General features: G+C 38.4%; 93 protein-coding genes, 1 tRNA gene, 1 rRNA gene and 17 pseudogenes (2 of these 112 running past the window's edge). 67 read left to right on the top strand and 45 right to left on the bottom strand.

Translation table 11 applies throughout. The features are described from left to right. On the top strand, nt 1-1,168 hold the 3' portion of the coding sequence (locus D2C72_06205; GenBank protein ID QEF43853.1) for a transposase. Its footprint begins 176 nt before the window's first position; the window shows 1,168 of its 1,344 coding nt (coding positions 177-1,344); the start codon falls outside the window, past its left edge; it ends in the stop codon at nt 1,166-1,168. A gap of 77 nt (nt 1,169-1,245) precedes the next feature. Then, nucleotides 1,246-1,788, top strand: a pseudogene (locus D2C72_06210) (hypothetical protein). Between the two features lie 85 nt (nt 1,789-1,873). Here the strand turns inward: D2C72_06210 and queF are convergent. Beyond that, complete coding sequence (gene queF, locus D2C72_06215; protein QEF43854.1) at nt 1,874-2,320, bottom strand: NADPH-dependent 7-cyano-7-deazaguanine reductase QueF; 447 nt, start codon at nt 2,318-2,320, stop codon at nt 1,874-1,876. A gap of 58 nt (nt 2,321-2,378) precedes the next feature. Between queF and rsfS the strand changes: the two genes are divergently transcribed. The 5 genes and pseudogenes from rsfS (at nt 2,379) to D2C72_06240 (ending at nt 6,441) form a co-directional block, all read left to right on the top strand. Beyond that, on the top strand, nt 2,379-2,720 hold the full coding sequence (rsfS, locus tag D2C72_06220) for a ribosome silencing factor (protein QEF43855.1): 342 nt from the start codon (nt 2,379-2,381) through the stop codon (nt 2,718-2,720). Between the two features lie 7 nt (nt 2,721-2,727). Continuing rightward, nucleotides 2,728-3,624 (top strand): tRNA (adenosine(37)-N6)-dimethylallyltransferase MiaA, encoded by an 897-nt coding sequence (miaA, locus tag D2C72_06225; protein ID QEF43856.1) that lies wholly within the window; start codon nt 2,728-2,730, stop codon nt 3,622-3,624. Continuing rightward, a complete protein-coding gene (locus D2C72_06230; GenBank protein ID QEF43857.1) occupies nt 3,625-4,728 on the top strand; it encodes a glycosyltransferase family 8 protein in 1,104 nt (367 codons plus the stop codon). It abuts the gene before it with no gap. 9 nt (nt 4,729-4,737) lie between these two features. Beyond that, nucleotides 4,738-5,580, top strand: a complete 843-nt coding sequence (locus D2C72_06235; protein ID QEF43858.1) for a phosphoethanolamine transferase — start codon at nt 4,738-4,740, stop codon at nt 5,578-5,580. Further along, nucleotides 5,562-6,441: pseudogene (locus D2C72_06240) on the top strand (sulfatase). Before D2C72_06235 ends, D2C72_06240 begins: the two are co-directional and overlap by 19 nt. Before the next feature lie 60 nt (nt 6,442-6,501). On the opposite strand, the gene D2C72_06245 reads toward D2C72_06240, so the two are convergent. Genes D2C72_06245 through D2C72_06270 form a run of 6 tightly spaced genes read right to left on the bottom strand, consistent with a single transcriptional unit; the run spans nt 6,502 to nt 12,839 of the window. Continuing rightward, nucleotides 6,502-7,281, bottom strand: coding sequence for a UDP-N-acetylmuramate dehydrogenase (locus D2C72_06245; GenBank protein QEF43859.1), 780 nt, complete (start codon nt 7,279-7,281; stop codon nt 6,502-6,504). Between the two features lie 3 nt (nt 7,282-7,284). Then, nucleotides 7,285-7,551, bottom strand: coding sequence for a flagellar biosynthetic protein FliQ (fliQ, locus tag D2C72_06250; GenBank protein QEF43860.1), 267 nt, complete (start codon nt 7,549-7,551; stop codon nt 7,285-7,287). Between the two features lie 10 nt (nt 7,552-7,561). Continuing rightward, complete coding sequence (fliI, locus tag D2C72_06255; GenBank protein ID QEF43861.1) at nt 7,562-8,866, bottom strand: flagellar protein export ATPase FliI; 1,305 nt, start codon at nt 8,864-8,866, stop codon at nt 7,562-7,564. Next, entirely contained in the window at nt 8,867-9,781 is a 915-nt protein-coding gene (locus D2C72_06260; GenBank protein ID QEF43862.1) for a conjugal transfer protein TrbB, read from the bottom strand. Nucleotides 9,782-9,797: 16 nt separating this feature from the next. Next, nucleotides 9,798-12,560: an isoleucine--tRNA ligase gene (locus tag D2C72_06265; GenBank protein QEF43863.1), complete on the bottom strand. Its 2,763-nt coding sequence runs from the start codon at nt 12,558-12,560 to the stop codon at nt 9,798-9,800. A 24-nt stretch (nt 12,561-12,584) separates the two neighbouring features. Beyond that, a complete protein-coding gene (locus D2C72_06270; protein QEF43864.1) occupies nt 12,585-12,839 on the bottom strand; it encodes an RNA-binding S4 domain-containing protein in 255 nt (84 codons plus the stop codon). Nucleotides 12,840-12,940: 101 nt separating this feature from the next. Between D2C72_06270 and D2C72_06275 the strand changes: the two genes are divergently transcribed. Continuing rightward, nucleotides 12,941-13,561 carry a hypothetical protein gene (locus D2C72_06275; protein QEF43865.1) on the top strand — a complete coding sequence of 207 codons (621 nt, stop codon included), beginning with the start codon at nt 12,941-12,943 and terminating at the stop codon, nt 13,559-13,561. Nucleotides 13,562-13,687: 126 nt separating this feature from the next. Here D2C72_06275 and D2C72_06280 read toward each other — a convergent pair. The 6 genes and pseudogenes from D2C72_06280 to rsmA all read right to left on the bottom strand — a co-directional run bounded on the left by D2C72_06280 (nt 13,688) and on the right by rsmA (nt 20,166). Continuing rightward, a pseudogene (locus tag D2C72_06280) lies at nt 13,688-14,523 on the bottom strand (outer membrane beta-barrel protein). Nucleotides 14,524-14,766: 243 nt separating this feature from the next. Further along, nucleotides 14,767-15,003 (bottom strand): hypothetical protein, encoded by a 237-nt coding sequence (locus D2C72_06285; GenBank protein QEF43866.1) that lies wholly within the window; start codon nt 15,001-15,003, stop codon nt 14,767-14,769. A gap of 181 nt (nt 15,004-15,184) precedes the next feature. Beyond that, nucleotides 15,185-16,258 carry a 23S rRNA (adenine(2503)-C(2))-methyltransferase RlmN gene (gene rlmN, locus D2C72_06290; protein QEF43867.1) on the bottom strand — a complete coding sequence of 358 codons (1,074 nt, stop codon included), beginning with the start codon at nt 16,256-16,258 and terminating at the stop codon, nt 15,185-15,187. After that, nucleotides 16,255-17,244, bottom strand: a complete 990-nt coding sequence (locus D2C72_06295) for a KpsF/GutQ family sugar-phosphate isomerase (GenBank protein QEF43868.1) — start codon at nt 17,242-17,244, stop codon at nt 16,255-16,257. Before D2C72_06295 ends, rlmN begins: the two co-directional genes overlap by 4 nt. Then, nucleotides 17,228-19,317 (bottom strand): annotated as a pseudogene (locus D2C72_06300) (ribonuclease J). The gene D2C72_06295 and the pseudogene D2C72_06300 overlap by 17 nt, the downstream one beginning before the upstream one ends. Before the next feature lie 33 nt (nt 19,318-19,350). After that, nucleotides 19,351-20,166 (bottom strand): 16S rRNA (adenine(1518)-N(6)/adenine(1519)-N(6))-dimethyltransferase RsmA, encoded by an 816-nt coding sequence (gene rsmA / locus D2C72_06305; GenBank protein ID QEF43869.1) that lies wholly within the window; start codon nt 20,164-20,166, stop codon nt 19,351-19,353. 252 nt (nt 20,167-20,418) lie between these two features. Here rsmA and D2C72_06310 point away from each other — a divergent pair, with 252 nt between their 5' ends. Beyond that, complete coding sequence (locus D2C72_06310) at nt 20,419-20,637, top strand: nickel transporter (GenBank protein QEF43870.1); 219 nt, start codon at nt 20,419-20,421, stop codon at nt 20,635-20,637. Nucleotides 20,638-21,450: 813 nt separating this feature from the next. Here the strand turns inward: D2C72_06310 and D2C72_06315 are convergent. From D2C72_06315 to sppA, 3 genes and pseudogenes are all read right to left on the bottom strand, one after another. Then, a complete protein-coding gene (locus D2C72_06315; GenBank protein ID QEF43871.1) occupies nt 21,451-22,584 on the bottom strand; it encodes a restriction endonuclease subunit S in 1,134 nt (377 codons plus the stop codon). Between the two features lie 41 nt (nt 22,585-22,625). Further along, nucleotides 22,626-23,507 (bottom strand): formyltetrahydrofolate deformylase, encoded by an 882-nt coding sequence (gene purU, locus D2C72_06320; protein QEF43872.1) that lies wholly within the window; start codon nt 23,505-23,507, stop codon nt 22,626-22,628. Nucleotides 23,508-23,509: 2 nt separating this feature from the next. Continuing rightward, nucleotides 23,510-24,387, bottom strand: a pseudogene (gene sppA / locus D2C72_06325) (signal peptide peptidase SppA). A gap of 70 nt (nt 24,388-24,457) precedes the next feature. On the opposite strand from sppA, the gene D2C72_06330 reads away from it, so the two are divergent. The 4 genes from D2C72_06330 to D2C72_06345 all read left to right on the top strand — a co-directional run bounded on the left by D2C72_06330 (nt 24,458) and on the right by D2C72_06345 (nt 26,636). Further along, complete coding sequence (locus D2C72_06330; GenBank protein ID QEF43873.1) at nt 24,458-24,718, top strand: hypothetical protein; 261 nt, start codon at nt 24,458-24,460, stop codon at nt 24,716-24,718. A gap of 242 nt (nt 24,719-24,960) precedes the next feature. Continuing rightward, the gene (locus tag D2C72_06335) at nt 24,961-25,692 is read left to right on the top strand and encodes a TIR domain protein (GenBank protein ID QEF43874.1); all 732 of its coding nucleotides are present in this window, start codon (nt 24,961-24,963) and stop codon (nt 25,690-25,692) included. An 8-nt stretch (nt 25,693-25,700) separates the two neighbouring features. Further along, nucleotides 25,701-26,189 (top strand): hypothetical protein, encoded by a 489-nt coding sequence (locus D2C72_06340; GenBank protein QEF43875.1) that lies wholly within the window; start codon nt 25,701-25,703, stop codon nt 26,187-26,189. Nucleotides 26,190-26,198: 9 nt separating this feature from the next. Beyond that, nucleotides 26,199-26,636: a hypothetical protein gene (locus D2C72_06345; GenBank protein QEF43876.1), complete on the top strand. Its 438-nt coding sequence runs from the start codon at nt 26,199-26,201 to the stop codon at nt 26,634-26,636. Between the two features lie 8 nt (nt 26,637-26,644). Here D2C72_06345 and D2C72_06350 read toward each other — a convergent pair. The 3 genes and pseudogenes from D2C72_06350 to D2C72_06360 form a co-directional block, all read right to left on the bottom strand. Then, nucleotides 26,645-26,827: pseudogene (locus D2C72_06350) on the bottom strand (hypothetical protein). Between the two features lie 401 nt (nt 26,828-27,228). Then, nucleotides 27,229-28,737, bottom strand: a 16S ribosomal RNA gene (locus tag D2C72_06355). Between the two features lie 501 nt (nt 28,738-29,238). Then, nucleotides 29,239-30,018 carry a hypothetical protein gene (locus tag D2C72_06360; GenBank protein ID QEF43877.1) on the bottom strand — a complete coding sequence of 260 codons (780 nt, stop codon included), beginning with the start codon at nt 30,016-30,018 and terminating at the stop codon, nt 29,239-29,241. A gap of 120 nt (nt 30,019-30,138) precedes the next feature. Here D2C72_06360 and D2C72_06365 point away from each other — a divergent pair, with 120 nt between their 5' ends. The 13 genes from D2C72_06365 to D2C72_06425 all read left to right on the top strand — a co-directional run bounded on the left by D2C72_06365 (nt 30,139) and on the right by D2C72_06425 (nt 40,237). Continuing rightward, complete coding sequence (locus tag D2C72_06365) at nt 30,139-30,630, top strand: peptidylprolyl isomerase (protein ID QEF43878.1); 492 nt, start codon at nt 30,139-30,141, stop codon at nt 30,628-30,630. Nucleotides 30,631-30,647: 17 nt separating this feature from the next. After that, nucleotides 30,648-30,878 carry a carbon storage regulator gene (locus tag D2C72_06370; GenBank protein ID QEF43879.1) on the top strand — a complete coding sequence of 77 codons (231 nt, stop codon included), beginning with the start codon at nt 30,648-30,650 and terminating at the stop codon, nt 30,876-30,878. Further along, nucleotides 30,875-31,681, top strand: coding sequence for a 4-(cytidine 5'-diphospho)-2-C-methyl-D-erythritol kinase (locus tag D2C72_06375; GenBank protein QEF43880.1), 807 nt, complete (start codon nt 30,875-30,877; stop codon nt 31,679-31,681). Before D2C72_06370 ends, D2C72_06375 begins: the two co-directional genes overlap by 4 nt. Further along, nucleotides 31,678-32,136 carry an SsrA-binding protein gene (gene smpB, locus D2C72_06380; GenBank protein QEF43881.1) on the top strand — a complete coding sequence of 153 codons (459 nt, stop codon included), beginning with the start codon at nt 31,678-31,680 and terminating at the stop codon, nt 32,134-32,136. Before D2C72_06375 ends, smpB begins: the two co-directional genes overlap by 4 nt. Nucleotides 32,137-32,138: 2 nt before the next feature. Further along, nucleotides 32,139-32,591 carry a TonB-system energizer ExbB gene (gene exbB, locus D2C72_06385; GenBank protein QEF43882.1) on the top strand — a complete coding sequence of 151 codons (453 nt, stop codon included), beginning with the start codon at nt 32,139-32,141 and terminating at the stop codon, nt 32,589-32,591. A gap of 10 nt (nt 32,592-32,601) precedes the next feature. Continuing rightward, nucleotides 32,602-33,033: a biopolymer transporter ExbD gene (locus D2C72_06390; protein ID QEF43883.1), complete on the top strand. Its 432-nt coding sequence runs from the start codon at nt 32,602-32,604 to the stop codon at nt 33,031-33,033. A gap of 40 nt (nt 33,034-33,073) precedes the next feature. Next, nucleotides 33,074-33,208: a 50S ribosomal protein L34 gene (gene rpmH, locus D2C72_06395; GenBank protein QEF43884.1), complete on the top strand. Its 135-nt coding sequence runs from the start codon at nt 33,074-33,076 to the stop codon at nt 33,206-33,208. After that, nucleotides 33,168-33,653 carry a ribonuclease P protein component gene (rnpA, locus tag D2C72_06400; protein ID QEF43885.1) on the top strand — a complete coding sequence of 162 codons (486 nt, stop codon included), beginning with the start codon at nt 33,168-33,170 and terminating at the stop codon, nt 33,651-33,653. The genes rpmH and rnpA overlap by 41 nt, the downstream gene beginning before the upstream one ends. Next, on the top strand, nt 33,640-33,993 hold the full coding sequence (gene yidD, locus D2C72_06405) for a membrane protein insertion efficiency factor YidD (GenBank protein ID QEF43886.1): 354 nt from the start codon (nt 33,640-33,642) through the stop codon (nt 33,991-33,993). The genes rnpA and yidD overlap by 14 nt, the downstream gene beginning before the upstream one ends. A gap of 5 nt (nt 33,994-33,998) precedes the next feature. After that, on the top strand, nt 33,999-35,645 hold the full coding sequence (gene yidC / locus D2C72_06410; GenBank protein QEF43887.1) for a membrane protein insertase YidC: 1,647 nt from the start codon (nt 33,999-34,001) through the stop codon (nt 35,643-35,645). Further along, entirely contained in the window at nt 35,645-36,442 is a 798-nt protein-coding gene (locus D2C72_06415; protein ID QEF43888.1) for a protein jag, read from the top strand. The genes yidC and D2C72_06415 overlap by 1 nt, the downstream gene beginning before the upstream one ends. Beyond that, on the top strand, nt 36,402-37,787 hold the full coding sequence (gene mnmE, locus D2C72_06420) for a tRNA uridine-5-carboxymethylaminomethyl(34) synthesis GTPase MnmE (GenBank protein ID QEF43889.1): 1,386 nt from the start codon (nt 36,402-36,404) through the stop codon (nt 37,785-37,787). Before D2C72_06415 ends, mnmE begins: the two co-directional genes overlap by 41 nt. Before the next feature lie 203 nt (nt 37,788-37,990). After that, nucleotides 37,991-40,237 (top strand): outer membrane beta-barrel protein, encoded by a 2,247-nt coding sequence (locus D2C72_06425; protein QEF43890.1) that lies wholly within the window; start codon nt 37,991-37,993, stop codon nt 40,235-40,237. 34 nt (nt 40,238-40,271) lie between these two features. On the opposite strand, the pseudogene D2C72_06430 reads toward D2C72_06425, so the two are convergent. Beyond that, a pseudogene (locus D2C72_06430) lies at nt 40,272-40,551 on the bottom strand (hypothetical protein). A gap of 156 nt (nt 40,552-40,707) precedes the next feature. On the opposite strand from D2C72_06430, the gene mobC reads away from it, so the two are divergent. Continuing rightward, nucleotides 40,708-40,971 (top strand): plasmid mobilization relaxosome protein MobC, encoded by a 264-nt coding sequence (gene mobC, locus D2C72_06435; protein ID QEF44199.1) that lies wholly within the window; start codon nt 40,708-40,710, stop codon nt 40,969-40,971. A 202-nt stretch (nt 40,972-41,173) separates the two neighbouring features. Then, a pseudogene (locus D2C72_06440) lies at nt 41,174-41,571 on the top strand (cag pathogenicity island protein). Nucleotides 41,572-41,604: 33 nt separating this feature from the next. Here the strand turns inward: D2C72_06440 and D2C72_06445 are convergent. The 4 genes from D2C72_06445 to D2C72_06460 are packed head-to-tail and all read right to left on the bottom strand — an operon-like array spanning nt 41,605 to nt 44,865. Continuing rightward, nucleotides 41,605-42,231 carry an FAD-dependent thymidylate synthase gene (locus D2C72_06445; GenBank protein QEF43891.1) on the bottom strand — a complete coding sequence of 209 codons (627 nt, stop codon included), beginning with the start codon at nt 42,229-42,231 and terminating at the stop codon, nt 41,605-41,607. A gap of 23 nt (nt 42,232-42,254) precedes the next feature. Then, a complete protein-coding gene (gene glmS / locus D2C72_06450; GenBank protein ID QEF43892.1) occupies nt 42,255-44,048 on the bottom strand; it encodes a glutamine--fructose-6-phosphate transaminase (isomerizing) in 1,794 nt (597 codons plus the stop codon). Continuing rightward, entirely contained in the window at nt 44,049-44,288 is a 240-nt protein-coding gene (locus tag D2C72_06455) for a DUF2443 domain-containing protein (GenBank protein QEF43893.1), read from the bottom strand. Nucleotides 44,289-44,322: 34 nt separating this feature from the next. Further along, complete coding sequence (locus D2C72_06460) at nt 44,323-44,865, bottom strand: purine-nucleoside phosphorylase (protein ID QEF43894.1); 543 nt, start codon at nt 44,863-44,865, stop codon at nt 44,323-44,325. A gap of 152 nt (nt 44,866-45,017) precedes the next feature. Here D2C72_06460 and dnaA point away from each other — a divergent pair, with 152 nt between their 5' ends. Both dnaA and D2C72_06470 read left to right on the top strand, forming a co-directional pair. Further along, nucleotides 45,018-46,391, top strand: a complete 1,374-nt coding sequence (gene dnaA / locus D2C72_06465; protein QEF43895.1) for a chromosomal replication initiator protein DnaA — start codon at nt 45,018-45,020, stop codon at nt 46,389-46,391. Between the two features lie 227 nt (nt 46,392-46,618). Continuing rightward, nucleotides 46,619-48,052 (top strand): competence protein, encoded by a 1,434-nt coding sequence (locus tag D2C72_06470; protein ID QEF43896.1) that lies wholly within the window; start codon nt 46,619-46,621, stop codon nt 48,050-48,052. Between the two features lie 2 nt (nt 48,053-48,054). Here D2C72_06470 and D2C72_06475 read toward each other — a convergent pair. Further along, nucleotides 48,055-48,130 (bottom strand) — tRNA-Phe (locus tag D2C72_06475). A 99-nt stretch (nt 48,131-48,229) separates the two neighbouring features. Here D2C72_06475 and D2C72_06480 point away from each other — a divergent pair. Then, nucleotides 48,230-48,982 carry an exodeoxyribonuclease III gene (locus tag D2C72_06480; GenBank protein QEF43897.1) on the top strand — a complete coding sequence of 251 codons (753 nt, stop codon included), beginning with the start codon at nt 48,230-48,232 and terminating at the stop codon, nt 48,980-48,982. Here the strand turns inward: D2C72_06480 and D2C72_06485 are convergent. Both D2C72_06485 and D2C72_06490 read right to left on the bottom strand, forming a co-directional pair. Further along, complete coding sequence (locus D2C72_06485) at nt 48,979-49,614, bottom strand: outer membrane protein (protein QEF43898.1); 636 nt, start codon at nt 49,612-49,614, stop codon at nt 48,979-48,981. The genes D2C72_06480 and D2C72_06485 overlap by 4 nt on opposite strands. 3 nt (nt 49,615-49,617) lie before the next feature. After that, the gene (locus D2C72_06490; protein QEF43899.1) at nt 49,618-49,974 is read right to left on the bottom strand and encodes a hypothetical protein; all 357 of its coding nucleotides are present in this window, start codon (nt 49,972-49,974) and stop codon (nt 49,618-49,620) included. An 81-nt stretch (nt 49,975-50,055) separates the two neighbouring features. On the opposite strand from D2C72_06490, the gene recG reads away from it, so the two are divergent. The 8 genes and pseudogenes from recG to D2C72_06530 all read left to right on the top strand — a co-directional run bounded on the left by recG (nt 50,056) and on the right by D2C72_06530 (nt 65,571). After that, the gene (gene recG, locus D2C72_06495; GenBank protein QEF43900.1) at nt 50,056-51,921 is read left to right on the top strand and encodes an ATP-dependent DNA helicase RecG; all 1,866 of its coding nucleotides are present in this window, start codon (nt 50,056-50,058) and stop codon (nt 51,919-51,921) included. Nucleotides 51,922-51,962: 41 nt separating this feature from the next. Next, nucleotides 51,963-54,011 (top strand): site-specific DNA-methyltransferase, encoded by a 2,049-nt coding sequence (locus D2C72_06500; GenBank protein ID QEF43901.1) that lies wholly within the window; start codon nt 51,963-51,965, stop codon nt 54,009-54,011. 2 nt (nt 54,012-54,013) lie between these two features. After that, the gene (locus tag D2C72_06505) at nt 54,014-56,923 is read left to right on the top strand and encodes a DEAD/DEAH box helicase (protein QEF43902.1); all 2,910 of its coding nucleotides are present in this window, start codon (nt 54,014-54,016) and stop codon (nt 56,921-56,923) included. 133 nt (nt 56,924-57,056) lie between these two features. Next, nucleotides 57,057-59,198 (top strand): hypothetical protein, encoded by a 2,142-nt coding sequence (locus tag D2C72_06510; protein QEF43903.1) that lies wholly within the window; start codon nt 57,057-57,059, stop codon nt 59,196-59,198. A gap of 125 nt (nt 59,199-59,323) precedes the next feature. Further along, nucleotides 59,324-63,058 (top strand): class I SAM-dependent DNA methyltransferase, encoded by a 3,735-nt coding sequence (locus tag D2C72_06515; protein QEF43904.1) that lies wholly within the window; start codon nt 59,324-59,326, stop codon nt 63,056-63,058. Further along, nucleotides 63,059-63,588 (top strand): annotated as a pseudogene (locus D2C72_06520) (hypothetical protein). A 794-nt stretch (nt 63,589-64,382) separates the two neighbouring features. Next, nucleotides 64,383-64,820 (top strand): DUF4065 domain-containing protein, encoded by a 438-nt coding sequence (locus D2C72_06525; GenBank protein ID QEF43905.1) that lies wholly within the window; start codon nt 64,383-64,385, stop codon nt 64,818-64,820. 32 nt (nt 64,821-64,852) lie between these two features. Further along, a pseudogene (locus D2C72_06530) lies at nt 64,853-65,571 on the top strand (hypothetical protein). A 229-nt stretch (nt 65,572-65,800) separates the two neighbouring features. Here the strand turns inward: D2C72_06530 and nusA are convergent. The 6 genes and pseudogenes from nusA to plsY form a co-directional block, all read right to left on the bottom strand. After that, on the bottom strand, nt 65,801-66,988 hold the full coding sequence (nusA, locus tag D2C72_06535) for a transcription termination/antitermination protein NusA (protein QEF43906.1): 1,188 nt from the start codon (nt 66,986-66,988) through the stop codon (nt 65,801-65,803). Between the two features lie 94 nt (nt 66,989-67,082). After that, on the bottom strand, nt 67,083-68,186 hold the full coding sequence (locus D2C72_06540) for an L-seryl-tRNA(Sec) selenium transferase (GenBank protein ID QEF43907.1): 1,104 nt from the start codon (nt 68,184-68,186) through the stop codon (nt 67,083-67,085). A 293-nt stretch (nt 68,187-68,479) separates the two neighbouring features. Beyond that, a pseudogene (locus D2C72_06545) lies at nt 68,480-71,118 on the bottom strand (TonB-dependent receptor). A gap of 167 nt (nt 71,119-71,285) precedes the next feature. After that, nucleotides 71,286-71,612: a Plug domain-containing protein gene (locus D2C72_06550; protein QEF43908.1), complete on the bottom strand. Its 327-nt coding sequence runs from the start codon at nt 71,610-71,612 to the stop codon at nt 71,286-71,288. Continuing rightward, a complete protein-coding gene (locus D2C72_06555; GenBank protein QEF43909.1) occupies nt 71,596-71,949 on the bottom strand; it encodes a dihydroneopterin aldolase in 354 nt (117 codons plus the stop codon). Before D2C72_06555 ends, D2C72_06550 begins: the two co-directional genes overlap by 17 nt. After that, nucleotides 71,946-72,734, bottom strand: coding sequence for a glycerol-3-phosphate 1-O-acyltransferase PlsY (plsY, locus tag D2C72_06560; GenBank protein QEF43910.1), 789 nt, complete (start codon nt 72,732-72,734; stop codon nt 71,946-71,948). Before plsY ends, D2C72_06555 begins: the two co-directional genes overlap by 4 nt. Between plsY and ccoG the strand changes: the two genes are divergently transcribed. Then, complete coding sequence (gene ccoG, locus D2C72_06565; protein ID QEF43911.1) at nt 72,714-74,090, top strand: cytochrome c oxidase accessory protein CcoG; 1,377 nt, start codon at nt 72,714-72,716, stop codon at nt 74,088-74,090. The two genes, plsY and ccoG, sit on opposite strands and share 21 nt — an antisense overlap. A gap of 9 nt (nt 74,091-74,099) precedes the next feature. Here the strand turns inward: ccoG and D2C72_06570 are convergent, their stop codons facing one another. Further along, nucleotides 74,100-75,299, bottom strand: a complete 1,200-nt coding sequence (locus D2C72_06570) for a saccharopine dehydrogenase family protein (GenBank protein QEF43912.1) — start codon at nt 75,297-75,299, stop codon at nt 74,100-74,102. 84 nt (nt 75,300-75,383) lie between these two features. Here D2C72_06570 and gltS point away from each other — a divergent pair. The 4 genes and pseudogenes from gltS to D2C72_06590 all read left to right on the top strand — a co-directional run bounded on the left by gltS (nt 75,384) and on the right by D2C72_06590 (nt 80,729). Then, nucleotides 75,384-76,608 (top strand): annotated as a pseudogene (gene gltS, locus D2C72_06575) (sodium/glutamate symporter). Continuing rightward, complete coding sequence (locus D2C72_06580; GenBank protein ID QEF43913.1) at nt 76,605-77,639, top strand: bifunctional diaminohydroxyphosphoribosylaminopyrimidine deaminase/5-amino-6-(5-phosphoribosylamino)uracil reductase; 1,035 nt, start codon at nt 76,605-76,607, stop codon at nt 77,637-77,639. The pseudogene gltS and the gene D2C72_06580 overlap by 4 nt, the downstream one beginning before the upstream one ends. Continuing rightward, nucleotides 77,621-78,337, top strand: coding sequence for a tRNA1(Val) (adenine(37)-N6)-methyltransferase (locus D2C72_06585; GenBank protein ID QEF43914.1), 717 nt, complete (start codon nt 77,621-77,623; stop codon nt 78,335-78,337). The genes D2C72_06580 and D2C72_06585 overlap by 19 nt, the downstream gene beginning before the upstream one ends. Before the next feature lie 25 nt (nt 78,338-78,362). Further along, nucleotides 78,363-80,729 (top strand): heavy metal translocating P-type ATPase, encoded by a 2,367-nt coding sequence (locus D2C72_06590; protein ID QEF43915.1) that lies wholly within the window; start codon nt 78,363-78,365, stop codon nt 80,727-80,729. Here the strand turns inward: D2C72_06590 and D2C72_06595 are convergent. Further along, on the bottom strand, nt 80,726-81,163 hold the full coding sequence (locus D2C72_06595) for a copper resistance protein CopD (protein QEF43916.1): 438 nt from the start codon (nt 81,161-81,163) through the stop codon (nt 80,726-80,728). The two genes, D2C72_06590 and D2C72_06595, sit on opposite strands and share 4 nt — an antisense overlap. A 179-nt stretch (nt 81,164-81,342) precedes the next feature. Between D2C72_06595 and D2C72_06600 the strand changes: the two are divergent. Next, nucleotides 81,343-82,508 (top strand): annotated as a pseudogene (locus tag D2C72_06600) (outer membrane protein). Between the two features lie 55 nt (nt 82,509-82,563). Here the strand turns inward: D2C72_06600 and D2C72_06605 are convergent. The 10 genes and pseudogenes from D2C72_06605 to D2C72_06650 form a co-directional block, all read right to left on the bottom strand. Further along, nucleotides 82,564-84,174: an AlwI family type II restriction endonuclease gene (locus D2C72_06605; GenBank protein ID QEF43917.1), complete on the bottom strand. Its 1,611-nt coding sequence runs from the start codon at nt 84,172-84,174 to the stop codon at nt 82,564-82,566. Then, nucleotides 84,171-85,079 carry a Dam family site-specific DNA-(adenine-N6)-methyltransferase gene (locus tag D2C72_06610; GenBank protein ID QEF43918.1) on the bottom strand — a complete coding sequence of 303 codons (909 nt, stop codon included), beginning with the start codon at nt 85,077-85,079 and terminating at the stop codon, nt 84,171-84,173. Before D2C72_06610 ends, D2C72_06605 begins: the two co-directional genes overlap by 4 nt. After that, entirely contained in the window at nt 85,076-86,077 is a 1,002-nt protein-coding gene (locus tag D2C72_06615; protein ID QEF43919.1) for an adenine methyltransferase, read from the bottom strand. Before D2C72_06615 ends, D2C72_06610 begins: the two co-directional genes overlap by 4 nt. A gap of 56 nt (nt 86,078-86,133) precedes the next feature. Beyond that, complete coding sequence (locus D2C72_06620) at nt 86,134-87,201, bottom strand: YjgP/YjgQ family permease (protein ID QEF43920.1); 1,068 nt, start codon at nt 87,199-87,201, stop codon at nt 86,134-86,136. 54 nt (nt 87,202-87,255) lie between these two features. Then, a complete protein-coding gene (locus tag D2C72_06625) occupies nt 87,256-87,816 on the bottom strand; it encodes an aminoacyl-tRNA hydrolase (GenBank protein QEF43921.1) in 561 nt (186 codons plus the stop codon). A 9-nt stretch (nt 87,817-87,825) separates the two neighbouring features. Further along, on the bottom strand, nt 87,826-88,362 hold the full coding sequence (locus D2C72_06630) for a 50S ribosomal protein L25/general stress protein Ctc (GenBank protein QEF43922.1): 537 nt from the start codon (nt 88,360-88,362) through the stop codon (nt 87,826-87,828). 54 nt (nt 88,363-88,416) lie between these two features. Continuing rightward, nucleotides 88,417-89,366 (bottom strand): annotated as a pseudogene (gene tal / locus D2C72_06635) (transaldolase). A gap of 3 nt (nt 89,367-89,369) precedes the next feature. Further along, the gene (locus D2C72_06640; protein QEF43923.1) at nt 89,370-90,713 is read right to left on the bottom strand and encodes a UDP-N-acetylmuramoyl-L-alanyl-D-glutamate--2,6-diaminopimelate ligase; all 1,344 of its coding nucleotides are present in this window, start codon (nt 90,711-90,713) and stop codon (nt 89,370-89,372) included. Nucleotides 90,714-90,716: 3 nt separating this feature from the next. Next, complete coding sequence (locus D2C72_06645) at nt 90,717-91,328, bottom strand: histidine kinase (protein QEF43924.1); 612 nt, start codon at nt 91,326-91,328, stop codon at nt 90,717-90,719. Between the two features lie 11 nt (nt 91,329-91,339). Continuing rightward, the gene (locus D2C72_06650; protein QEF43925.1) at nt 91,340-91,609 is read right to left on the bottom strand and encodes a NifU family protein; all 270 of its coding nucleotides are present in this window, start codon (nt 91,607-91,609) and stop codon (nt 91,340-91,342) included. Nucleotides 91,610-91,747: 138 nt separating this feature from the next. Between D2C72_06650 and D2C72_06655 the strand changes: the two genes are divergently transcribed. From D2C72_06655 to polA, 22 genes and pseudogenes are all read left to right on the top strand, one after another. Continuing rightward, complete coding sequence (locus tag D2C72_06655; GenBank protein QEF43926.1) at nt 91,748-93,349, top strand: anion permease; 1,602 nt, start codon at nt 91,748-91,750, stop codon at nt 93,347-93,349. A gap of 104 nt (nt 93,350-93,453) precedes the next feature. Next, complete coding sequence (locus D2C72_06660; GenBank protein QEF43927.1) at nt 93,454-94,803, top strand: HlyC/CorC family transporter; 1,350 nt, start codon at nt 93,454-93,456, stop codon at nt 94,801-94,803. Continuing rightward, a pseudogene (locus D2C72_06665) lies at nt 94,800-96,331 on the top strand (TolC family protein). Before D2C72_06660 ends, D2C72_06665 begins: the two are co-directional and overlap by 4 nt. An 11-nt stretch (nt 96,332-96,342) precedes the next feature. Then, nucleotides 96,343-97,332 carry a biotin/lipoyl-binding protein gene (locus D2C72_06670; protein ID QEF43928.1) on the top strand — a complete coding sequence of 330 codons (990 nt, stop codon included), beginning with the start codon at nt 96,343-96,345 and terminating at the stop codon, nt 97,330-97,332. An 11-nt stretch (nt 97,333-97,343) separates the two neighbouring features. After that, nucleotides 97,344-98,441, top strand: a complete 1,098-nt coding sequence (locus tag D2C72_06675) for an ABC transporter permease (protein QEF43929.1) — start codon at nt 97,344-97,346, stop codon at nt 98,439-98,441. Then, a complete protein-coding gene (locus D2C72_06680; GenBank protein ID QEF43930.1) occupies nt 98,438-99,568 on the top strand; it encodes an ABC transporter permease in 1,131 nt (376 codons plus the stop codon). Before D2C72_06675 ends, D2C72_06680 begins: the two co-directional genes overlap by 4 nt. After that, a complete protein-coding gene (locus tag D2C72_06685; GenBank protein QEF43931.1) occupies nt 99,555-100,127 on the top strand; it encodes a YigZ family protein in 573 nt (190 codons plus the stop codon). The genes D2C72_06680 and D2C72_06685 overlap by 14 nt, the downstream gene beginning before the upstream one ends. A gap of 9 nt (nt 100,128-100,136) precedes the next feature. Next, nucleotides 100,137-100,583 carry a protoporphyrinogen oxidase HemJ gene (hemJ, locus tag D2C72_06690; GenBank protein ID QEF43932.1) on the top strand — a complete coding sequence of 149 codons (447 nt, stop codon included), beginning with the start codon at nt 100,137-100,139 and terminating at the stop codon, nt 100,581-100,583. A gap of 9 nt (nt 100,584-100,592) precedes the next feature. Continuing rightward, nucleotides 100,593-101,333, top strand: a complete 741-nt coding sequence (gene ubiE / locus D2C72_06695; protein QEF43933.1) for a bifunctional demethylmenaquinone methyltransferase/2-methoxy-6-polyprenyl-1,4-benzoquinol methylase UbiE — start codon at nt 100,593-100,595, stop codon at nt 101,331-101,333. A gap of 9 nt (nt 101,334-101,342) precedes the next feature. Beyond that, nucleotides 101,343-101,603 (top strand): exodeoxyribonuclease VII small subunit, encoded by a 261-nt coding sequence (locus D2C72_06700; GenBank protein ID QEF43934.1) that lies wholly within the window; start codon nt 101,343-101,345, stop codon nt 101,601-101,603. 3 nt (nt 101,604-101,606) lie between these two features. Next, nucleotides 101,607-102,404, top strand: coding sequence for a carbon-nitrogen hydrolase family protein (locus tag D2C72_06705; GenBank protein QEF43935.1), 798 nt, complete (start codon nt 101,607-101,609; stop codon nt 102,402-102,404). After that, a complete protein-coding gene (gene serS / locus D2C72_06710) occupies nt 102,405-103,652 on the top strand; it encodes a serine--tRNA ligase (protein ID QEF43936.1) in 1,248 nt (415 codons plus the stop codon). 9 nt (nt 103,653-103,661) lie between these two features. Beyond that, nucleotides 103,662-106,196 (top strand): anaphase-promoting protein, encoded by a 2,535-nt coding sequence (locus D2C72_06715; protein ID QEF43937.1) that lies wholly within the window; start codon nt 103,662-103,664, stop codon nt 106,194-106,196. Next, nucleotides 106,193-108,241, top strand: a complete 2,049-nt coding sequence (locus D2C72_06720) for an ATP-dependent helicase (protein ID QEF43938.1) — start codon at nt 106,193-106,195, stop codon at nt 108,239-108,241. Before D2C72_06715 ends, D2C72_06720 begins: the two co-directional genes overlap by 4 nt. After that, nucleotides 108,238-108,894 carry a flagella basal body P-ring formation protein FlgA gene (flgA, locus tag D2C72_06725; protein ID QEF43939.1) on the top strand — a complete coding sequence of 219 codons (657 nt, stop codon included), beginning with the start codon at nt 108,238-108,240 and terminating at the stop codon, nt 108,892-108,894. The genes D2C72_06720 and flgA overlap by 4 nt, the downstream gene beginning before the upstream one ends. Nucleotides 108,895-108,903: 9 nt before the next feature. After that, nucleotides 108,904-109,466: pseudogene (locus D2C72_06730) on the top strand (UbiX family flavin prenyltransferase). Continuing rightward, nucleotides 109,466-109,939, top strand: a complete 474-nt coding sequence (locus tag D2C72_06735) for a pantetheine-phosphate adenylyltransferase (protein QEF43940.1) — start codon at nt 109,466-109,468, stop codon at nt 109,937-109,939. Before D2C72_06730 ends, D2C72_06735 begins: the two are co-directional and overlap by 1 nt. A gap of 1 nt (nt 109,940) precedes the next feature. Continuing rightward, the gene (locus D2C72_06740; protein QEF43941.1) at nt 109,941-110,516 is read left to right on the top strand and encodes a dTMP kinase; all 576 of its coding nucleotides are present in this window, start codon (nt 109,941-109,943) and stop codon (nt 110,514-110,516) included. Then, on the top strand, nt 110,504-111,079 hold the full coding sequence (locus D2C72_06745) for a ComF family protein (GenBank protein ID QEF43942.1): 576 nt from the start codon (nt 110,504-110,506) through the stop codon (nt 111,077-111,079). The genes D2C72_06740 and D2C72_06745 overlap by 13 nt, the downstream gene beginning before the upstream one ends. 34 nt (nt 111,080-111,113) lie before the next feature. Beyond that, nucleotides 111,114-113,152 (top strand): annotated as a pseudogene (locus D2C72_06750) (SAM-dependent DNA methyltransferase). Further along, complete coding sequence (locus D2C72_06755; GenBank protein ID QEF43943.1) at nt 113,149-114,321, top strand: type II restriction endonuclease; 1,173 nt, start codon at nt 113,149-113,151, stop codon at nt 114,319-114,321. The pseudogene D2C72_06750 and the gene D2C72_06755 overlap by 4 nt, the downstream one beginning before the upstream one ends. 68 nt (nt 114,322-114,389) lie before the next feature. Continuing rightward, nucleotides 114,390-115,343: the 5' portion of a DNA polymerase I gene (gene polA, locus D2C72_06760; GenBank protein ID QEF43944.1), read on the top strand. The gene runs 1,698 nt beyond the window's last position; only the first 954 of its 2,652 coding nucleotides appear in the window; it begins with the start codon at nt 114,390-114,392; its stop codon lies off the right edge, out of view.

Consider the following 115,343-nt stretch of genomic DNA (forward strand, 5'->3'; position numbering starts at 1 on the left):
AAAAAGGGAATTTAAAGTTTTAGCTAACGCTTGGAAAGAGACTTTAAGAGATAGCTTCAATAACATCAAGCTCTATTTGGAAGCGGCTAAAACTTCTATTAAAAAAGACATATTCAAACACTATAAAACCAAAGAAGAGCAAAAAGAAGCCTTTATCCAATTAAAAAAAGATGAATGGCTAAAAGATCATTTTTTACACAGAAAAATGAGAAAAGCTTTCAAGCATGGTAAAAATTCTGTTTTCAATCAAATCATTGTCCGCAGCGATGACTACAAAGTTTTTGAATTGAACAATCAATGTTGGATCTCTATACCCTCTTTAATCAAAAACAAAAGGATTAAAATCCCTTTAAATACCACAATGGAATACAAACCTAGTGGCACTTTAAGACTGATTATAAAAAACAAGGTAGTGGAAGTTCATAGTTCTTATGAAAAAACAGATAATCGCACTTGTGGGAATGAAATAATAGGCATTGATAAGGGTTATAGTGAAGTCTTTGTAACAAGCACTAACGAATTTTTAGGGAAGGATTTAGGTAAAATCCTCACCCAATACAGCGACAAACTAAAAGTCAAATACCAACGAAGAAACAAGTTATTGGCGCTGATGAAAAAAGCTCAAAAAAACAATCAACTTGAAAAAGCTAATCGTATTTTTAAAAACAATCTAGGCAAAATTAAGCAAAACAAAGAAGATCATAAAGTCAAACAAAGATTAAAAACCCTTATTTACAACGCTTGCCATCAAGTAGTGGATAAGGCAAAGGTGGTTGTGTGTGAAGATTTAAAAGAAAACTTTTCAAAAAACACAAGCTATGGCAAAAACACTAACAGAAGACTCAATTCTTGGGTTAAAGGTTTAATAGCAGACGCTTTAAAAAATGTAATAGCGTGCAGAGGTTCTGCATTGCATTTAGTCAATCCTGCATACACTTCGCAATGCGATAGCTTTTGTAACAACCTTTTATTAGGGCGTCGCAAAAGCAATACTTTTTACCTATTTAATGGGGGAACTATTCAGGCTGACTATAATGCTGCTAGAAACATTTTAGCGAGATACTTTGACAAAGAAATTAAAAAGAATACACCTTTTAATGCGGTTAAAGAAATCTTACTAAAACGGACTGATAGCTATCGCTTGACTACTGTGCAAGCAAGGCTTTAGTTGCAAATGAAAAACTTCATTTATCAACAAAGTGCGAATTACTTTAATACATGGGCATTTGTCTATGTTTTAAGGAACAGAAAGCCTCTAAAACTAAAAACAGCGCCATTAAAGTTTCCAACACGAAAGCTTCTGCCATTGAGAGTAAAACGATTGGAAGCGGCGATCTTAAAAAGGTGTGTGAGAAAGTCAAAAGTGGGCTACCCTTTGGGATCATCTCAGCCTTTAAACCCTTTAAAGACGCTTTTTATAGGGATTTCAATCATAATGAGCAAAAATTACTGATAGGGGCGGCTAAAAGCGGTTGCATTCAATCTAGCGCTGACAAACTGGCTCAGTTAAAAACGCGCTTAATCTAGTGGCAGGACAAATCCGTTAAAGTGGATTGGGATAAACCCATTTGGATTAAGGACTTCTTTAAAGGCAATAATTACCTTTATAGGAGGTTTTGTTTTTTACTGGGGAAGTATTTTATAGATAGATTTTTAAAAAATAACGCTCTGATGAGGAGTATCTTAAAGAATTGGATAATGATGAGGAATTGTCTAAAAACTCCGATGAGTGGTTTTCTAGTTTGTAAAACTAACCTCCCCCCATGTGGGGTGGCTCTCTTTTTTTAATCTCTTATTTTTCTTTTTTTCTTCTCCCCCTAACCTGTCCATTTAATTTGGAAGGGCTTTAATCTTAAAACCCTATCTTTGCGCGTTATTTCGCATCCAAAAGGCGTTTTTCCTTAAAGTCTTGGTATTCTTTGATCGCATAATTCACAAAGGGCTTGATCGCAATCCCGCCCCTAGAGGCAAAATCCCCATACACTTCCAAATACTTTGGCTCTAGCAATTTGACTAAATCTAATAAAATCGTATTGATACAGCTCTCATGGAAACTCCCATGGTTTCTGTAACTGAATAAATAGAGTTTTAAAGACTTGCTTTCTACCATTTTGTCTTTAGGGATATAGCGGATGTAGATAGTGCCAAAATCCGGCTGGGAAGTGATTGGGCAAAGGCTTGTAAATTCCTTGCATTCTAGAGTGATTAGGGGGTCTAAATTGGGGTTTGGGTTAGGGAAAGCTTCTAGTAAATCGCTACTGTATTCAAAAATATAGGGCGTTTTAGCACCTAGGGATTTAAGGTTTGATTCAGGGGTCATTGATCTTTCCTTGATTTAAGTTATAATAAGGTTATTTTAACCCATTTTTAGGAAACTCATGAACCAACGCATAGAAATGATTACGGCTTTATTAGATGAAAAAAAGGCTTTTGATATTACGCACATTGATTTATCCAAAACCCCCTATTTGGTAGAAGATGTCATTATCGCCACCACGCTAGCGAACAAGCATGCCCTTTCTTTATTGGACGCGCTTAAAAACACCCTTAAGCCTTTAGGCGAAGTCTTTTACCAGATAGATGAGTCTAATGAAGAGTGGATCATTTTGGATTTAGGGGATTTGATGATCCATCTTTTCACCGAAGAATGCCGTAAAAAATTTGACTTAGAAGGGTTTTTAAACACCTACAAGAAGGAGAGCGTTCATCAAAACGCCTAAGAAACTCATCGCGCTTTTAGGGCCTAGTGGGAGCGGAAAAAGCGCTCTTTCTATTGAATTAGCCCAAGAATTGGACGCTGAAATCTTTTCTTTGGATTCTTTGAGTATTTATAAAGACATCAATATCGCTTCGGCTAAACCTAGCTTGAAAGAACGAAAAAATATCAAGCATTACGCCCTAGATTACCTTAACATTGATGAAAAAAATAACGCCCCCCTTTTTAAAACCCTTTTAGAGGACGCTATGAGGGTGTCTTCCAAAGAAATTTTACTCATTGTAGGGGGGAGCAGTTTTTATCTCAAATCCATTTTAGAAGGTTTGAGCAGCATGCCAAAAATTAGCGGTGAGGAGGCTGTAAAAATAGAGCGAGAAATTGCCACTCTCGCTAACCCTTATATATTTTTAAAATCCATTGACCCTAACATGGCTTTTAAACTCCATCCAAACGACACTTACCGCATCCATAAGGCTTTAGAAATCTTTTATGCCACCCACACGCCCCCAAGCGAGTATTTTAAAACTAACCCTAAAAAACCCTTTGAGCATGCTATCTCGTTATTCGCTCTTTCTATTGAAAAAAGCGTGCTTACAAACAACATCAAACAGCGCACCAAAAACATGCTTGATTGTGGCCTTATAGAAGAAATCAAAGCCCTTTATGCTCAATACCCTAAAGATTCACAGCCTTTTAAAGCCATAGGCGTTAAAGAGAGCATTCTTTTTTTAGAAAAACGACTCACTTTAAAGGAGCTAGAAGAAACGATTACCTCTAACACCATCCAATTAGCCAAGCGCCAAAACACTTTCAATAAAACCCAATTCAACAACCTTTACACAGGAAGCGTTGGAGAAGTTAGGCATGCGATTTTAAAACACTCAAAAAGCGATACAAAAAAGCGATAAATGGATACACAAAATTTACCCGATCAAATCATCCCTATTTTTATGAGTTTTGATAAGAATTACGCGCTAGGGGCTGGCGTAAGCCTTTATTCTTTACTTTCACATGCGAGCAGGCACACAAGCGCGATAGATTTTAGCCCCCTAAGTCAAAACAACGAGCTTTTAGGCGCTAACATCGTGTATAAAATCCATTGTTTGATTAAAGGAGTCACTTTAGAGCAGCAAAACAAGCTTTTAAAAACCCTTGAGCCTTTTAAAAAATTCGCTTCATTGGAATTCATAGACATTAACTCGCTAGACAATTCCATAGAAAGCTACCTTAATGAGTCTTGTTCCAAGCGTTATGGCGGGCTTCTTGTTTTGTGCCGGCTTTTGCTCGCTTCACTCTTCCCTAATTATTCTAAAATCATTTCTATAGATGTGGATACGGTGTTTTTGGGCGATGTTGCAAGCGCTTATTTTGCGCTAGATAATGACCCCACTAAATCACTTGGCATGGTGAGAGACACTTTTTCCCACCTTCCTTTTGAAGCCTTTTGCCATTTTATTGAGCGAACATGCAAGAATTTTAAAATTGATTTTTCACGCTTTAGCCAAAACGAATTAAAACGCATCCATCAAGGCTTTAACATGGGCTTTTTGGTAGCGAATTTAGATTTATGGCGCGAAAATGGGTTTGAAAAGATCGCTTTAGAGTTTTTGAAAACTAGGGGGAAAGACCTTTTCTACCCCGAGCAGTGTTTAATCAATATGGTGTTTTGGAAGTGCATTTTAGAATTACCTATTTATTACAATTGCTATTCTGATTCTTTCAAAGAGCACTACCCTAAAAACATCATCATGCTCCATTTCATCAAATACAAGCCGTGGCGTTCTGTGAGTTCTTTGAACGGGCGTTTGATTTGCTATGAAGCTGAAGCGAGTTTTTGGCTCGCCAACCTTTTTTGCACCCCTTTTAAAAACGATTTTTTTAAAGAACGCCTTGAAATGGCTAAAGACCAACAGATGCAATCTTTTAAAACCCACATAAGATCAAAAACGATTAAGGATTATTTTTGTTTTAGGATAAAAAATATTTTGAAAAAAGTTTTCAAACCCACTTAAAGGACATTCATGGAAAAATTATTGAAGTTTTTAAAATTCTTTGCCAGTAGCGTAACTCTAGATGAAAAATTTTTAATATTTCTTCTTTGTAACGCTCTTTCTAACGCTTACAAAAATAGCGATTTGTTTTCTTTCTCTAAAGGCTTTTTAGGCGCTTTTTTAATCGGGTTTGTGGTGTATTATGGTTGCGCGCTAATCCCTAAAAAACGCTTGAAATATTCATTAGAATGGCTGTTTATAGGAAGCGGTATTATTTTTAGCGTGGCTGAAATTTTTACGCTCTTTATGTTTAAAATGCCTTTTTCAAAAGGCTTGACTGACACGCTTTTAGCCACAAACAGCTCTGAAACGATGGCGTTTATAAAAAGCTATAAAAATTATTTGTTTTACTACGCTTTTATTTTGATCGCTTTGTTGATCGCCATTAAAATCATTCGCTTTAGAGCGCTTGTGCCTGGTGTGATAGCGAGCGTTTTAGGGCTTTCTATCCTTACCATAGGAAGCGTTCATAATGTTAAACACCTTACAAATAACGACGCCATTTTAAAAAGATCACTCTTTTCTCTTTCTTTGGCTAGAGGGTTTTATTCCGCCTATTTGAGCTTAACTGATCGCCAACAAGCCATAAAATTTTATAGCTTTTTAAATAACCTTTATTTACCAAGCGATTATCTTTCTAGCACGGGCGATGTTAAAAATGTCGTCTTAGTCATCGGCGAAAGCGCGAGCAGAAATTTCATGCAACTCTATGGCTATAGCGTTCCTAATAACCCCTTATTGAGCCAACTCGCCAACGAGAGAGAGAGAGAGAGAGAGAGAGTAACAACTTGTTCGTGTTTTCTGACACGATAAGCAAAGAAGGCAGCACTTCTGATGTCTTTGAAAACCTGCTCAATTATAGCGATGCTGAAACGAATAAGCCTTGGTATCATTACCGCAACATGATAGACATTTTCAAGCGATCCCATTATGAAACTTTTTGGTTAGAAAAACAAATCGTCGATGAATGGGGGATCACACAAAATCTAGTCTCTAATCGTTCTAAAAACCGCTACCTTCTTCAACGCGATAGAAATCTCTACTTCCTTCCTGGAGAATGGACAGGATATGATGAAGATATTTTAACTTTTTATTCCAAAAATATCCAACCCCAATTAAAAAGCAAGAATTTTATCGTGTTCCATTTGCGTGGCTCACACAAGACTTACAGCGAGCGTTTCCCTAAAAGCTTCGCCAAATTCAAACCAAGCGATTTGTCTTTTTCTAATTTGCATGTGAGCAATGATAGAGACAGGCAAATCGTCGCTGATTATGTCAATTCGCTTTATTATAACGACTTTGTTTTGAATGGGATTTTTAACCTCTTTAAAGATAAGGACGCTATTGTGTTTTATTTGAGCGACCATGCACAAGATGTTTTTGAAAGCGGCCCCACTTATGGGCATAGCTGCTCTAAAGCGGGATTAGAAATCCCTTTTATGATTTATGTGAGCGATATTTTTAAAGAAAAACACCCCGAGAAAGTCAAATTGATTAAAAACGCTTTAAACAAACCTTTCATGAGCGATGATTTAATCCATTCTCTTTTGCCTTTGGTGGGCATTCGCACTAAAGACGAGATAGAGAGTAAAAACCTTTTTAGCCCTAAATTTGACGCCCAAAGAAAAAGGATTACTTGTCGTTGGGGGATTGGATCATGATAGGACTAAATAATAATAAGGCTCTGTTCTCATCAATAGGGATAAGCTTGATTCCACATAAAGCTTTTCAACCCTATCTCAAAATCTTCACTTCTTCTTCTAAATGAATGCCGTATTCTTGTAACACTCTGGTTTTGGCGAGTTCTATCAAATCTAGCGCTTCTTCAAATTCTGCACCCCCCAAATTCACCAAAAAATTCGCATGCTCTTTAGCAAAGCCCACTCTTTTTAAGCGATAACCCCTTAAGCCCACGCCCTCTAAAAGCCTGCCCGCATAATCGTTAGGCGGATTTTTGAAACAGCTCCCAAAATTAGGCAATTTGGGGTGGCTTTTGCGCATGCTTTGACACGCTTTTAAAACTTCTTGTCTAAAGCCATGCGTTTTTTTAAACCTCGCCCTTAAAACAACGCCATTGAATTTGCTGCTGCGATAATCTAATCCTAGCGCTCCACTCCCTAGCCATTCATTATTAATGCAAGCGCTTTCTAAAACATTTTTGATTTCAAATTCTTTCATGCCAGCATTCATTTTAACTAACGCCCCTAAAGTGCCGGGCAATTGCCCTAAAAACTCTAAACCCTCTAAATCATTCGCCCTAAAATAATTAAAAATTTTAGACGCATTAGCCGCTCCCCCTACCTCCACCCACTCACCTTGATCGCAAATGTAATCGTAGTTTTTTCCTAATAAAGCGAGATTTTTCACGCCAGGAGCGATCAAAAGGTTGTTCGCTAAGCCTATGATCTGGTGTTCTTGAGAAATTTCATTATCGTTTTCTAAAACGCTCACTTTTAAAGGCGCGCCGATTTTCACGCTGCTGTAACGAGAAAAATCAATAGTTGTTTCTAGCATTTTCTAGCCTATGATTTTAGGAATGAGCTTGATTAAGGTTTTGGTATAGTCTAAAAGCATGTTCGTCATCCACGGCATGGTTAAAATCAGCACCCCAATCACGGCTAAAATCTTAGGCACAAAAGACAAAGTCATTTCATTGATTTGAGTGGTCGCTTGAAAAATACTGACTAACAGCCCCACCACTAAGCCCGCTAGTAATACCGGTAAAGAAATCATCAAAGTGATTTTATAAGTCTCAATGGCGAGTTTCATGAGTTGTGATTCCATGATATTCCTTTTATCTTAAGATTTCTTCTAATTGCTGAAAGCTTTGTTCAAAAGGCTGTAAAGCGTTTTCATCTTGCGCTAAAAATTGCTCCATTAGAGCCTTTTTCTTAATCGCTTCATCAAGCTCTTTATCATTCCCCATTTGATAAGAGCCGATGCGAATGAGCATTTCATTTTCTTTTAATAACGCATACAAACGGCGGAATTTTCTCGCGCAAAGGTTTTGAGACTCGCTGATGATGTCTTTAGCCACCCTTGATGCGGAGTTTAAAATATTGATGGGCGGGTAGACCCCATAATCGGTCAATTCCCTGCTTAAGACGATATGCCCGTCTAAAATACTCCTGGCCTGATCGGCTATGGGGTCGCTCAAATCATCGCCCTCTACTAGCACGCTAAAAAAAGCCGTAATGCTCCCCTTATTTTCTTCCTTGCCCGCCCTCTCCATTAATTGAGGCAATAAAGAAAGCGCGGATGGGGGGTAGCCTTTGGAAGTGGGCGGTTCGCCTAAGGCTAAACCGATTTCTCTTTGAGCCATAGCGAAACGAGTCACTGAATCCATGATGAATAACACATCTAGCCCTTGGTTTTTAAAATACTCCGCCACGCTCATCGCGCAAAAAGCCCCGTATTTGCGCATCAAAGGGCTATCATCGCTCGTAGCGACCACCAACACGCAAGAGCTTAAATCCCCTTTTAAGTTTTTCTCTATAAATTCAGGGATTTCTCTGCCCCTTTCCCCAATCAAAGCGATCACTTTAATGGGCGCTAAGCAACCCCTAGTGATCATGCCCATTAGCGTGGATTTACCCACCCCAGAGCCGGCAAAAATGCCCAGTTTTTGCCCCTTACCGCAAGTCAAAAGCCCATCAATGCTCTTCACCCCCACGCTAAAAACCTCATCAATCAAGCCTCTTTTTAAAGGGGCTATAGGCGTTGTAATCACAGGCGCTAATCGTTCATAATCTAGCACCCCCTTATTGTCAATGACTTGCCCTAAAGGGTTAAGCACCCTCCCTAAAAGATTACGGCCCACAGGGAAATTCAACCCCTCTTTTAAGAACAGCACCTTATCGCCAGCCCTAGCCCCCTCTATAAAGTTAAAGGGCGTGAAACCAAACTGCTCTTTTTCTGCCACCACCACCATTCCCACGCATTCGCTGCCATCGCTTTTTTCAATCTTCACCACATCGCCCACAGAGGGGTTAAAACCATCCGCATAAACGATATTGGGCATGATTTTTTTCACGCTCCCATAGCGAGGCGATAGATCAAAACGTTGATTCAAGCGGTTTTTTAAGGATTTTAGGGGCATTTAAAGCTCTTTAGTCCATAAGACTTCAGCGATTTGGCGCTCATCATTGATTCTATTCACATGCACAATCACATCAATCGCGCTTTTAAAATACGCTCGCATCAAGTCCTTGTCTAAGGCATGCGTATAACGCATGCTCAAATTCAGTGAAAGGGCTTCTAAAGTGTTTTGAGCGCTATTAGCGTGAATGGTTGAGAGCATGCCCTTATGCCCGGTGTTTCCTAAACGCAAAAAGAGTGCTGCATTCCTGGTGTCAATCTCGCCCACAATGAGCCTGTCTGGGTTTAAGCGCATGGCCATATTGAGAGCGTCTTCATAATTAAAGCGCGTGTTTTCTTGCTTGCCCACTAAAAGCCCCACGCAATTATTAAACGCTTTTAAATCCAATTCTTGGCTGTCTTCAACGCTCACCACCCTTTCATCTTTATTGACGCAATCTAAAAGAGCGTTTAATAGGCTTGTTTTACCGCTTGAAGTCTCCCCACTAATAAGAATGTTATGCCCTTTTAGGGCTAAATCTTTCAAACCCTTTGGATCGCTTGCTTTGAAAGTGAAATCGTCTAAACTTAAGGGCTTAAGCCTAGGCACACGGATATTGAGCGTGATTTGATTGTTCGTGGTGATGCTAAAATGATTCGCGCTCACCCTATAGCGCGTGAAAGGGATAGAGCAATTTAAAGTGGGGTGTTCTTCATCAAAAAACAACCCCCTAAAACTGGCCAATTGCTCGCAAAACCTCAGCAAAAACGCCTTATCAAAAAGCGCATGCCCTCTTTTTTCTCGGGTGTTATTGATTTTATAAAGCCAAAGTTCCTGCTCGGTATTGATTATCAGCTCGGTGATCCCGCTTTCTAAAAAAGGGGTAAAATGGCCGATTAGGGCTTGTAAAACTCTATGGGTTTGTAAAGTTTCCAAAAGCCCTATCCTTTTATCATCGCTCTTTTAAAACCTCTTCGCAACGCTTGCAAGGGGTGTTTTCTAGCTCGCTTTTAAAACGCCAACACCTGGGGCATTTATGAAAGGGGGCTTTAAAGAGCGTGAATGCTGGCGTTTCGCTTAATTTTTCTTTTGCAACCCCTACAAAGCTCACCATCAGCAATTCTTCTACTAAATTTTCACGCAACGCTTTTTCTTTTACTTCAATAGCGCATTCCAACGAATTTTTGATCACGCCTTCTTTTTTCAATCGGTCTAACTCTTCATTAAAGGCAGAACGCAAGGCTAAAACGGCTTCAAAATTTTCTGGTTTTTTAAACTCTTTAAGGTGGAGTTTTTCTAAAACGCTAATGCCTTTTAAATCAAACACATCTTTGGCTTGTAAAAACGCGCGCAACACCTGGCTATGCTCTAAGACTTCTTCGATCGTGTGCGTTAAAATCGGGGCTAAAAAGTAGCACAATTGACTAGCCACAGCGAGCAAGACCATTTGAATGGCTTGGCGTTTTTCATTATTTTTGCTATCGCAATACAAGCTATCCTTACAAGCGTCTAAATAAATCCCGCTCAATTCATTGGTAACAAACGCCATTAAAATATTCAAGCCCTTCACAAAGTCATGCTCTTCAAACGCGCTATTGACTCCAGTGCTTGTTGTTTCTAAAGCCTCTAATAGAAAATGATCTAAAGGGCTAAAGTCATGGGGGTGTTCTAAATTCTTGAGATCCATATCGCTAAAATTAGCGAGTAAGAATTTTAGGGTGTTGCGGAATTTTTTATAATGCTGTTCTGTTTGAATGAAGAAGGTTTGAGAGACCCTCAAATCGTTTTGATAGTCATTAAACGCTACCCACAAACGCACCACATCGCTCCCATGCTTTTTGAGTAAATTATCCAAAGACACCACATTGCCCTTAGATTTGCTCATTTTCTCGCCCTTTTCATCTACGATAAAGCCATGCGTAATGACCTTTTTAAAAGGGGCTTGATTATTTAAAACACAACCGATTAAAAGCGAGCTTTGAAACCACCCCCTATGCTGATCGCTCCCTTCTAAAACCACATCGCTAGGGCTTTGCCCCTTTGCTCCATAGTAGTCTTCTAAAACCGCCTTAAAGGTGCTACCGCTATCAAACCACACGTCTAAAATATGCATGACTTTTTCATAATGCGTGGCGTCCTCTTGATGGCTAGGGGGCAATAAATCTTTCACGCTATACTCCCACCACACATCACAGCCTTTTTTTTCAAAAAGATTCGCCACATGCTCTAAAACTTCGCTTTCAAAACAAGGCTTATTCGTGCGTTTGTCTATGAAAAAGGCCAGTGGCACGCCCCATTTTCTTTGCCGGCTCAAGCACCAATCAGGGCGGTTTTCTATCATGGTTTTTAGGCGGTTTTTCCCGCTGCTTGGCACAAATTCCACCTTTTCAATCGCATTCAAAGCCACTTCTCTTAAGGTTTTTTGAGAGCCGTCATTTTGGATAAAAGGCTCATCCATTAAAATAAACCATTGCGTGGTCGCTCTGTAAATCACAGGCTTGTGCGTCCTCCAACAATGCGGGTAGGAATGCTCAATCTCTTGCTCTAGCAATAAAGAATCGCCCAATTGCTCTATAATGCGTTTTTGAGCCTTAAAAACATGCTCGCCCAGATAGCTTTCATCTAATAGTTGGTTATGGATAATGCCCTCATCATAGCAACCTTTCTCATCTACAGACATTAACACTTCTAAATTATATTTTAAGCCTAAATAATAGTCCTCTTCACCATGCCCGGGCGCGGTATGCACGGCTCCTGTGCCATCTTCTAAACCGACATGCTCTCCTAGAGTGATTAGGGAATCTCTTTGGTTTAAAGGATTAGACGCTTTCAAGTATTCTAAATCATTGGCATTGAATTCATGCGCAATCTCACTATCCACCACCCCTAAAGCGGCTAACTTTTCATGCAAGGCTTTAGCGACTAAATAGCCTTTTTGGGTGAGCGCATAAAGGGCGTCTTTTTTCAAAGCGATCGCTACATTCGCATACAAAGTCCAAGGCGTGGTCGTCCAAATCACCAAGCTCGCTTTTTTAACTTTTAATTTTTCTAAACTCTCCTTTTTCAAACCAAACGCCACGAAAATGGAGGGCGATTTTTTCATCTTGTATTCCACTTCAGCTTCCGCTAAAGCGCTCTCGCATGCATAACTCCAATAAATAGGCTTATGGCGTTCTTTCAAAAGCCCTTTTTTAGCCACTTCCACTAAAGCCCTATAAATGCTCGCTTCAAATTTAAAATCCATGGTTTTATAAGGATCTTCAAAATCCCCCAAAACGCCTAATTGCAAAAACTCGTTCTTTTGGATTTCTAAAAACTTTTTCGCATGATCTCGGCACTTTTCTCTAAACAGCGTGGGGTTTTCTAGGCTCGTTTTTTCCTTTTCCAATTGTTCTAAAATTTGCTGCTCAATGGGCAAGCCATGGCAATCCCAACCGGGCGTGTAATAAATTTTATTCCCTTTAAAATATTCCCTTTTAACGACAATGTCTTTTAAAATCTTATTTAAGGCATGCCCTAAATGCAAATGCCCGTTCGCATAAGGCGGCCCGTCATGCAAGGTGAAATCCCCATGGTTATCTTTCCTAGCTTGCATGCGTTTAAACGCTTGTTGCTTTTGCCATTTAGCGTAAGTTTTAGGCTCATTAACGCTCAAATTCCCTTTCATAGAAAAGGTGGTTGTGTTTAAGTTTAAGGTATCTTTGTATTCTTTCACTGATTGATCCTTAGTCTTTTATCTTTATTCTTTTGTTTTAGGAGCGATATAAAGGTGCGTGTCTTTTCGCGGCACATTTTTTAAAGTGGGGATTTGCAAAATCGTGTATTCTTCTATCCCTTTTAGATAATGCAAACTAATCGCATCGCCTATTTTCACTTCTTTACTGGCCTTAGCACAACTCCCATTGAGCCACACCGCCCCTACATTGCACATATCTGTCGCTAAAACGCGCCGCTTCACTAAACCCACTGATTGTAAAAATTTGTCTATTCGCATGCGTTTATTTTACCCTAATCTTTAAGTTTTTATCCATAACTTATAAGGGTTTTAGTTTTAGCATGTTAGCATTCAGCCACCACTCTTTTTAAGGAATTTGCTTGAAGTTTCAAATTGTGAGTTTGTTAGCCGCTCTTTTATTAGCCTCTTGCTTGCCCCCTAAAGGCCATCATTCTGGTTTGGTGAATATGTATATCGCTCATCAGGGCCAAAGCGTGCGCACTTATTGGCGCAAAGTGGATAGAGGAGTTATCGCCAAACACAATGAAGCGCTTGAAAAAAACCCTAAAGCAAAGCTCAAAGACCCTAGGGGGCCTTTATTCATGCTAGGGAGTGAGCGTTTCATGCTTTTATGGAAAAACCGCTACGCTTTAGCCAAAGTTCAATCGTTCAAGCTAGAGCCTGGGTTTTATTACTTGGATTCTTTTAGCGTGGAAACTCAAAAAGGCATCTTGCAGAGCGCTCCTGGCTATTCATACACTAAAAATGGCTATGATTTCAAAAATAACCGCCCCTTTTTCCTGGCCTTTGAAGTCAAACCTGACAGCACAATCATTCTTCCTAGCGTGGAATTGAGCCTGATTAAAACCCCTAGAGGCTTTTTGGGGGTGTTTTTATTTGACAATAACGAAAAGGGGGCCAATACCCAATGGATTGAAGGGAGCTTGAATTTAAAGCTTAAAAACGCTTCTTTTAAAGACGCATGGGGGTTGGAACCATAAAGCATGAAGTGATCGCTCGCTTTTCGTAAGCTCTTTATGATTAGATTGTAAAAAATGCTTAAAGCATTTTTTAGATTTTATTACCCCTATTCAATTGGAACAAAGCCATTAATTTTTCAAAAACTTTTAAAACCGATAAACATAATCCGCGCTCCAAGTAACATAGCTTTCAAAAATGCCCCTAGGGATTTTTGCTTGTAAAACCCTCACACTTTCGCAAGTCTTTAGCTTTTTTAAAGAACAACTAGGAGCGTCGCCATGAATGCTCGCGCTCAATTCTAGCGTGTGGCGTTTATCGCCCATTCTTAGCCCTAACGAGCCATAGCCCTGAAATTGCGCTAATTGCGCTAATATGTTACCAAAATCTTTAAGAACATCGGCTGTTACGCTCTCACCCCCTAACCCAGCCCCTATAAAATAACCGATGAAAAACTTCTCATTTTCATACACATTGTGTAAAAAATCCATAAAAAGCTGTAAGTTGACATTGTTATCATACCACCATTAAAAAAAGAAACAGGACTTATTGTGTCTATGGGTATCACTCCAAATAAGTATTGTTGGTATTTATCTTTTTCCATGTAATTGCCCGCTTTATAGGAATATTGGAACCCTCCCCTAACGCCAAAACCCATTTTTTTAATCTTAACAGGAGCGGCATACTGATACCCCACTTTAAAATTAAAGCCGTTTAAGATTGTGCTGGGATCTTTTCTTTCTAAGGGTCTTCCACCCAAGAAATGAGGTAGCAAAACAAAACTATCTTTATAAGCTAAATTCCATGAAAACATCCCGCTATAGCCAAGACCGGCAAAAAAAGCGCTTTTATCCGCTCTTTGATGTTTAGCCTTAGCTTTTTCTTTCGCTAAAGCTTCTTGAACCTTCTTTCCAACGAGTTTATTAAGCTCGCTCTCATCTATAGCGTGGCTAAAATGAAACCCTAGCACAGAATAAAAAGCCAAAAATAAAAATTTCTTATTGGGTTTTAAAAAAATGGGGGGGTAACTTGCATACCCTTTCCTTGATTGAAAAATTGTTTTAATATTTTGAATATTGTAAAACATTGAAGCTTAAATTAAAAGTCTTAACAATATTATTGGATAAAAAACTACTTTTTATAGGCATTAATGAGTATTTTAACATTAATGAGCGTTTGTAAAAATAAAAATCAAGCGTGTTGGTTGGATTGGATTTAACGGGTTTGATTAGAATGGATTAGATTTGAATGATGGTATTTTAAAGTCAAAACCAGAGACAACCCTAGTCAAGTTGCCCCTAGCCACACCGATATTACTCGTGATGCCCGTGGCAGCAACCTTCTTCTTGATGATGACTATCGCTAGTGCTGCAACAACCTTCTTCATGATGAGAGCTGTGGTGGTGATGATGGTGTTCACCGCCATGATAGTGGTGGTGGTGGTGTCCGCCGTGTTGTTCTTCATGGTGTGCCATGATGACTCCTTTGATTAAAAATTTAAATTCTAGCTCACTAGCTAGGATTTCATTCTACAATATAAAATCTAATCAATTGTTAATGGAAGGAATTTTAACGCTAATTTTTTGAATTATCGCTTGAATAAAACCAACGCCCCCCAAAAAAGACAAACGCCACAAAAAAAGTTTTTAAATTTGTTGGGAGAGTTTTTTCTCCCTCAATTGCCCGCAAGCTGCTTCAATATCCAAGGCTTTAGATTCTCTAATGGTGCATAATAAGCCTTTGGAGTTTAAAAAATCCGCAAACATTCTAGCGCTCTCCAAACTGGGGCGCTCAAACTTAGAGCCTTCATGCGGGTTGAATAAAATCAAATTCACTTTGGATTTAATGCCGTTTAAAAGTTTTAAAAGTTTTTTAGCGCAATCCAGGCTATCGTTTAAATCTTTGATCAAAAGGTATTCAAACATCACTCTTTTGCGCTGCTCTAAAGGCCATTTCCTCACTTCATTCAAAACGCATTCAATATTGTATTTTTTATTCAAGGGCATTAAAGATGAGCGCGTTTTGTCATCTACGGCGTGTAAGGATATGGCTAATTGCACGCCTAAGTTTTTGCCCGCTAAAATAGGGATTTTATCGGCTACGCCACTGGTAGAAATCGTGATTCTTTTAGGTGAAATTTGCATGCCAGTATTAAAAATCTCAATCGCTTTACACACCTCATCTAAATTGTTCAAAGGCTCGCCCATTCCCATAAAAACAATGTTGAGCGCTTTTTCAATGGGGAGGTTATTGTCTTCTTTAATGAGTAGGGCTTGCTGGATAATCTCGCTCGCTTTTAAGTTCCTTACAAAACCGCCTTTTTGAGTGAAACAAAACGCACAACCCACTTGACAGCCGATTTGACAAGACACGCATACGGTGTATTTTTCCCCCTCTAAAATAGCGTTCGTCTCTTCATCAATCTTTTTATCCTTCATTTTCAACAACACCGCTTCAAAAGTATGGTTGTCTTTTAAAGATTTAAAAAGGTATTTTTTAGAGCCATCAACGCTCTCTCTCACATGCGTGATTTCTATCGTGCGCAAAGTAAATTCTTGCTCCAAATAAGCGATAAAATCTTTTGAAAAATTATTTTGCATGTCTTTAAAGCTTGTTTTATACTTCGCATAGAGCCACAAATAAAGCTGTTTAGCCCTAAAGCTTGGTTTTAAAAGCTGGCTCAATTCCTTTAGAGTGAAATCATAAATGCTCGCTTTCATGCTTTAAGCCCTAATTCTAAAAGTTGGTGCAAGTGCAAGACCCCTAAAACCTTATTGCGATCATCTACGCACACTAAAAGCTGGATCTTATGGCGCTCTAAAAACTCTAACGCTTCTAAAAGAAGAGCGTCTAAATTCTTAAAGCTTTTAGGTTTTAAAGTGGCAAAACGCTTCACTTCGCTCTTTAAGTTAAGCCCTTTTAATAGCGCCCTACGGACATCGCCATCGCTCAAAATCCCCACAAGCTCGTTAGCCTCATTGACTAAAATCGCGCTGCCCAAGCGTTTTTCACTCATTTCTATGAGCGCGTCTTTAAAGCTTGTGCTAGGAGCGATTAAGGGGAGGTTCGTGGTTTGCAGTAAGTCTTTAACCTTGATAAAAAGTTTTTTGCCTAAAAGCCCGCCCGGATGAAAGGAGGCAAAATCTTCTTGACTAAAGTTTTTCGCTCGCATCAAGCATGCCATTAAAACATCGCCTAACGCTAGAGTTAGGGTGGTAGAAGTCGTTGGAGCGGTGTTAATCGGGCAAGCTTCTTTTTGAATTTTCAAGCTCAAATAATAATCGCCGAGTTTAGAGAGCGAGCTGGTGGGGCTTTTAGTGAAAGTGATGATTTTATGGCTTAAGCGTTTTAAATGGCTCACCAGATTCAATAATTCTAAAGACTCACCCCCATAGCTAATCATTAAAACCACATCGTTTTTTTCCACCATGCCCAAATCCCCATGCATGGCTTCTGTAGGGTGTAAAAACGCGCTTTTGTTACCGGTGCTTAACATAGAAGCAACGATTTTTTGCGCCACTAAAGCGCTCTTACCCACGCCCACTATCACAAGCTTACCCCCCTTTTCTTGGCTTTTTAAAATGAGCTTGACAATCGCTTCTAAATCGTTAGGTTTTTGGAATTGCTTAACGCTTTCTAAAAGCGCGCTCGCTTCATCTCTTAAGACTTGCACGGCGATAGCGTTATAATCAAGTGGCATGGACATGGCAAATGATAGCCGGGTATTTTCTAAACTTTTTAAAGAGCGCTTTTCTGATGAAATTACGGGTGTGATCTTCTAATTTCTTAGGGCTATTCAAAATTTCGGCGTTGCTGGATTTCAATAACAACTCTAATCCTCCTTGAATTTCTTTAATCAAATGCTTTTCATCTTTGAAACTCACAAGCCCCAAACTGGAAAATTGAGAGCTTTCTAAAAGCGCTTGTTTGTTTTTATTCACAAAAATCGTAGCGGCAAACACCCCAGCGCTAGCGACTTCTTCTCTTTGTTGCACAATGCTTGTGTCAATACTCAAATTGCTTTGGTTATCCACATAGCTTTTACCGCTTTTAATGGTGCCTACTTTTTTAATGAATGCAGGGCCAACCTCCACTTGATCGCCATCTTCCATTAAATAGATATTTTTTTCAGGCACCCCGCAAGCAATAGCGGTTTGCTTGTGGCGCGCGACATGGTTATATTCCCCATGCACGGGTAAGAAAAACTTAGGCTTGATGAGTCTTAACATGAGCTTTTGCTCTTCTTGGGCGGCATGCCCGCTCACATGGATATTGTCAAATTCTTGATAAGCCACTTTAGCTTCTTTTTTGATCAAGAAATTCAACACCGCTGAAACGCTCGCTTCATTGCCAGGAATGGCTTTAGCGGAGATGATGACTAAATCGTTGGGTTTGATAGAAATGTGGCGGTGTTCATCAGTCGCCATGCGATAAAGCGCGCTCATGGTTTCGCCTTGTGAGCCAGTCGTTACGATTAAGACTTCATTATCCGGGTATTTAGCGACTTCATTGGCTTCAATAAAAGATTGATAAGGCAAATGGATATAGCCTAATTCTCTGGCGATGTCTAGGTTTTTTTCCATAGAGCGCCCGATCACAGCGATCTTGCGGTTGTATTTAATGCCGTATTGTATGGCTTGATACACCCGGTGGATATTGCTAGAGAATGTGCTCATAATCACCCTCCCTTGCGCTTCTTTAAAAAGCGTATCAAAAGCCGGTGCTATGGTGCTTTCACTCGGTGTGGTCCCGGATTTATGGGAGTTAGTGGAATCGCTTAAAAGAAGCATCACCCCCTTTTCGCCATAGTGCGCTAAACGATACAAATCGGTGGGCAAATTATCCACTGGGGTGTGATCGATTTTAAAATCGCCGGTGTGGATGATGGTTCCAGCTTTAGTTTGGATCGCTAAAGCGCTGCTGTCAATAATGGAATGCGTGATATGGATCCATTCAATGATAAATTCACCCACGCTAATAGGGCAGCGCTTTTCTACGATTTTAAAATACGAGCGGTATTTTTTCAAACCATGTTCATCAAACTTGCTCCCAATCAGCCCTAAACTCAAGGGCGTGCCATAAAGGGGGAATTGCAACTCTTTAAACAAATAAGGCGTGGCCCCTATGTGATCTTCATGGGCATGGGTGATGATAATGCCAGCGATTTTGTCCTTGATTTGGTGCAAGTAGGAAAAATCCGGGATCAAAATATCCACGCCAAAGAGCCCTTCTTTAGGGAAGCTCATGCCCGCATCAATCACGATCGCGCTTTTTGGGGTTTCAATGACCATCATGTTCCCCCAATCTCGCCCAATCCCCCTAAAGGCGTGATTTTAACGCTCGCTTTAGAGTTTAAATTCATCTTATAATGCGGGTTTAAATGCTCCACCTGGATCTTGTTATTAGCTTCAACGCCCTTTTTTAGCTCCTTATGAAAGCCTAAAGTCCCTCTCTCATTCACATGCAAAATTTCCGTAACGCCCTCTACTTTATTGTTATCCAATTCTTCTTGGGCGTAATTTCTGGTCTTTTGGGGGGTGTGTTTAGCTTTGTGGTGGTTTGGTTTTTTGTTGGGGTGGCGCTCTTTTTTATGGTGTGAAGGCGCTTCATGGTTTGAAGACTCTGCGTTTTTTTGCGCGTTTTCTCTAAAACGCTTTTTGCGGTTGGTGAATCGCTCAAACGCTCCGGCTCGCATCCCATGATGAGCGTTTGGGTTTTCACTGCTGTTTTCATTGTTTTCATTGATTTCATTGTTTTCATAATGGTTGTTATCAGTCATAACGATTATTCCTTTCAATTTTTTAAAAAGGCATTAGCCTTTTAAAAGGTATTCTAAGAGCTTGAGATAATCTTTTATCTCAGACGCCCTCACGCTTGTTGGTTGGTTTTCTAACGCTAAAAAATCTAACACCTTATCAAGCTTTTCTCTATAAGAAACGCTTTTTTTAAGATTGTTTGAAAGCGTCTTCCTAGGAGATGAGAAACAAGCTTTCAAAAAATCTTCTAATGCTTCAAACCCTTTTTGTAGGGCTTCTTCAAAAAATGGCGCTTGGAGTAATGAAGCTAACGCCTTTTCTTTTAGCGGCTCTTTAATCACTTCAAACACGCTAGAAAACACCTTTGGAGGCGGGCTAAACGCGCTAGGCGGCACATCAAACAAAAGGGTAGCGTTCCCTATTGCTTGAGTTAAAACGCTTAGGGCGTTCTGTGAATCTTTAGCGCAAAATTTGAGCGCCACTTCCTTTTGCGTCATCACCAATAAGCCCCTGCATTTAGGGTCTTTGAGCGCGTTTAAAACAAGCCTGGTAGCGATATAATAGGGCAAATTAGAGATCAAAAAATAAGGTTCTTCTTCTTTTAAAAAAAGAGCGTCTTTTTCCACTAATTCTAATGCAAAAGGCTTTTTTTGCACCTTTAGTTTTGATCGCATTTTTTCGCACAAACTGCTATCTATCTCATAAGTCTTTAAAGGATAGCGATCCAACAACTTAAGAGTCAAATCCCCTAGCCCCACGCCAATTTCAATTAATTTCAATGGGTTTAAGGGGGGCAAAGCATCAACAATTCTGTCTAAAAACGACTCGTCCGTTAAAAAATGCTGTCCTAAAGACTTTTTAGCTACTACCATAAGAAGCGCTTCTAAAACTCCTCATATTATACCTTAAAAAGGGGATTTGTCTTTCCTTTTTAATGCAACTTCTTTATTATAGCTTTTTTCATTCAAAGATGTTGGTAGTTTTGACATAAGAACGCTTAAATTGGTGCTCGTATTAAAAATTAGTATTAAAATCTTTTCCGTTAATAATTGGTTAGATTTCGCATTATAAAATGAAATCCTAGCCAATGAGCTAGAATTTAAATTTCAATTAAAGGAGTCATCATGGCACACCATGAACAACAACAGCAACAACAGGCTAACAGCCAACACCACCACCATCACCATGCACACCACCACCATTACTATGGCGGCGAACACCACCACCATAACGCGCAACAACACGCTGAACAACAAGCAGAGCAACAAGCTCAACAACAGCAACAACAACAAGCACACCAACAACAACAACAAAAAGCACAACAACAAAACCAACAATATTGATTGGGGCGTTTGTGGGGGCGGCCTTAGGGCTACTCCTAGCTTTTAACCCTTTCTTTTAATCCAGTAAATTTATCCATTTAAACTAACTTTTTTAGCTCCGTTAGATTTTTAAACTTTTAAAATCCCTCTTTTTGATGCTTGTCAAATGGCTCTGTTTTCTGTCTAATAAAGATAAGCTTATTCATTGAGTGGTCGTAATGGGGCGTAAAACTTTGTCTTGCGTATTTGGTGCGATCTAGGGGCGTTTTAAGGGGGTTTGTTGTAAAATCTCATCACGCCCCATAGTTACGATATGGGGCAGACCAACATTGTAAGGAGCATGCCATGCGATCAAAAAGTGGCAAACGCTCTTGGAAAACATTATACTTTGAGTTTGCTTTTTGGGGCTTAAAGTGATCGTTTCTGTGAAACGCTGATTTTTCTAAGAGCGTTCCCCTGAGTTTAAAAGCTTAGGGGTTTCCTTATAAGTGGGTTTGTCCTTGACTTTTGGGGCGTTTTATTATTTCTTTATCTTTTCATTCAATTTTTTAATCTTGTTTTTAGCGTTTGTAAAATTAAAAGTTTTAAGGGGGTTTGCTGTAGGATTTCATCACGCCCCATAAGTGGCTTTATGGGGCAGACCAACATTGTAAGGAGCATGCCATGAAACGCAAAAGTGGCAAACGCTCTTGGAAAACATTATACTTTGAGTTTGCTTTTTGGGGCTTAAAGTGATCGTTTCTGTGAAACGCTGATTTTTCTAAGAGCGTTCCCCTGAGTTTAAAAGCTTAGGGGTTTCCTTATAAGTGGGTTTGTCCTTGACTTTTGGGGCGTTTATTGTTTTAAAACCCTAATTTTAGCGCTCATTAAATCGTGGTTTAAAGCTTTTTTGATGTTTTCAAATTGGCGTTTTTTGTTTTTAAGGCTTGCGATCTCATTATCCAAAGCGCTTAAAATGTTAGCGATAGCGATTTGTTCGTTTAGAGGGGGTAAAAGGATTTCAAAATCTTTTAAGGCTTTTAATTGAATATTCTTTAATCCAGACCCAACTCCTAATTTCATAATATCCTTTTCATAACTTTTTAAAATGTGGTATAAACATAAATTATTTACCTTATTACTAATTTTTTGTAAAGAATAGTTATGTCCTCCTGACCAAAAATTGCTTGTCATAAACCTAACATATCCGCATGTGCCACCCTCACTAATTGCTATTGTATTCTTTGAAACATTAAATTTATTTGTGTAGCCCAAAAAATCAATGCCACCATTTATAACGGGGTATTTATCTGTGTTATTTAGGCTAATTTTATTTATTTGTTGTCCTTTAATAATTTCGCATATATCCCCAAGCCTTACTCTTTGCCAAGCTTGATTGAAGCCTTTCAAGCGTTTTCTTTGGCTCAATAGTTCAAAGCTTAAAGCTTTTTTAACGCCCTCTTTTTTAAGAATGAGAGCGTCTAATGCACAAAGATAACGATCCAAAGCGCTTAAAATGTTAGCGATAGCGATTTGTTCGTTTAGAGGGGGTAGGGGGATTAAAGTATTTCTAAAATTATCATTATAAAGTCTTAAGATAGTTGTATGTTCTGTATTCCATTTCACATGAGAATAAACATAAAATAAAAAATCATTTTTTACTAATGTTTCATCGTTGTCAATCCAAACAATATTTGAGTCTTGAAAATAAGCGGGTTTTCCGTCATAAATGACTGCCCTACCAATAGTTCCGGAAGCAGAAATTAAAATATCGCCTTTTTTTGGAAAAGAATATTTCGTTTTGTATTCTAAAAATAGCTTTTTTGAAATAAAGGCATCAGCGGTGTTGCCAAATGTGCCTATTTTATAGAATGGAATTTCACCATATCGTGTTGTTTGGTGCTTCATCACTCTTTTACACATGCATGGTTTGCCAATATCCCCAAGCCTCACTTTTTGCCAATTTGATGGCGTTGTTAATGCATCCATGCGTTCTGTCAAATAATCCTAAAGGGCGCTAATGGAAGCATTCAAAACACCACCGTTTTGTTTTCATGCACAAAGACTCTGTCTTCTAAAACGAGTTTTAAAGCCCTAGCCAAAACCAGTTTTTCTATATCCTTACCCGCTAGGCGCATTTTTTCCACGCTGTAATTGTGGTTAATGGGCAGAGTGTCTTGTAAGATAATTGGCCCGGCATCAAGGCTTTCATTCACAAAATGCGCCGTGGCCCCGATGACTTTCACGCCCCTTTCAAACGCTTGCTGGTAAGGGTTAGCCCCAATGAATGCGGGCAAGAAACTGTGATGGATATTTAAGATCTGGTTTTCATAGCGCTTCGTAAAATCATGGCTTAAAATACGCATGTATTTGGCTAAAACGAGCAGATCCGCGCTCACTTTGTGCTGTAATTCTAGGTCTTTAATGATTGCTAAAACCTCTTTTTCATGCAAGTTTTGATCAATACAAGGCGCGTAAAAATAAGGGATGTCAAATTTTTCCACTAAAGGGCGTAAAATCTCGTGGTTGGAAATAACGCCTAAAATTTGAGCGTTCAATTCCCCTCCATACACCCTTAAAAGCAAATCCCCTAAGCAATGGCTCTCTTTAGTAGCGAGTAAAATAATATTTTTTTTATGCGTTAAAATGACTTCAATCAATAGTTCGTTAAAGTTTTCTAAGGCTTTAAAAAGAGCGGTTTTTAAGGATCGCTCTTCTTGCTCTTTAATTTCAGTATTCAAGGGCTTGATTTCTTTTTGGATTTTTAGCCGCATGAAAAAACGCTGTTTTAAGGGATCAACAAATTCATCGTTTTTGACGATGTTATAGCCCTTGTTAGCGATAGTACTACTTATTGCACTCACCAAGCCTTTAGAGTCTCTGGCTTGAATTTTTAAAATAAATTCTAACATCTTCATCTCATCAATAATTGATAGCCAAAGGCTTGCGTGATGATATTACTTGCTGATTGCGTGGCCTTTTCAATCAAGCGTTCCATAGGGCTTTTTTCTAGCCAATAGGCTTTTTTAACCTTACTCAATTCCATTAAGCGGTTTTGGGCTTGCTTAATCGTGCTGATTTTATCAATGAGTTTTAATTTCAGAGCGTTTTGAGCGCTAAAAACCTTCCCTTCAGCAAAATCCTTATAATCCTTAGCGTCTAATTTCCTAGCTTTTGCGACATCATTCACAAACATTTGGTATTGCTCATTGACTAAATTTTGCAAAAATTCTTTTTCGTTAGGTTTCCACGCTCTGGTGAAAGTGCCTATTTCTTTGTATTCGCCCGCATGCACGCCTTGAGTGGCTACGCCGACTTTATTGAGCAAATTTTCCACATTCGCGCCTGAAAAAATCACCCCAATGGATCCTATCAAACTCGCTTTAGAGGCATAAACTTCGCTCGCTTGCATGCCCGCATAATAGCTCCCGCTCGCCATAACCCCCTAGCATACGCTAAAACGGGCATTTTTTGCTTCAAATCAGCGATTTTTTCGCTCAATTCCACGCTCGCTGACACCGCCCCACCAGGAGAGTCAATCAACAATAAAACGCCCTTAATGCTAGGGGTTTTTAAGATTTTATCCACTTCTTTGTCAAAATCCTCGGTGCTAAAAATCGCCCCATTTAAATAGAGTTTAGCGAGATTGGGCGGTTCGCTTGGCGCGCTTTCTTTAGCGCTAAAAAAGACTAATACAATGAGTAACAGCACAAACGACTTGAAATACTTCGTGATAAAATCTAAAGGTGCGATGATTAAAGCCTTAAAGATTTTTTGAATGAAACTCCACATGCAACTTTTCCTAAACTTAAAATTTCACCATAAGAGTGTATTATACTTCAAATGTTTTAAGGATTAAATCATGGCGTGTAAATTTTGCCCCAAGATCAGAAAAACAGATTGGATTTTTATTTTAATCGCTGCTTTAGGTTTTTATGCAGTCAATAAACTAGGGTATGCGCCCCAATTCAATACCCCCACTTCAAAGCCTTCACACTCTCTTCCACCCCCTATTGAAAAGCCTAACAATATGACCGAAGAAGAAAGGAAAAAGCGTTTTATAGAGTTGCAAAAAGCATGCTTACTCCATAAAGACAAAAAGGCATGCGAAGAGGTTTTTTAGATCGCCTTTGTTGTTTTTGCGCTTTTAAGGTCTGCCGCTTGTAAGTTTTAACGCCCTTTTTGTTTGCAAAAAGGCTTTTTTTAGCGGTGGTTTTTAGCACCAAATAGCCCCTAAAACCCCCAAAATTCAAGCACTCTTAAGCTAAGTCTAAGTCTACTATAATCAAAAGATTTTAAAGAAAACTTAAAATCGTGTTTATAAAGGTTTGAAAATTTCATAAAAATATTAAAGGAAAATATATCATGAAAGCTTTTAAGGTTGATTTAGATGAAAGAGAAAATCGTGAAGTTTTATGCAAGTTTCATTTTGACAGAGGGGGGAAAAGTAAGCTTGAATACGCTTATTATGACAAGCAAGCTGTTTCTAACATACATGAAGTAGCCAATAAGATTAAAACTCTCATTCAAAAGAGTCTAAAAAATAATGAATACACTTTACTAAATCGCAATGAAATTAAAGAAGCCTTTTTTAATCCCTTACAAGAGCGATTAAATAAAACTAAGGTTTTTCTTTCTCATTCGCATATTGACATGAAAAATAATGATTTTTTAGGCGTTAAAAATATCAAGTCCTTTTTAGAACCATCCGATCGTTCTAATTTAATATTTATAGACTCTCTCTTTTGGGATTATAAAAATGATATTCTAAAAGAAATAAAAAAACATCATATTGATGTTAGCAAGATTGAAGACGCTTTCACGCTCATTCTCAGGGAATCTTTAGAATATATGATCAAAAAATGCCCTTATTTCGTGTTTTTACAAAGCAAGAATAGTGTTTCTCTTAATCAAGATCTATTAGGTATCACTCATTCCGCATGGATTTATGAAGAGTTGAAAATCGCTCATTCTATTAGTGAGAGTCGCCCAATTCCAATGATGGAAAGCATGCAACTCTTTCATGATATATCGCTATTTTTAAAAAGTTTTGAGACCATAACCCTTAAAAAACTATCACAACAAATCAATTCGTAGGAGCAAACATGTTTTTTAAAACTTATCAAAAATTACTAAGTGCAAGCTGTTTAGCGTTGTATTTAGTGGGCTGTGGGAATGGTGGCGACGGTGAATCGCCGATTGAGATGAGCGTGAATAGCAAGGGAGAGTTTCAAATCAGCTCTAGAGTGGATAGCGTTACTATTCAAGGCGTGAAGCTTAATCGGGGTAATTGTGCTGTTAATTTTGTTCCAGAAGAGGTGTTTGGCAACATAGTTGCTTTAGGTCTAGTTACTCCAATCTCTATACAGGATTTTAAAGATATGGCAAGCTTTTATAAGATGTTTGGAGCTCAAAAGGAAGGGTTGGCAGACATAGAAAATAAAATTTCTCAGTTAGAGCAAAAGGGTGTGATGATGGAGTCTCAAACCCTTAAATTTGGAGAAAAAAGAGAGGGCATTTCTCAAGGGTGCGATATTATAGAAGCAGAAATACAAACCAACAAAGGCACTTGGACTTTTAACTTTGACAGATAAATATCAAACATGGAAAATACCCCAAAAGACAGAGAAAAAATCCTTGTAGAAGAGCTTAAAATCTTACAAGGCGTTATCAACAGAATGGCACAAAATTCTTTAGAATGCAAAAAATGGACTCTCGCTCTTGCGGTTGGGGTTCTATCCCTTAAAATAGAAGCGATTTCTAATTCTTATGGGTTATGCGTTTTAGGGGTGTTGTTGGCATGCTTTTATCTTTTAGACGCGTATTATCTCATGCGAGAAAGGTTATTCAGGGAGCAATACCAATGGCTCATAAAAAACCGACTTAAAACCGATGAAAGGCTGTTTGAAGTGCTTCCTGCTCACCAAACTTGCCAATTGACGCAATTCTTATCTGCCATGCGTTCGCTTAGCCTTCTCCCCTATTGGGTGTTAGCTCTTTGCTTGGTGGGCTATGGTTTGTTTTTAATTCTGTTTCAATGAAACGCTGGCTATAAAATAACTTGACTCCAACCAAACGATAACTTTTTAAGCGTTTTAGAATTTAGGGTATCGCAAAATAATCCCCACCCCCTTATGATTTTCACTATAAAATAAAGCTTCAAACTATAAAAATAAGGTTTTAAACATCAATGCTTGATGAGAACGGAGTTTTCAAATCCAAACGCATTCAATTACAATCAGATCAGACCCACTAAAAACACCAAAAGCAAAACTCAAACACAAGAAAAACAAAGCAAAACAACAAAAGCCATAAGCAGTAAAAAACAAAATCAAGCGATTAAAATCATTAAACATTAAACAACAAGAAGCAATAAATCTAAACAAAAGAATTAAGAAAGCTCAACGCTAAATCCAACACAAGCAAACTAAACACATTAAACATTAAATATAAAGACACTAACAACTAAAAATATAAGCATTAAGAAATAACAAACAATAAGCAAGCAAATATTAAAAACAATCAAGAAGTAAAAAAGAAAGAATAAGCTCAATCTTTCAAAACTAAGCAAAAGAAGTTCTTTTGTCAGGTAATACTCTTTGGCTTTTAACAAGCGAATGTTAAAAGCTTTTCTCTAGAAAGGAGGTGATCCAACCGCAGGTTCACCTACGGTTACCTTGTTACGACTTCACCCCAGTCGCTGTGTGTGCCGTGGGCAGTAGCCAATTTAGCATCCTGACTTAAGGCAAACACAACTCCCATGGTGTGACGGGCGGTGAGTACAAGACCCGGGAACGTATTCACCGCAACATGGCTGATTTGCGATTACTAGCGATTCCAGCTTCATGCAGGCGAGTTGCAGCCTACAATCCGAACTGAGAGGTGTTTTGAAGATTGGCTCCACTTCGCAGTATTGCTTCTCTTTGTGCACCCCATTGTAGCACGTGTGTAGCCCTAGGCGTAAGGGCCATGATGACTTGACGTCGTCCCCACCTTCCTCCTCCTTACGGAGGCAGTATCCTTAGAGTTCTCAGCATAACCTGTTAGCAACTAAGAAAGGGGGTTGCGCTCGTTGCGGGACTTAACCCAACATCTCACGACACGAGCTGACGACAGCCGTGCAGCACCTGTTTTCAAGGTCTAGCAAGCCAGACACTCCACTATTTCTAGCGGATTCTCTCAATGTCAAGCCTAGGTAAGGTTCTTCGTGTATCTTCGAATTAAACCACATGCTCCACCGCTTGTGCGGGTCCCCGTCTATTCCTTTGAGTTTTAATCTTGCGACCGTACTCCCCAGGCGGGATGCTTAATGCGTTAGCTGCATTACTGGAGAGACTAAGCCCTCCAACAACTAGCATCCATCGTTTAGGGCGTGGACTACCAGGGTATCTAATCCTGTTTGCTCCCCACGCTTTCGCGCAATCAGCGTCAGTAATGTTCCAGCAGGTCGCCTTCGCAATGAGTATTCCTCTTGATCTCTACGGATTTTACCCCTACACCAAGAATTCCACCTACCTCTCCCACACTCTAGAATAGTAGTTTCAAATGCAGTTCTATGGTTAAGCCATAGGATTTCACACCTGACTGACTATCCCGCCTACGCGCTCTTTACGCCCAGTGATTCCGAGTAACGCTTGCACCCTCCGTATTACCGCGGCTGCTGGCACGGAGTTAGCCGGTGCTTATTCGTTAGATACCGTCATTATCTTCTCTAACAAAAGGAGTTTACAATCCTAAAACCTTCATCCTCCACGCGGCGTTGCTGCTTCAGGGTTTCCCCCATTGAGCAATATTCCCTACTGCTGCCTCCCGTAGGAGTCTGGACCGTGTCTCAGTTCCAGTGTGTCCGTTCACCCTCTCAGGCCGGATACCCGTCATAGCCTTGGTAAGCCATTACCTTACCAACAAGCTGATAGGACATAGGCTGATCTCTTAGCGATAAATCTTTCCCCCGTAGGGAGTATCTGGTATTAATCATCGTTTCCAATGGCTATCCCAAACTAAGAGGCACATGACCTATGCGTTACTCACCCGTGCGCCACTAATCAGCATTCTAGCAAGCTAGAAGCTTCATCGTTCGACTTGCATGTATTAGGCACGCCGCCAGCGTTCACTCTGAGCCAGGATCAAACTCTCCATAAAAGTGTTTGTCCTAAAGCTCTTTTTGTTTTTTTGATAGGCTATCATTATTTCTAACAATAGCTTTAGCGTATCACAAGAACTCGTTTTATACTTTATTGAATAAAACGGGTTGTGTTCTTAAGTATTACAACAACAAAACAGAAAGAAACTTTTTAAAAAGGTTTAGCTAAACGCTAACCTGAATAAAATACTCTCATGCCATTCAGTCATCAATCATAATGATATAATCATCATAATCAATGAAATTGATTGGCACTGGTTGGATAAGAATTTCTTATAAAAGAATGAAAGTTATAAAAAACCCTCACTATTTATAATAAGTCATCCTTAAAATAATTTAGAATATCCCTTTAAAAAGAACTTCTATCAATTTGCTTAGTTTTCAAAGATCGTTTGCTTTTAATCAGCTATCCTTGTAAGGTATCAAGCGGCTTTTTAAAAGCCCTTGCTGAAACAAGGAAATGAAAGTATAGTCATAAAAAGCTTAAGGTTTGCTTAAATCTAGGGAATGTTTTGAAAAATGTTTTGATTTTTTAGAGCGCTTAAAAATTTTACGATCTTCTCTTTAGGGATAATCACCAGACTTTCTTGGTTTTCTAAAGTGCTGCTAGCCATTCCCATAAACTCCCCCACTTCGCTAAAATAGGGCCTCCCTCCCCACAACACGCTCCCCTTTTTAAAAGAACTATCAAGCGAAAGAAACTTTTTAGATTTCAAAAGTTCAGCCACAGAAATATCCGTTATCTGTATGGAAAAAGAATTCCCCTCATTCAACGCCGGATAGTAGAGATCAGAGTTGGGTGTTTTTTGATCGGTATAAGGATTTGAATGAAAAGTTTGAGCGTATTTGGCATAAATCCTTGCATGATAATAGCTCTCTTCTCTTTTATGGCAATAATCGTCTCTAAAATCGGCGGTTTTTAAAAGCGAAAGCCCTTGATCTCTATCTATCGCTTCAAGGCGTAGGCTAGCTATACAAATCAGCTCTTTAGCGCTGCTGTCTTGCATTTTGGCTAAAATCGTTTTAGGGTATAAGCCGTTAGAATAAAGCGTTTCAGAAGAAGCGATATAACGCCCGTTTTTGAGCAAAGTCGCATAGCCTTCTTTATAAGTCCCATCGCTAAAATACACTTTCAATAACGCAACAGAATAAACCCATGCAGGGAGCGTTGGATCAAGGGGCGGATCGTCTCTAACGATTTGAATGCTATTAGCGTTCATCATGCATGAAAATAAAACGATACAACAACCAACCGCTAATCTTTTATGCCAAAACGCCATTATCCAACTTACCGCTTAAATTTTAAAAGTATCCCACAACACTATCGGCTAAAATACCATTTGTTTTAATTTGTTGCTATAATAGATCATTTGAATGACAAAAGCTTATCGCAAAGGTTTATGATGGATCCAATTAAAACTTATGATATTAAAGAGGAAGAGCTTGCAAAAACCGCTTACGCTACGATCAAAACCAATAAAGGCAATATCACCCTAGAGCTTTTTTACAAAGATGCGCCCCAAGCGGTGAGTAATTTTGTAACTCTAGCTAAAGAGGGTTTTTATGACGGGCTTAATTTCCATCGTGTGATCGCCGGCTTTGTGGCTCAAGGAGGTTGCCCTTATGGCACAGGCACAGGCGGGCCAGGACACCGCATTAAATGCGAAGTGGTCCATAACCCCAACAAGCACAAAAGAGGCTCTATTTCTATGGCGCATGCCGGAAGAGACACAGGGGGGAGTCAATTTTTCTTGTGTTTTGTGGATTTGCCCCATCTAGATGGCGAGCACACCGTGTTTGGCAAAATCAAAAACGCAGAAAGCCTTAATGTATTGGACAAGATCAAGCAGGGCGATATTATAGAGAGCGTTGTGTTTAGCTCTTCTCTATAAGGAACAAGAGATTAGACATGCTCATACTCAGCCGCAAAGTTAATGAGGGGATTGTCATTGATGATAACATCCACATTAAAGTCATTTCCATAGATAGAGGGAGTGTGCGTTTAGGGTTTGAAGCACCTGAAAGCACCCTTATTTTGCGTGCTGAACTCAAAGAGGCCATTGTGAGCGAAAACCAAAAAGCTTCTGCGTCCGTAGATGAAAGCGTGTTAGAAAACATCAAAAAGGTCATTAAGCCTTGATACATGTTTTTGAAGTTTATCCTAAAGTCAATATTTTTTTAAAAATCCTTCACAAAGAAGGGGCTTACCACAAGCTCATTTCTCGCATGTGTTTGGTCAAAGACAAGCTCAAAGACATTATCAGCGTCAAAAATGCCTTATCTTTCTCATTAAAAGGGGATTTTGACTGCCCTTTAGAAGAAAACTCACTCTTTAAAGCCCTCCAAGTTTTAAAAAATTTTTTAAAATCAAAAAATTTCTCTCATTCTGCCATCAAATCCCTAGACACCCTGGCGATTGAAGTGGAAAAAAACATCCCCACTCAAGCCGGGTTAGGCGGTGGGAGCGCTGATGCTGGGGGACTGTTGTATCATTTAAATCAAATATTTGACTGGCGTTTGAGTTTAGAAGAGCTTTATACTATGGGATCTTTAGTGGGTGCAGACACCAATTTTTTCATCTCGCAATACAAAAGCGCTAACGCCACTTCTTATGGCGAAGTCATTGAAAATTTTGAAGAAGAGCCTTTAGAAAACCGCCTAGAAATCTATGCGCCAACTCATGTTTTTTGCAGCACCAAAGCCATCTATCAAGCTTATAAGCCTAAAACTTGTTTTTCTCAAGCTAAAGAATGGCTTAAAAAGCCGAGTTTGGAATGCCTAAAGACTTATGATAGAAGCGAATTAAACGATCTTTTAAAGCCGGCTTTACTCACTAACCAAGCTTTAAGAAGTATAGAAAGCGAATTAGGCAAGGAGTGGTTTTTTAGCGGGAGCGGGAGCACGTTCTTTAGGCTAAAGCCTGCACTAAAAGGGGGCGAATGAAACTCATTGCCAGCAATAAAAAAGCCTATTTTGACTATGAAATTTTGGAAACTTTAGAAGCAGGATTAGTGCTTTTAGGCTCTGAAGTGAAGGCTTTGAGACAAACTCGGGTGAATTTAAAAGATAATTTTGTTAAAATAATCAAAGGAGAAGCTTTTTTATTTGGTGTTCATATATCATATTTAGATACAATCCATGCGTATTACAAGCCCAATGAAAGGCGAGAGCGTAAGTTGCTTTTACACAAAAAGCAATTATTGAAATGGCAAATGGAAGCGTCTAAAGAACGCTTGAGTATTGTAGGATTGAAATTGTATTTTAACCAAAGAAATAGAGCTAAAATCCAAATTGCTTTAGTGAAAGGAAAAAGATTGCACGACAAAAGACAAAGTCTCAAAGAAAAAGCACTCAATAAAGAAATTCTTGCCGATTTAAAACACCACTTTAAAGGATAATAATGAAAGAAATGGTAGATTATGGGATTATAGGGTTTTTGATCTTTTTATCAGTCATCGTTATAGCGATCGCAATAGAAAGGTTGTGGTTTTTTGCCACTCTTCGTGTAGATGACTACACAGACAGGCGTAAATTAGAGCTAGCCCTACACAAACGCTTGACTCTAGTGGCCACGATTGGCTCAAACGCTCCTTATATCGGTCTTTTAGGAACGGTTATGGGGATCATGCTCACTTTTATGGATTTAGGATCCGCTTCTGGCATTGACACTAAAGCGATCATGACTAATTTAGCCCTTGCTTTAAAAGCGACTGGCATGGGGTTATTGGTGGCGATCCCTGCGATTGTGATTTATAACTTGCTAGTGAGAAAAAGTGAGATTTTAGTCACTAAATGGGATATTTTCCACCACCCGGTTGACACGCAATCCCATGAGATTTATAACAAAGCCTAAGGATTAAGCGGTGAAAAAAGTAGAATCCATGAATGTGGTGCCTTTCATTGATATCATGCTTGTGTTGCTAGTGATCGTGCTTACAACCGCGTCTTTTGTGCAAACTTCAAAGCTCCCTATTAGCATTCCTCAAGTGGATAAGGACAGCACTGATTCTAAAGACGTGTTGGACAAAAAACAAGTTACGATCGCCATTTCTAATAAGGGTTCTTTTTATTTTGACGATAAAGAAATCAGCTTTGAAAATTTAAAACACAAGGTTTCCACTTTGGCTAAAGACACCCCTATTGTCTTGCAAGGCGATAAGAAAAGCAATTTGGATAACTTTATCAAAGTCGTGGATTTATTGCAAACAAACAATCTGAAACAACTTTACATTCTTGTTGAAGATAAAAAGAATCAAAAAATTAGTTTTAGTCAATTTTTAGCATTCTTTAGCTAAAATCTGTGTTTATGTTTAATTTTTATCAAGGGAGTTTTAAATGAAACGCACTTACCAACCACACAACACACCAAGAAAGCGAACCCATGGCTTTCTAGTGAGAATGAAAACCAAAAACGGGTGCAAGGTGATTAATGCCAGACGAGCTAAGGGCAGAAAAAAGCTTTCCGTCTAAACCCTATGACTCTTTAAAAAACAAGAGTGAGTTTGATAGGGTTTATCAAAAGGGTTTCAAAAAACACAACCCTTTTTTTTCGCTCTTTGTTTTGGATTTGTCAAAAGAGCCGCCAAAAGAAAAAGAGGGCTTTGAAGATCCGCTCTCTTGCAGGCTTAAAGACCGAAATACGCTTTGTTTGTTAGGTTTGAGCGTGTCCAAAAAAGTCGGCAACGCCGTGAAACGAAACCTCATCAAACGCCGTTTGCGATCACTAGTTACAAGGCATGCCGCTCTTTGTCAAGGGCTTGCTTTGGTGTTTGTGCCTAAAAGCGATTGTTACCATTTGGATTTTTGGGTTTTAGAAAAACATTTTTTAGAAATGCTAACTTCCATTAAAGACTATATGAACAAAGCCTTAAAAGATTTGAAAAAAGGAATGACTCATACCCATGCGAAACAATAAAACGCCTTTTTTGAGCGCGATTCTTACGGCATCAATTAGGGGTTACCAACGCTTTTTTTCGGCTTTCACTTTTTCAAGTTGCCGGTTTTACCCCACTTGCTCCAACTACGCCCTATGGTTGCTCTGTTTTGAAAACCCCCTAATCGCTATGGGTAAAATCGCTATAAGGATACTCTCATGCAACCCTTTTTGCTCTGGGGGCATTGCTTATCCCACCACTCGCTTGAAACGCCCTAGCCTACTCCAATCTCATAAAGATTTTAATCGTAATTTTAAAACCATTACTTTTTGGCTCGTTCCCACAAAAAGCCACGCAACTTACTACATCATTAAGGTTTAATCACAATGGATAAAAACAACAATAATAATCTTCGCTTGATTTTAGCGATTGCTCTGTCTTTCTTGTTTATCGCTCTTTATAGCTATTTTTTCCAAAAACCAAACAAAACAACAACCCAAACCACAAAGCAAGAAACAACCAACAACCACACAATAGCAAGTCCTAACGCGCCCAACGCCCAACATTTTAGTGTTACTCAAACCATCCCCCAAGAGAATTTGTTAAGCACCATTTCTTTTGAGCATGCCAAAATTGAAATTGATTCTTTAGGGCGCATCAAACAGGTTTATCTCAAGGATAAAAAGTATCTAACCCCTAAACAAAAGGGCTTTTTAGAGCATGTGGGCCATCTTTTTAGCTCCAAAGAAAACGCGCAACCCCCCCTAAAAGAGCTCCCCCTTTTAGCAGCCGATAAACTCAAGCCTTTAGAAGTGCGTTTTTTAGACCCCACGCTCAATAACAAAGCGTTCAACACCCCTTATAGTGCTTCAAAAACCACTCTTGGGCCTAATGAACAGCTCGTTTTAACCCAAGATTTAGGCGCTCTTACTATCATTAAAACCCTGACTTTCTATGATGATTTGCATTATGATTTAAAAATCGCATTCAAATCGCCCAATAACCTTATCCCTAGCTATGTGATCACCAATGGTTACAGGCCGGTGGCTGATTTAGACAGCTACACTTTTTCAGGCGTGCTTTTAGAAAATAACGACAAAAAAATTGAAAAAATTGAAGATAAAGACGCTAAAGAAATCAAACGCTTTTCTAACACCCTCTTTTTATCCAGCGTGGATAGGTATTTCACCACCTTGCTTTTCACCAAAGATCCTCAAGGTTTTGAAGCCTTAATTGATTCAGAAATCGGGACTAAAAACCCCTTAGGCTTCATTTCCCTTAAAAATGAAGCAAATTTGCATGGCTATATTGGCCCTAAAGATTACCGCTCTTTGAAAGCGATTTCACCCATGCTCACGGATGTGATAGAGTATGGCTTAATCACTTTTTTTGCGAAAGGCGTGTTTGTTTTACTGGATTATTTGTATCAATTCGTGGGTAATTGGGGTTGGGCTATCATTTTTTTAACGATTATCGTGCGCATTATCCTCTACCCCTTAAGCTATAAGGGCATGGTGAGCATGCAAAAGCTCAAGGAATTAGCCCCTAAAATGAAAGAACTCCAAGAAAAATACAAGGGCGAACCCCAAAAGTTGCAAGCCCACATGATGCAGCTTTACAAAAAACATGGGGCTAACCCGCTAGGGGGTTGTCTGCCTTTAATCTTACAAATCCCGGTGTTTTTTGCGATTTATAGAGTGCTTTATAACGCTGTGGAATTGAAAAGCTCAGAGTGGATCTTATGGATTCATGATCTATCTATCATGGATCCGTATTTTATTTTACCGCTTCTTATGGGAGCGTCTATGTATTGGCACCAAAGCGTTACGCCAAACACCATGACCGATCCCATGCAAGCGAAGATCTTTAAACTCTTGCCCCTATTATTCACGATCTTTTTAATCACTTTCCCTGCAGGGTTAGTCTTGTATTGGACCACAAACAACATCCTTTCGGTGTTGCAACAACTCATCATCAATAAAGTCTTAGAAAACAAAAAACGCATGCACGCGCAAAACAAAAAGGAACATTGATGCAAAATTTTATTGAAATCAAAGCCAAAACCTTAGAAGAAGCTCTCATTCAAGCTTCTATCGCTTTGAATTGCCCCATTATTAATTTGCAATACGAAGTCATTCAAACGCCCTCTAAAGGGTTTTTAAGCATTGGTAAAAAAGAAGCCATTATCTTAGCGGGCGTTAAAGAAAGCGTTAAAGAGGTTAAAGAAGAGAGCGTTAAAGAAACCAACACGAAAGAAAATCATCAAAACAATATAGAAGAAAAAAAACAAAAATTAGAAACAGAAACGCCTCAAGAAGAAAGAATCACCCCTAAACCCCCTAAAAAAAACCCTAAAGAAGAATCTCATAATGGAGACAAACTCCATGAAATTAAGCAAGAATTGAAAGACTTATTTTCTCATTTGCCTTATAAAATCAATAAAGTGGAGGTGAGTCTTTATGAACCGGGGGTTTTATTGATTGATATTGATGGCGAAGACTCCGCCCTTTTAATTGGCGAAAAAGGTTATCGCTACAAAGCCCTTTCTTACTTGCTCTTTAATTGGATCCACCCTGCTTATGGCTATAGTATCCGCTTAGAAATTTCCACTTTTTTACAAAACCAAGAAAAGGTTATGGAAGCGCAACTCCAAAGCACGATCATGACCGTTCATGAAGTAGGTAAAGGGCAGATGAAAGCCCCTGATGGCGTTTTAACCTATATCGCTTTAAAGAAATTACGAAAAGCGTTCCCTAATAAATATGTTTCCATCAAAACCAATTTAAACGATGAAAAATACATCGTCATCAACGACTTTAACAATGAATGACACCATCGCCGCTATCGCTACCCCTTTAGGCAAGGGAGCGATTAGCATCATTAAAATCAGCGGCCATAACGCTCTAAACATCCTCAAACAACTCACCCAAAAACAAGACTTCACCCCCAGATACGCTTACGTGTGCGATATTTTTTCTAATGGCGTTTTATTAGACAAAGCGTTAGTCATTTATTTCAAAGCCCCCTATAGTTTCACTGGTGAAGATGTGTGCGAAATCCAATGCCATGGAAGCCCCCTTTTAGCGCAAAATATCTTACAAGCTTGTTTGAATTTAGGATCTAGGCTCGCTAAAGCGGGGGAATTTAGTAAAAAAGCCTTTTTAAACCATAAAATGGATTTGAGCGAGATTGAAGCGAGCGTTCAGCTCATCCTTTGTGAAGATGAAAGCGTTTTAAACGCTCTAGCCAGGCAGCTTAAGGGCGAGTTAAAAATTTTTATTGAAGAGGCCAGGAACGATCTTTTAAAGCTTTTGGCGAGCTCAGAAGTTTTGATTGATTATAGCGAAGAAGACATTCCTAGCGATTTTTTAGATGGAGTGTCTCAAAATTTAGAAAAACAAATCGCCTCTTTTAAAGATTTACTGGATTTTTCTAACGTGCAAAAACAAAGGAATAAGGGGCATGCCTTAAGCATTGTTGGCAAACCCAATGCTGGCAAAAGCTCCCTATTAAACGCCATGCTTTTAGAAGAAAGGGCTTTAGTGAGCGATATTAAAGGCACAACAAGAGACACTATAGAAGAAGTCATTGAATTACAAGGGCATAAGGTGCGCTTGATTGACACCGCTGGCATTAGAGAGAGCGCGGATAAAATAGAGCGTTTAGGGATTGAAAAAAGCCTTAAAAGTTTAGAAAATTGCGACCTTATTTTGGGCGTGTTTGATCTTTCTAAACCCCTAGAAAAAGAAGATTTTAACCTTATAGACGCCCTTAATCGTGCTAAAAAGCCTTGCATTGTTGTTTTGAATAAAAACGATTTAGCCCCTAAACTAGAGCTTGAAATCTTAAAATCCCATCTTAAAATCCCTTATACTTTACTAGAAACCAACACCCTAAATTCCAAGGCTTGTTTGAAAGATTTGAGCCAAAAAATCAGCGCCTTTTTCCCCAAACTAGACACTCAAAACAAGCTCTTACTCACTTCCCTAGCCCAAAAAACCGCCCTAGAAAACGCCATTACTGAATTGCAAAACGCTAAAAACCATTTAGAAACTTTGGAGCTTTTTTCTTATCACATTTTAAGCGCGATAGAAAACTTGAACTTGCTCACCCGCCCTTATGAAACCAGCCAGATGCTTGATAGCATGTTCAGCGAATTTTGCTTAGGCAAATAAAATCGTTTAAGGAATGGATTAAAACCCCTTTTTAGCGCTGCTTTTTAAGACTTTTTACCCATTAGTGCGGTTTAATATCCATATTTACAAAAAACCATACTGCCATTTTTCAAAAAGGGGTAAAATAAGCTAGTTTAAAATGTATACATACCTATAAGCTATTTTTGAGTAAAAATGTTAAAAAAGACAATTAAGGAGATTTTATGTTAAAACTCGTTAGTAAAACGATTTGTTTGTCCCTAATCGGATCATTCACCGCTGTAGAAGCCTTTCAAAAACACCAAAAAGACGGCTTTTTCATAGAAGCCGGGTTTGAAACCGGGCTGTTACAAGGCACACAAACCCAAGAACAAACCATAGCCACCACTCAAGAAAAACCCAAACCAAAACCCAAACCTAAGCCCAAACCCATTACCCCTCAAAGCACCTATGGGAAATACTACATCTCCCAAAGCACCGTTTTAAAGAATGCGACTGAGTTGTTTGCAGAGGACAATATCACCAACTTAACCTTTTATTCTTTAAACCCTGTGTATGTAACCGCTTACAACCAAGAAAGCGCTGAAGAAGCAGGCTATGGTAATAGCAGCTTGATTATGATACAAAACTTCTTGCCTTATAACTTAAACAACATTGAGCTGAGTTATACAGACAATCAAGGCAATGTAGTCAGTTTGGGCGTGATAGAGACTATCCCTAAACAATCTCAAATCATTCTGCCCGCAAGCTTGTTTGACGATCCGCAACTTAACGCTGATGGCTTCCAACAGCTCCAAACTGCCACCACAAAATTTTCTGATTCCAGCACGCAGAATCTGTTTGATAAGCTCAGCAAGGTTACAACCAATCTTCAAATGACTTATATCAATTACAACCAATTTTCTAGCGGTAACGGCACTGGTTCTAAACCCCCATGCCCTCCATACGAAAATCAAGAAAACTGCACGGCTAAAGTGCCGCCTTTCACCTCTCAAGACGCCAAGAATTTGACCAATTTAATGCTGAACATGATGGCGGTGTTTGATTCTAAATCTTGGGAAGATGCCGTTAAAAACGCCCCCTTTCAGTTTAGCGATAACAACCTGTCAAAGCCATGTTATTCTAATTATTCTACATGCGTGAATCCTTACAACGATGGGCTTGTTGATCCTAAATTGATCGCTAAAAACGCTGGAGATGAATACAATATAGAAAACGGGCAAACAGGCTCAGTGATATTAACGCCGCAAGATGTTATCTATAGCTATAGAGTTACGAATAATCTTTATGTGAATCTCTTGCCCCCAAGAGGAGGGGATTTAGGGTTAGGGTCTCAATATGGCGGCCCGAATGGTCCGGGCGATGATGGCACCAATTTTGGCGCTTTAGGGATATTGTCCCCTTTCTTAGACCCTGAAATACTGTTTGGCAAAGAATTGAATAAAGTCGCCATCATGCAATTAAGAGACATCATCCATGAATACGGCCATACTTTAGGCTATACGCATAACGGGAACATGACTTATCAAAGGGTGCGCATGTGTCAAGAAGGAAGTGGGCCAGAAGAGCGCTGTCAGGGCGGGAAGATAGAGCAAATGGATGGGAAAGAAGTGCAAGTGTTTGACAACGGGCATGAAGTGCGAGACACCGATGGCTCTTTCTATGATGTGTGTTCTCGTTTTGGCGGCCAAGGTCAGCCCGCTTTCCCTAGCAGTTACCCCAATTCCATTTATACTGATTGCTCTCAAGTCCCCGCCGGGCTTATAGGCGTTACCAGTGCGGTTTGGCAGCAACTCATTGATCAAAACGCTCTACCGGTGGATTACACTAATTTGAGCAGCCAAACCAACTATTTGAACGCTAGTTTGAACACGCAAGATTTTGCGACCACTATGCTTAGCGCGATCAGTCAAAGCCTTTCATCTACTAAATCTAGCACCACTACCTACCGCACTTCAAAAACCTCACGGCCCTTTGGAGCCCCCCTATTAGGCGTTAATCTTAAAATGGGCTATCAAAAATATTTTAATGATTACCTAGGGTTGTCTTCTTATGGTATTATCAAATACAACTACGCTCAAGCCAACAACGAAAAAATCCAGCAATTAAGCTATGGTGTGGGGATGGATGTGTTATTTGATTTCATCACCAATTACACTAACGAAAAGAACCCTAAAAACAATCTAACCAAGAAAGTTTTCACTTCCTCTCTTGGGGTGTTTGGGGGGTTAAGGGGCTTATACAACAGCTATTATTTGTTGAATCAATACAAAGGGAGCGGTAATTTAAATGTAACCGGTGGGTTGAATTACCGCTACAAGCATTCTAAATATTCTATAGGCATTAGCGTTCCTTTGGTCCAGTTGAAATCTAGAGTCGTTTCTAGCGATGGCGCAACCACCAATTCTATCACCCTGAATGAAGGGGGCAGTCATTTTAAAGTGTTTTTTAATTACGGGTGGATTTTCTAGGGGTTAAAAATATTCTTTAACTCTCTATTGACTCCTAAGAATTAAGAGCGAATTGCCAAATTTCACTAGCATTCTTAGGCTTAAAGTTTTCAGTCGTATTAGGATTATCAATATCTAATAAATCTTTTTTAACTCATCATTAGGAATATATTTATTAGCTAAATTCTCCTCTTTCTTAGCTTGAGAATATTGCTTTTAATCTCTTTCATTTGTGTTTTAATTTCTAAAACTTTACTTTGATATTTAGCTAATTGTTTTTCTAATTTGCCAAGCTTTTTATAAAAATTAGCCCCCATTTCTACATTTTTTAATATCTTATCTCCTTAACTCAATCAATCATAATAACCCCATTATATCCAAACTTAACCACAATAAAATGGGTAACCACAAATAACGGCGGCTATAAATACCGCTTATTCTTGCAATGGGGCAAGCCCCCTTGACCCCCTAAAAATCAAATGAAAAAGCAAGTGGATACAAACAAACAAATCATTAAAAGCCTTAGGTTATCTCAAAAACAATGGCAAACTATCCAAACTCAAATGCAAGAAAAAAATTTAAACTTTTCGCAATTAGTTTTAAACTCTCTTTTAATTCAAAACTCACAAACTCCAACAAAATCTAAAAAACAAAAAGCGATTGCTAATAAAGAACTAGTTATTGAATTAGCTAAGTGGGGAAACAATTTAAACCAAATCGCTAAATGTCTCAACACTAATCAAGGAGCGTTGTAATCATTTGAAAGCGCGCTAGCGATCAGACGACCCATGCTAGCTTTTTCTGCAATGTAAAGATTAAGCATTGTCGTTTGCTTCCAAAATGATCGCAAAAGTGTCTAATGGAATGTGTTTTTTGCCAAGCTATCTCTTAGAGCCATATGAGAAACTGCTCACGCCTGAAGCTAGGAAACTTTTGGAACAACAGGCTCTAGATTGTTTGAAAAATGCCAAAACTGAAGCCGACAGAAAAGAATGTGTCAAAAACCTCCCCAAAAACTTGAGGAAAGAGATTTTAGATAAAAATAGCTTAGAAGCCTATAAAACGCCCCAAAAGTCAAGGACAAACCCGCTTGAAAAGGAAACCCCTAAGCTTTTAAACTCAGGGGAACTTTGGCTAATAAAATTACTTTTCTATAGAAAAGACCACTTTAAACCCCTTAAAAGAGATTTTAATGTATAATACTAACCAAGAGTTTTTATCATGTTTTCTTTTCATGATAAACCCTTTTAAGAACAGATTTGCCCCATATCGTAACTATGGGGCGTGATGAAATCCTACAACAAACCCCCTTAAAATCTCATCTAATCAAAAACAAGGCGTTTTTAAAACATTAAAGAGTGAGCGTTATTAAGCGGTATTGTTTAAAACTAATGCTTCAAACAATCTTCAAACAAATACTGATGCTCGCCAGGTAAAGCGTCAAATAAGGCTTTGGCTAAATCTTGCATTTCTTTTAAGGCTTTATTACTGCTTCTTAAAGTCAATAAATTTTGCAGACTCCTAGCGTTAATGCTATAGGCTAAATGCGTTTTATAGCTTTCAGGCATGGCGTATTTGGCTAAATCGTTTTTAATGTTATGCTCGCTCAATAAAACCCTGAGATTTTCCAAAGCTAAAACGCTCATTGCATTCACTTTTTCATCATCTACAAAAACTAAAAACTCTTTAGCTCTTTCTAAATTCGTTTCATTAAGGGGTAAAAAGCTCTCCACTTCTTTCAATTCCCTTAAAGTGTAACGGCTTGATTTCACGCTCAAGCTCGCTATTCGATGCCGGCTCAATTCTTGCAACGCCCCCCTGCTCAAACCCTTGATTTCAAAATTGTAATAAAGGTGCTCTAAAGTGGAAGAATGCCTGAAAATATTCCCCACCCTGTGGATGAGTTCCTTATCCTTACAGCCTCCATTATCGCTGTATTCAAAACTCTGCCAGCAAGTGCGGATCGCTTGGCTCGCAATGTCTAAAGGGGTGTAATGCTTGCAAATCACTTCCATTATTTGACTCCTAATATCGCTTTTTATTCCACGGTAACGCTTTTAGCCAAGTTTCTTGGGTGATCCACATCGTGGTTCAAACGCATAGCGATTTCTAAAGCTAAAAGCTGCATCGCTAAATTCATGCGGAAAAATTCTTCCATATAACTTTCGCTCTCTTCTAATTGGATAAAATCATCAGCGATCTCTAAAATTTCAGAGCTTAACACGCAAATCGTAGAATCCCTAGCGCTCAATTCTTCAATATTGCTTTTGGTTTTATCAAATAACAGATGCTTAGACAATAAAGCAATGGTAAAAAGATTGGAATCCACTAACGCAATAGGCCCATGCTTCATCTCCGCGCTCGCATACCCCTCAGCGTGCAAGTAACTGATTTCTTTAAGTTTCAACGCCCCTTCTAAAGCGAGCGGGTAAAACACATCGCGCCCGATATAAAAAAAGCCATGCCCATGCAAGTAGCGTTTGGATAAGCGCTTGATCTTTTCATGCAATTTAGACTCTACTTTCATCGCCTTCACGCTATTGAGCATGTTTTTGGCTTGGATTCTTTCTTCTTCTTTAGAGATGGTCCCTAATTGTTTGCCTATATACACGCTCAAAAGCCATAAAAGCATCACTTGTGAAGAAAACGCCTTAGTGGATGCCACGCTCCGCTCCACCCCCGCTCTAATTAAAAGCGTGTGATCACTAATGCGGCTCATCATGCTAAAAGGGGCGTTACACAAACTAATGGTTTTAAGCCCTTGGGCTTTGGCTAATTTTAGCGCCTCCAAAGTGTCAGCGGTTTCCCCGCTTTGAGAAATCGCTATAAAAAGCTCGTTAGGGTTGCTTTTAAAATGGGCGTAGCGGTATTCGCTCGCTAAAATGGCCCTCGCTCTTATTTTGGCTAATCTTTCAAACAAATACACGCTCGCTAAACTCGCATGGTAACTGCTCCCGCAAGAACACAGCGTGATTTCATTCACATTCTCTAAAAATTCAGGATCGATCTCACAATACACACTCAAGGCTTCCAAGCGCCCCTCTAAACACTCTAACAAACTGCTGTGCTGCTCATAAATCTCTTTTTCTAAATAATTCCTAAAATTGCCTTTAGAATAATCCTTATCCTCAAAAGCGTAATCTTTCATGTTTTCAATGTGTTTTAAATCTTTAAAATTTTCTAAAGAAATCTGCCCCACGCTGTTTTCTTCTAAAATGACAAATTGATCCACTTTAGGGGCTAACACGCTCAAACTGGACGCAAAAAACACCCCCTCTTTGCCCTTACCCACAACTAAAGGCGAAGAAGATTTAGCGTAAAACAAGCTCTCTTTAGCCCTTTTATGGAGCATTAAAATCGCATAACTCCCTTTTAAAAGGCTGATGCTTTTTTCAAAAGCTTTCAATAAATCGCTCTCGCTTTTAAGCGTTTCTTCTAATAAATGCGCAATGACTTCCGTGTCCGTTTGGCTTAAAAACGCATGCCCTTTATTTTCCAATTCTTTTTTCAAACTCGCGTGATTTTCAATGATGCCATTATGCACTAAAGCTAAATTTTCTGTAAAATGCGGGTGGGCGTTTGCGCTGCTTGGCTTGCCATGCGTGGCCCATCTGGTGTGAGCGATACTCACGCCAAAATCCAAAAACTCTTTATTTTTAAGCTCTGATTTAAGGTTTTCTAATTTCCCTTGAGTTTTAAACACTTCCAAACGATTGCCGCTCAATACGGCTAAACCCGCACTGTCATAACCTCTGTATTCCAATTCCTTTAATCCCTCTAAAAGAATGGATTTTTTCTCGCTATCCCCTATATAACCTACAATCCCGCACATTTAAAACACCAATAACCCTTTTTTGATCTTATTTAAAGCGTTGATAAGCTCCTTCAATCGCTCCACTTCTTCGCTTAATTGCGTAAAAAACGCTTCATTCACGCCCTTTGGCATGTCCATGCTCCCTCTTTTAATCTCAATGAAATCCCCCAAACTCAAATTCGCTAATTTTAAAAGCATTTCAATTTCATTTTGCGAATCTTCAATATCCGCTAAAATCTTGCGTATTTTTTCAAACATGTGATCGCCTTTAATTTAGAATGCTCCATGATAGCTAAACTATTAAATTATCAATGATGTTTTCTAAAATCTGTTTGACTTTGGCATGGTTTTCTTTAAATTGCTGATGCGCATTAAGTCCTGCATGGTTACTCACGCAAAAAATCCCTTTAGCCTTTAAAGAAAAAATTTTAGCCACGCTTAAGACGCTAAAAAACTCCATGTTTTCTAATAAAACGCCCTTTTGAGCCATTTTTTTAGCAAACATTTCGCCGGTGTGGATGTAGTTACTGCTATTCACACGCACCCTTTCAAAAAGAGCCTGCTCTTTAGTTTCTATGTGAATGAAATTATCTAAAGGCGTGTAGCTGTTTAAATGGCTAAAACTCTCTTCAATTTGATAGCCGCAAACGCTTTCAAACACGCTCAAAAGCTCCGTTTCTGGGCTATAACTCCCCGCGCTCCCTATAAAAATAAGGCTTTCTGTATCAGGGTTTTTTAAACATATCCTCGTTAAATTAATCGCGCTCTCTATCAAACCCACACCAATAGGCGCCGCTTTTTTTAAAGTCTCATTCCTTCCCGCGCAAAGCAGCATGAAAATCCTTTTTTCGCATCCATTAGCTTATTATAAAGCAAGCATTATAGACAAACCCTTAAAAGAAACACCTTAATTTTAGGGCTTCATTCACATTTCATTCACATGTTATTCCTTTTTCATTCACCACTTATTCACGCTATAATAACGCCATGGATACCAACAACAATATTGAAAAAGAAATCTTGGCGCTAGTCAAACAAAATCCTAAAGTTAGCCTCATAGAGTATGAAAATTACTTTAGCCAACTCAAATACAACCCTAACGCGAGCAAGAGCGATATTGCCTTTTTTTATGCCCCTAATAGGGTCTTATGCACCACGATTACGGCTAAATACGGCGCGTTGCTTAAAGAAATTTTAAGCCAGAATAAAGTCGGCATGCATTTAGCCCATAGCGTGGATGTGCGTATTGAAGTGGCGCCTAAAATCCAAATTAACGCTCAACCTAGTATCAATTACAAAGCCATAAAAACGAGCGTCAAAGACTCTTACACTTTTGAAAATTTTGTCGTAGGCTCATGCAATAACACCGTTTATGAAATCGCTAAAAAAGTCGCCCAAAGCGATACGCCCCCTTATAACCCGGTGCTTTTTTATGGCGGCACAGGGTTAGGCAAAACGCACATTTTAAACGCTATCGGTAACCATGCCCTAGAAAAGCATAAAAAAGTCGTGTTAGTCACTTCAGAAGATTTTTTGACAGACTTTTTAAAGCATTTAGACAACAAAACCATGGATTCTTTTAAAGCAAAATACCGCCATTGCGACTTTTTCTTGTTAGATGACGCTCAATTTTTGCAAGGAAAACCCAAACTAGAAGAAGAATTTTTCCACACCTTTAACGAATTACACGCCAACAGCAAACAAATCGTATTGATTTCAGACCGATCGCCTAAAAACATCGCTGGCTTAGAAGATCGCTTAAAATCGCGCTTTGAATGGGGGATAACCGCTAAAGTCATGCCCCCTGATTTAGAAACCAAACTTTCCATTGTCAAACAAAAATGCCAACTCAATCAAATCACTTTGCCTGAAGAAGTGATGGAATACATCGCCCAACACATCAGCGACAATATCCGCCAAATGGAAGGCGCGATCATTAAAATCAGCGTGAACGCGAACTTAATGAACGCTCCCATTGATTTGAACCTCGCTAAAACCGTTTTAGAAGATTTGCAAAAAGATCATGCTGAAGGCTCAAGCTTGGAAAATATCTTACTCGCTGTCGCGCAAAGCTTAAATCTCAAATCCAGTGAAATCAAAGTCTCTTCGCGCCAAAAAAATGTCGCTTTGGCGAGAAAATTAGTCGTGTATTTCGCCAGGCTTTATACCCCTAACCCCACGCTTTCGCTCGCTCAATTTTTGGATTTAAAGGATCATTCAAGCATTTCTAAAATGTATTCTAGCGTTAAAAAAATGCTTGAAGAAGAAAAAAGCCCTTTTATTTTAAGCCTTAGAGAAGAAATCAAAAACCGCCTGAACGAATTGAACGACAAAAAAACCGCTTTCAATTTGAGTGAATGAAAAAAGGCTTATCAAAAAGCGTTTCATTCACTTTTTTTTACATCCCACAACCCCCCTAAAAACGTGCGTCTCTAAAGCTTTTTAATTTTTCATTCCATCCATTCACGCCCCTACTACTGTTACTAATTATATTAATTAAAGTGTTACCTATCTATAACTTATTGATGACTTTTACTAAACCTTTTTTTAAGATATAATCCAAAAATCCAAAATAAAAAGGAACAAGCATGAAAAAAACCCTTTGTCTGTCTTTCTTTCTGACTTTCTCTAATCCTCTTCAAGCCCTTGTGATCGAGCTTTTAGAAGAGATCAAAACTTCGCCGCATAAAGGCACTTTTAAGGCTAAAGTCCTTGATTCTAAAGAACCAAGACAAGTTTTAGGCGTTTATAATATCTCCCCACACAAAAAACTCACGCTCACTATCACCCACATATCCACTGCAATTGTCTATCAACCCCTTGATGAAAAACTTTCTTTAGAAACGACCTTAAACCCTAACCGCCCTACTATCCCCAGAAACACCCAAATTGTCTTTTCCTCAAAAGAATTGAAAGAGTCGCACCAAATGCCTTCTTTAAACGCACCCATACAAAAACCACAAAACAAACCCACTTCATCGCAACAATCTCCTCAAAACTTTCCTTACCCAGAGTCCAAACTAGGCTCTAAAAACCCTAAAAACAGCCTTTTACAGCCTTTAGCCACTTCTAATAAAATAAGCCCTACTAATGAAGTTAAAACGCCAACAAACGACACTAAACCCCCTTTAAAGCATTCTTCAGAAGATCAAGAAAACAACTTTTTTGTAACGCCACCCACTGAAAAAACGCTCCCTAACAACACCCCTAACGCTGATATTAATGAACACAATGAAAGCAATGAGAATAGGGATAATGCGGAAAAACAAGCCATTAGAGATCCTAATGTTAGAGAATTTGCATGCGGGAAGTGGGTCTATGATGATGAAAATTTACAAGCCTATCGCCCAAGCATTTTAAAACGCGTTGATGAAGACAAACAGACTGCGACAGACATTACCCCTTGCGACTACAGCAACGCTGAAAATAAAAGCGGTAAAATCACTACCCCCTATACTAAAATCTCTGTCCATAAAACAGAGCCTTTAGAAGAGCCGCAAACTTTTGAAGCTAAAAACAATTTTACCATCCTCCAAGCTAGAAGCTCTACAGAAAAATGCAAAAGGGCCAGAACACGAAAAGACGGCACGACTAGGCAATGCTATCTGATAGAAGAGCCCTTAAAACAAGCGTGGGAGAGCGAGTATGAAATCACCACGCAATTAGTGAAAGCTATTTATGAGCGCCCCAAACAAGACGATCAAGTAGAGCCGACTTTCTATGAAACCAGCGAACTAGCTTATTCTTCCACACGAAAAAGCGAAATAACGCGCAATGAATTGAATTTGAATGAAAAGTTCATGGAATTTGTGGAAGTGTATGAGGGACATTATTTAAACGATATAGTCAAAGAAAGCAGTGAATACAAAGAATGGGTTAAAAACCATGTGCGCTTTAAAGAAGGGGTGTGCATGGTTTTAGAAATAGAAGAGCAACCACGAGCCAAAAGCACGCCTTTGAGTATTGAAAACTCTCGTGTTGTTTGTGTCAAAAAGGGGAATTATTTATTCAATGAAGTTTGAGATGGTGGCTTGAGGCGGAATCGAACCACCGACACGAAGATTTTCAGTCTTCTGCTCTACCGACTGAGCTATCAAGCCAAGCAAAAGACAATTATTACATAAAAAAGGTAAAATAAAGCTTAATTTTTAAAAAATGACTAAAAAATATAATTTACTCAAAAGGGAACAAGGATTACAATGAAATTGATTTCATGGAATGTGAACGGATTAAGAGCTTGCATGACTAAGGGCTTTATGGATTTTTTCAATAGCGTTGATGCGGATATTTTTTGCATTCAAGAATCTAAAATGCAGCAAGAACAAAACACCTTTGAATTTAAAGGGTATTTTGATTTTTGGAATTGCGCGATTAAAAAGGGCTATTCTGGGGTGGTAACTTTCACTAAAAAAGAGCCTTTAAGCGTGAGCTATGGTATCAATATAGAAGAGCATGACAAAGAAGGGCGCGTGGTAACTTGCGAATTTGAGTCGTTTTATTTAGTGAATGTTTATGTCCCTAATTCCCAACAAGCCCTATCTAGGCTTAGTTATCGCATGAGTTGGGAAGTGGAATTTAGAAAATTTTTAAAAGCTTTAGAGTTAAAAAAACCTGTCATTGTGTGCGGGGATTTGAATGTGGCTCACAATGAAATTGATTTAGAAAACCCTAAAACAAACCGAAAAAATGCGGGATTTAGCGATGAAGAGAGAGGGAAATTCAGCGAGCTTTTGAACGCCGGTTTTATTGACACTTTCCGTTATTTTTACCCTAACAAAGAAAAGGCTTACACCTGGTGGAGTTACATGCAACAAGCGAGGGATAAAGACATTGGTTGGCGCATTGATTATTTTCTATGCTCTAATCCTTTAAAAACGCGCTTAAAAGACGCTTTAATCTATAAAGATATTTTAGGGAGCGATCATTGCCCGGTGGGGTTGGAATTAGTTTAAAGGTAGAAAGTGTGCGAAATAAAGACAGAAAAAAGCCTTACAAAGGGTGAGTCGTATTCAAAAGCAAAAGGCCATTTGATCCCCACTTCAATACTAGCGTCATGGTTGAATAGCACGGTTTGGAATTTAAACCCCACTAAACCCAACATTCTGAAATTGGAAGTTTTGAGCGAAAACCCTTGAATGCTACGCCAATCGTCAATGATAAAATTCGCGCTGTGTTTGGAAATCGTCCATGTGTTTTCGGCAACTTGCATGCCATAAAAAAGGGAAAAAACATACAAGGGGTTTTTATTGTATTCCACGATCAAATCCCCTCCAAAGCCGTAAGTGAACATGTTCGCTTGAGCGCCCGTTCTTTTATTGAGAATGACATTCCCGTAATCCATAAAAAAGTAATAGCGCGAATAAAACCAGTAATTAGTGGGGTTAATCTCCCAGCCTAAAGAAAAGCTCGCCCCTTCAATCGTGCGTTTGAGATCGTTGTATTTTTTCATGATCATTTTGCCTACCTGATATTGAGAAGCCACATAAAAACGGCTTTTGGCTTGCGTAAGGGTAGGACTTAAAAAACAAACGCTTAAAAATAAAGGGGTTACTTTTTTAAATAAATCCTTTGAAAAAAATTTCACACTTTAATACTTCCTGTTGAGTGGGGAGTTGAGATTGTCTTGGTGGTTAGTGGCTCGTTGCAAAACGTTGTTCGTTCTTTTTTGCGAAGGATCAGCGTTTTCTTCATTATTGATTTCATCAATTTTATTTTCGTTATTGATCAGATCATTCACTTCTTTGGTGACTTTTTCATCTTCTTCTTCATGTTCAATTTTTTTTATATCCTTATTCGCTTGATTGATTGGATTGTTTTGCATCGTTTTGGTGGTTTTAGTGTTGTTTTGGTGCGATTGGGACGATTTTTTAACTTCATCTTTACATGCAATAAACAGGCTTAAAACAAAAGAGATAGCGATAAAATGAGTGATTTTAGATTTCATCAATTAAATTTCCTTAAGTCAATGTATAATTTGACTATCTTATCATAAAAATGATTAAGGATTGGCTAGGGTAAGAACAAATTGCAAGAAACAGATGATTTATTAAAAACATTGAATGTGAAATCGCTTTTAGAAGCTTTGCTTGTTTATACGCCCAAAGGCTATAAAGATTTGAATTTATTAGAGCGTTTTGAAACGGGCTTGAGCGGCGTTTTAGAAGTGGGTATTTTAGAGAAAAGAAACTACGCCAAAGTTTTAAAGATTTTTGCCTATTCCAAACGATTTTACAAAAATTTAGAGCTTGTTTTTTTCAATTACAGCATGTTCCATTATAACCAATTTAAAACCGGCGAGAGTTTGTTTATTTATGGTAAATTAGAGCAAAGCTCTTTTAATCAAGCTTATATCATTAACACGCCTAAAATCCTTACCGAATTTGGAAAAATTTCTTTAATTTTTAAAAAAGTTAAAAATCATAAAAAAATACAAGAAAATTTACAAAAACTCATTTCATTAGAAAATTTAAAAAAGGAAGGCGTTAAAGAAAATATCGCGCGTTTGTTGTTAGAAATCTTTTTCCCCACGCCGCATTTTGTCAAGGATTTTGAAACGAATAAAAATTTCCCTTCACAACATTTAAATGCATTAAAATACATTGAAATGCTTTTTTATATGAAAAATTTAGAGCACAAAAAATTGCAATTCAGTGCTAAAATCGCATGCCCCAATAACAGCGAACGCTTGGATAATTTCATCGCTTCTTTACCCTTTAAACTCACGCACGATCAACAAAACGCCATTAAAGAAATCCAAAACGATCTCACCAGCCCCATAGCGTGCAAGCGTTTGATTATAGGCGATGTGGGGTGCGGGAAAACGATGGTGATTTTAGCGAGCATGGTATTAGCTTACCCTAATAAAACCCTTTTAATGGCGCCCACTTCCATTCTCGCTAAACAGCTTTATAACGAAGCTTTAAAATTTTTACCCCCTTATTTTGAAGTGGAATTACTGCTTGGCGGGAGCCGCAAGAAGCGATCCAATCATTTGTTTGAAAAAATCACGCATGTGGTTATAGGCACGCAAGCTTTATTATTTGATAAGCGCGATTTGAATGAATTCGCACTAGTAATCACTGATGAACAGCATAGATTTGGCACCAAGCAGCGCTACCAATTAGAAAAAATGGCGAGCAGTAAGGGCAATAAACCCCATTCTTTGCAATTTTCCGCTACCCCCATTCCTCGCACTCTGGCTTTAGCCAAAAGCGCGTTTGTGAAAACGACCATGATTAGAGAAATCCCTTATCCTAAAGAAATTGAAACTTTAGTTTTGCATAAAAGAGATTTTAAAATAGTGATGGAAAAAATCAGCGAAGAAATCGCTAAAAACCACCAAGTCATTGTCGTTTATCCGCTGGTGAATGAAAGCGAAAAAATCCCGTATTTATCGCTCAATGAGGGGGCGAGTTTTTGGCAAAAACGCTTTAAAAACGTTTATACCACTTCAGGGCAAGATAAAAATAAAGAAGAAGTGATTGAAGAATTTAGAGAGTTAGGGAGCATTCTTTTAGCGACTACGCTCATTGAGGTGGGCATTTCTTTACCACGATTGAGCGTGATGGTGATTTTAGCGCCTGAAAGGTTAGGCTTAGCGACTTTGCACCAGTTAAGGGGGCGCGTATCTCGTAACGGCTTGAAAGGCTATTGTTTTTTATGCACGATCCAAGAAGAAAACGAACGATTAGAAAAATTTGCTGACGAATTGGACGGCTTTAAAATCGCTGAATTGGATTTAGAATACAGAAAAAGCGGGGACTTACTCCAGGGCGGGGAACAGAGCGGGAATAGTTTTGAATACATTGACTTAGCCAAAGATGAAAACATTATCGCTGAAGTGAAACGGGATTTTTTGAGAAGCGTTTCACGGGGAACATTTGAAAATTAAGGTGGAATTGGGTAATTTAAATCATTTAAAAAAGGATAGAGATGCAAAATAAAGAAATTTGTGGAGAAAAAAGCGTTAAGGAAAAAAATTTAGAGGTTTTTAATCGTTATTTTCCCGGTTGCTTGAGTGTGGAAAATGATAACAAGCTCACGCTAGATGTGAAAAGATTAAAAGCGTTACTAGGGGATTTTAGCGAGATAAAAGAAGAGGGCTATGGGTTGGATTTTGTGGGTAAGAAAATCGCCTTAAATCAAGCTTTTAAGAAAAATAATAAGATTTTAAAGCCCTTAAACGAATCCACTAGCAAGCACATTCTCATCAAGGGCGATAATTTAGACGCTCTCAAAATCTTAAGACAAAGTTATAGTGAAAAAATCAAAATGATTTACATTGATCCGCCTTACAACACTAAAAATGAGAATTTTATCTATGGCGATGATTTCTCGCAATCCAATGAAGAGATTTTAAAAACATTGGATTATTCTAAAGAAAAGCTGGATTATATCAAGAATCTTTTTGGGTCAAAATGCCATAGCGGGTGGCTTAGTTTCATGTATCCTAGATTGTTGCTCGCTAAAGATTTGCTCAAACAAGACGGCGTGATTTTCATTTCTATTGACGATAACGAAGCCGCCCAACTCAAACTTTTATGCGATGAAATTTTTGGGGAGGGGAATTTTTTATCATCTTTGACTTGGCTTAAAGGTAACGCACAAAATGATGCCCAATATTTTCAAAACAATTACGAAAATATTCTTGTTTATGCAAAGCATGTTGAAGCGCTCAGTCTTAATCGCATGACTTCAAAAAAAGAAGTCAAAGTATTTTGTGAAAATGATAAATACTATTATGAAGGGGCTGGGCTTACAACAGGCGGAGCTGGAGGGACTTTAAACGCACGAGCAAATTTAGGTTATAGTATTTACTATAATCCTAAAACGCTAGATTTTTTAGGTGTAGATGATTATGATAAAGAATTAGCAAAAAGTAGTAATGATGAAAATTTAGTTTATAGTGATAGACAAGACTTATTAAAACAAGGTTATGAAATTATAAGACCTCCAAAAAAGGGTGTTGGACTTGGGTGTTGGACTTGGGCGTTGGATACTTTTAATAGTAATAAAAATATTATTTCTATTAAAAAAAATAGTAGAAATGAATATGTAATTTGTAAAAAAGAATTTTTAGATAAAAACCAAGTCAAACAAAATGAAAACGGCGAATTTTATGCTATTTTAGACAAGTCATCGCCCGCAAGAAATGTGATAGAAAATATCGGCGGTGGTAATGGGACAAAAGAAGTTAATGATCTTTTTAATCAAAAGATTTTCAATAACCCTAAACCTACAAAACTCATTAGTCGACTGATTGAATTATCCACCAATGAGGGCGACATCATCTTAGATTTTTTTGCCGGGAGCGGGACAACCGCGCATGCCGTGTTGGAGAGTAATAAGAGCGATTATCAAAAATTAAGTGAGGGGGGGGGGGTATTTAATGGCTTGAACGCCGCATTTAAAGAAAGGCGCTTCATTCTCGTCCAGTTAGATGAAAAAATTGATCCCAAGAAAAACAAAAGCGCGCATGATTTTTGTTTGAACACCCTAAAATCCACCTCGCCGAGCATTTTTGACATCACCGAGGAAAGGATTAAAAGAGCGGGGGCTAAAATCAAAGAAGCTTGCCCCAATTTAGACGTGGGGTTTAGAGCGTTTGAAATCGTTGATGATGAAACGCATGCGAACGATAAAAATCTCAATGAAACCAATCAAAAGGATTTATTCGCTTATTCTAACCCAAAAAAAAGAGAAACTCAAACGATTTTAACCAATCTTTTATGCTGCGAGAATTTAGAGCTAACCACCCCTATAACTTGCTTGATTGAAAACGCCTTGTATCTGGCTCAAAATACGGCTTTCATTGTGGGGGATATAGAAATGAGCGAAGTTTTAGAAAACTTGAAAGATAAAGGGGTGGAAAAAATTAGCGTGTATATGCCAGCTATCAGTAACGATAGGCTGTGTTTGGAATTGGGCAGTAATTTGTTGGATCTGAAGTTAGAGAGCGGCGATTTAAAGATTAGGGGGTAGAGATGAAAATCAAATTCAAACGATTGGATTATCAAGAAAAATGCTTGAATCAAATTTTAGGGGTGTTTAAGGGGATTTATTTGAGAGAGCCAAAAAATGACGCTCAAAGGATTTCTAACCCTGTTTTTGAAATAGGGGAACTCAAAGATCTTTTATTAGAAAATATCCAAAACTTGCAATCAGAGCAAAAAATAACCCAGAAAAGCGTGGGGATTGACAAGTCGTTAAACTGCGATATTTTAATGGAAACAGGCACCGGGAAGACCTTTTGCTTTTTGGAATGCGTTTATGCCTTGCACCAAAACTACCATTTGTCAAAATTTATCGTTTTAGTGCCAAGCAACGCCATTAAATTAGGGGTTTTAAAGAGTGTTGAAATCACAAGAGAATTTTTTAAAAGCGAATATTCTAACACGCATTTAGAAAGCTATGAAAATGCAGAAAGATTCATTCTAGCGAGCAACCATAAATGCTGTGTGTTGGTGATGACTTTTTCTGCCTTTAATAAAGAGAAAAACACTATCAATCAATCATGCTTAGAAAACACGAATCTGTTCAATGGCGCAAAAAGTTACATGCAAGCTTTAGCCAGTATCCGCCCTATCGTGATCTTAGACGAACCGCACCGATTTTTAGGCGATAAAACAAAAAAATATTTGGAACAATTAAACGCTTTAATCACGCTCAGGTTTGGGGCGACTTTTAAAGATGATTATCATAATTTGATTTACGCGCTAGACAGCAAAAAAGCGTTTGATAATGGGCTAGTGAAAAGCATTAGCGTGGCGTCTGTGGGGGAGAGTGATGAGTATTTTTTAGAGCTTAAAGAGACTAACAAAAAACAAAATGAAGCGACGATCAATTACACGAATTTAGAAAATAAAACTCAAAGCGTCAAAGTCAAAACGCATGATAATTTAGGCGCGCTAACTCATATCAGCGCTTTAGAAGATTACATTGTAGAAAACATCACTAAAAATGAGATTCGTTTTCTCAATGGCGTTAATTTGTTGCTGGATCAAAAAGAGCCTTTTTCTTATTTTGTAGAGGGCGAGCAAGAAGTGATGCTGAAAGAGGCGATAAAAAGCCATTTTGAAAGAGAAGAAGGGCTTTTTAAAAAGGGGATTAAAGCCTTGTGCATGGTGTTTATTAGCGGGGTGAATAGCTATTTAAGCGAAAATGAAAAGCCGGCTAAATTAGCCCTTTTGTTTGAAAAACTTTACCAACAAGAGCTTGAAGAAGTCTTAAAAAAGCCTTTAGACGAAAATTATAGAGCGTATTTAGAGCGCACCAAAGACGCTATTCAAAAAGTGCATGGAGGGTATTTCGCTAAAAGCAAGAAAGAGGGCGATGAAACTAAAACGATCGAACTCATTTTAAAAGAAAAGGAAAAATTGCTGAGTTTTGATTCCGATCTCAGGTTTATTTTTTCGCAATGGGCGTTGCGAGAGGGGTGGGATAACCCTAACGTGATGACGATTTGCAAATTAGCCCCCAGCCATTCCAATATCACTAAATTGCAACAAATCGGTAGGGGGTTAAGGCTCGCTGTGAATGATAAGGGCGAACGCATCACTAAAGAGCATGCGGATTTTGATTGTGTCAATGAATTAGTCGTGATCGTGCCGCAAGTGGAGGGGGATTTTGTGGGAGCGATCCAGCAAGAGATAAGCGAACACAGCTTGATCAAACAAGCATTCAGTGGGGGAGAGCTAGAAAAAAGCGGCATGGTTAAAAAAGGGTATTACGGGGCTTTATTTGAAAAGTTGGAGGGTTTGGGTTTTGGAGAAAGAACAGATGATGAAAACTTTAAACTCACCCTCAATCAAAACGAATTTTTAGAAAAAGCACCGGAACTAGAAAATTTAAAAGATGAAACATACTTGGATTTTGAAAAATTAAAAGATTTTTTAAAAAATCGTTTAATTGGCCATTTTAGAGTTAGGAACAAAAACGAGCGAAAAACTGAAAAAATCAAAATCAATAAAGAAAATTTTAAAAAATTTGAAACCTTATGGGCGGGTTTGAATCATCAAGCTAGGATCGCTTATGCCATTGATAGCGAGAGTTTGATTGATGAGATTGTCAAAAAGATCAATGCTTCTTTTAAGGTCAGTTCAAAAAGCGTTTCGGTTACGATGCATAAAAAAGTAGAAACGATGGGAAATAACGCCACAAAAAAGGAGTTTGAGCGAGAAAGCGCATGCGTGTGGAGTCTGCATGAATTTATCAGCGCCTTGTCTAATAAGGTGAAATTGAGTTTTAAAAGCGTGGCTAAAGTGTTAGAAAACATTGATGAAAACAAGTTTAATGAAATTAAAAAAAACAAACAAGAGGGTTTAAAGCGCTTAGAAGATCTGTTTTTGGAAATCATTTATCAAAATATTGAAGATAAAATTTTCTATCAAATGCGCGAAACGACGATTAAAAACAGAAAAAACGATGCGTTTTATGATGAAAAGGGAGAAATCAGAGAGTTTTTAGACGGGAGTTTGGGGGCGGATAAATATGAGATTAAAAATTCAAGCGTGCGAGAAAAATGTCTGTATGAAAATTTCATGCAAGTGGATAGCGAGATTGAAAAAGACACGATTGAAGAATCTAACGACACCAAAATCATTGTTTTTGGCAAGCTCCCTAGGGTTAAAATCCCGATAGGGTTAAATCAAACTTATAGCCCTGATTTTGGGTATGTGGTTGAAAATAACGATAAAAAAGTGTTGTTAGTGGTAGAAACTAAGGGGGTTGATAAAAAAAGCGAATTACGCCCTGAAGAAGAGCGGAAAATTTCAACCGCTAAGAAATTTTTTGAAGCTTTAAAAAAGCAAGGCGTGAATATTGAATACCAAACCAAAATGGGAAAAGATCAATTAAGTGCATTGATTAATGAGGTTTTAAATCGTAAAGATTAGAGTTAATAAGCTCAATTACTCTAATGTTTCACATGGAACAATTTCAATTTGAATCAATTTAAACTTAATCTTTAAAAAGGTCTTATTGAAATGAATACGATAAGGTTTGATTAAATTTACTAAGGAGTAGTCAATGGGGTTAAAAATTATCAATATAGAGAATTGTTATGGGATAGGAAAGATACAAAAAACATCTTTAGATTTTTCAAAATCAAACAGCTATCTTTTATATGCTCAAAATGGGGTTTTTAAAACTTCATTTGCAAAAAGCCTGACCGATTTGATAAATAACGAAATGCCAAAAGATAATTTTTATCCTAATCGTAAAAGTAAAATAGAGATTGAATTTAATGGTGAGAAAATATTAAAAGAAAATGTTGCTGTTTTTCATTCTTATGATGAAGAATTTAGCTCTGAAGACAGCGTTACAACTTTTATGGCAAAATCAGAACTCAAACAACTATATGATAATATTCTTTCAGAATTAGAAAAAGAAAAGAAGGCACTTTTAAAAAGTCTTAAAAGCGGTTTTAATTATGAAAAAGAAATTGAAACCATTAAAAATAAAAATTTTTATGAAATTTTAGATAATCATTTGACCGAAATAGAAAACAGCGAAGAACACTATTCTTTTAAATATCATGATATATTTGATAAATCAGAAAAAGTGAAAGACTTTGTCAATAAGAATCGTGATTTGATTGAGCAATATTTTAATAAATATCAAGAGTTATTGTCTCAATCTAAGATTTTTAAACATATGAATAGTGGGGATTTTGGAACAAACCATGCTGATGATCTTAAAAAAGCTCTAGAAAATAACAGGTTTTTTAAAGCTAACCATAGTTTGAAAATTGCTGGAGAGGAAATTACGAATTATCAAAAATTGTCAGATATTTTTGAAAATGAAAAAAATAGAATTGTCAATGATGAGAAGCTTAAAGAGAGCTTTGATAAGATTGAAAAAGTCATAAATGCTAATAAGGAACTTAAAGCCTTTAAAGATGCTATCAGTAAGGATAATACATTATTGACAGAACTTTTAGATTATGATTCTTTTAGAAAAAAGGTGTTGTTTAGCTATCTTAAACAAGTTATTCAAAATGTTAAAAGTTTGGTTAATCTTTATAGAGAGAAAAAGCCTAAAATAGAAGAAATTATAAAACAGGCTAACAAAGACCAGAAAGAATGGGAATCTGTCATTGAAATTTTTAATCAAAGATTTCTTGTTCCCTTTAAAGTGGAGCTTCAAAATCAAAAAGATATTTTATTGAATAAAGACACCGCGCAATTTAGATTTATATTTTCTGATGACAATCAGGATATGAATGTTCAAAAAGAAGATTTGCAAAAACATTTAAGCGGAGGAGAAAAGAGAGCGTTATATATCTTACAAATCTTGTTTGAAATTGAGGCTAGAAAAAGAAGCGACGAAGTCCAACTCTTAGTTTTTGATGATATTTCAGACTCTTTTGATTATAGAAATAAGTATGCAATTATTGAGTATCTTAAGGATTTGCAAGAATGCAGACAATTTAAATTGCTTGTGATGACACATAATTTTGATTTTTATCGCACCCTAGAAAGCCGTTTGAGTATTCCTAGAGAACAGATTAAAATGATCCGCAAAAATGATGCTAGAGAAATAATTTTTGAAAATGGTGGGTATTTGAAGAGTTTTATTAAATATATTAGAGACTCAGAAAAAGATAAAGACTTTTTCACACTGATACCTTTTGTGAGAAATTTAATTGAATACACAAACTTTCAAGCAGACAAAGACAACAATTATATAAAACTTACAAGTTGCTTACACATGAAAGAAGATACAAAAAATATTCAAATTCAAGAAATTTCAAAGATTTTTGACAGCGTCTTTGGCACAGAGCGAAAAAAGAAAAAAATTGAAGAAGATAACTCAAAATTATATTTTCAAGCAATTTATGATATTGCAGAAGAAATTTATAACGATAAAAATCGTAATCATATTGAACTACAAAATAAGATTATTCTTTCAATGGCGATCAGATTAAAAGCTGAAGAATGGATGTTAAATAAACTAAATCAAGAATTCGAATCGATGAACAATCAAACAAGGGAGTTATATGATGTCACTAAAAAAGAACTATCTGATGATGAAAAAAGGGTTATACAAAAGGTTTTAATGATTACTCCTGAAAATATTCACATTAACTCTTTCATGTTTGAACCCATTTTAGACACACCCCTTGATCATTTATATACATGTTTTGAGGAAGTCAAAAATTTAAATTAAACAAGGATTATCAACAAACTGATTACTTTAATGTTTCACATGGAACAATTTTAAAGAAAAGCGTTTTATTTAAAATTCATTGCGCTTTTGTTATAATCGTTTTTATCCCATTTCAAAGGCGTTTTATGATGAGTTTCGCTCGCATCCCGCTCAAAGATTTTATTAAAAAACACAATCCCCAAGAACCCAAAAAGGAAACTATAGAAGATTTTGAAAAAGAAATAAACAGCTTATTAGAAAACGCAAAAAGACGAGATGATGAAGAATTTCAAAAAAATGAAATTAATAAGTTTTTAAAAAACACTTATGGCTATCGCTGCAACACCCATAAAAAAGTGGATAGCGCGATCTATGTGGATGGGGAAGTTTGGGTGCTTATTGAAGTCAAAGCTCTAAATAAAAAGACAGAATTCCCTAAAAACAAAGAAAACCCACTCAGTAAGGCCTTTTGTCAAATGGTTTTGTATTTTTTAGAAGAGAGAGAAAAAGAAAAAAACAATTCCCTAAAACACACCATTATTTGCAATGCGCATGAATTTTTTCTCTTTGATTGTAAGGATTTGCTTTTTTTAAAAGAAGATCAACGCATCAAAAAATTCTATAAAAATTACGCTCAAAAAGAAGGCACAGACTCTTCAAAACCAAAATTTTACGAAGATTTAGAACAATATTTGAAAGAAGATTTTCAAGGCAAACTCCCTTATACTTACTTTAATTTAAACGATGATTTTAAAGAACTTCCTTTGATTTATCAAGTTTTAAGCCAAGAAGTCCTTTTAAAACAAAAGAAAACCCTTGACGCTAACACGCTTAACAAAGATTTTTATGAAGAATTGCTCTACATTTTAGGGTTAGAAGAGCAAAATGAAAAAGGGAAAATTTTAATCAAGCCCAGCCGCACCCAAAACTCCCTAAGCGCTGCTTTAAAAAAGAAATACGAAAATTTAGACGATGAAGAAGTCATGGCGTTGCTCATCGCTTGGAATAACAGAATCTTGTTTTTACGGCTTTTAGAAAGCCTTTTAATTTCTTTCAATCATTTTGAAAAACCTTTCTTAACCACAGAAAACTTTAAAGATTTCAAGGCCCTAAACACCCTCTTTTTTGAAGTTTTAGCCAAGAAAAATAACGAGTGTTCCTTAGAAAAAGAGATTTCAGGAAAAATCCCTTATTTGAATTCCAGTTTGTTTGATAAAACGCCTTTAGAATTAAAGGGGCATGAAATCAAATCGCTCAATAACGAGCCTTTAGAGATTTACCCTAAATCCGATCTTAAAAAACATGAAAAATACCAAAAAGAAAAAGCTTTGCCCTTGCTGGAATACCTTTTTGCATTTTTGCATCTTTATAAATTCACCACCACCCCTGAAGACATTAAAGATAATAAGGATACCAGCGAAAGCCATTTGATTAACCCTAGCGTTTTAGGGCTTGTTTTTGAAAAACTCAACGGCTATAAAGAGGGGAGCTTTTATACCCCAAGCTTTATCACAAGCTACATGTGTAAAGAGAGTATCACGTCCATCGTGTTGGATAAATTCAATCAAAAATATAATATAGAATGTGAAGATTTAGAAGAATTAAAAAATTACCTCACAAGCTATAAAAAGGATAAACGCAAAGAATACTTGCAACTCCTTCTCACTTTACGCATTTGCGATCCGGCGGTGGGGAGCGGGCATTTCTTGGTTTCTGCGCTCAATGAAATGGTGTGGATTGCTTATGAGCTAGGGCTTATTGCTTCCTTGTATCGCCACTCTCTCAGATTAGAAAACGATGAAATCATCATTCAGAACATGCAAACGGGTGAAATCTTTAACTACACCAAAGCGCATAGCGAAAACGACCCCCACCACCACATCCAAAAAGAACTTTTTGAACTTAAAAAATCCATCATTGAAAACTGCCTTTTTGGCGTGGATATTAACCCCAATTCTTGCGAAATCACCAAGCTTAGGCTATGGATAGAGCTTTTAAAATACAGCTATTATATTTTTGAAGAGGGCAAAAACACTAACGCGCTTGAAACCCTCCCCAACATTGATATTAACATTAAGTGCGGTAACAGCTTGATCTCACGCTTTAGCTTGCATGACGATCTTAAAAAGATCCCCAACATCAAGAAAAAAATCCAAGAATACAAAGATTTAGTCGCTCAATACAAAGACCCAAACCCTCTCTTTCCTTTAAATAAAACAGATCTCACCAACAAAATCCAAGACCTAAAAACAACTTTTTCCCTAGAGCTCAAAGACTCTAAAACCAAAGCAGAGCTTGAAAAGGCTATTGAAAAACACATCAAAAAATACAATTTCTTTGCTCTAGATGATAAGAGTTTGCTAGATGGGTTAAATTACTTTATCCCAAGCCTTTTTGGCGTGCTCAAACTAAGCCCTAAAGAAGAGGAAGAGGCTTTTGCGTCTTATGGGCGTATTAGAGCTTTAAGAAAAAAGCTTGATGATGCCTTAAGTGGTAGAGAGTATCAAAATGCGTTTGAATGGCGCTTTGAATTCCCTGAAGTGTTGAACGATGAGGGGGATTTTTTAGGCTTTGATTGCATCATTGGGAATCCGCCTTACATCCGCCAAGAACAAATCAAAGACATAAAGCCTTTATTAGAAAAGCAATACCCAGATTTCTACAACAGCACCGCTGACATTTACACCTACTTTTTTGCCCTATCTTACCACCTTTTAAAAGAAAAGGGGTTTAACGCTTTCATCACTTCCAACAAATACGCGCGAGCCAAATACGGCGCTAAATTAAGAGGATTGCTGCTCAAAAAAACCACCATTGTTAGCTACATGGAATTAAACGCCTTAAAAGTCTTTGAGAGCGCCACCGTGGATACCAGTATTACGAGTTTCATCAAACAATCGCCCCCTAAAGAGAGCCGCTTTAATTATTGCAAACCCACCCCAAACGATAAAAACGATTTGAAAAGCGCCCACTCTTTGCCCATGAGGCAAAACGCGCTTTCAACAGAAAGCTTTATTTTTGCCAACGCCACGCTTTTAGACTTAAGGGACAAAATAGAGAGTGTCGGCACCCCGCTTAAAGACTGGGGTATTCAAATCAATTATGGGATAAAAACCGGCGCTAACGAAGCCTTTATCATTACCACTGAAAAAAGAGAAGAGATTTTGAACGCTTGCAAGACGCAAGAAGAAAGAAAGCGCACAGAAACGCTCATCAAGCCTATTTTAAGAGGGAAAGACATTAAAAGGTATTCTTATGAGTGGGCGGGGGAGTGGGTTATTAACACCCATAACGGCTACACTTCTAATCTCAAATCTAAAATCCCTCCCATTGATATAGAAAAATACCCCGCAATCAAAACGCATTTAAACTCTCATTACGACACTATTGCAACACGATCCGATCAAGGAGACACCCCCTATCACTTAAGGAATTGCGCGTATTTAGAGGATTTTGAAAAAGAGAAAATTGTGTATCCTTGTATTATGGCTAAAGAGCCTTGTTTTGTTTATGAAGAAAAAGGATTTTATGCTCCAGCGCCTGCAAATATTATTACAGGCGATAAGATAGAAATCAAATATATCACAGCCTTATTAAACTCTAAATGCATTTATTTTGCTATGCGTAAGTTTTATATGGGAGGAGGTATTGAGGGCGAGTTAAAAACAAATAATTTAGAAAAAATACCCATTCCTAAAATCACGCCACAAAACCAAGAATTAGCCGATAAAATCACCGATGGCGCGAAGCAAATCCTAGCGCTAAAAGAAAAAGACCCTAAAGCCAACACTCAAAGATTAGAAAAAGAAATTGACGCCTTAGTCTATCAGCTCTACCACCTCACCGATGAAGAAATCAAAATTATTGAAGACGGGCAGTGAATGGAAAAGTTATTTGAAAAGATATTGCATGAAATGAGATCAAGAATTTCTTTTCTGCTTGCTTTTGTCGTTTCGCTTATTGTTTTTATTGTAAATCCAAAAGGGGTTTTTCACTTTATTTTTGAGTCTATTTTCCAATACACCCAAAACAAAATCCTTTCTTTTTCTCTTTCTTTTTTCTTTATTTTCTTTTTCTTTTACGCTATTTTTCTTATTTTTTATCAAATATTTCTTTGGTATAGGGTTAAAAAATACGAACAAAATGAAAGAGATAAAATAGATAAAAAACTGCTCATCAAATTCATCAATTCCCTAATGAGATAAAAAAAGAACTTTATGAATGTTATTCTAAAAAACAAAATAAAATTCCTAGAACGAAAGAACTTGATAATTTGATAGGTCATCTTAGTTTGAGGGATTTTTTTGAACCGACAGAAAGTGATTATATTGTCAAACCGGATGTTTTAAGGGCTATAAAAAAATACCATAGAATTGCTTTTGAATCTATATATTGGCAACAGAACAAATAAAAAGCGATTGATCTTTGTCTAAGAAACACCCCCCTTTAAAAAAGGGGGACTCTTGAAAAACTATCGTTTGATTTTTAATTCCAAACAAAACCCTAAAAAACTGATTTTTAGGTATAATGTTTGAGTATTTACTATGATTTTTTCTCATAGAAGTCTCCTAGACAAACTTTACCCCCTAATCTCTAGCGAAAAATTAGGGGGTGAGCGTTATTTTATCCTAATCTTAAAAAAACGATTTTTATAAAAGCTTTAAATCACTAATTTAAAATCATATTAAAAAACTTCACAAGCAATAAAAAGCACTTTACCTTAAAGGAAACCCCTTAAATAGGGGAAACCTTTGGTTTTAATGGGTTTTTTTAACAACGATTTTAACCCTATACTTAAAAAAAGGTATTTTTAAGTATAATACGACCAAAGGCTTTTTACCATGTTTTTTGGACATAGTAATCCTTTGAAGGTAATTTACCCCCTAATCTCTAGTGGAATAAAAATTAGGGGGTGATCGTTATTTTATCCTAATCTTACAAAAACGATTTCTATAAAAGCTGCAAACCACTCATTTAAAATCGTATTGAAAAACTTTTCTTCCAAATTTTTGAAATTCCATTAAATATTTGTTCAATACCGCAAATTTTTAACTTAAAGCTTATTTTTAGAGCTTAAGTTATTGGCCTTACTTTTTTCTTGAAAAATATCTTTATAAATAAAGAGATTAAAATCATTGAAAAAGGAATGGTTAGAAAGTTAACAATATTTAGTTAAAATTAGCAAAAACTGACTAGGAGGTATTAATGGTCAATACTTTGGAGCTAGCAAAATATATTCTTAAGCATTCAAACAAAGAATTGAGCAACCTGGAATTGCAAAAAACTTTGTATTTCACAGAGCTTGACTATATCAAAAAGTTTGACAAACACCTAGTTTCTGATGATTTTGAAGCTTGGAAATACGGGCCTGTTGCAAGGGAAGTGTATTATGAATACCGCAATTATGGTGCCAATTCCATTGACAAACCCAAAGAAGAAACGCTCTCACAAAATCTTAGAAAAGATGAACTTGAAACCATCAATTGCTCCATAGAAAAATGCAGCAAAAAATCCTATTGGGATTTAGTGAAAGAGAGTCATAAAGAAGATGGTGCTTGGCATAAAATCTTCAAAGAAGATAGAAAAGAAATCATTAGTAAAGATTTGATCAGACAAGAAGCCAAACAAACAAATGGAAACTAAAGAAGTAAGATAAAGATAAAAAGCTAGAAAAAATTATTGTATTGCTGTGTGAAGAGGGGGATTTGTCTAGCCAAACAGATCAAATCATCAAAGATCTCAAAGAAATCTATCAAGGAGAATACAAGCATAAATACTCAAAAATTACAACTATTATTTTAAATTCCACAAGGGATAGAGAGCAAGCCTTTATGACGCTCACACAAAATATAAGGACACTCAAAGAGATTCAATAATAAAGAAGTTGAAAGCATTAAACCAAAACTAGAAAAGCTTTATGATCACATGAATTTAGAGTGTATCAGACTGCAAGATTTTGATGAGAAAATGAGTAGAGTTAAAGATATTTCTATCAAGTTAGAAGATCTAAATAAAAACTATGAAAAATTAAGCGAAGAATTGAATAAGCAACAAACACAATACATAACCATTTTAGGTATTTTTGCCTCTATTGTTTTAACATTTGTTGGGGGATTGGCATTTTCCACTTCTGTTTTATCAAATATTGACAAAGCGAACGCCTATCGTTTGGTTTTTGTTATGGCTTTTATAGCTTTATTTTTTTGGGAATATTTTGTATCTGCTTTTTTCTTTTTTATCAAAAATATCCTTATCAAAAGAGAAAAAAGATAAACAAGAAAATTTTTTCAAAAAACCCATGTTTTGGTTTAATTTAATAGTTACAATTCTACTTATGATTGGTTTTGTGGGAGAATTGCATATAATACAGAGATTAGTTTCTAAATATCTTTAAATTCAACCCAACCCATTTTTGCGTCCATTCTAATAAAATTTGATGCAAATTTTTCTTAATTGGGTGTTTTTTGCTATTTTGAAAATTTCAATATCATTCATTGAAAAACCTGAACTATTTCTTTCAAGTTTAGCCTTAAGAAATTCAACCACGCGCTTATTGAACACCGCAAGCCTTTTAGCTTAAATTCCTTTTGATTAAGGACTCAATAAGTTTCACAGAAATCATTTCAATTCTTAAACAAAGACTCTAAAGCTTCTACCCCCACTTTTGGCGTTTCTTTTTCGCTTTCATTTTCTGCGTTTTCTTTGACGCTAGGAATGGTTTCAAACTCTATGTGATAGCCTGTAAGCATGGACGCTAAACACACATTCACCCCGCCTTTACCGATAGCTTTAGATTTTTCAATGTCTAATAAGCGCACTTTAGCCTTTTGCAAATGGTTATTGACAATAAAACGCTCTTGAACGGATTCTTTTTCTTCAGCATTCAATTCTTCTATGGGGATTTTTTTAATTTCAACGCTTAAAATTTTGGCTGGAGCGAGCGCGAGAGTGATATAAATTTCAGGCACATTAGAATACTCTATGCAATCAATGTTTTCTTTATTCAATTCGTTACTGATCGCATTAATGCGCACGCCCTTAACCCCCACAGCCGCGCCTATGGGATCAATCCTAGCGTTATGGGAAAAAAAGCTCACTTTCGCTCTGTTGCCTGGGATTCGCGCGCAATGGATGATTTCAATTTCTTTATCTTTAATTTCAGGGACTTCTAATTCCAACAAAGCTTCAAGCATTTTAGGGGTGGTGCGGCTCAGCTCTAATAGTAAGCCTTTTTTCGTGCGTTTGACTTGCGTTAAAACCGCTTTAATGCTATCGCCCACTTTAAAACTCTCGCCCTTGATGCGATGGCGCATGGAAAGAACGCCCTGAAATTGCTGCTCAATCTCAATAAAGGTGTTTTGATTGTGATCCACTAAAATCACTTGCCCCATTAAAACGCTGTTAAGACGCTTTTGAAACGCTTCAAAGTGGCTGTCTTCTAACGCTTTTTCTAGTTGGTATTGCAAATCTTTAAAAAGGCGGTTGATCGCCCCTTGCTTCATGCTCTCCAAACTCAAGCTGTAAGACAATTCGTCCTTAATCTTAACGCTTGGATCCATTTCTTTGGCTTTAGACAGGCTGATGTATTTAGAAGGATCGTTAATTAACCTTTCATCATCATCTTCTAAAACTTCCACCAACTGGATAAGCTGGAGCTGCTTGTTTTCTTCAACCACCAAGTAGCGCGCTAGGGGGTCTAACTCGTTTTGCGCCATTTTTAACAAACAGCCTTGAATCACTTTTGAAATCATCTCTTTAGGCAAATTTTTTTCATACGCAATGCATTCTATAAGGTCGCTGATTTTTTCCATTCTTAAGTTCCTTTAAATTGATGTTCTGTCGTTTTTTGTCATTCTCTATTGTGGGGAGCGGCGCGTTTAAAAGAAATTTTATTATAGCGAATTTTTAAGCCTTATTAAGGATTTCTTTTAAAACCAGAGCGATTTTTTCCAAATCTTTTTCATTCAGGCTAAAGACTTCAAAACACACAAATTCGCATGAAATTCTTGTAATAACGCCTTTTTGGAAAAGCTTTAAATAAAGTTTCTCACCATTTAAAGCGTGGGTGTTTTTGGACTGGATTTTCACGCAAAAGGATTCCAATTCCCTACCAAACAAATTCCCTATTTTAGAAAAGCTAGAGGCTATACTCACATTCAATTCTAAAGGCTTTAAAAGGGCGTAGAGTTTGAGAGCTTTTTGCAATAAGGCATCTTTAGTTTGGTGGAGTAGCGCATGGATTGCAATGTCTTCTTGATGATTGACCCATGCTTTTAGGCTGCAAAAAAGCAAGGTGAGCGTGATTTTACCCACTCTCAAGGCTCTATAAAGGGGGTGGTTTTTTAACATTTCAACCCATTCTTTTTTCCCCATAATAATGCCCGCTTGCGCGCTGTTAAAGGATTTATCCGCGCTAAAGCTTAAAAGCGATGGTTTTAGGGCTAAAATTTCTTCTAAAGTCGTTCTGTCTAATAAATCCACATCCCCTAAATTGTAATAATCTATCAAATCATGCTCTTTAGCTAGGGTTTGTAAATCTTTAAAGGGCGTGTCTTTTTTGAAAGCGGGGTTGTGGGTTTTAAAGAGCATTTTGCTGTTCTCATTCAAGGCTAAGCGGTAATCCCTTAAATAAGCGCGATTGGTATTCCCCACTAAATGCAGCCTAGCCCCACTATTTAACAAAATATCCTTAAGGTTAAAATTCCCCCCCACTAATTCGCCATAAGAAACAATGATTTCTTTTTCTTGCGCTAAAGCGTTAGCGATGAGGAATACCGCGCTGGTGTTGTTATTCACAATCAAAACCTCTTCAGCGTTAAAACACGCCTTAAAAAGCTGTTTTAAGGGGGTTAAGCGGTTCGTTTTTTTAGCGGTGTTGAGATCGCATTCTAAATCAATGGGTTGGGTTAAAACTTCTTTTAAATAAGGTTCAATTTTTTCATAAAATTGCGGGCTAAAAAACGATCGCCCATGCTTTTCATCAAAAACGCTCGCGCTCGCATTGATGATTTTTGATAAGGGTTTTTCAAAAGATCCGGGGTTATTTCAAGCGTTTCTTTAGTCGTGATGTTAGCCATGATGAGCGCGTTTGGTTCCTTTTTTGAGAGCTAAAACAAGCGTTATCTTAAACTAAACTCGCTAAATTTTTGATAAAACTACTTTTTTAAAATCCTTAAGAGCGTCTTAATGAGTTTATTGAGCGAGCGGAACTTTTTCCATAGAGTTTGGCGGTTTCTATAGGGCTTTTTCATGTTTGTTTCCATGTTCAAAATTCAAAAAGAAATCCTAAGATTTCTTTCATTTTAGAACTGATAGGATACCTCAAAACGCGCGTTAAATCCAGGAGCCGGGAGCGCCATGCGCTTATCTTTAGGGATCATATCGCTCGCTGGGGCGTCCGCACTCGCTTGCCACACAGAAGTTTGATCCACATATTGCTTGTTTAAGATATTGTTAAACACAGCTGAAATTCTTAAACCTTGCCATTTTTTAGAAGTAGGAGTCCAATTGATAAAGACATTATGCACGCCATACCCGGGTTTATGGATTTTCATCAAACCGTATTGAGGGTAATAGATAGAATAGCCCTCATAATACATGTTAGTTACAAAGCGTGAGAGCCAGGTTAAAGTAAGCCCCCACCTGCGAACATCATAATCGGCTTTTAAGATAAACACATTCCCAGTCGTGGCAGCTAGAGCGTAAGTATCGGCCAATAAATGCCCCCTAGCCGTCGGCCAAGAGCGAGCCACTGAGAAAGTCCCTAAGAAATTCTTATACCTCACGTTCCCTGAAACTTCATAACCATAAATATTAATGGTTTCGGGCAAATTCCCTGACATGTTTTTTGCGGTCGCGTTACCCCCTCCATTTTTAGAAGTGTCTTGCCCGTAGCTGTTGATGAAGTTATTGATGACTTGATAGAACGCTGCCCCGCGCACATTGAAATACTTGCTGTTGAAATCCACATTGAATTCCACATTTTGACCGATCGCAGGGCGCAAGTTCCTTTGATAAATCACCGTGGGATCGCGCATCAAAACGCCATCGCCAGGCAAAGCCCCCTTAGTCACATACGCATAACTCACTTTCAAGCCAATGCTTTCAATGGGGTTATAAAGCACGGTTGCAGAAGGCGAGAAACCAGAAGTTACATGCGTGCGGCCGTTTTTGTCTAACAAGGTGTAAATATCATAACGAGTTCCCGCGCCCACGATCACATTGCTTAAAATATTGTAGTTCGCTTGCATGAACCCTCCGATGATATTCCCGATCGCATGCGAATTTTGGGGCATGTTACGATAGAGCGGGTTAGGCGCGTTCAGATTTTGAGGGTATTGAGAGCTTTGATCGGTGTAGTAATGGCGGTAAGGCAAGCCCGGCCCGTTAGGGTCGTTAGGATCAATGTTGTTTTTATAATAGCCGTTTTTGCCTTTATCCAATCCAGAAAAAACGCTCAGGTTTTGATAGATCATGCCGTATTCAAACACGTTCCCATAATCTTCGCTAATGGGGTGGGTGACTTTAACATTAACGCCTGAGTTGATTAAGAAAATCCTTCTGGCTAAAGTGCCTTCAGCGTCCGCATTCCCTAAGGTCCAATCGTTCGCGCTAGGGTTTTGAGCGTTAGGGGGGTCATGTCATAATCAGGATTTTTAGGAACAAGCCCATGATAGACATTCGCGCTTGCAGAAAGCATAGTAGCGTTAAGCTGCCCATACCCTGCTTGCGCCCCTCCACTAGAATCGCTATCCCCTTGCCAATTAATAGAGTTAGGCGCGCCATAGCCTATTTGATACCCTCCATTAGAAGGCCTGATAGCCCCTTGCGTGCATTGGCTGATATTGTCCGGATTGTTACACCAATCCTTAACTTCAGGGATATAATCCGGGTTGGCTGGCTCGTTAGAATTGTAAGCGAAAGGATTCACCACAGGGTTATAATCGCCTCCTCTTACCCCTAAAAAGGCAGTGGATTCAACGCGCGGCTGACTAAAACTAGTGCCTCCATCATGCTTGTATTTCAGACTCAAATTGTGGTTGAAGTTGATCGTATGGGCTAATTCTTTCCCAAAGTCAATCACAAAAGGCGCTGGCTGGCTTCCTGGGTCATTGGCTTTGGAGAGGGCTGAAGTGGTGTTAGGGCGTAAAAGCCTGGTGGAATTTTCCCTTGTCATGTTGTAGCTTAAGCTGATGGTATCCGTGTCGTTGATATAGCCATTGACTTTACCTAAAACGCTATTGACTTCACTCGGAGTCCCTACGCCAATGTCGCTATTGCTCGGATCTTGCAAGTCAAAAGTAGGGTGGAAGAGATCCCTAAAAGCGTTGTTCCCGTCTCTGTAATAAAAAATATTTTGATGGTTGTAATAGGCGAGTATATCCCAATTCTTCCCACGATAGGCTGCAGTAGCGTTCATGCGATACCCGAAGTTGGTGTAAAAGGCCGCTTCCGCTTTAGCCCCATAAGTTTGATTCTTTCTTAAAAAGTCGTTAGCGTCAATCGTGGTGAAAGACATTTTACCCGCAACAGCACCTGGACCTGCTGAAGCGTTCGCCGCCCCCTTAATCACTTCCACTTCTTTAATCATGTTAGGATCGATCACGGTGTTAGCGTCATGGTGGAAAATGTTACCATTTTGAGCGACGCCATCTATGGTTACCCTTAAGAGACGGCTCTCAATCCCCCTAACATAGATTTTTTGCGCCATCAAGCCCCCACTGGCCACATTCACATCCGCCCGAGTCCTAAAAATATCACGGATTTGGTTGCTTTGGCGTTGTTGGAGCTCTTTCCTGTCAATATACATTTTATTGTTGTATTCAAAAGTCCTTTCACCCTTAGTGGTTACTTTACCCAAAGTGTGGGTATTTTCTTGAGCTTGCAAACTGCTAGCGACAATACAAGAGACAAACACGATACGAAATTGATTTCTAAGCATTTCTTTTAGCCTTTCTATTTACTTTTTTCTAAAAAATTTAGTCAAGTTTAAACCTAAGGTTATTATTACATTATTCTATTTAATAATACCTTAAATTTGTTTTAGGATTAAGAAAATATGAAGAAAAATGTGATTAAAAAAGTTTTAGCATTTTATTGAGCGGCTGATTACTGAGCGACCGAATCGATCACTATGCGTGAAGAAGCGCTGCTGATCCCTCTTAAAAAAGTTTGAGAAGACACATTGATTTCAGCGTTCTGGCGGAAAATATCGCTTGGCTGGTTGCTCTGGCGCTCCTCTAAATCATGGCGTTTGATGATAATGGTATTCCCCCATTGGAAGGGTCTATAAGCGTGCTTTTTTTTAATGACAAAATGAGGTTCTAAATCTAAGAATTGCGTGTAACTGGGGAAATATAGCGGCTCTAATAAAGGGTTTATGGGGTGCGCTTTTAAAACAATAAGGAGGAAAAAGAGGTTAAAGAACGTTTTCATAGTAAATTTTCACGCTCGCCCCCACTTGAGAATTGGGAGAAATTTCTAACTTGCTGATTTTCAAATAAAGCTCAGAGATTCCACTATAGCGCGTTTTTAAAACATGGCTTAAATCTTTCAAGGCGTCTTCAATGAGTAAGTATTGTTTTTCTTGCATCATCTTTTGAATAAGCTCTTGGATTTCCATGTAGTCTAAATAAGCCTTATTGGGTAATTCCGTGTAGAAAAGATCCAAATCCACGCTTATTTTTTGGGGTTTTAAGCGTTCAAACTCTAAAATCCCCAAAATCGTTTCAAACACCAAGTTATGGATATGAACGCCTTGTTTAGTTTTCATAAGACTTTCTTTTCTTTGCCGGTCAATAAATTGAAAATATTGCCCAAATGCTTGATAAGGGTAAAAATAAAAATCAATACCATAGGCGTTTGCGTGCCGACTTCTTTAAGGATATTGACGCTATCTGGGATATGCATATAAGGCACAAAAAAGATAAGAACAGTCGCTGTGCCTACCCCTAAAATGCTAGCGAGTGAAGAGATTTTAAGCACCTTACCCACAAAAAACCACACCGTCAAACCGATCAGGCTTTCAATAGGGATGAGCAACACCACAGAGCCCATGATCGTAGAAACGCCCTTGCCTCCATTGAAATTCAAAAAAGGCGAATAGCAATGCCCTAAAATGCTCGCAATAGCGACCATCCATTGCAAACTATAATCCAACCCAAACAATTTGCTTAAAAAAACCGCAAACATGCCTTTGAATAGATCCAAGATTAAGACTAATAAGGCCATTTGTTTGGCGTTGCTCACGCCCTTACTTTGTAAGGCGCGTAAGACATTCGTCGCGCCAATGCCCCCCGATCCGATTTTAGTAATATCCATGCCATAAAAGATTTTCATTAACGCATAGCCAAAAGGAATCCCCCCAATCAGATAGCCCAAAAGGGTGAAAATCACATTGATATTGGTTAGGAAATTTAAAACGCCTTCCATAAATACCCTTTCAAATAAAATAGCGATCATTATAACATGTTGCTTTTTAAGTGAAAGCGTTAAGTTGTTAGGGTATAGTGGCTTAAAAATTTTAGGATATTGAGAATGCTTGAAACTTCTAGCCATTTTTTAAAATCGTTTCGCTTGAAGCGTTATATAGGGTTTTTATTGATTTCTTTAGCACTATTGATCACGCCATTTGTTCGCATTGATGGGGCGCATTTGTTTTTGATCTCTTTTGAGCATAAGCAACTGCATTTTTTAGGCAAGATCTTTAGCGCTGAAGAATTGCAAATTTTGCCTTTCATGGTTATTTTGCTTTTTATAGGGATTTTTTTCATCACCACTAGCCTTGGGCGCGTGTGGTGCGGGTGGGCTTGCCCGCAAACCTTTTTAAGGGTGCTTTATAGAGATGTGATTGAAACCAAGATTTTCAAACTCCATAAAAAGATCAGCAACAAGCAAGAAAGCCCTAAAAACACCCCAAGCTATAAGGTGCGTAAAGTATTGAGCGTTTTGTTATTCGCTCCTGTTGTGGCGGGGCTAGTGATGTTGTTTTTCTTTTATTTCATCGCCCCTGAAGACTTTTTTATGTATCTTAAAAACCCTAGCGATCACCCTATCGCTATGGGTTTTTGGCTTTTTAGCGCCTTAGTGGTGCTTTTTGATATTGTGGTGGTTGCGGAGCGTTTTTGCATCTATTTATGCCCTTACGCTAGGGTGCAATCGGTGTTGTATGACAATGACACCTTAAACCCTATTTATGATGAAAAGCGCGGCGGAGCGCTTTATGACAATCAGGGTCGCCTTTTTCCCTTGCCTCCTAAAAAACGCAGCCTAGAAAACGAATGCGTGAATTGCTTGCATTGCGTGCAGGTTTGCCCCACGCATATTGACATCAGGAAGGGCTTGCAATTAGAATGCATCAATTGCTTAGAATGCGTGGATGCATGCACGATTACCATGGCCAAATACAACCGCCCTTCACTCATCCAATGGTCTTCAACCAACGCCACCAACACGCGCCAAAAAGTGCGCCTAGTGCGTTTAAAAACGATCGCTTACATGGGGGTTATCGCTATTGTGATAGCTCTTTTAATCATCACTTCGTTTAAAAAAGAACGCATGCTTTTAGACATTAACCGCAACAGCGATCTGTATGAATTGCGAGCTAGTGGGTATGTGGATAACGATTACGTGTTTTTATTCCATAACACGGACAATAAAGACCATGAGTTTTATTTCAAAATTTTAGGGCAAAAAGGCATTCAAATCAAAAAGCCTTTAAACCCTATCGCCATTAAAGCCGGGCAAAAGATCAAAGCGGTAGTGATCTTACGAAAACCCCTAAAAAGTAACGCCACAGAATACAAGAGCGCTAGAGACGCTTTAATCCCTATTACAATACAAGCTTACAGCGCAGACGATAAGAATATTACGATAGAAAGGGAATCGGTGTTTATTGCGCCTAGTGAAGATTGAAGCCTAAAATTAGCGCTCAATCACTTCATAAGGCAAGCCTTGTTTGATCAATTCTTCCATGAAGGGATCGGTGTTTAATTCTTCTACGTTAAACACCCCGGCTTTAAAATGCTCCACGCTCCAAGTGTCGTTGCAAATCATTTTAGTCGCGCACATCGCTGGCACGCCGGTGGTATAGCTTATGGCTTGCGAACCCACTTCTTCATAGCATTTTTTGTGATCGCACACGTTGTAAATGTAGAGCGTTTTGTCTTGGTTGTTTTTAATGCCAGTCATATAGCACCCGATATTGGTTTTGCCGGTAGTGTCTTTGGCTAAGGACGCTGGATCAGGGAGTAAGGTTTTTAAAAATTGTATCGGCACGATTTTCACGCCCTGATGCTCTATTTCCTTAATGCCTAGCATGCCGACATTTTCTAAGCATTTCATGTGGGTTAAATAGTTTTGAGAGAAAGTCATAAAAAATCTCGCCCTCCTCAAGCCTTTAACATTTTTGACTAACGATTCCAATTCTTCATGGTATAAAAGATACGAATCCATTTCGCCAATCTGCGGGTAAGCCCACACTTGCTTGATTTCTAAAGGCTTAGTTTCAATCCATTTGCCGTTTTCATAATAACGCCCTTTAGAGCTGACTTCTCTCAAATTGATTTCAGGGTTAAAATTCGTGGCAAAAGGGCGTTTGTGATCCCCAGCGTTGCAATCTAAAATGTCTAAAGTGTGGATGGTGTCAAAATGGTGTCTTTGAGCGTGAGCGACATAAGCGTTCGTAACGCCCGGATCAAACCCAGCCCCTAAAACCCCTAAAATCCCTGCTTCTTTATAAGCCTTATCAAACGCCCACTGCTCTTTGTATTCAAACTTCGCTAAATCCGGATGCTCGTAATTGGCGGTATCAATGTAATGCGTTTTAGTCTCTAAACATGCTTGCATGATCGTTAAATCCTGATAGGGTAACGCCACATTAACAACGACTTTGGGCTTGTATTTTTGGATTAAAGCGATTAAAGCTTGCGTATCGTCTGCATCCACTTGTTCAACGCCAATTTCCCCCAAACCCTTTTTGAGCATGCTTTCTTTAATCGCATGGCATTTGTCTAAGCTCCTGCTCGCCAAAATGATATTCTTAAACACATCTCTGTTCATGCCCATTTTGTGTGCTACCACACTGCCTACGCCACCAGCTCCAATTTGTAATACTGTATGCAAGGAACACCTACTTTCTAACTAATCTCGTTCTTTTAGGGGGCTATTATATTATAATAAGATAAATTTGATAACAAGGATATAGGCTTGCAAGAAATTAAATTAGACATTTATGCCACTTTAGTGTGCATGGTTTTGGTGTTGCTTTTGGGGCGTTATGTGATTTCTAAAGTCAAGTTTTTAAGAGATTATGATATTCCAGAGCCTGTTGTGGGTGGGGTTTTAGTCGCTTTTTTTATCATGTTAGCGCGTCAATTTTATCATTTTGGCTTGCAGTTTGATTCTTCTTTAAAAGACCCTTTAATGCTGACTTTTTTATCACCGTTGGTTTGAGCGCGGATTTCAAATCTTTACAAAAAGGCGGGAAAATGCTTGCGGTTTTTTTGCTGGCTGTGGCGGGGTTTGTGGTGTGTCAAAATGCAGTGGGGATTTCTATCGCTAGCCTTTTAGGAGTCAATCCTTTAATGGGGCTTTTAGGGGGATCGATCGCTTTAGTGGGAGGGCATGGCACTAGCGCGGCATGGGCTAATTTTTTCACCCAACCACCTTATAATTTTAGCTCCAGCTTAGAAGTGGGCATGGCGTGTGCGACTTTTGGCTTGGTGAGCGGGGGGATTATTGGGGGCCTGTCGCTAAATATTTGATTTCTAAATACAAACTAGAACCTAAAGACACCAAAGAAAAAGACACTTTAGAGGGCGTGGTGTCTAAAGGCTTTGAAACCCCTAAAGAGCAACGCCTAATCACCGCATCCAGTTTTGTGGAAACTTTAGCTCTAATTGCGATCGCTTTATTGGTGGGGACTTTTTTATCGCACTTGATTCCTAAAAGTTTCACCTTGCCGACTTTTGTGTGGTGCTTGTTTGTGGGGGTTATTTTAAGAAATGCCTTGTCGTTTTTTAAGATCCATAGCGTGTTTGACAGAGAGGTTTCAGTCATAGGGAACGTGAGTTTGAGCCTGTTTTTAGCCTACGCTTTAATGAGCGTGAATTTATTGGAATTGTTAAAACTCGCTGTGCCGTTAGCGGTTATTTTGAGCGTTCAAGTGGTGGTTATGATCCTTTATGTGGTGCTTGTAACCTTTAGGGTATGCGGGAAGGATTATGATGCGGCGGTGTTGTGCGCGGGGCATTGCGGTTTTGGGCTTGGAGCGACCCCAACGGCTATGGTGAATATGCAAACTATCACCAACCACTACGGGCCATCGCATGTAGCGTTTATCGTCGTGCCTTTAGTGGGAGCGTTTTTTGTTGATATTATTAACGCTTTAGCGATTAAAGGCTTTTTGCTCTTGCCTTTTTTCCCGTCATGAGACTTTATGAGAGTTTATTAGAAATTTGCTTGAATAAGGCGTGGGAATATCAAACCCTAGCCTTAGAAAACCCGAGCGTGGCTTGCATGGTTCTAGATAAACACCATGAGATCTTGAGTTTAGAAACCCACAAAAAAGCCAAAACCCCGCATGCAGAAGTCTTGGCCGCCAAATCAGCGTTAAAGATTTTACGCCCCCATTTAAAAAGCGATTTAGAAAAATTAGAAGACCCTAAAATTTTAAGCGATTTTTTAAAAACGCACCACGATAACGCCTTTAAAGACTGCGTTTTTTTAATCACCCTAGAGCCATGCAATTCTTATGGTAAAACCCCGGCATGCAGCGGATTGTTAGAAATTTTAAAGCCTAAAAGAGTGGTCATTGCCGCAGAAGAAAACGAAGCTAAAAAAGGGGGCTTAGCAAGGCTACAAAAGGCTCATATTGAAACAATGATTTGTCATAATTTAGAAAACAAGGCTAAGGACTTGCTCTTGCCTTTTAGGGTAATGGAACAAAAGGGGCGTTTCAATTTGTTCAAACTCGCTTTAAGGATGAATGGGGATTATTACCATGGCAAGATCACCGGGCAAAAAAGCGTTATTTTCACGCACAACCAGCGAGCAATATGCGACACGCTCATCATTTCTGGGAAAACTATAAGAACGGATAACCCCTTATTGGACGCTCGCTTTTGCGACAGCTTTTATCACAATAAAAACCCCAATATCGCTATTTTATCCAAGCACTCAATTAGCCCTAGTTCAAAAGTTTTTTCAGCGCCCAATCGTTTGGTTAATATTTTCAACAACCCTAAAGATTTACCCCTAGAGAAAGGGTTTAATTTCATTGAAGGGGGGTGGGGATTGTTTGAGAGCTTGAGGGACAAAATTGATGCGTTGCTTTTGCATTCGCATGCGTCTATGATTAACGAAGCGTTTAACGCACTCGCTTTAAAAACCCCTTTTAAAGGGCGGTTGTTGCATGCGCAAATCTTAGAAAATGAAGCCCTTTTATGGATAGAAAACTCTTAAGATTATACCAGCCTTTAAACGCTTATTCTTACAATAGCGATTCGCTTTTTTTATACGATTTTTCACGCCCTTTTATCAAAAATAGCGGTGCGATTTTAGACATAGGCTCAGGGTGTGGGGTTCTAGGCTTGCTCTGCGCTAGAGACAACCCGCTAGCGAGCGTTCATTTAGTGGAAAAGGATAGCAAAATGGCGTTTTGCTCCCAAAAAAACGCCCTTAAATTCCCTAACGCTCAAGTGTTTGAGGGCGATTTTTTAGATTTCAACCCTCCAATTTTGTATGATGCGATTGTGTGTAACCCTCCTTTTTATGCCTTAGGATCTATTAAATCTCAAATTAAAGGGCATGCGAGGCACCAGAGCGAATTAGACTTCGCTTCTTTAGTGGCTAAAGTGAAAAAATGCCTAAAACCTAAAGGGTATTTTATTTTTTGCTATGAAGCCTTGTCGCTTTGCTTGGTCATAGAGAGTTTAAAAAGCGCTAAACTCACGCTAGAAACTTTAAGGTTTGTCCAAAGTTTTAAAGACAAAAACGCTCATTTGATGCTTGGAGCGGCTAGGAATAATTCCAAAAGCGCCCTAAAAGTCTTGCCCCCTTTAATCACGCACCATTCCAAAAACCAAAGCGACAACACCAAAGAAGTTTTAAGCATCTATCAAATCTGTAACACTTATTCTATCAAAGCGCTTTTAAATTAGCGCCTCATAAATTAAGGATTAAAAAATGAAATGTTCGCATTGCCAGTTGGAGTTTAAAGAAAGTGAGCTTTTTAAAGAGGTGATCAATCATAAAGAATTGTATTTTTGCTGCACGGGGTGTGCTAGGGTGTATGCGTTATTGTTAGATTTGAATTTAGAGAGCTTTTATGACAAATTAAACGATTCCACTTTAGCCCCCGTAACGCCCCAAGATTCAATGAGCGCTTTAGAATTAGAACAGGCCCTTGAAGAAAACAATAAAAGCGAATTAATCCTTAATCTTTTGCTAGAAAAAACGCATTGCAACGCTTGCTTGTGGCTCAATCAAAAGGTTTTAGAACGCTTAAAGGGGGTTAAAAAAGTGAGCGTGAATTTCACCACCCACCACTTGCAAATCGTGTTTGACAAATCCCTAAACCCTAAAGAGATTATTCAAAAGATTGAGAGCTTGGGCTATGGGGCTAAAATTTATAATGCGCAAAATTACACCCTAAAAGCCCAAAAAGAGCAACGCTCCTATTTGCTCACTTTAAGCGTGGGGTTTTTTGCCACCATGAATTTGATGTTTATTGCCATTGCCAAATATGCGAGTTATGGTAGCGCGAGTTATGGCGGTGCGAGTTATGGCACTGGCATGGATAAGCTTATGCAAAGGAATTTGGATCTCGTGTCGCTCTTTTTAAGCTTGTTAGTGTTAGTGGTTGTGGGGCGTTTTTTTATTAAGGGGGCGTTTTATGGGCTAAAAAATGGCGTTTTGGGCATGGATTTGAGCGTGTCTTTTGGGGCGTTATCGGCGTTTGTTTATTCTCTTTATGCCATGTTGGTGTCCCAAGAGACTTATTTTGAAGCGAGCAGCACGATTTTAACGCTTGTTTTTGGCTCTAAGTTTTTGGAATTAAAAGCCAGATTGTTCGCGAATGAAAAATGTCTGGCCCTAGAATCGCATGAAATCCATAGCGTGATCGTTGTAGAAAATGGCAAACAGATAGAAAAACACCCTAAAGATGTGGCGATAGGCTCTGTTGTTTGGGTGCCAAGCGGGGCTAAAATCGCTTTAGATGGCGTGCTTTTAAATAACGCGAGCGTGGATGCGTCTTTGATCAGCGGGGAGTTTAAGCCTTTGGAATTGGGGGTTAATGATCCAATTTTAGGGGGTTATGTGAACGTGGGCGTGCCTTTTAGCTATCAAGTGAGCGCAAATTTTCAAAACTCACGCCTTTCTAGTTTGTTAGAAACTTTAAAAAAGAGTTTTTTAGAAAAGCCCTTAATTGAGAGCAGCGCGAATAAAATTGCGGATATTTTTTCTAAAGCGGTGTTGTTTTTAGCCTTTGTGAGCTTTTTATTATGGCAATTTGGTTTGGGGGGTGATTTTGAAAAAGCCTTAATGGTGTGTATTAGCGTGTTAGTCATCAGCTGCCCTTGCGCATTCGCTTTAGCTACGCCCATTGCGCTAGTGATAGGGGTATTTAAAAACCCTTTGATCGTGTTTAAAGAAGCGTTGTTTTTAGAAACTCTGGCTAAAGTGAAAAAAATCTTTATAGACAAAACCGGCACGCTCACGCAAAAAGAAGTCCTTTTAAAAGAAAAAATCATTTATGAAAAATTTGATGAAAGGCTTTTAAAGAGCCTTTTAAAAATCAGGGAGCATTTAGCCCATAGCGCGATTCTTAAAACATTAGATGGCGATGAGGTCAGTTTAGAAAAGATAGAGTTTTTCGCTCATGGCTTAAAAGCGAGCTATCAAAACGAAACCTTGCTAGTGGGGAGTTTGAAATTTTTAAACGCTATGGGGGTTGGTATAAAGACTAAAGAGAGCGCTAATATCATGGTAGGCTTTGCGAAAAATAAGACTTTATGCGCGTTATTCATTTTAGAAGAGCGTTTGAAAGCTAACGCTAAAGAAGTTATTCAAGCTCTACAAAATCAAGGCTTAGAATTAGAAATTTTAAGCGGGGATAATGAAAGCTCGGTTAAGGAGTGCGCGAAAAAATTAGGGATTTCTAAGTATCATGCTAATTTGACCCCTGAAGATAAGGCTCAAATCGTCAGCTCTTATAAGGGCGTGTGCGCAATGGTAGGCGATGGCAATAATGACGCGTTGGCCTTGAAACAAGCGAGCGTTTCTTTGGGGTTTGAAAAAAGCGCTTTGAGTAAAAGCTCATGCGATATTTTGCTTTTAGAAGAGGATTTGAGTTTGTTGGAAAAAGCGTTTGATAACGCTCAAAAAGTCTATCAAGTGGTGTTGCAAAACATTGTTTTAAGCTTAATCTATAACGCTGTTTTAATCCCGGTCGCTATGCTAGGATACATTAATCCTTTAATAGCGAGTTTGAGCATGAGTGGCAGTTCGCTCTTAGTGGTCTTAAATTCTTTGAGGCTGAAACGCTCTTAAACAAACCACATCGTTTTGGCTAAAATAGCAATTAAAAAACCAAAAGTTAGAGCGATAGGGTGGATATATTTACCAATAGGGTTTTTCTTACCCAAAAACTTACACGATAAAGAAAAAAGCACTAAAAGAAAAATGCTTAACGCTAAGATCACTTTAAGCATGAGTATCTTTTGAAAAGGGGTTTCACACCAGCCTTTATCGCCCCCCATGTATTGACTAAGCATCATGCCCCCTGTTAAAACAAGCCCTAAAACGCATAAGGGCATGATTTTGATCGCTCTTTGAGTGATTCCTGTATTTGCCTTATTGGCAAACTCTTCGCCAAACATTTTCTTCACATTAGGGAAAATTACCCCATCAAAAAACAAATAGCCAATAAAAATAATGGCACACAATAAATGAACAACCAACACATAAGGATAAATCGCATCCATTTGAAATCCTTTATTCATGGGAAAATTAAAGAGTTTTTAATCTACTACAAAAAGATTTTATTGTCAAGTAGCCCATTATTATGGGAATTTTAGGGGTGGTTTTTGTTTGACTTTTAAGATTGCAATTAGCTATAATAAAATAATTAAAAAAGTAACACTTAAGCGGAGTACCCTAGAGAGTGATGTTCAATTTTATGACAAAGAAGAAAAATAGAATGCAAGGTTGCAAAATGGTTGGTAAAAATTTTAATCGTAAGGAATCTGTTTTGATAGCTCAATCTTTAGATATTTCTAAAAAAGGTTCGGTAATTTTAGGCGCTCTTTTGAGTTCGTTATGGCTGACAAACCCCTTAAATGCCCATGAAAAGAATGGCGCGTTTGTGGGGATTAGCTTGGAAGTGGGTAGGGCTGATCAAAAGACCAACGCTTATAAAAACGGCGAGTTGTTTCAAGTGCCTTTTGGCGATGTTTCGGCTAATGATGATGGCAAAGTTCCTGACGGGCAGACCGGTGGCTGTCAGCCAGCTTCAGGGACGCCAGGAACGCCAGGCTATACTAAAGCTAATTGCGTGGTCAATTGGACTTCTCGCACCATGCTTAGCACCAATAAAAACATTCCTGGCCGTAACCAGCCGATGTATGGGCTAGGCGTGATGACAGGCTATAAGCATTTTGTGGGTAAAAAAAGGTGGTTTGGGCTACGCTATTATGGCTTTTTTGATTACGGGCATACCAATTTCTCTAACTCTAGGGCCGCTAACGCCATATCGCCCTTTTATTTGAGCGATCAAAAAGCCGACATGTATACTTATGGTTTTGGCACAGACATGCTTTTTAACGTTATAGACAAGCCTAAAGCCACGGCCGGGTTTTTTCTAGGCGTGAATTTTGCGGGTAACACTTGGACCAATAATCGTGTGGGGTATTTTAAGGATGGGTATGTTTATGGCGTCAATACGGACGCTGACGCTTACATGACTAACGCTGATGGCACGATCACATGCGGGGACACGACGCCGGCGAGTTGTGATGTGGGGATTAACCCTAATAGCGTCTATACCACAGGAAAATTAAACGCTAAAGTGAATAACACGATTTTCCAATTCTTAGTGAATGTGGGCATTAGGACTAATATTTTGAACACCATGGCATTGAGTTTGGTATCAAAATCCCCACGCTCCCTAATTACTTTTTCAAAGGTTCTACCACTATCAAAGAGCAAAGCCAAGGCCCGCTAAAAGACGGCAAACCAACCACTATCACCGGAGCAGAAACCAATTTCAGCTTGACCCAAACCTTACACCGTCAGTATTCTATGTATTTGCGCTATGTTTATACTTTTTAAGTTTGGTAGGGTTTTTAGGCAGGGCTTATAGCTTATATTATGAAAGCTTGATTTGTCAAGCTTTTAGGTTGTCATTGAGTTGCAATAACTCTGCGCTGTTTTCTACTTTTTTGATAAAATCATTAATAGCATAACAACATATATTAATATTGTCTTTGAAATGGGCAAATTCCGCATATTCTTTGGCGTCATCATGGATATTTGGAGCCACAAAAACACTAAATTTCTCTCTAATATCAGCACTATTTTTAATCAATTCTTTTAAATGTCTGGCAATAGGTATCATTTCGCTTTGACTTCTATCCCTAATCAAGCTCACTTCTATATAACTTTGGGCTTTTGTGTCCATGGCTACAATATCAGGTTTGTTACCGCTTGCTGTGTATACGGGCAAGCCTTCATCATCGCTTTTATAATTGGGTATCACGCTTAAATTTTCAAAATGTTGTTTCAAGAAAATAGCGCTTAAAAATTCCAAGCACAAAGGTTTATCAATGAGTCTTAAAAAACTATCTTTTGATTCTTGCTTGTTACAAGTAATGAGTAATTCTTGCTTGATAAAATCTTTAGTATAAGTGTTTGCTAGTTCATTCAATTTGCTTGATTTAACGCTCTCATCAGCACTGATTGGAGTAACATTAACAAGAAAGCTATCCACGATCGCCATGTAGTTAAAAAAGGCGAGTTTGTTAGCTTGAGTGTCGTTTAAATAATCCCCTTTAAAAGCCTTATGAGTTTGTAAAATGTAATCTATTTTATTATTTTCATTAGTATTAATATCAATAAACCTACCATTACCACGCAATGAAATAAGTCCTGTAATACGCATTTTTCTAATGTATTCATCAACGGCTTCATTAGTGATTTGGCTCATTTTGAATCGTGTTTTATTAACACTTTCTAAAAGATTTAGGCATTTTTCATAGATAAATTCATCTGAGTAGCTGAATTCTGTTTTATTGATAGTAACAATTTCTTGTCTTAAATGAACAATGTAGTCATAAAGCCCATTAGCGTTATCGTCTTTCCAACAAAGTAAAATAGGGATTTCTTTGACAGATAGGGGGGTTAGATGGGCATTTTTGAGTCGTTTTAAAAGCGAGAGCAATAGTTTGAGGGGGTTGTTATGGTTTAAATTTTTTTTGTAAGGGTTTCCTACTTCATATTTAGACAGAGCGTTTAAAAATATAGCCCCAACTACGCTTTCATCAACGCTTTCTTTAAAAGCATCGTTTTCTTTATCATAATAAGCGAGAATAAGAATCTTAGCACTATCGCTGATGAGTATTTTCTCATATTTTGCATAGTAGCAAAAACCAAACTCACACATAAGCTTATACCAAGTGTCAAACCGACTTTCCCATCCATGCTCAAAGCCCATTTCTTTGTGCTGTTGTGGGGATATTTCTATAATGCGTTCTAATTCTTCATCGCTAAAGATATATTCATTGGAGTCAAATTTTTCTTTCAATTCTTTATTTTGATTGATAGAAGTAGGTCTATAAAGCCTATGAGCCAAAACGGATTTGATAATTTGCATAATCGTTGAAGATTTAAGGATTTGATTTTCAAACTTTTCTAAAACAGCTAAAAATTGTCCTATTCTTTTAGGGTTTCGCATAGTGGTTGAAAAGCTTAAAATTTTTCGTGTCGGTTTTTTAGTCATAACAATTGCCTATAATTAGTTACAAAGATTTCTTGACTATCTTCTTTGATGGTGTTGTCATTATAGCTGATATAATTACTTTTGATATTAAAAATATAATATTTTTTAGCCCATTCTTTTAAAATAGAATTGGTCTCTCCCTTGTGATAAATAAGATTAGTTATACCAAATAAAACTCCCTTTTTATCTAGGCTATCTAAAACACCATATAGGGCTATCTCATTATTGCTATCCCATAACTTGTTGTATTCACTATTGGAGATTAAATAAGGGGGGTCAAAATAAACATAATCATCTTTTAAATAGGTAGTATGGTTAAGAAAATCAATATAATCATTATTATGAAAAATAATGGTGTTTTGTTGCATAAAGTCTAGGTAGTTTTTTAGGGCATTATAAACATTTTCGTTAAAATCTACATTACCTACGGGTAAATTAAAAAGCCCTTTAGAATTAAATCTAATCATGTGATTAAACCCATAAATTAAAAGCAAATACAAATAAAGCATGTTGTTTTGATTGGAATTAAAATCAGCCCTTAGTTTTTCATAAGCTATTTTATTGTATTTAGCATAGTAAGTTTTTATATATTGTTTTTTTAATTCACTAGGAGCTGTAATCCCCTTAAAAGAGAAAGACAAGCCATAACGAATGATGATTTTAGACAATTCATCAAAAAGCTCACAAGCATTAAACTTGCTTAAAGTTTTATGTAAATTGATAATATTAGCATCTATGTCATTAGCTAAGTATCTTTTAGCCTTAGTGTTTAAAAACACGCTACCCCCACCCACAAAAGGCTCAATAAATTGATTAATGTTATTTGGGAATAGCTTATTGAGCTGTGGCATGAGTTTATATTTATCCCCTACATAGAAAAAGGGAGAACGAATACTTTTTTTCAAGGCTTCACTTCCACTATAAATAAAAATTCTTTATGCTCTTTAAAATCAGTTTTTCCTGAATTAAAAAAACTATGAGCCTTTTCTTTAACGCTTAATTTTCCTTTTTGACTCAAAATTCCCACTAAATCTTTAAAGTCTATTTTATTTTGCGAAGAGCTAGACTTAGAATTATAGGTATTATTATAAGTTAAAGCAATCCTTTTACAATCTAGTTTTTCAATTAAATCGCTCAATTCTTTCTTGGCATTAGAGCGACAATATTCGCTCATGTTCTCGCATGATGGCTTTAAAGCTGTTCCATAGAGTTTGGGTTTTTTCCACTGCACTAGGTTTTCATAGAGATGATAAAACCGGCTGTATTGCCTTGAATTGTATGGAGGGTCAATAAAAACTAAGCCTATTTTTAAGGTTTTAGCCAATTCGTTAGCGTCTTTTCTCTCTATCATGATATTTTTATCATGCTTTATAGGGCTAATAAGTTCAAAAATAAATCTATCTTGTAAAATCTCTTTTTTCCTATAAGCTTCATAATGCCCCACCGTGTTAGCTATCTTATCCATTGAATAAATCAAGCTTGTTAATAAAATATCTTTATTTAATTTATCTAAGTTCAAGCTTTCTATATGCTCTCTAATGCTACCGATTTTGACACAATCTTTATAGCTGAAAAATTTGTTGCTAAAATGTTGGCTAAAATAATTTTCTTCTAGCTTTAAAGCTTGAGTATAATATTCTTTCAGTTCTTCAAGCACCTTAAAATCAGCGTCTTGCCCCCTAAAAAAAGCATGATAAATGACTTCATTAGAAAATAAAATATCATTTATAATAATATTTTTAATGTTAGGAATAGTGGCAAATTGACCAGCCACTACCCCACTTCCGGCAAAAATATCGCACACGCTTTTGATATTATTTAATTTTAAATTCCCAAATACCCACTCTATAAGCTTAGTTTTTGAGCCGATATACCGGCGGTTTTTTAGATTAAATTTTTCCACTAGCCACCTTTAAACTAAGAGAATAAAACCACTTAGTAACATATAAGATTAAAAAATCACAATCTCTTATTAAGCTTTTTAAAATACCAAAGACTGAGGGCTAAGAATACGAAAAAGGGCGATAGCACGCCTATTTCAGGAATGAGTATCCCTGAAATGCTAAACTTCCCCAAAGCAAAGAATAGCCCCCAAACAACGAGCGTGATGATGATAAACTTTAGCCCTAAAAGAGCCAGGTTTTCATAGCGGGCGAGACTGGGCGAAAAATAAGCGATTAAAACGCTTAAAAACGGCACAAAAAAGGGCAAAATCGCAAACACATACAAAAACGAGCGCACTTTTTTCGTGTCTGCGTTTTGGCGTACTAGAGCATGCAAGGAAAAAAGAGCGTCTGTGATAGAAACCGCGGGCTTGTTTTGGTAAATGGTGTCTAAAACTTTAGGGCGGAAATTTTTGAGCGTTTTAAAGGTTTCTAAACGCGTGGTGTTTAAAGCGTTCGCGCCCAGTTCAAAATTTAAAGGCAGGCTATAAATAGTAGCGTCATGCAAGATCCAATACTTGTCTTCAAAAAAAGCCTCTTTAGCTTCAGCATAAGATTCCAAAGTCTTATCTGTTAGGCGAAAAACCTTGATATTTTGGGCTTTTTGCAATAAGGGATTAATCTTATCAAAATACACGTAATCGTCATTATATTTCACTAACAAATGCTCTGAAACGCTCAAAGAATTGTCTTTATAGATCAAATTTTGCGTTTTTTCTTCCATATACACAAAAGGAGTCGCGTTCAACCCCACATAAACAGCCGTGAAAAACAAGCTAATCAAAAAAATAGGGTTTAAAATCTGGCGTTTGGAAAAGCCAATGGAGAGCAGGGCGGTGTATTGGTTGGATTTAATGAAGGCGATATAAAATAAAACCATCGCCAAAAGCAAGGAAATGGGCAGGGTGTAATTGAGCGCGAATAAAATGTCATAGGTGAAAAATAAGATGATCATGTTCGCAGAATCGGGCATTTTATCGGCGTATTTCAAGCTGTCAATGCCCACAAAAAATAATTCCAAAGCTAAAAGCACGATTAAAAAGTATTTGAAATAATACCACCCTACAAATCTAAACAAACGCACTTTAAACCCTTATTCAAACCATGATAAAAACTTAAAATTTTGGATAGAGCGCATCTAATTTTCTATTTTTAAAGGGTTTTTGAGCGTGAAACGATTTTGCATGGCGTTAAAATCATGGCTTTCTATAAAAAATTTTAGGGCGTTTTTGGCATGTTCAAACGCAGCGTTTTTTAAAGGTTCTTCGTTGTTGTGGAATTTTGAAAGCACATGCTCAGTGATATTGATCCCTTTAGAAATCCCCACCCTCAAGCGGTAATAAGAATTAGAACACAATAAGTCAATGGATTTTAGGCCATTATGCCCCCCATTCCCTCCACCATTTTTAAACTTCACAACGCCTAAAGGTAAATCCAAGTCGTCATGGACAATTAAAAGCTCTTTAGTTTTGTAAAAATTTTTAGCGCTTAAAACGCTCTCGCCGCTTAAATTCATGTAAGTTTGGGGCTTGAGTAAGATAAAATCCTTATAAACACACAAATAAGCGTTGTGTTTGGAATAAAAAGTGAAAGAAAGATCCAACTCGCTAACGAGTGAATCTAAAATATCAAAACCAGCGTTGTGTCTGGTGTGAGCGTAACGCAAAGTAGGGTTGCCTAAACCCACTAAAAGCGTCATGACCTGAAATCACTTCGCTTTAATCACACCGATCACAGCGATAGAATCATGATCTAAGATCTTCACATTTTCGTGTTTTTCTAAATCGCGCACCAAAATAGACTCATTCACGTCTAAAGGGGCTACATCCACTAAATAGTGATCGGGCAAATGCTCTGGAGCGCATTCCACGCTGATACGCTTTTTAGAGAGCATCAAAATCCCTTTATTTTTCAAGCCCACTGGAGTGCCTTGGTGTTTGACAGGGACTTTAAACTTGGACTTCACGCCCTTAGTAACAGCGAGTAAATCCACATGGATAAGCTCGTTAGTAACAGGGTTTTTTTGGTATTCTTGAACCACGACCTCAAAAGTCTTATCCCCTAATTTCACCGGGAAAATCAAATGCTTTTTTTCCTTAAGGTATTTAATGAAAGGGTTTAATTTGAACGCGCAATTCACGTTTTCAATACCCTTTCCATAAACGTTTGCGATTAGATAGCCATCTTTTTTTAAAGCTTTAGCGCTAGCTTTAGTAATACTCTCTCTAATAACGCCTTCTAACATGTCAATCCTTTAAAATAAAATAAGGGCTTATTCTATCCAAAAAACCCTTAAAAATCAAAAACCGCTTAAAAGCTTTTCAAAGGATTGTTTGAACGCTATCAAGCCTTCTTTAAGGAGTTTTTGAGCAGTGTTTTCTAAATCAATGTTGTGCGTTTTTAATTCTTTTTTAAACGCTTCAATTTCTGTAATCTTTAAAGGGGTTTGATACTCGGTGTTTGGGTCAAGCAAATAAGCGTTTAAAGCCTCTAGGGGGCTGTATTGATAGAGTTTTTAAAACACAACGCTTTAATGTAATAATCTTTAGCTAAAGAATTGGATTTAACGCCCGTGGATGCAAAAAGGGTGCTTGTTAGCTTGTTGGCATGCTGATGGATTTGATAATAGCACTCGGTAGCGTTGATAATCCCGCTTTGAGCTTGCAAATTTTTTGGCGCTAAAGGGTCTATTTCTTTGTCAAATCGTGAGACAAACACGCTAATGACCGCTCTTTTTCGCGCTTCTTTGGCTAAGATTTGAGCGATTTCACCGGCAATTTTAGGCGAAAAAACTAAAGTTACATTAATGGGGATAGAGGCTTGAGTTAAAGCGCTAATGACTTCAAGAGCGCTTTCGCTCGCTGGGACTTTAATCATCACATTAGGGCGGTTTAGTGTTTTGAATAACCGCTTGGCTTCATCAATGCTTTTAGTGGCATCATCTTCTAAAAAAGGGTCAATTTCTAGGCTAATGTAGCCGTTGTTAGGGTCTTTTTCATATAAAGGCATTAACGCGCTAGAAGCCTGTAAAATATCCTTTAGCACTAGGGTTTCATAAATTTCTTTAGCTTTTTTGCCTTTGAGTTTAGCGATTTCATCTTTATAAAACGCGCTTTTTGTGATCGCTTCATAAAACAAACTGGGGTTACTCGTCGCCCCGCAAATAGCCCCCTTATTGATGAGCTTTAAAAAGTCGTTTTCTAAAAAATCCCTTTCTATAAAATCGCACCACAAACTGAATTCTTGCATGTTTCATCCTTGTTTTAAATTGAGATAATAATCTTTAACGACTTCTTGGTCGCTAAAAAAAATCGTTTTGTCTTTAAAAATTTGAATGCTTTCATCGCCCTTGCCTAAAATCAATAACACCTCATCGTCTTTTAAATTTTCTAAAGCGTTTAAAATGGCTTTCTTTCGGTCTTTTTCTATAACCACTTTAGAAGAATTGCTGATGCCTTTTAGAATATCCTTAATAATGTCTTCTTCATTCTCGCTTCTGGGGTTGTCTGAAGTTAAGACGATTTTATGCGCGTAGTAGCTCGCTATCGCTCCCATTTTAGGGCGCTTGGTTTTATCCCTATCGCCCCCTGCTCCAAAAAGAGCGGTGATTTTTTGGTTTTTAAAGCTTTCAAAGACTTGTTGCATGCCGTCTGTTGTGTGGGCAAAATCCACGACCACTAAAGGTTTAGAATGCACAATTTCCAAACGCCCTTTCACCCCATAAAAGTTTTCTAATAATGGCGCAATCGTTTCTAGAGGTAATTGGGTGAGTAATTTGACCCCTAAAACGCCCGCTAAGATATTATAAAGGTTGTAACGCCCTAAAAGGGGGGAATGGATGAGAGCGATTTCTTTAAGATTAGGATCTCTTAAATTTTGTTGGTAGCATAAAGACGCGCTAATGGAGGGGTTGAGCGAAAAGGCTTGAATGTTTAAATGCGCTTTTTTATCCAGTGCGTAAGTGTGCGCGTTAATGGGGTTAAAAAGGGCGTTTGTTTCATCTCTGTTGATGATTTTCAAGCCCTCATCTTTAAAAAAGCTGTTTTTAGCGTCCCTGTAATTTTCTATATTTTGATGGAAATCTAAATGATCGCTTGTGATATTAGTGAGAACTTTAAGGGCGAAATCAAGCCCGGCGATGCGTTTTTGGACGATCGCATGGGAGCTCACTTCCATAATAAAGTATTCACACCCCAAACGAATCGCTTCTTCTAAATCGCTATAAAGCTCTAAAAGAGTGGGCGTGGTCAAGCCCTTTTCCTTGATTTGTGTGTCGTTAATAAAAAACCCTCTTGTGCCTAAAAGAGCGGTCTTTTTATTCAAATCTAAGAGCAAGGAATACATCAAACTCGCTGTGGTCGTTTTACCATTAGTGCCAGTAATCCCTACAATTTTAATCTTAAAATCAAAGTAGTTTTTAAGCTCGTTAAAATCTAAAATAGCCAGGTTTTTTTCTGCAATTAAAGGAGAGTATTTTTCATTTAAAGGCGTTTTGACAAAAAGGATTTCTTTAGGGTTTTCTAAAACTTCATGCGTGTTATCGCTCAAAAAAGAATAGGTGTGGTTTTGATAAGTCAGGGTTTTTTTAAGCTTCATTCTTTAAGCCTTATTGGATTTGAGAGCGTCTTCTAAAAGAGAACGCAAAAATTCATCGTAAATAAAAGAATCTTCATGCATGTTTTCAATGTAATTTACCGCTAATTCGTAATAGCCATAGTGGTTCAATTCTTTCAAAAATTCATAAAAATCCTCTTTATTGTCAAAAATCACCCTAGAGCTGAACATCAAATCTTCAAACGCTTCCTTAAAGCCGCGCTCCAAGCTCAAGCGTTTGAAATCCGCGTACAAAATGCCATTCAACTCCTCGCCTTTTTGAGAAATTTGCGCATCAATCTTTTCAGCCATTTGGTTCAATCCCTCATCAAAAGAAGCGATCAAATTGATGATTTGCTCTTCAGCCTGGTTTTTTAAACTCCGTTTTTGCATAGCGATCAAGCTTTGATACAATTCATAAAAGCTATGGGCTTCTTTGGGGAAATCTTTAGCGATGTCGCTTAATAACGCCCCCACTTTGGCTTTTTGGTTGTCTTTATCCAAAAACAACACTTCAGAAAAAAGGCGTAACGCTTCAGCGTAATGGGCTTGTTTGAACGCTAAAAACCCCTCTTTAATCAACGCACGCTTTTTAAATTCATAATCAAACTTTTGCATGCCTATAATCCTTAAAGCTTATCAAACTCCTTAGCGTTTTCTAAGCACACCACTTCTAAATTGGGGTGGATATCCATTTTAAGCTGCCTTTCAATGACATTTTTTAAAGTGATTTTACTGCTAGAGCAAGTCTTGCACGCTCCCTCTAAAGCCACATAAATTTTCATGCTTTTCACCCCTAGCACTTCAATATTGCCGCCATCTTTGAGCAAGTAAGGGCGGATTTTTTCTATCACAATACGCACCGGTTTTTGTAAATCTTCATCGCTAAATTCTATCATTTTTAAAAACTCTCTTTAAAATTTTACTTTAAGATACCATATAATGAGCCATTTTTATCAAACGACTCTTTTTAAGAGTGGCTCAAGGGCTAATTGGATAGAATAGAGCCACTATTAGAATAAGGTTTTGATAACGGTATGGAAATTAAAAACATCAAAGAGTTTGAAAAAGCTTCCAAAAAACTCCAAAAAGACACTTTAAAGATCGCTCTCGCTCTTTTGTTCCTCATCGGTGCCGCTTTGCTCGCTCTCATTTTTGGGCAGGCTAATTCTAAGGGATTGCTGCTCATCTTTGCGGCCGTGATTGGGGGGTATATGGCGATGAATATTGGCGCGAACGATGTGTCTAATAATGTCGGCCCTGCCGTAGGCTCTAAAGCCATTAGCATGGGTGGGGCGATTTTGATTGCTGCGATTTGCGAAATGCTTGGAGCGATCATTGCTGGGGGGGAAGTGGTTTCTACGATTAAGGGCCGTATCGTTTCGCCTGAATTTATTAATGATGCGCATGTTTTCATTAATGTCATGTTGGCTAGCCTTTTGAGTGGGGCGTTGTGGTTGCATGTGGCGACTTTAATTGGCGCTCCTGTTTCCACTTCACACTCTGTAGTGGGGGGGATTATGGGGGCTGGAATGGCAGCAGCTGGAATGGCAGCGGTCAATTGGCATTTTTTATCAGGCATTGTGGCTAGTTGGGTAATCTCGCCTTTAATGGGAGCTTTGATAGCCATGTTTTTTTTAATGCTCATTAAAAAGACTATCGCTTATAAAGAAGATAAAAAGAGTGCGGCTTTAAAGGTCGTGCCTTATTTGGTAGCGTTGATGAGCTTAGCCTTTAGCTGGTATTTGATCGTTAAGGTTTTAAAACGCCTTTATGCGGTGGGTTTTGAAATCCAGCTCGCTTGCGGCTGTATCCTTGCGCTTTTAATCTTTATCCTTTTTAAAAGATTTGTGTTAAAAAAAGCCCCGCAATTAGAAAATAGCCATGAAAGCATTAATGAGCTTTTCAATGTCCCTTTGATTTTTGCTGCTGCGCTTTTAAGCTTTGCGCATGGGGCTAATGATGTGGCTAACGCTATAGGCCCCTTAGCGGCCATCAGTCAAACTTTAGAAGATGCAAATAGCCCTATAGGGAATACTTTAAGCTCTGTGCCTTTGTGGATTATGGTAGTGGGGGCAGCTGGGATTGCTTTAGGCTTGAGTTTGTATGGGCCAAAGCTCATTAAAACGGTGGGGTCTGAAATCACAGAATTAGACAAAATGCAAGCTTTTTGCATCGCGCTTTCTGCAGTCATTACCGTGCTTTTAGCCTCTCAATTAGGCTTGCCGGTAAGCTCTACGCATATTGTGGTGGGCGCGGTGTTTGGGGTGGGCTTTTTAAGGGAGCGTTTAAGGGAGCAATCCAGAAGGCGTTTTGCTAGGATCAGAGACAACATTGTAGCCGCACACTTTGGGGAAGATTTAGAAGAAATTGAAGGCTTTTTAGAGCGCTTTGATAAAGCCAATTTGAAAGAAAAATCGCTCATGCTAGAGAGCTTGAAAAAAAGCAAAAACACCGCCATCGCTTTGGAATTGAAAAAGAAAGAAAAAAAGTCGCTTAAAAAAGTGTATAAAGAAGAAGTGATCAAACGCTCCATTTTAAAAAAGATTGTTACCGCTTGGTTGGTAACCGTGCCGGTTTCTGCACTTTTAGGCGCGCTTTTGTTTGTGGCTCTTGGTTTTATAGAAAAGTATTTCTAGGGTTTTTGAAGGCTTGATTTTTAAAGTTAGGCTTAATCTTTTATGTTAAAATTCTAAGATTTTATATATTTTTTATATTTATCGTTAGGTTTTAGGTTTAAATCATGGGGAGGAATCAAGGAGCTTATTTGGATCCGTCTGAATCGATTTTGATGTTGATGGTTGCTTTTTTATTGGTGCTGTTGAACGCTTTTTTTGTGCTTTCAGAGTTTGCCCTTGTGAAAGTGCGTAAAACCCGCTTAGAAGAGCTGGTTAAAATCGGTAATTCCAACGCTAAACTCGCTTTAAAGATGAGTCAAAGACTAGACACTTATTTGAGCGCTACGCAGTTAGGCATCACCCTTTCTTCATTAGCTTTAGGCTGGGTGGGTGAGCCCGCTATCGCAAAATTGTTAGCCGCGCTGTTTGAGTCTATGGATTTGAGAGAAAATCCTATTTTTATCCATTCAATGAGCGTGGTCATAGCGTTTTTAAGCATCACTTTTTTGCATGTTGTGCTAGGCGAGATTGTGCCTAAATCTTTAGCGATCGCTAAATCTGAAAAAGCCGCTCTTTTTGCCGCGCGCCCTTTGCATGTGTTTTGGGTCGTGTTTTACCCGGTGGTGCGCCTGTTTGATGTGATTGCTCATTTCTTTTTAAAAAAAGTGGGCATCAATCCTAAAGAACATGATGGCACGCATTCTGAAGAAGAGTTAAAAATCATTGTGGGCGAGAGTTTGAGAGAGGGCATTATTGATTCGGTGGAGGGCGAAATCATTAAAAACGCGGTGGATTTTTCTGACACGAGCGCTAAAGAAATCATGACCCCACGAAAAGACATGGTGTGTTTGGACGAAGAAAACAGCTATGAAGAAAATATAGACATTGTTTTAAAAAGCCGCTTCACGCGCTACCCTTATTGTAAGGGGTCTAAGGATAACATTATCGGCATGGTGCATATTAGAGACTTGCTCTCTCGCTCTATTTTTACCCCCAAAATGCATGATTTCAATCAAATCGTTAGGAAAATGATCATCGTCCCTGAAAGCGCTTCCATTTCTCAAATCCTTATTAAAATGAAAAAAGAGCAAATCCATACCGCTTTGGTGATTGATGAATACGGCGGCACGGCCGGGTTGCTCACTATGGAAGACATTATTGAAGAGATCATGGGCGAGATTAGCGACGAATACGATTTGAAACAAGAGGGCGTGAACAAGCTTGAAGAGGGCGTGTTTGAATTAGAGGGCATGCTGGATTTAGAGAGCGTAGAAGAAGTGCTTCACATTGAATTTGACAAAGAATGCGAGCAGGTAACGCTTGGGGGCTATGTTTTCAGCTTGCTAGAGCGCATGCCTATGGAGGGGGATACAATCGTTTCGCATGGGTATTCTTTTGAAGTCTTAAGCGTGGATGGGGCCAGGATAAAACGCTTGAAAGCGGTTAAACAAGATCAGGGAGAAAATGAAGCATGAAAAAAACAACCCTCTTTGTATTGGGCTTATTATTGAATAGCTCTTTGAACGCTGTTGATGGAGTTTCTAAAACCGATCTTTCTTCTTTGAATTTGGCTGAAGACAGTGCGCCTTTGAACCATCCTGACGCTCAAAAGCTCTCTTTAAAAAACGCATGGGCTAGGGTATTGTCTAATCATGAAGGCTTGCATGCGCAAGAATACGCCATTAAAAGAGCGAGTAAAATGAAATTAGCGGCTAAGCTTTCTTTTTTGCCCCAAATTGATTTGAGTGCTTTTTACGTGTATCTCTCTAACCCTATTAAAATGGATTTTGCCAGCCAAAAACAACCGGGCGTGCAAAAAGCCACCAACCAGATCCATCAAGGCTTGCAAAACATCCAGCAAAATATCCCCCTCAAGTATTAACCCCTCAAATCCAAGCGGGCATGCAAGGGGTGATGCAAGGTTTTGGGGCTTTGAGCAGCACTTTAGAAGCCCCCTTATTGTTTTCTAAGCAAAATGTGGTGATTGGGGCTTTGAGCATTATTTATCCCCTTTATATGGGTGGGGCAAGATTCACGATGGTGCGCATTGCGGATTTGATGCAAAAAGACGCCAATGAAGTGTATCGTTTGAAAAAGCTTTCCACTTTTCAAGAGCTTGTGAGCGTGTATTATGGCATGGTGTTAAACGCAGAAGTGGCTGAAACTTTAGAGGAAGTAGAAAAAGGCCATTATAAGCATTTCCAAAACGCTTTAAAAATGCAAAAAGTAGGGCAAATCGCTAGGGTAGAAACCTTAGGCGCTCAAGTGGCTTATGATAAGGCCCATATCGCTAGCGTTAAGGCTAAAGATGTGTTAGAAGTTTCGCAGCTCTCGTTCAATTCCATTTTATCTAGCAAGGACGATCTAGCGCCTTCAAGCAAATTAGAGATCCACACCGAGAAAAATCTGCCCGATTTGAGCTTTTTTGTTGCTTCCACGCTCAATTCCTACCCGGCTTTAAAAACTTTAGAAAATCAGGTTCAAATCTCTAAAGAAAACACGAAACTACAGATCGCTAAATTCTTGCCCCAAGTGAGTTTTTTTGGCTCTTATCTCATGAAACAAAACGATTCGGTGTTTGAAGACATGATCCCTAATTGGTTTGTGGGCGTGGCCGGGCGTATGCCTATCCTTTCTCCCACAGGGCGTATCCAAAAATACCAAGCGAGCAAATTAGCGGAATTACAGGTCAATAGCGAACAAATCCAAGCTAAAAAAAACATGGAATTATTAGTGAATAAGACTTATAAAGAGACGCTTTCTTATTTGAAAGAATACAAAAGCTTGCTTTCTAGCGTGGAATTAGCCAAGGAAAATCTAAAACTCCAAGAGCAGGCTTTTTTACAAGGCTTAAGCACGAACGCTCAAGTCATTGATGCGAGGAACACGCTTTCTTCTATCATCGTGGAGCAAAAAAGCGTGGCTTATAAATACATCGTTTCATTAGCGAGTTTAATGGCGTTAAGCGATCATATTGATTTATTTTATGAATTTGTTTATTAAAGGAAAAAATCATGTCAAATAGCATGTTGGATAAAAATAAAGCGATTCTTACAGGGGGTGGGGCTTTATTATTAGGGCTAATCGTGCTTTTTTATTTAGCTTATCGTCCTAAGGCTGAAGTGTTGCAAGGGTTTTTGGAGGCCAGAGAATACAGCGTGAGCTCCAAAGTCCCTGGCCGCATTGAAAAGGTGTTTGTTAAAAAAGGCGATCACATTAAAAAGGGCGATTTAGTTTTTAGCATTTCTAGCCCTGAATTAGAAGCCAAGCTCGCTCAAGCTGAAGCCGGGCATAAAGCCGCTAAAGCGCTTAGCGATGAAGTGAAAAGAGGCTCAAGAGATGAAACGATCAATTCTGCGAGGGACGTTTGGCAAGCGGCAAAATCCCAAGCGAATTTGGCTAAGGAGACTTATAAGCGCGTTCAAGATTTGTATGACAATGGCGTGGCGAGTTTGCAAAAACGCGATGAAGCCTATGCGGCCTATGAAAGCACCAAATACAACGAGAGCGCGGCTTACCAAAAGTATAAAATGGCTTTAGGGGGGGCGAGTTCTGAAAGTAAGATTGCCGCTAAGGCTAAAGAGAGCGCGGCGCTAGGGCAAGTGAATGAAGTGGAATCCTACTTAAAAGATGTCAAAGCCCTAGCCCCTATTGATGGGGAAGTGAGTAACGTGCTTTTGAGCAGCGGTGAGCTTAGCCCTAAGGGCTTTCCTGTGGTGCTCATGATAGATTTAAAGGATAGTTGGTTAAAAATCAGCGTGCCTGAAAAGTATTTGAACGAGTTTAAAGTGGGTAAGGAATTTGAAGGCTATATCCCAGCGTTGAAAAGAAGCGCGAAATTCAGGGTCAAATATTTGAGTGTGATGGGGGATTTTGCGACTTGGAAAGCGACGAATAATTCCAACACTTATGACATGAAAAGCTATGAAGTGGAGGCCATACCCTTAGAAGAGTTGGAAAATTTTAGGGTAGGGATGAGCGTGTTAGTTACCATTAAACCTTAAAAAGGATTGTTTTGTTCAGATTGATAAGCGCATGGGTTTTACAAGACAAGTTCTTGTTTATCGTGTGTTTTATATTGCCTTTTTGTTTAGGGGTTTTAGGCACGCAAATCTTTAAACAAGAAATCCCAAGACAGCTCCCTATCGTGGTGGTGGATTTGGATAAGACCACGACAAGCCATCAAGTAGCGTTTGAATTAGGCGCAACGAGCGCGCTTCAAATCAAACACCAAGTGGCTAGCCTTTTAGAAGCCAAACGCTTTTTAAATTCCGCTGAAGCGTATGGGGCGTTAGTTTTGCCTAGAGATTTAGAGAAAAAAATCAAAATGGGGCGAAAAGTGGATTTACCCTTTTATTATAACGCTGAGTATGTTTTAGTGGGGAAAACGCTCAAAAACGCCTTTTTACAAACTGCTTTGACTTTAGACGCTAAAACCTTAGCCACCAAAGCTTTAGTGCGAGATTCCAATTTGATTTCGGCTAAAGCCCAAGCAATGCCTATTGTTTTGCAATTGCATGCCCTATACAATGAAGAAAACAATTACACGCAATACCTTTTAAGCGTGATGCTGCCTTGCATGTGGCTCATTTTTATTGCGATTGGCATGCTCAATTTCATTCAAAAAATCTCTAACATGCGAGAGCTTTTGATCAGTATTTTAGCGAATGCGTGTGTGTTTAGCTTTTGGGGGATGGGCATGGCGTTTTATTTTAATCTCATTGGCATGGAGGGGAATTATACGCATTTGTCATTGGTCTTTTTAGCGGTAGTCTTGATGACGCTCATTATGAGCGGGTTTGTGGTGCTAGTTTATGGCGTTTCAAAAAACGCTATTGAAACCGCTGGCGCGATTGGGGTCTATACCGCTCCAAGCTTTGCGTTTGCTGGGGTAACTTACCCGCAAAACAACATGGAAATTTTTGGGGATTTTTGGAGCCATTGCTTGCCCATTAGCCATTTTATGAGATTCTTTTTACAAGAGGCCTATTATAAGACGGATTTAACAGAATCTTTAAATTCTTTAATGCCCCTTTTGTTCTTTTTAATCTTTTTAGCCTTAGGGCTTTTGGTTTTTTATTTTTCTTTTAAAAAAGACAAGGCTAGTGCATGAATTTTTTTAAAATCCTTTTAATGGAGTTAAGAGCCATTGTTTCTCATAAGGGCGTTTTATTGATCCTTATAGGCGCTCCTTTAATCTATGGCTTGTTATACCCTTTGCCTTATTTGAAAGACATCGTAACGCAGCAAAAAATCGCCCTTGTAGATGAAGACAATTCCTTCCTTTCTAGGCAATTAGCCTTCATGGCGCAAAGCTCCAACGAGTTAGAAATCGCTTTCTTTAGCCCCTCTATGCTGGAAGCCAAAAAGCTTTTAAAAGAAGAAAAAATTTATGGGATCTTACACATCCCTTCGCATTTTGAAGCTAATATCCATAAACAAGTGCCTGTAACGATAGATTTTTATGCGAACGCCAATTACTTTTTGATTTATGGCGCGTTAGCGAATGCGGTGGTGGGGAGCATCAATGCTTTAAACGATGAAATCAGGTTCAAACGCAACGCCCAAATAGAAGAAGCTGAATTAGGGACAGACGGGATTAAAATCAGGCCTATCGCCTTGTATAACCCTAGTGAGGGGTATTTGAATTACGCGCTCTCTAGCGTGTTTATTTTCATCTTACACCAAGTGATGCTCATTGCAAGCAGCATGTTTACTAGCTCCAGGCGTTTGGAATTAGCCCTTTTAGACAAGAAACAAATCGCTTTAAGGCTGTGCGCAAGACTCTTGGTGTTCATGGGAGCGTTTAGCGTTTTTATTTTATGGTATTTTGGGGCGCTGTTTTCTTTTTATGGGATCGAACGGCATGGGAGCGCTTTAATGGTGTTTTTGAATAGCTTGATTTTCATGCTTGCGGCCTTGAGTTTGGGGTCGTTTTTAGGGGCATGGATTAAAAATGAAGCCCACACCACTCAAATCGTTTTAATTTCTTCTTTGCCCTTGATTTTTATGATGGGTTTTGTGTGGCCTTTTGAATCCTTGCCCTCTTATTTACAGGTTTTCGTTCAAATAGTGCCAGCTTATCATGGGATCAGTTTGCTCGGGCGGTTGAATCAAATGCATGCGGAATTTGTGGATGTTTCCATCCATTTTTACGCGCTTATTGCGATTTTTATCGTGAGTTTTATAGGGTGCGTGTTCAAACTCAGCTCTTTAAAGAAAGCTTGTGAAAACGCTTAAAAACCTTATCACCTCCAAGCACCAAACTAAAGCGTCTCGTTTTTTAGGGTATCTTATGCCTTTTGATGATTTTGAAAAAACCCTTTTGCAATTGAAAAAAGAGCATTTTAAAGCCGCGCATTTTGTAACGGCGTTCCGCTATTCTTTAGGGGGCAAAATCACGGAGGGTTTTAGCGATGATGGCGAGCCTAAAGGGAGTTCAGGCATGCCTGTGCTTAGCGTTTTAAGGCGAGAGGATTTGATCAATATAGGATTAGTGAGCGTGCGTTATTTTGGAGGCACGCTTTTAGGGGTGGGAGGCTTGATGAAAGCTTATGCTAAGAGCGCGTTATTGTGCGTAGAAAACGCTCAAAGAGAAAACGCTTTGAAGGATTTTGTGGAGTTAGAAACTTTAAGCGCTCATTATTCTTACAAAGAATTAGACGCTCTTCAGCGTGAAATTAAGAAATTTAGCTTACAATTAAACAAAAAGAATTTTTCAAACCAAAGCGTGGAAGTGGAAATCAGCGGTGCAAGAGACGATTTGCAAGCGTTTTTACAACAAAATAAGATAAATTAGGGAGAATGAATGGAATTTTTGAGCGGGTATTTTTTATGGATCAAGGCTTTCCATGTGATAGCGGTCATTTCGTGGATGGCGGCGTTATTTTATTTGCCGCGCCTTTTTGTCTATCATGCAGAAAATGTGCATAAAAAAGAGTTTGTAGGAGTGGTTCAAATCCAAGAAAAAAAGCTCTATTCCTTTATCGCTTCACCGGCTATGGGTTTTACGCTTATTACAGGGATTTTAATGTTGTTGATAGAGCCAACGCTTTTTAAAAGTGGGGGTTGGTTGCATGCTAAATTGGCTTTAGTGGCATTGCTTTTAGCCTATCATTTTTACTGCAAAAAATGCATGCGCGAGCTGGAAAAAGACCCTACAGGGAAAAACGCAAGGTTTTATCGTGTGTTTAATGAAATACCCACGATTTTAATGATCCTCATTGTGATCTTAGTGGTTGTCAAGCCTTTTTAAAGACCAATCATGAAAAAAGAAAATCGCCTCAAGCAAGAAAAAATCATCAACATGTTTGATGATATAGCCAGCTCTTACGATCAAGCCAACCGCTTGATGAGTTTTGGTTTAGACGTTAAATGGCGAGAAAGGGCTTGCGAGCATGCGTTTTTGTTTTTGGAAAACAAGAAAGCGTTAAGGCTTGTGGATGTGGCATGCGGGACAGGGGATATGCTTGTGGCTTGGCAAAAAAGCGCTCTCAATTGCGGTATAGAGTTTAAAGAATGTTTGGGGATTGACCCCTCTAATAACATGCTTGAATTGGCCATTAAAAAATGTGAAGAGCTTGAAAACAAAGCTTCTTTCATCCAAGCTCAAGCCAAAGATTTAAAGGGCGTTGAAAGTAACAGCGTGGATATCCTCTCCATTGCGTATGGCTTGCGTAATATCGTGGAAAGACAAGAGGCTTTAAAAGAGTTTTTTAGGGTGTTAAAACCCAGGGGCGTTTTAGTGATCTTAGAATTTTTAAAAAAGGATAACCCCACATGGTTGGATAAAATCTCAGGGTTTTACACGAATAAGGTTTTGCCTTTGGTGGGAGGGGCTATCAGTAAAAATTATGGCGCTTATTCTTATTTACCACAGTCCATTGAGGGGTTTTTGAGTTTGGAGGGTTTGAAACATGAATTAAAAAACGCAGGGTTTGAGATTGTAAGAACTGAAGATTCTATCGCTCAAATTTCAACGACCATGCTTGTTAAAAAAAGCTAAAGGAATGCCATGCAAGATGAATTATTTGAAACCGAAAAAGCCCCTCAAAAAAACGCTAAAAACGCTAAAAACGCCCCTAAAAAAAACTTTGAAGAGCATGTTCATTCTCTAGAGCAAGCCATAGATCGCTTGAATGATCCTAATTTGTCTTTAAAAGACGGGATGGATTTGTATAAAATGGCTATGCAAGAATTATTTTTGGCTCAAAAGCTTTTAGAAAACGCTTATTCAGAGTATGAAAAACTCCAAACGCCAGACAAAAAGGCTTAAAGCATGCGAGTGTTTGCTTTGCAATTAGAGTCTTTTGAAGAAAACCTCATGCAATCCCTATTCAACTCCATACCCAAGAAAAGCGTGGTGGTGTTGCCTGAATACGTGATCAACCCCTTTTTCCACCATAACATGGGATTGGATTTGAATGAGATTAACGCGCAGTCTGCGCGAGCGATTGGGTTTTTGTCGCAAAAATGCGAAGAATTAGATTTGATCGTTTCAGCCCCGGTGCTTTTAGAAGAAGATTCTAAAATCTATAAAAAAATCGCCCTCATTTCTAAAGAAAATATCCAGTATTACACGCAACAACGCCTAATCCCCTATCCTCACTGGGATGAAGAAAGCTTTTTTGACAATGAGAAAAGCGCTTTTAAAGAATTGTTAGTTTTTAAAAGAGACAGCTTAAGAATCGCCCCTTTGTTTGGCTTTGAAGCGCATTTTGATGAAATATGGGTTCAGGCTAAAAATCAGGGCGTGGATGTGGTGCTTTTAAGCAGCGTGGCCACTTTTGAATCCAATGAAAGGTGGCGGCTTTTGTGCCAGATGCGCGCTTTTTGCGCTTCTTGCGTGGTGGTTAGGGCTAATAGGATCGGGGCGTATCGCCAAATCCTTGTAGAAGGAGATCAAAAAAACGAATTTTTGTGGAAATTTTATGGGGATAGTTTTGTGGCCTTGCCTAATGGTGCTATTGAAGATTCTTTAGAGGGTAAAATGGGGGCTTTGAGCGCTCAAATAGATAAAAACGATATAGACGAATGGGCTAAATTGTGGCATTTTAGAACGATTAAAGAGGGTTGAATGATTGATAGAAAACTTTTATTGCAAGATTTTGACAAGGTGGCTCTTTCTTTAAAAAAGCGTAACCATGCGATGGACGATGAATTAGAGCGTTTGCGCGAAGCCATCACGCATTATAAAAAACAACTCATTGAATTAGAGGGCTTACAAGCCTTTCAAAACAAGGTTTCTAAAGAATTTGGTATTAAAATGGCTCAAAAAATGGGTACAAGCGATCTCAAAAAAGAGCTAGAAAACAATAAAATCAAACTGAATGAGCTTTCCAAAAGCGTGGGCGAAGCAGAACAAGAAATGGATTTAAAGCTTTCCATAATCCCTAATTTAGTGGATGAAAAAACCCCTTTAGGCGCGAATGAAGAAGACAACATAGAGATTAAAAAAATCTTAACCCCAAGAAATTTTACTTTCAAACCTAAAGAGCATTTTGAACTCGCTCAAAAAAACGGCTGGATTGATTTTGAAAGCGGCGTGAAACTTGCCAAAAGCCGTTTTTCGGTCATTAGGGGTTTTGGGGCGAAAATTTATCGCGCGCTCATTTATTTAATGCTGGATTTTAATGAAAAAAACGGCTTTGAAATCGTCTACACGCCGGCGTTAGTGAATGAAAAAATGCTTTTTGGGACCGGGCAATTACCCAAATTCAAAGAAGATGTTTTCAAAATAGAAAATGAAAATTTGTATCTGATCCCCACCGCTGAGGTAACGCTCACCAATTTATACAACGACACGATTATTAGCGTTGAAAACCTCCCCATTAAAATGACCGCGCACACGCCTTGTTTCAGGAGCGAAGCAGGGAGCGCGGGCAAGGATACAAGGGGGATGATAAGACAACACCAGTTTGATAAAGTAGAGCTAGTGGCTATCACGCACCCTAAAGAAAGCGATGCGATGCAAGAGTGCATGCTAGAGAGCGCGAGCGAAATTTTAAGGGCTTTGGAATTACCGCACCGGTTCGTGCAATTGTGCAGTGGGGATTTAGGCTTTAGCGCGAGCAACACGATAGACATTGAAGTGTGGCTGCCTGGGCAAAATTGTTACAGAGAAATCAGCTCCGTGTCTAACACGAGGGATTTTCAAGCTAGGCGCGCTAAAATCCGCTTCAAAGAGAATCAAAAAAACCAATTAGCGCACACCTTAAACGGATCTTCTTTAGCGGTAGGCAGGACGATGGTCGCTTTAATGGAAAACCACCAGCAAGCGGATGGGAGCATCCATATTCCTAAGGCGTTAGAAAAATACCTTTAAGGCTAGTTTGTGCTGAATGAAGAGCAAAATTCATTAGAAGAAAAAGGGGGCGAAAACAAAAACGAAAAAGAAACCCCCCTAAAGGGCATTCATTCTAAAATCCCCTCTTTGAAGCAGGCTTTGGAGCAGACGATTAATAAAATCAAAAGTTCTAAAGAGTTTTTTAAACAGATTTTACACAATAAAAAAAAGCTTTATATCGCGCTTGGAATATTGCTTTCACTCATCGCGCTCATTGTGGCTTTGAGTTTGTTACTAGGGCATAAAAAAGAAAATAAACAAACTTCTTTACAAACTAATACCGCCACCACCAATGACGAAACGCCTAATAACACCAACAACGCTAACAACGCGCAAGCCGAGGGACAAATAGAGAATTTAGACTTACCCGATCTAATCGGCAAGGACTCCCTCAAACGAAGCGATGAAAATCAAGTGGATGCGATCATGAAAAAAGCGAGCCTTTTGTATGAGCAAGGGCAAAAAGATGAAGCCTTACACCTGTTTGACAAAGCCGCTTCTTTTTCGCAAGGGATTGCGAGCCATAATTTAGGGGTGATTAAGTTTAAAGAAAAGGATTTTAATGGGGCGTTGGATTTGTTTGATTCTAGCATCGCTTCTAAAGAAAACGCGAGCGTGAGCGCGATTGATGCGTTAGTGAGCGCTTATCATTTGCAAGATGAGGATTTGTATTATCATTATCTAAAAATTGTGAGAGACACTTTGTATAAAGACTATAAAAAGTCTTTTTATTCCTACGCTTACGCGCTCAAATCCTATTACGCTGGAGAGTATTTTGAAGCCCTTTCGCCTTTAATGCACCCTAATTCCAACGCTTTTTTAAAGCCTAACGCGCGCTTGGCGTCTAAATTGTTTTTGATGTTTAAAGATGAAACGAACGCTTACAAGCAATTACAAAAAAGTGCGAACGCCCAAGATGAGCTCGCTTTAGGGCTTTTGCAGGCCCGTTTGGGCCATTACAAGCAGGCTTTGGAGCATTTGCAGCATTATTTGCACAACTACCCTAAAGATTTAAACGCTTTAATGGCTTTGGAATTGGTGAGTTTGAAAAAAGGCGACACCCTTAAAGCGAGCGAAGCCTTAAAATTAGCCAGCCACACCAAAGAAGACACGCTATTAGCCAACTCTTTTTACCCCATCAAGCCCACTATAAACCCTGTTTTTTTAGACAAAGAAAGAGCCAAAGAGCGTTTTTGGAACACGCAATATTTTGAAGGCAAAAGGGATTTTATCTACCGCTTGCTCTTTTATTACGCTCCTTTTAAGGTTTTAGACTCTAAAGAAACCTTAGGCGTGATTGAAGAGGGGCTGTTTCTTTTGGATTCTGATACGCAAAAGGATTTAGAGGGGGCAAGCCTTGCTTTTAAAAGGGGGCGTTTGATGGCGATAGCGGATAAAAACGCGCTCAAAGGGTTGAAAGCGTTAGAAAACAAGCGCTTAAAAAAAGCCCTTTCTTTTTTTGATTTGTCTTTAAAAAATAGCCCCAATAACGCGCTTTTGCATTATAATGTGGGTTTGATTTATGCGCAATTGGAAAATTACCACAAAGCTTATTTCCATTTTTTAAGGGCTTTCCATTTGAATTCTGCGGATTATTTGAGTGCGGTTTTTGCGATTCTAGCCTCGCATTTCACCCACGAAGACACCACGGAGTTTTTAAGAGAAATCACCGAGAATTTTTATAGTCATGATTTTTCTAGCCCCACGCAAAAAGCCTTACTCTCTTCGCTCATCGCTTATTTGAATTACCGCACCAATTGGGATATGGATTGGCTTAAAAACGCCCCTAAAAAACTCCCCTTTTATTACGCGCTAGAAGCGGCGTTCGCTAAAGAGAGCAAGGATAAAAAATTGATGGTGCAAGCTTTTGGGAATTTAAAAAAAATGCTCCCTAAAGATCTCATCTCTAATATCTTTTATGAAATCGTTTCGTATTATGATGCGAGCATCCGGCACACTTTAAGCATTTACACCCTTTTAGATTCGCGTAAAATCAGCTGGGATCAAACCATGCAAGGACCCATTTTAGGGCGTCATTTCTACGCTTACATGGGATTTATGGTCAATGATTTAGATCATCAAGAAAGATTACTAGAGCAAAAAATCGCCAGTTTAGAAGAGGGCGAATCCCCTAACGATTGGTTGGAAAATTTAGCGTTAGTGAGTTTGTTTCAAGGCCAGTATGAAAAAGCGAGTGCGTTGTATCAAAACTTAATTAGCGATCTTAAGGATAATGAAGTGCGCTTAAAAATCCTAGCGGGTTTGACTTATATCGCGCAGAATAATTACAATAACGCCGCTTTATGGCTAGAGCTTGGGAAATTAGACGATCCGAATAATGAAAATATCCGTTACGCTTTAGGGTTGTTGTATCAAAGAAAGGGGGACTTGAAATCAGCGCTAAACCATTTTTTAGCCATTAAAACCTCTGATTTTTCGTCGCCTTATTTTGATTTTGAAATTGACACCAACCTTTTAAAAGAGCGTTTGAACCAAGAAAAAGAAGGCGAGTTTTTAGAATAATGGGTTTTGAAAAAAGCATTTTAGACAATTTGAACGAAGCGCAAAAAATCGCCGCATGCCACATTCAAGGGCCTTTATTGATTTTAGCGGGAGCTGGGAGCGGTAAGACTAAGACTTTAACGAGCCGTTTAGCGTATTTGATTGGCGCTTGTGGCGTGCCTAGCGAGAACACTTTAACGCTCACTTTCACCAATAAAGCGAGTAAGGAAATGCAAGAAAGGGCTTTGAAATTGTTGAAAAACCAAACTCTTATCCCTCCCTTGCTTTGCACTTTCCATCGTTTTGGTTTGCTGTTTTTAAGGCAGCACATGGGCCTTTTAAAAAGAGCGTGCGATTTTTCGGTGTTAGATAGCGATGAAGTAAAAACGCTGTGCAAACAGCTCAAAATTTCAAGCTTTAGAGCCAGTATTTCTCAAATCAAAAACGGCATGATGGATTTGAGCATGCAAGATAGCGAATGTCATAAAGCGTATGAGCTTTATCAAAACGCGCTCAAAAAAGACAATTTAGTGGATTTTGACGATTTGCTTTGTTTAAGCCTTAAGATTTTACAAGATAATGAAAAACTCGCTAAAGAGATTAGCGAACGCTACCATTACATCATGGTAGATGAGTATCAAGACACGAACGCCTTACAATTGGAATTTTTAAAACAATTGAGTTGCACGCACCATAATTTGTGCGTGGTGGGCGATGACGATCAGAGCATTTATGGGTTTAGGGGGGCTGATATTTCTAATATTTTAAATTTTTCCAAGCATTTTAAAGGGGCTAAAATAGTGAAATTAGAGACCAACTACCGCTCCAGCGCTGAAATCTTAGCGTGCGCCAATTCCCTCATCAGCCATAACCAACACCGCCACATTAAAACGCTTCAAAGTTTCAAAGGCTCGCATAAAAGCGTGGTTTGTAAGGAATATTTAACGCAAAAAGAAGAGAGCCTGGATGTGGCTTATCAAATCAAAGCCCTTTTAAAGAAGGGCGAGAATTTAGAAAATATCGCTATTTTGTACCGCCTAAACGGGCTTAGTCGCAGCATTGAAGAGAGCTTGAACGCTTTGAATATCCCTTATAGGCTCATTGGGGCGCTGAGTTTTTATGAAAGAGCCGAGGTTAAAGACGCTTTGGCGTTCATGCATGTGGTGGCGAAAAAAGACGATCGCTTTTTTATTAGGCGCGTTTTAAACAAGCCCCCAAGAGGTCTTGGCAAGATCACTCAAGAATGGATTTTTTCTCTTTTAGATGAAGAGGATTTGAATTTAGAAGAAGCGCTAAAACTTGGGGCGTTTAAAGACAAACTAAACTCTAAAAACGAATACGCTTTAAAGAAATTCATGACTATGATAGGGCGTTTGAGGGAGGCTTTTGAAATTTCAGTGGAGGAGTTTTGCGAGCGGTTTTTAGAAGAGACTAATCTTTTAAAAAGCTATGAAAAAGAAGACAATTACGAAGAAAGGGAGGGCTTTGTCAAAGAGCTTTTAACCTTGCTAAAAGAGCATTTTAAAACTAACCCCACGCATTCTTTACTGGATTTTTTGAATGAAAGCGTGTTAGATGTCCATAATACAGAAAACGCGCAAAAAGTGAGTTGCATGAGCGTGCATATGAGTAAGGGGTTAGAGTTTAAGCATGTGTTTGTGATCGGGTTAGAAGAAGGGTTTTTCCCGCATAGGGGGTTCAATCAAGAAAGCGATTTAGAAGAAGAAAGGCGCTTGGCTTACGTAGCGATCACTAGGGCTAAAGAAGGATTGCAGCTCTCTTATGTTCAAGAGCGTTCGTATTTTGGGAGGAAAATTTCTTGCTCGCCCTCTGTGTTTTTAGAAGAAGCCCAGTTGCTTAAAAGCGATCAAACCCCTAAACAAAATCACCAAAAAAACACGCCCATTAAAGTGGGGGATTTGATCAAGCATAAGATTTTTGGCACCGGTAGGGTTTTAGGCGTGGAAAAGGGCTTGAGCGGTTTGTGCTTGAAAATCAATTGCGGAGGGAATGTCTATGATAAAATCTCAGAAAAATTTGTAGAAAAAGTGGATAACGGGTTTTGAAAATTTTAATCCTTTTTTTTATCTGTTTAAACGCGCTATTCGCCCTGGATTCAAACGCGCTTAAAACAGGGATTAAAGAAATTTACCTCAAAGAATACAAAGACTTAAAATTAGAAATTAAAACCATTAACTTAGAAATCCCAGAGCGTTTTTCTCACGCTTCCATTTTAAGCTATGAATTGAGTGCTTCTAATAAGCTTAAAAAAGATGGGGTCGTGTTTTTAAGATTGGAAAATGAGCCTAATTTACGCCTACCGGTGCGTTATAGCGTGGTAGGTAGCATGCAGGCTTTTAAAAGCATAAGTGCGATTAAAAAAGATGAGAACATCACCGCCAACAACACTCAAAAAGAACGCATTCCTTTTGGCGTGCTTTCTAACCCCTTATTAGAGGGCGCGATTGATAGAGTGAGCGCGAAACATTTTATCCCCCCTGACACGCTTTTAAGCATGGATAAAACCCAAGCTTTAATCATCGTGCGTAAAAACGACATTATCACCGGGGTGTATGAAGAGGGGCAAATCAGCATAGAAATAAGCCTAAAAGCCCTAGAAAATGGCGCACTTAATCAAATCATTCAAGCGAAAAATTTAGAAAGCAATAAAATACTCAAAGCAAAAGTGTTGAGCAGCTCTAAAGCGCAAATCTTATAAAGGATATTCATGAAATTGGTTTTAGGCATCAGCGGGGCGAGCGGGATACCCCTAGCCTTGCGGTTTTTAGAAAAATTACCTAAAGAAATTGAAGTTTTTGTCGTGGCGTCTAAAAACGCGCATGTCGTGGCGTTAGAAGAATCGAATATTAACCTTAAAAACGCCATGAAAGATTTACGGCCTGGCGCGACTTTTTTTAACGAGCAAGACATTCATGCGAGCATCGCTTCAGGGAGTTATGGTATCCATAAAATGGCGATCATTCCAGCGAGCATGGACATGGTGGCTAAAATCGCGCATGGCTTTGGGGGGATTTGATCTCTAGGAGCGCGTCTGTGATGCTTAAAGAAAAGCGCCCCTTACTCATTGCCCCTAGAGAAATGCCTTTAAGTGCTATTATGTTGGAAAATTTGCTCAAACTCGCCCATTCTAATGCGATCATTGCGCCGCCGATGATGACTTATTACACCCAGAGCAAGACTTTAGAAGCGATGCAAGATTTTTTAGTGGGGAAGTGGTTTGACAGCCTAGGGATAGAAAATGACTTATACCCACGATGGGGAATGAACTGATGCAAAAAATCGGCATTTACCCGGGCACTTTTGATCCGGTCACTAACGGGCATATAGACATTATCCACCGCTCTAGCGAATTGTTTGAAAAGCTCATTGTCGCTGTGGCGCATTCAAGCGCTAAAAACCCCATGTTCAGTTTAAAAGAGCGCTTAAAAATGATGCAACTCGCCACTAAAAGTTTTAAAAATGTAGAATGCGTGGCGTTTGAAGGGCTATTAGCCAATCTGGCTAAAGAATACCATTGTAAGGTGTTAGTTAGGGGCTTAAGGGTGGTGAGCGATTTTGAATACGAATTGCAAATGGGCTATGCGAACAAATCCTTAAACCACGAATTAGAGACCTTGTATTTCATGCCCACTTTACAAAACGCTTTCATCAGCTCTTCTATCGTGCGATCCATTATCGCGCATAAGGGCGATGCGAGCCATTTAGTGCCTAAAGAAATTTATCCTTTGATTTCAAAGGTTTAAAATGTATGTGGCGTTAGAAGGCGTTGATGGCGCGGGCAAAAGCACTCAAGTAGAACTATTAAAAACCAGGTTTAAAAACGCCCTTTTTACCAAAGAGCCAGGGGGGACAAAAATGGGCGAGAGTTTAAGGCGTATCGCTTTGAATGAAAATATCAGCGAATTAGCCCGAGCGTTTTTGTTTTTAAGCGATAGGGCTGAGCATGCAGAAAGCGTGATAAAACCGGCATTGAAAGAAAAAAGACTCATCATTAGCGACAGGAGTTTGATTTCTGGCATGGCTTATAGCGAATTTTCAAGCTTAGAATTAAACCTACTTGCCACTCAAAGCGTCTTGCCTGAAAAAATCATTCTTTTAGTGATAGACAAAGAGGGCTTAAAACAGCGCTTAAGCCTTAAAAGTTTAGACAAAATAGAAAACCAAGGCATAGAAAAATTACTCACCATCCAGCAAAAGCTCAAAACTCACGCTTACGCGTTAAGAGAAAAATTCGGGTGCGAAGTTTTGGAACTGAACGCCAAAGAAAGCGTTAAAAACTTACACGAAAAAATCGCCGCCTTTATAAAATGCGTTGTTTAACCTGTTTGAAGCTTTCTTTTAAGCTCCTTTGCCCAAATTGCTTAAACGATTTGCCTTTAAGCTTAAGAGTAAGGGTTTTAGAGGGCGTGAGCGTGTATAGTTTTTACGCTTATAGCGAAATAGAAGAACTCATTAAAAGCAAATACGCGCTGATTGGCTCTCGCATTTTGCCCTTGCTTTCTCAAAAAGCCGGTGCGGAATTTGTAAGGATTTTACAAGAAAAAGGCTTAAACACCCCCCTTTATGGCATTGCTATTGATGATAAAATCAAATCCTTTTACTCGCATTCAGCCGCGCTTTTAAAAGGCTTTTGTCAAGGGAATTTAAAAGCCACTTACGGGCGTTTAAGGGCTAATAATGCTGTTTCGTATGCCGGGAAAAGCTTAGAATTTCGCGCCAATAACCCACGGAATTTCACCTTTAAAGGCGATAAAAATTTAGATTATTTTTTACTAGATGACATTATCACCACCGGCACCACCCTAAAAGAAGCCCTAAAACACCTTAAAACCCTAAACATTAAAGCGCACTTTGCGATCGCGCTTTGCAGCGCGGATGAATGAGTTATAATTTTGTTTTTTTAAAAAGGATAAAACCATGCAAGCTTTTCGGTTAGAAGATGATGTTGATGACTATGTCAAAAAAGAATTGATTAATTTAGGGCTTGTGAAAAATAAGGATTTTAATGTTAAAAGCCAAATGAGTCCTAGCCTTAAAAACGCCCTTTTGAATGCGAGTAAAACTAAAGATAAAACTTCTTATGGCGAGCCAGATTTTAGCTTAGAAAAATACACGCACCCTAAAAATAAAGAGAGCGTTATCCCTGTAATTATAGAAAACAAACTCTACGCTAAAAATTTAAAAAAGCTCAAAAACGACACGCTTGCAAACGATGACAATTCCATTTCAAAATTCGCCGTGAATGGGGCTTTACACTACGCTCAAAACATCTTAAGAAACAAAGAAAAATATAAAGAATGCATCGCCATAGGCATCGCCGGCGATGATGAAGAAAACCTTTTTATAGAAGTGTATTATGTTTTTGCGAGCGGGATCAATTCGCACAAGCTCACTAATACAAAAAACTTGCATTTTTTAGAAAATCAAGAATCGTTTAACGCTTTTTATAAAGAATGCACGCTCACTGAAGAAGAAAAGCATCTCATCTTAATCAAAACCAAAGCCGAGTTGAACGAAACCGCTAAAAAACTCAACCGCCTGATGCATAACCACAACATCACCGCGCCTCAGCGCGTGCTATACGTGAGCGGCATGCTTTTGTCCATGCAAGAAATTAAGGGCAAAAAAGGGGGCTTAAAACCAAGCGATTTAAAAGGCGAATTGACTGATACTAGTCGTGATGGCGTTTTAGTGTTTAACCAAATCAGCGAATTTTTAAAAACCAAAAACTTGAGCGAAGAAAAACGAGATCTCATGCTCGCCAGTTTTAAAGAAATCAGAAAAGATCCGCAGCGCGATAAAATAACGAGCTTGGATAAAGCCATCAGCATGCTTTTAGAAAAAGATTCAAGTATCACTAAGCAAATTTTTACCTTTCTTTATGAATTTGTCCATAAGCCCATTAATGAAAGCGACAATACCGGTCATTTAGACATCATGGGCGAACTTTATAGCGAATTTTTAAAATACGCTTTAGGGGATGGTAAGGAATTAGGCATTGTTTTAACCCCGCCTTATGTAACTAAAATGATGAGCGAACTTTTAGGGGTTAATGCGAAATCCTTTGTGATGGATTTAGCCGCAGGGAGCGCCGGCTTTTTAATTTCTTCTATGGTGCTAATGATTGAAGACATTGAAAAAACCTATGGTAAAAACACCACTAAAGCGAACGAAAAAATCAAAGGCGCAAAAACCACGCAGCTTTTAGGCGTGGAGCTTAATGCTGAAATGTTTTCGCTAGCCACCACTAACATGATTTTAAGAGGCGATGGATCAAGCCTAATCATCAAAGGCAACACTTTTGAAACCAATAAAAAGATTTATGAAGATTTTAAACCCAATATCCTTTTATTAAACCCTCCTTTTAGCTACGAAGAAAACGGCATGCCTTTTATCAAGTTTGGGTTAGAGCATATGCAAAAGGGCGGTTTAGGTGCGATCATTATCCAAGATAGCACAGGGAGCGGGCAAGCGTTAAAATCCAATGTTGAAATTTTAAAAAAACATCGCTTTTAGCGAGTATTAAAATGCCTACCGATTTATTCATGCCTCAAGCCGGGGTGCAAACAAGCGTTTATATTTTTAAAGCTCATGAGCCACACGATTATGAAAAGCCCGTTAAATTCATAGACTTTAGAAACGACGGCTTCAAACGCACCAAAAGAGGCTTAAATGAAACCTCTAACCCCACCAAACGCTACGAAGAAATCATTAAAATTTACAAAGCCGGCTTAAACGCTAAAGTTTCTAAAGAGCTGTGGGGCGCTTTAGAAACAATCTATATTGAAGATTTTATCGCTAAGCCGCATGAAAACAAGCATGCTAAAGACTTTAATTTTGAAGCCCATCAAAAGAATGAGGCTAAACCCGAATTGGAGGATTTTAAAAGAACGATAGCCGATTACCTTTCTTATGAAGTGGGCTTGATTTTAAAAAACCAAACGCCCCCAAAGTGATTGGCCCCCTTAGTAGCCAACTCAACGCTATTAAGTGGGGCGAGTTCAAATTAGGGGATTTGTTTGAAGCGAGTAACGGCGATTTTGACATTCAAAAACGCCACATCAATCATAAGGGCGAATTTGTCATCACTGCAGGGCTTAGCAATAATGGCGTTTTAGGGCAAAGCGATATAAAAGCAAAAGTTTTTGAAAGCCATACCATTACTATTGACATGTTTGGTTGCGCGTTTTATCGCAGTTTCCCTTATAAAATGGTAACACACGCTAGGGTATTTTCTCTCAAACCTAAATTTGAAATCAACCATAAAATCGGCTTGTTTTTATCCACGCTATTTTTTGATTACCCTAAAAAATTCGGCTATGAAAACATGTGTTCATGGGCAAAAATTAAAAACGATAAAGTCATTCTACCCCTAAAACCCACCGCTAACGCTCAAACCCTTGATGGTATAGATTTTCATTTCATGGAAAAATTCATAGCCGAACTTGAGCAGTGTCGGCTCGCCGAACTTGAGGCTTATTTAAAAGCTACAGGGCTAGAAAACACCACCCTTTCTGACGATGAAGAAAACGCCCTTAACCTTTTCAAATGCGGCTTAACATGGCAAAGCTTCAAATTAGGGGATTTGTTTGAAGCGAGTAACGGCGATTTTGACATTCAAAAACGCCACATCAATCATAAGGGCGAATTTGTCATCACTGCAGGGCTTAGCAATAATGGCGTTTTAGGGCAAAGCGATATAAAAGCAAAAGTTTTTGAAAGCCATACCATTACTATTGACATGTTTGGTTGCGCGTTTTATCGCAGTTTCCCTTATAAAATGGTAACACACGCTAGGGTATTTTCTCTCAAACCTAAATTTGAAATCAACCATAAAATCGGCTTGTTTTTATCCACGCTATTTTTTGATTACCCTAAAAAATTCGGCTATGAAAACATGTGTTCATGGGCAAAAATTAAAAACGATAAAGTCATTCTACCCCTAAAACCCACCGCTAACGCTCAAACCCTTGAGGATATTGATTTTGATTTCATGAGCACTCTAATCAACGCCCTAATGAAACAAACCATTCAAGGCGTGGTTCAATACTGCGACGCTAAAATCCAGGCCGCAAAAGAAGTTATCAGCCAAGAAACACCCGTTCAAAAAGACTCGTTATTTTGAAAGGGGTTTTAAGCGCTCTCGCTTGTGTTACAATAAACTTAAAATTCGCTTGATTAAAAAGGGATTGAATGGAGCAGCCAGTCATTAAAGAAGGGACTTTAGCTTTAATTGATACTTTTGCGTATTTGTTTAGAAGCTATTACATGAGCGCTAAAAATAAGCCTTTAACGAACGATAAGGGCTTTCCTACAGGGCTTTTAACGGGGCTTGTGGGCATGGTTAAAAAATTTTATAAAGACAGAAAAAACATGCCTTTTATCGTGTTCGCCCTAGAAAGCCAGACTAAAACTAAAAGAGCTGAAAAATTGGGCGAATACAAACAAAATCGCAAAGACGCCCCCAAAGAGATGCTTTTACAAATCCCTATCGCCTTAGAATGGTTGCAAAAAATGGGTTTTGTTTGCGTGGAGGTGAATGGGTTTGAAGCCGATGACGTGATCGCCACTCTAGCCACGCTAAGCCCTTATAAAACGCGCATTTATTCTAAAGATAAGGATTTTAACCAGCTTTTGAGCGATAAAATCGCGCTTTTTGATGGCAAAACGGAGTTTTTGGCGAAGGATTGCGTGGAAAAATACGGGATTTTGCCGAGTCAATTCACGGATTATCAGGGCATTGTAGGGGATAGCAGCGATAATTACAAGGGGATTAAAGGCATTGGGAGCAAGAACGCTAAGGAATTGTTACAGCAATTAGGGAGTTTGGAAAAAATCTATGAAAATTTAGACTTGGCGAAAAATTTACTCAGCCCTAAAATGTATCAAGCCCTGATACAAGACAAAGGAAGCGCGTTTTTAAGCAAAGAATTAGCCACTTTAGAAAGAGGGTGTATTAAGGAATTTGATTTTTTGAGTTGCGCTTTTCCTAGCGAAAACCCTTTATTGAAAATCAAAGACGAATTGAAAGAATATGGTTTTATTTCCACTTTAAGGGATTTAGAAAATTCCCCTTTAATTGTAGAAAACGCGCCCATATTAGACAGTGCCCCTAAAAAATCGCGCATGATCGTTTTGGAAAGCGCC

The sequence above is a fragment of the Helicobacter pylori genome (assembly GCA_008032955.1).
In the GTDB taxonomy this organism is placed as follows: Bacteria; Campylobacterota; Campylobacteria; order Campylobacterales; family Helicobacteraceae; genus Helicobacter; species Helicobacter pylori_DC.

What these genes read in the sequence shown, in the direction of transcription:
- hemJ (QEF43932.1), top strand. Translation starts at nt 100,137, where the DNA reads ATGGAATTTTTGAGCGGGTATTTTTTATGGATCAAGGCTTTCCATGTG.
- D2C72_06735 (QEF43940.1), top strand. Translation starts at nt 109,466, where the DNA reads ATGCAAAAAATCGGCATTTACCCGGGCACTTTTGATCCGGTCACTAAC.
- D2C72_06230 (QEF43857.1), top strand. Translation starts at nt 3,625, where the DNA reads ATGGATACACAAAATTTACCCGATCAAATCATCCCTATTTTTATGAGT.
- D2C72_06510 (QEF43903.1), top strand. Translation starts at nt 57,057, where the DNA reads ATGGGGTTAAAAATTATCAATATAGAGAATTGTTATGGGATAGGAAAG.
- D2C72_06550 (QEF43908.1), bottom strand. Translation starts at nt 71,612, where the DNA reads ATGAAAACGTTCTTTAACCTCTTTTTCCTCCTTATTGTTTTAAAAGCG.
- D2C72_06330 (QEF43873.1), top strand. Translation starts at nt 24,458, where the DNA reads ATGGCGTGTAAATTTTGCCCCAAGATCAGAAAAACAGATTGGATTTTT.
- D2C72_06455 (QEF43893.1), bottom strand. Translation starts at nt 44,288, where the DNA reads ATGTTTGAAAAAATACGCAAGATTTTAGCGGATATTGAAGATTCGCAA.
- D2C72_06360 (QEF43877.1), bottom strand. Translation starts at nt 30,018, where the DNA reads ATGGCGTTTTGGCATAAAAGATTAGCGGTTGGTTGTTGTATCGTTTTA.
- glmS (QEF43892.1), bottom strand. Translation starts at nt 44,048, where the DNA reads ATGTGCGGGATTGTAGGTTATATAGGGGATAGCGAGAAAAAATCCATT.
- D2C72_06460 (QEF43894.1), bottom strand. Translation starts at nt 44,865, where the DNA reads ATGCTGCTTTGCGCGGGAAGGAATGAGACTTTAAAAAAAGCGGCGCCT.
- D2C72_06425 (QEF43890.1), top strand. Translation starts at nt 37,991, where the DNA reads ATGTTAAAACTCGTTAGTAAAACGATTTGTTTGTCCCTAATCGGATCA.
- D2C72_06270 (QEF43864.1), bottom strand. Translation starts at nt 12,839, where the DNA reads ATGCGAATAGACAAATTTTTACAATCAGTGGGTTTAGTGAAGCGGCGC.
- D2C72_06285 (QEF43866.1), bottom strand. Translation starts at nt 15,003, where the DNA reads ATGAAGAACAACACGGCGGACACCACCACCACCACTATCATGGCGGTG.
- D2C72_06650 (QEF43925.1), bottom strand. Translation starts at nt 91,609, where the DNA reads ATGATAGAATTTAGCGATGAAGATTTACAAAAACCGGTGCGTATTGTG.
- D2C72_06580 (QEF43913.1), top strand. Translation starts at nt 76,605, where the DNA reads ATGAGACTTTATGAGAGTTTATTAGAAATTTGCTTGAATAAGGCGTGG.
- queF (QEF43854.1), bottom strand. Translation starts at nt 2,320, where the DNA reads ATGACCCCTGAATCAAACCTTAAATCCCTAGGTGCTAAAACGCCCTAT.
- D2C72_06740 (QEF43941.1), top strand. Translation starts at nt 109,941, where the DNA reads ATGTATGTGGCGTTAGAAGGCGTTGATGGCGCGGGCAAAAGCACTCAA.
- D2C72_06480 (QEF43897.1), top strand. Translation starts at nt 48,230, where the DNA reads ATGAAATTGATTTCATGGAATGTGAACGGATTAAGAGCTTGCATGACT.
- D2C72_06525 (QEF43905.1), top strand. Translation starts at nt 64,383, where the DNA reads ATGGTCAATACTTTGGAGCTAGCAAAATATATTCTTAAGCATTCAAAC.
- D2C72_06590 (QEF43915.1), top strand. Translation starts at nt 78,363, where the DNA reads ATGAAATGTTCGCATTGCCAGTTGGAGTTTAAAGAAAGTGAGCTTTTT.
- D2C72_06645 (QEF43924.1), bottom strand. Translation starts at nt 91,328, where the DNA reads ATGCAAAAGTTTGATTATGAATTTAAAAAGCGTGCGTTGATTAAAGAG.
- D2C72_06595 (QEF43916.1), bottom strand. Translation starts at nt 81,163, where the DNA reads ATGGATGCGATTTATCCTTATGTGTTGGTTGTTCATTTATTGTGTGCC.
- D2C72_06655 (QEF43926.1), top strand. Translation starts at nt 91,748, where the DNA reads ATGGAAATTAAAAACATCAAAGAGTTTGAAAAAGCTTCCAAAAAACTC.
- smpB (QEF43881.1), top strand. Translation starts at nt 31,678, where the DNA reads ATGAAACTCATTGCCAGCAATAAAAAAGCCTATTTTGACTATGAAATT.
- D2C72_06660 (QEF43927.1), top strand. Translation starts at nt 93,454, where the DNA reads ATGGGGAGGAATCAAGGAGCTTATTTGGATCCGTCTGAATCGATTTTG.
- ubiE (QEF43933.1), top strand. Translation starts at nt 100,593, where the DNA reads ATGAAAAAAGAAAATCGCCTCAAGCAAGAAAAAATCATCAACATGTTT.
- yidC (QEF43887.1), top strand. Translation starts at nt 33,999, where the DNA reads ATGGATAAAAACAACAATAATAATCTTCGCTTGATTTTAGCGATTGCT.
- D2C72_06555 (QEF43909.1), bottom strand. Translation starts at nt 71,949, where the DNA reads ATGAAAACTAAACAAGGCGTTCATATCCATAACTTGGTGTTTGAAACG.
- serS (QEF43936.1), top strand. Translation starts at nt 102,405, where the DNA reads ATGATTGATAGAAAACTTTTATTGCAAGATTTTGACAAGGTGGCTCTT.
- D2C72_06345 (QEF43876.1), top strand. Translation starts at nt 26,199, where the DNA reads ATGGAAAATACCCCAAAAGACAGAGAAAAAATCCTTGTAGAAGAGCTT.
- rsmA (QEF43869.1), bottom strand. Translation starts at nt 20,166, where the DNA reads ATGGTAGTAGCTAAAAAGTCTTTAGGACAGCATTTTTTAACGGACGAG.
- D2C72_06745 (QEF43942.1), top strand. Translation starts at nt 110,504, where the DNA reads ATGCGTTGTTTAACCTGTTTGAAGCTTTCTTTTAAGCTCCTTTGCCCA.
- D2C72_06415 (QEF43888.1), top strand. Translation starts at nt 35,645, where the DNA reads ATGCAAAATTTTATTGAAATCAAAGCCAAAACCTTAGAAGAAGCTCTC.
- D2C72_06470 (QEF43896.1), top strand. Translation starts at nt 46,619, where the DNA reads ATGAAAAAAACCCTTTGTCTGTCTTTCTTTCTGACTTTCTCTAATCCT.
- D2C72_06605 (QEF43917.1), bottom strand. Translation starts at nt 84,174, where the DNA reads ATGACTAAAAAACCGACACGAAAAATTTTAAGCTTTTCAACCACTATG.
- D2C72_06630 (QEF43922.1), bottom strand. Translation starts at nt 88,362, where the DNA reads ATGTTAGAAGGCGTTATTAGAGAGAGTATTACTAAAGCTAGCGCTAAA.
- rlmN (QEF43867.1), bottom strand. Translation starts at nt 16,258, where the DNA reads ATGAAAGCGAGCATTTATGATTTCACTCTAAAGGAATTGAGCCAGCTT.
- exbB (QEF43882.1), top strand. Translation starts at nt 32,139, where the DNA reads ATGAAAGAAATGGTAGATTATGGGATTATAGGGTTTTTGATCTTTTTA.
- D2C72_06515 (QEF43904.1), top strand. Translation starts at nt 59,324, where the DNA reads ATGATGAGTTTCGCTCGCATCCCGCTCAAAGATTTTATTAAAAAACAC.
- D2C72_06505 (QEF43902.1), top strand. Translation starts at nt 54,014, where the DNA reads ATGAAAATCAAATTCAAACGATTGGATTATCAAGAAAAATGCTTGAAT.
- D2C72_06340 (QEF43875.1), top strand. Translation starts at nt 25,701, where the DNA reads ATGTTTTTTAAAACTTATCAAAAATTACTAAGTGCAAGCTGTTTAGCG.
- D2C72_06625 (QEF43921.1), bottom strand. Translation starts at nt 87,816, where the DNA reads ATGACGCTTTTAGTGGGTTTAGGCAACCCTACTTTGCGTTACGCTCAC.
- D2C72_06310 (QEF43870.1), top strand. Translation starts at nt 20,419, where the DNA reads ATGGCACACCATGAACAACAACAGCAACAACAGGCTAACAGCCAACAC.
- rpmH (QEF43884.1), top strand. Translation starts at nt 33,074, where the DNA reads ATGAAACGCACTTACCAACCACACAACACACCAAGAAAGCGAACCCAT.
- nusA (QEF43906.1), bottom strand. Translation starts at nt 66,988, where the DNA reads ATGGAAAAAATCAGCGACCTTATAGAATGCATTGCGTATGAAAAAAAT.
- D2C72_06445 (QEF43891.1), bottom strand. Translation starts at nt 42,231, where the DNA reads ATGGAAGTGATTTGCAAGCATTACACCCCTTTAGACATTGCGAGCCAA.
- rnpA (QEF43885.1), top strand. Translation starts at nt 33,168, where the DNA reads ATGCCAGACGAGCTAAGGGCAGAAAAAAGCTTTCCGTCTAAACCCTAT.
- rsfS (QEF43855.1), top strand. Translation starts at nt 2,379, where the DNA reads ATGAACCAACGCATAGAAATGATTACGGCTTTATTAGATGAAAAAAAG.
- D2C72_06365 (QEF43878.1), top strand. Translation starts at nt 30,139, where the DNA reads ATGATGGATCCAATTAAAACTTATGATATTAAAGAGGAAGAGCTTGCA.
- D2C72_06640 (QEF43923.1), bottom strand. Translation starts at nt 90,713, where the DNA reads ATGAAGCTTAAAAAAACCCTGACTTATCAAAACCACACCTATTCTTTT.
- ccoG (QEF43911.1), top strand. Translation starts at nt 72,714, where the DNA reads ATGCTTGAAACTTCTAGCCATTTTTTAAAATCGTTTCGCTTGAAGCGT.
- mnmE (QEF43889.1), top strand. Translation starts at nt 36,402, where the DNA reads ATGAAAAATACATCGTCATCAACGACTTTAACAATGAATGACACCATC.
- D2C72_06670 (QEF43928.1), top strand. Translation starts at nt 96,343, where the DNA reads ATGTCAAATAGCATGTTGGATAAAAATAAAGCGATTCTTACAGGGGGT.
- plsY (QEF43910.1), bottom strand. Translation starts at nt 72,734, where the DNA reads ATGGCTAGAAGTTTCAAGCATTCTCAATATCCTAAAATTTTTAAGCCA.
- dnaA (QEF43895.1), top strand. Translation starts at nt 45,018, where the DNA reads ATGGATACCAACAACAATATTGAAAAAGAAATCTTGGCGCTAGTCAAA.
- purU (QEF43872.1), bottom strand. Translation starts at nt 23,507, where the DNA reads ATGTTAGAATTTATTTTAAAAATTCAAGCCAGAGACTCTAAAGGCTTG.
- D2C72_06700 (QEF43934.1), top strand. Translation starts at nt 101,343, where the DNA reads ATGCAAGATGAATTATTTGAAACCGAAAAAGCCCCTCAAAAAAACGCT.
- D2C72_06235 (QEF43858.1), top strand. Translation starts at nt 4,738, where the DNA reads ATGGAAAAATTATTGAAGTTTTTAAAATTCTTTGCCAGTAGCGTAACT.
- yidD (QEF43886.1), top strand. Translation starts at nt 33,640, where the DNA reads ATGCGAAACAATAAAACGCCTTTTTTGAGCGCGATTCTTACGGCATCA.
- D2C72_06680 (QEF43930.1), top strand. Translation starts at nt 98,438, where the DNA reads ATGAATTTTTTTAAAATCCTTTTAATGGAGTTAAGAGCCATTGTTTCT.
- D2C72_06295 (QEF43868.1), bottom strand. Translation starts at nt 17,244, where the DNA reads ATGTCCATGCCACTTGATTATAACGCTATCGCCGTGCAAGTCTTAAGA.
- D2C72_06370 (QEF43879.1), top strand. Translation starts at nt 30,648, where the DNA reads ATGCTCATACTCAGCCGCAAAGTTAATGAGGGGATTGTCATTGATGAT.
- D2C72_06500 (QEF43901.1), top strand. Translation starts at nt 51,963, where the DNA reads ATGCAAAATAAAGAAATTTGTGGAGAAAAAAGCGTTAAGGAAAAAAAT.
- fliI (QEF43861.1), bottom strand. Translation starts at nt 8,866, where the DNA reads ATGCCCCTAAAATCCTTAAAAAACCGCTTGAATCAACGTTTTGATCTA.
- D2C72_06245 (QEF43859.1), bottom strand. Translation starts at nt 7,281, where the DNA reads ATGCTAGAAACAACTATTGATTTTTCTCGTTACAGCAGCGTGAAAATC.
- D2C72_06335 (QEF43874.1), top strand. Translation starts at nt 24,961, where the DNA reads ATGAAAGCTTTTAAGGTTGATTTAGATGAAAGAGAAAATCGTGAAGTT.
- D2C72_06490 (QEF43899.1), bottom strand. Translation starts at nt 49,974, where the DNA reads ATGAAATCTAAAATCACTCATTTTATCGCTATCTCTTTTGTTTTAAGC.
- D2C72_06315 (QEF43871.1), bottom strand. Translation starts at nt 22,584, where the DNA reads ATGGATGCATTAACAACGCCATCAAATTGGCAAAAAGTGAGGCTTGGG.
- D2C72_06705 (QEF43935.1), top strand. Translation starts at nt 101,607, where the DNA reads ATGCGAGTGTTTGCTTTGCAATTAGAGTCTTTTGAAGAAAACCTCATG.
- fliQ (QEF43860.1), bottom strand. Translation starts at nt 7,551, where the DNA reads ATGGAATCACAACTCATGAAACTCGCCATTGAGACTTATAAAATCACT.
- D2C72_06585 (QEF43914.1), top strand. Translation starts at nt 77,621, where the DNA reads ATGGATAGAAAACTCTTAAGATTATACCAGCCTTTAAACGCTTATTCT.